General features: G+C 59.6%; 109 protein-coding genes, 1 pseudogene and 1 riboswitch. Of the genes and pseudogenes, 59 read left to right on the top strand and 51 right to left on the bottom strand.

Features of this window, described 5'->3' with window-relative positions; all coding sequences use genetic code 11:
- Positions 1-174: 174 nt before the first annotated feature.
- The 5 genes from rpsM to B2344_RS08445 all read left to right on the top strand — a co-directional run bounded on the left by rpsM (position 175) and on the right by B2344_RS08445 (position 3,829).
- Positions 175-543 (top strand): 30S ribosomal protein S13, encoded by a 369-nt coding sequence (gene rpsM / locus B2344_RS08465; RefSeq protein ID WP_034814180.1) that lies wholly within the window; start codon positions 175-177, stop codon positions 541-543.
- A gap of 11 nt (positions 544-554) precedes the next feature.
- Positions 555-944 carry a 30S ribosomal protein S11 gene (rpsK, locus tag B2344_RS08460; protein WP_034814179.1) on the top strand — a complete coding sequence of 130 codons (390 nt, stop codon included), beginning with the start codon at positions 555-557 and terminating at the stop codon, positions 942-944.
- 60 nt (positions 945-1,004) lie between these two features.
- The gene (locus tag B2344_RS08455; protein ID WP_206992497.1) at positions 1,005-2,048 is read left to right on the top strand and encodes a DNA-directed RNA polymerase subunit alpha; all 1,044 of its coding nucleotides are present in this window, start codon (positions 1,005-1,007) and stop codon (positions 2,046-2,048) included.
- 47 nt (positions 2,049-2,095) lie between these two features.
- Positions 2,096-2,518 (top strand): 50S ribosomal protein L17, encoded by a 423-nt coding sequence (rplQ, locus tag B2344_RS08450; protein WP_034814177.1) that lies wholly within the window; start codon positions 2,096-2,098, stop codon positions 2,516-2,518.
- 183 nt (positions 2,519-2,701) lie between these two features.
- Positions 2,702-3,829 carry an iron-containing alcohol dehydrogenase gene (locus B2344_RS08445; RefSeq protein ID WP_156947868.1) on the top strand — a complete coding sequence of 376 codons (1,128 nt, stop codon included), beginning with the start codon at positions 2,702-2,704 and terminating at the stop codon, positions 3,827-3,829.
- Between the two features lie 35 nt (positions 3,830-3,864).
- Here B2344_RS08445 and B2344_RS08440 read toward each other — a convergent pair whose 3' ends face one another.
- Positions 3,865-5,073: a glycosyltransferase family 2 protein gene (locus B2344_RS08440; RefSeq protein ID WP_051607738.1), complete on the bottom strand. Its 1,209-nt coding sequence runs from the start codon at positions 5,071-5,073 to the stop codon at positions 3,865-3,867.
- Between the two features lie 818 nt (positions 5,074-5,891).
- Here B2344_RS08440 and B2344_RS08435 point away from each other — a divergent pair.
- The 3 genes from B2344_RS08435 (at position 5,892) to B2344_RS08425 (ending at position 9,149) form a co-directional block, all read left to right on the top strand.
- Positions 5,892-7,103 (top strand): RtcB family protein, encoded by a 1,212-nt coding sequence (locus tag B2344_RS08435; RefSeq protein ID WP_290485005.1) that lies wholly within the window; start codon positions 5,892-5,894, stop codon positions 7,101-7,103.
- A 256-nt stretch (positions 7,104-7,359) separates the two neighbouring features.
- The gene (locus B2344_RS08430; RefSeq protein ID WP_290485004.1) at positions 7,360-8,439 is read left to right on the top strand and encodes a hypothetical protein; all 1,080 of its coding nucleotides are present in this window, start codon (positions 7,360-7,362) and stop codon (positions 8,437-8,439) included.
- Positions 8,440-8,552: 113 nt separating this feature from the next.
- Complete coding sequence (locus B2344_RS08425) at positions 8,553-9,149, top strand: HD domain-containing protein (RefSeq protein WP_206992502.1); 597 nt, start codon at positions 8,553-8,555, stop codon at positions 9,147-9,149.
- A 9-nt stretch (positions 9,150-9,158) separates the two neighbouring features.
- Here the strand turns inward: B2344_RS08425 and B2344_RS08420 are convergent, their stop codons facing one another.
- Both B2344_RS08420 and B2344_RS08415 read right to left on the bottom strand, forming a co-directional pair.
- Positions 9,159-9,563, bottom strand: coding sequence for a Kazal-type serine protease inhibitor family protein (locus B2344_RS08420; RefSeq protein WP_290485003.1), 405 nt, complete (start codon positions 9,561-9,563; stop codon positions 9,159-9,161).
- A gap of 61 nt (positions 9,564-9,624) precedes the next feature.
- The gene (locus B2344_RS08415) at positions 9,625-10,545 is read right to left on the bottom strand and encodes an SDR family NAD(P)-dependent oxidoreductase (RefSeq protein ID WP_206992504.1); all 921 of its coding nucleotides are present in this window, start codon (positions 10,543-10,545) and stop codon (positions 9,625-9,627) included.
- A gap of 153 nt (positions 10,546-10,698) precedes the next feature.
- On the opposite strand from B2344_RS08415, the gene B2344_RS08410 reads away from it, so the two are divergent.
- Complete coding sequence (locus tag B2344_RS08410; protein WP_034814168.1) at positions 10,699-11,067, top strand: VOC family protein; 369 nt, start codon at positions 10,699-10,701, stop codon at positions 11,065-11,067.
- A 3-nt stretch (positions 11,068-11,070) separates the two neighbouring features.
- Here the strand turns inward: B2344_RS08410 and B2344_RS08405 are convergent, their stop codons facing one another.
- Positions 11,071-11,556, bottom strand: a complete 486-nt coding sequence (locus B2344_RS08405) for a CinA family protein (RefSeq protein WP_290485002.1) — start codon at positions 11,554-11,556, stop codon at positions 11,071-11,073.
- 294 nt (positions 11,557-11,850) lie between these two features.
- On the opposite strand from B2344_RS08405, the gene B2344_RS08400 reads away from it, so the two are divergent.
- From B2344_RS08400 to B2344_RS08390, 3 genes are all read left to right on the top strand, one after another.
- Positions 11,851-13,152 (top strand): NupC/NupG family nucleoside CNT transporter, encoded by a 1,302-nt coding sequence (locus B2344_RS08400; RefSeq protein WP_206992507.1) that lies wholly within the window; start codon positions 11,851-11,853, stop codon positions 13,150-13,152.
- 73 nt (positions 13,153-13,225) lie between these two features.
- Positions 13,226-15,238: a TonB-dependent receptor gene (locus B2344_RS08395; protein ID WP_290485001.1), complete on the top strand. Its 2,013-nt coding sequence runs from the start codon at positions 13,226-13,228 to the stop codon at positions 15,236-15,238.
- Positions 15,239-15,248: 10 nt separating this feature from the next.
- The gene (locus tag B2344_RS08390; RefSeq protein WP_034814162.1) at positions 15,249-15,863 is read left to right on the top strand and encodes a glutathione S-transferase family protein; all 615 of its coding nucleotides are present in this window, start codon (positions 15,249-15,251) and stop codon (positions 15,861-15,863) included.
- Here the strand turns inward: B2344_RS08390 and B2344_RS08385 are convergent.
- Both B2344_RS08385 and B2344_RS08380 read right to left on the bottom strand, forming a co-directional pair.
- On the bottom strand, positions 15,860-16,648 hold the full coding sequence (locus tag B2344_RS08385) for an SDR family NAD(P)-dependent oxidoreductase (RefSeq protein WP_290485000.1): 789 nt from the start codon (positions 16,646-16,648) through the stop codon (positions 15,860-15,862). The genes B2344_RS08390 and B2344_RS08385 overlap by 4 nt on opposite strands.
- A complete protein-coding gene (locus B2344_RS08380; RefSeq protein WP_206992510.1) occupies positions 16,645-17,073 on the bottom strand; it encodes a PaaI family thioesterase in 429 nt (142 codons plus the stop codon). The genes B2344_RS08385 and B2344_RS08380 overlap by 4 nt, the downstream gene beginning before the upstream one ends.
- Before the next feature lie 107 nt (positions 17,074-17,180).
- Here B2344_RS08380 and B2344_RS08375 point away from each other — a divergent pair, with 107 nt between their 5' ends.
- Genes B2344_RS08375 through B2344_RS08365 form a run of 3 tightly spaced genes read left to right on the top strand, consistent with a single transcriptional unit; the run spans position 17,181 to position 19,834 of the window.
- Positions 17,181-18,341: an acyl-CoA dehydrogenase family protein gene (locus tag B2344_RS08375; RefSeq protein ID WP_034814156.1), complete on the top strand. Its 1,161-nt coding sequence runs from the start codon at positions 17,181-17,183 to the stop codon at positions 18,339-18,341.
- 3 nt (positions 18,342-18,344) lie between these two features.
- Positions 18,345-19,580, top strand: coding sequence for a serine hydrolase domain-containing protein (locus B2344_RS08370; RefSeq protein ID WP_242517490.1), 1,236 nt, complete (start codon positions 18,345-18,347; stop codon positions 19,578-19,580).
- The gene (locus B2344_RS08365; RefSeq protein WP_290479087.1) at positions 19,577-19,834 is read left to right on the top strand and encodes a DUF3253 domain-containing protein; all 258 of its coding nucleotides are present in this window, start codon (positions 19,577-19,579) and stop codon (positions 19,832-19,834) included. Before B2344_RS08370 ends, B2344_RS08365 begins: the two co-directional genes overlap by 4 nt.
- 5 nt (positions 19,835-19,839) lie before the next feature.
- Here the strand turns inward: B2344_RS08365 and B2344_RS08360 are convergent, their stop codons facing one another.
- From B2344_RS08360 to B2344_RS08350, 3 genes are all read right to left on the bottom strand, one after another.
- The gene (locus B2344_RS08360; RefSeq protein WP_290484999.1) at positions 19,840-20,340 is read right to left on the bottom strand and encodes a SixA phosphatase family protein; all 501 of its coding nucleotides are present in this window, start codon (positions 20,338-20,340) and stop codon (positions 19,840-19,842) included.
- Positions 20,340-20,834 (bottom strand): DUF3291 domain-containing protein, encoded by a 495-nt coding sequence (locus B2344_RS08355; protein WP_206992513.1) that lies wholly within the window; start codon positions 20,832-20,834, stop codon positions 20,340-20,342. The genes B2344_RS08360 and B2344_RS08355 overlap by 1 nt, the downstream gene beginning before the upstream one ends.
- Positions 20,835-20,925: 91 nt before the next feature.
- Positions 20,926-21,723, bottom strand: a complete 798-nt coding sequence (locus tag B2344_RS08350; protein ID WP_206992514.1) for an enoyl-CoA hydratase/isomerase — start codon at positions 21,721-21,723, stop codon at positions 20,926-20,928.
- A gap of 148 nt (positions 21,724-21,871) precedes the next feature.
- Here B2344_RS08350 and B2344_RS08345 point away from each other — a divergent pair, with 148 nt between their 5' ends.
- Entirely contained in the window at positions 21,872-23,308 is a 1,437-nt protein-coding gene (locus tag B2344_RS08345) for a coniferyl aldehyde dehydrogenase (protein ID WP_290484998.1), read from the top strand.
- A gap of 70 nt (positions 23,309-23,378) precedes the next feature.
- On the opposite strand, the gene B2344_RS08340 is transcribed toward B2344_RS08345, so the two are convergent.
- From B2344_RS08340 to B2344_RS08330, 4 genes and pseudogenes are all read right to left on the bottom strand, one after another.
- Positions 23,379-24,896, bottom strand: a complete 1,518-nt coding sequence (locus B2344_RS08340; RefSeq protein WP_290484997.1) for a DEAD/DEAH box helicase — start codon at positions 24,894-24,896, stop codon at positions 23,379-23,381.
- 195 nt (positions 24,897-25,091) lie between these two features.
- Positions 25,092-25,658 (bottom strand): hypothetical protein, encoded by a 567-nt coding sequence (locus B2344_RS08335; RefSeq protein WP_290484996.1) that lies wholly within the window; start codon positions 25,656-25,658, stop codon positions 25,092-25,094.
- Between the two features lie 33 nt (positions 25,659-25,691).
- A pseudogene (locus B2344_RS16015) lies at positions 25,692-25,754 on the bottom strand (zinc-ribbon domain-containing protein); the annotation flags it as partial.
- Positions 25,755-25,797: 43 nt separating this feature from the next.
- Entirely contained in the window at positions 25,798-26,406 is a 609-nt protein-coding gene (locus tag B2344_RS08330) for a superoxide dismutase (protein ID WP_290484995.1), read from the bottom strand.
- Between the two features lie 65 nt (positions 26,407-26,471).
- Between B2344_RS08330 and B2344_RS08325 the strand changes: the two genes are divergently transcribed.
- Entirely contained in the window at positions 26,472-27,119 is a 648-nt protein-coding gene (locus B2344_RS08325; RefSeq protein WP_206992519.1) for a squalene/phytoene synthase family protein, read from the top strand.
- Here the strand turns inward: B2344_RS08325 and B2344_RS08320 are convergent.
- Complete coding sequence (locus B2344_RS08320; protein WP_206992520.1) at positions 27,116-27,538, bottom strand: MerR family DNA-binding protein; 423 nt, start codon at positions 27,536-27,538, stop codon at positions 27,116-27,118. The two genes, B2344_RS08325 and B2344_RS08320, sit on opposite strands and share 4 nt — an antisense overlap.
- Before the next feature lie 50 nt (positions 27,539-27,588).
- Between B2344_RS08320 and B2344_RS08315 the strand changes: the two genes are divergently transcribed.
- Entirely contained in the window at positions 27,589-28,329 is a 741-nt protein-coding gene (locus B2344_RS08315) for a glutaredoxin (protein WP_290482444.1), read from the top strand.
- Positions 28,330-28,332: 3 nt separating this feature from the next.
- On the opposite strand, the gene B2344_RS08310 is transcribed toward B2344_RS08315, so the two are convergent.
- Together B2344_RS08310 and trmFO are read right to left on the bottom strand one after the other, a co-directional pair.
- Positions 28,333-29,088, bottom strand: coding sequence for a 7-carboxy-7-deazaguanine synthase QueE (locus B2344_RS08310; protein ID WP_206992522.1), 756 nt, complete (start codon positions 29,086-29,088; stop codon positions 28,333-28,335).
- A 2-nt stretch (positions 29,089-29,090) separates the two neighbouring features.
- On the bottom strand, positions 29,091-30,494 hold the full coding sequence (gene trmFO / locus B2344_RS08305; protein ID WP_206992523.1) for a methylenetetrahydrofolate--tRNA-(uracil(54)-C(5))-methyltransferase (FADH(2)-oxidizing) TrmFO: 1,404 nt from the start codon (positions 30,492-30,494) through the stop codon (positions 29,091-29,093).
- 95 nt (positions 30,495-30,589) lie between these two features.
- On the opposite strand from trmFO, the gene B2344_RS08300 reads away from it, so the two are divergent.
- The 3 genes from B2344_RS08300 (at position 30,590) to B2344_RS08290 (ending at position 33,393) form a co-directional block, all read left to right on the top strand.
- On the top strand, positions 30,590-31,393 hold the full coding sequence (locus tag B2344_RS08300; RefSeq protein ID WP_290484994.1) for a hypothetical protein: 804 nt from the start codon (positions 30,590-30,592) through the stop codon (positions 31,391-31,393).
- Between the two features lie 65 nt (positions 31,394-31,458).
- A complete protein-coding gene (locus B2344_RS08295; protein WP_290484993.1) occupies positions 31,459-32,442 on the top strand; it encodes a hypothetical protein in 984 nt (327 codons plus the stop codon).
- Between the two features lie 15 nt (positions 32,443-32,457).
- Complete coding sequence (locus tag B2344_RS08290) at positions 32,458-33,393, top strand: hypothetical protein (protein WP_290482447.1); 936 nt, start codon at positions 32,458-32,460, stop codon at positions 33,391-33,393.
- Positions 33,394-33,405: 12 nt separating this feature from the next.
- Here B2344_RS08290 and uvrA read toward each other — a convergent pair whose 3' ends face one another.
- Positions 33,406-36,480, bottom strand: coding sequence for an excinuclease ABC subunit UvrA (uvrA, locus tag B2344_RS08285; protein ID WP_290484992.1), 3,075 nt, complete (start codon positions 36,478-36,480; stop codon positions 33,406-33,408).
- 243 nt (positions 36,481-36,723) lie between these two features.
- Here uvrA and ssb point away from each other — a divergent pair, with 243 nt between their 5' ends.
- From ssb to queA, 6 genes are all read left to right on the top strand, one after another.
- On the top strand, positions 36,724-37,203 hold the full coding sequence (ssb, locus tag B2344_RS08280) for a single-stranded DNA-binding protein (RefSeq protein WP_034814137.1): 480 nt from the start codon (positions 36,724-36,726) through the stop codon (positions 37,201-37,203).
- Between the two features lie 4 nt (positions 37,204-37,207).
- The gene (gene blaOXA, locus B2344_RS08275; RefSeq protein ID WP_290484991.1) at positions 37,208-38,065 is read left to right on the top strand and encodes an OXA-1090 family carbapenem-hydrolyzing class D beta-lactamase; all 858 of its coding nucleotides are present in this window, start codon (positions 37,208-37,210) and stop codon (positions 38,063-38,065) included.
- Between the two features lie 132 nt (positions 38,066-38,197).
- Entirely contained in the window at positions 38,198-40,990 is a 2,793-nt protein-coding gene (gene gyrA, locus B2344_RS08270; RefSeq protein ID WP_290482450.1) for a DNA gyrase subunit A, read from the top strand.
- A gap of 44 nt (positions 40,991-41,034) precedes the next feature.
- Positions 41,035-41,532 carry a pantetheine-phosphate adenylyltransferase gene (gene coaD / locus B2344_RS08265; protein ID WP_034814135.1) on the top strand — a complete coding sequence of 166 codons (498 nt, stop codon included), beginning with the start codon at positions 41,035-41,037 and terminating at the stop codon, positions 41,530-41,532.
- The gene (locus tag B2344_RS08260; protein ID WP_290482451.1) at positions 41,529-42,425 is read left to right on the top strand and encodes a peptidylprolyl isomerase; all 897 of its coding nucleotides are present in this window, start codon (positions 41,529-41,531) and stop codon (positions 42,423-42,425) included. Before coaD ends, B2344_RS08260 begins: the two co-directional genes overlap by 4 nt.
- Before the next feature lie 26 nt (positions 42,426-42,451).
- The gene (gene queA / locus B2344_RS08255) at positions 42,452-43,510 is read left to right on the top strand and encodes a tRNA preQ1(34) S-adenosylmethionine ribosyltransferase-isomerase QueA (protein WP_290484990.1); all 1,059 of its coding nucleotides are present in this window, start codon (positions 42,452-42,454) and stop codon (positions 43,508-43,510) included.
- Positions 43,511-43,559: 49 nt separating this feature from the next.
- On the opposite strand, the gene B2344_RS08250 is transcribed toward queA, so the two are convergent.
- From B2344_RS08250 to B2344_RS08230, 5 genes are all read right to left on the bottom strand, one after another.
- A complete protein-coding gene (locus B2344_RS08250) occupies positions 43,560-43,955 on the bottom strand; it encodes a hypothetical protein (protein WP_206992532.1) in 396 nt (131 codons plus the stop codon).
- 72 nt (positions 43,956-44,027) lie between these two features.
- Positions 44,028-44,507, bottom strand: a complete 480-nt coding sequence (locus tag B2344_RS08245; protein ID WP_290484989.1) for a PaaI family thioesterase — start codon at positions 44,505-44,507, stop codon at positions 44,028-44,030.
- A complete protein-coding gene (locus B2344_RS08240) occupies positions 44,504-44,875 on the bottom strand; it encodes a tRNA-binding protein (RefSeq protein ID WP_290482453.1) in 372 nt (123 codons plus the stop codon). Before B2344_RS08240 ends, B2344_RS08245 begins: the two co-directional genes overlap by 4 nt.
- A 3-nt stretch (positions 44,876-44,878) precedes the next feature.
- Positions 44,879-45,646 carry an SDR family NAD(P)-dependent oxidoreductase gene (locus B2344_RS08235; protein WP_290484988.1) on the bottom strand — a complete coding sequence of 256 codons (768 nt, stop codon included), beginning with the start codon at positions 45,644-45,646 and terminating at the stop codon, positions 44,879-44,881.
- A gap of 83 nt (positions 45,647-45,729) precedes the next feature.
- A complete protein-coding gene (locus B2344_RS08230) occupies positions 45,730-47,388 on the bottom strand; it encodes a DUF262 domain-containing protein (RefSeq protein WP_290479072.1) in 1,659 nt (552 codons plus the stop codon).
- 112 nt (positions 47,389-47,500) lie between these two features.
- Between B2344_RS08230 and B2344_RS08225 the strand changes: the two genes are divergently transcribed.
- From B2344_RS08225 to B2344_RS08165, 13 genes are all read left to right on the top strand, one after another.
- Complete coding sequence (locus B2344_RS08225; RefSeq protein WP_034814122.1) at positions 47,501-48,337, top strand: fumarylacetoacetate hydrolase family protein; 837 nt, start codon at positions 47,501-47,503, stop codon at positions 48,335-48,337.
- Between the two features lie 13 nt (positions 48,338-48,350).
- Positions 48,351-49,076: a hypothetical protein gene (locus B2344_RS08220; protein ID WP_290482455.1), complete on the top strand. Its 726-nt coding sequence runs from the start codon at positions 48,351-48,353 to the stop codon at positions 49,074-49,076.
- Between the two features lie 299 nt (positions 49,077-49,375).
- On the top strand, positions 49,376-50,605 hold the full coding sequence (locus B2344_RS08215) for an EAL domain-containing protein (RefSeq protein WP_290484987.1): 1,230 nt from the start codon (positions 49,376-49,378) through the stop codon (positions 50,603-50,605).
- A gap of 66 nt (positions 50,606-50,671) precedes the next feature.
- A complete protein-coding gene (locus B2344_RS08210) occupies positions 50,672-51,172 on the top strand; it encodes a hypothetical protein (protein WP_206992539.1) in 501 nt (166 codons plus the stop codon).
- A gap of 32 nt (positions 51,173-51,204) precedes the next feature.
- On the top strand, positions 51,205-52,056 hold the full coding sequence (locus B2344_RS08205; protein WP_290482457.1) for a TIGR01459 family HAD-type hydrolase: 852 nt from the start codon (positions 51,205-51,207) through the stop codon (positions 52,054-52,056).
- A gap of 58 nt (positions 52,057-52,114) precedes the next feature.
- Positions 52,115-52,546 (top strand): MaoC family dehydratase, encoded by a 432-nt coding sequence (locus B2344_RS08200; RefSeq protein WP_034814112.1) that lies wholly within the window; start codon positions 52,115-52,117, stop codon positions 52,544-52,546.
- On the top strand, positions 52,546-53,469 hold the full coding sequence (gene ribF, locus B2344_RS08195; protein ID WP_206992542.1) for a riboflavin biosynthesis protein RibF: 924 nt from the start codon (positions 52,546-52,548) through the stop codon (positions 53,467-53,469). The genes B2344_RS08200 and ribF overlap by 1 nt, the downstream gene beginning before the upstream one ends.
- Positions 53,470-53,543: 74 nt before the next feature.
- Positions 53,544-54,089 (top strand): hypothetical protein, encoded by a 546-nt coding sequence (locus B2344_RS08190; RefSeq protein WP_206992543.1) that lies wholly within the window; start codon positions 53,544-53,546, stop codon positions 54,087-54,089.
- Between the two features lie 193 nt (positions 54,090-54,282).
- Positions 54,283-57,270, top strand: a complete 2,988-nt coding sequence (gene ileS / locus B2344_RS08185) for an isoleucine--tRNA ligase (RefSeq protein ID WP_290484986.1) — start codon at positions 54,283-54,285, stop codon at positions 57,268-57,270.
- Between the two features lie 49 nt (positions 57,271-57,319).
- Positions 57,320-57,844, top strand: coding sequence for a signal peptidase II (gene lspA / locus B2344_RS08180; RefSeq protein WP_206992545.1), 525 nt, complete (start codon positions 57,320-57,322; stop codon positions 57,842-57,844).
- 33 nt (positions 57,845-57,877) lie between these two features.
- Positions 57,878-58,372, top strand: coding sequence for a DUF3035 domain-containing protein (locus B2344_RS08175; protein WP_290484985.1), 495 nt, complete (start codon positions 57,878-57,880; stop codon positions 58,370-58,372).
- 50 nt (positions 58,373-58,422) lie between these two features.
- Entirely contained in the window at positions 58,423-59,778 is a 1,356-nt protein-coding gene (locus tag B2344_RS08170) for a M16 family metallopeptidase (protein WP_290484984.1), read from the top strand.
- A 1-nt stretch (position 59,779) separates the two neighbouring features.
- Positions 59,780-61,186: a M16 family metallopeptidase gene (locus tag B2344_RS08165; RefSeq protein ID WP_290484983.1), complete on the top strand. Its 1,407-nt coding sequence runs from the start codon at positions 59,780-59,782 to the stop codon at positions 61,184-61,186.
- A 9-nt stretch (positions 61,187-61,195) separates the two neighbouring features.
- Here B2344_RS08165 and B2344_RS08160 read toward each other — a convergent pair whose 3' ends face one another.
- Both B2344_RS08160 and B2344_RS08155 read right to left on the bottom strand, forming a co-directional pair.
- Positions 61,196-62,146, bottom strand: coding sequence for an NUDIX hydrolase (locus B2344_RS08160; protein ID WP_290482461.1), 951 nt, complete (start codon positions 62,144-62,146; stop codon positions 61,196-61,198).
- Positions 62,143-62,670: an HD family hydrolase gene (locus B2344_RS08155; protein WP_242517492.1), complete on the bottom strand. Its 528-nt coding sequence runs from the start codon at positions 62,668-62,670 to the stop codon at positions 62,143-62,145. The genes B2344_RS08160 and B2344_RS08155 overlap by 4 nt, the downstream gene beginning before the upstream one ends.
- 270 nt (positions 62,671-62,940) lie before the next feature.
- On the opposite strand from B2344_RS08155, the gene B2344_RS08150 reads away from it, so the two are divergent.
- A complete protein-coding gene (locus tag B2344_RS08150; RefSeq protein WP_156947865.1) occupies positions 62,941-63,090 on the top strand; it encodes a hypothetical protein in 150 nt (49 codons plus the stop codon).
- 16 nt (positions 63,091-63,106) lie between these two features.
- Here the strand turns inward: B2344_RS08150 and B2344_RS08145 are convergent, their stop codons facing one another.
- From B2344_RS08145 to B2344_RS08130, 4 genes are all read right to left on the bottom strand, one after another.
- Positions 63,107-64,228: a beta-ketoacyl-ACP synthase III gene (locus B2344_RS08145; protein ID WP_206992549.1), complete on the bottom strand. Its 1,122-nt coding sequence runs from the start codon at positions 64,226-64,228 to the stop codon at positions 63,107-63,109.
- A 118-nt stretch (positions 64,229-64,346) separates the two neighbouring features.
- On the bottom strand, positions 64,347-64,661 hold the full coding sequence (locus tag B2344_RS08140) for a hypothetical protein (RefSeq protein WP_206992550.1): 315 nt from the start codon (positions 64,659-64,661) through the stop codon (positions 64,347-64,349).
- A gap of 3 nt (positions 64,662-64,664) precedes the next feature.
- Entirely contained in the window at positions 64,665-65,243 is a 579-nt protein-coding gene (locus B2344_RS08135) for a DNA-3-methyladenine glycosylase I (RefSeq protein ID WP_206992551.1), read from the bottom strand.
- Entirely contained in the window at positions 65,236-66,048 is an 813-nt protein-coding gene (locus tag B2344_RS08130; RefSeq protein ID WP_290484982.1) for a YgfZ/GcvT domain-containing protein, read from the bottom strand. The genes B2344_RS08135 and B2344_RS08130 overlap by 8 nt, the downstream gene beginning before the upstream one ends.
- Before the next feature lie 108 nt (positions 66,049-66,156).
- Here B2344_RS08130 and B2344_RS08125 point away from each other — a divergent pair, with 108 nt between their 5' ends.
- From B2344_RS08125 to B2344_RS08110, 4 genes are all read left to right on the top strand, one after another.
- Complete coding sequence (locus tag B2344_RS08125; protein ID WP_206992553.1) at positions 66,157-67,491, top strand: dihydroorotase; 1,335 nt, start codon at positions 66,157-66,159, stop codon at positions 67,489-67,491.
- The gene (locus B2344_RS08120) at positions 67,488-68,273 is read left to right on the top strand and encodes a potassium channel family protein (protein WP_242517493.1); all 786 of its coding nucleotides are present in this window, start codon (positions 67,488-67,490) and stop codon (positions 68,271-68,273) included. Before B2344_RS08125 ends, B2344_RS08120 begins: the two co-directional genes overlap by 4 nt.
- Before the next feature lie 42 nt (positions 68,274-68,315).
- Positions 68,316-70,190 (top strand): feruloyl-CoA synthase, encoded by a 1,875-nt coding sequence (locus B2344_RS08115; RefSeq protein ID WP_290484981.1) that lies wholly within the window; start codon positions 68,316-68,318, stop codon positions 70,188-70,190.
- A 67-nt stretch (positions 70,191-70,257) separates the two neighbouring features.
- Positions 70,258-71,805, top strand: a complete 1,548-nt coding sequence (locus tag B2344_RS08110) for an acetolactate synthase large subunit (RefSeq protein ID WP_349679786.1) — start codon at positions 70,258-70,260, stop codon at positions 71,803-71,805.
- Between the two features lie 3 nt (positions 71,806-71,808).
- Here the strand turns inward: B2344_RS08110 and B2344_RS08105 are convergent, their stop codons facing one another.
- Positions 71,809-73,833 (bottom strand): lytic transglycosylase domain-containing protein, encoded by a 2,025-nt coding sequence (locus B2344_RS08105; protein WP_290482292.1) that lies wholly within the window; start codon positions 73,831-73,833, stop codon positions 71,809-71,811.
- Between the two features lie 102 nt (positions 73,834-73,935).
- Here B2344_RS08105 and dapA point away from each other — a divergent pair, with 102 nt between their 5' ends.
- Together dapA and smpB are read left to right on the top strand one after the other, a co-directional pair.
- Entirely contained in the window at positions 73,936-74,817 is an 882-nt protein-coding gene (gene dapA, locus B2344_RS08100) for a 4-hydroxy-tetrahydrodipicolinate synthase (RefSeq protein ID WP_290484979.1), read from the top strand.
- 9 nt (positions 74,818-74,826) lie between these two features.
- Complete coding sequence (gene smpB, locus B2344_RS08095; RefSeq protein WP_206992557.1) at positions 74,827-75,306, top strand: SsrA-binding protein SmpB; 480 nt, start codon at positions 74,827-74,829, stop codon at positions 75,304-75,306.
- Between the two features lie 10 nt (positions 75,307-75,316).
- On the opposite strand, the gene B2344_RS08090 is transcribed toward smpB, so the two are convergent.
- The 4 genes from B2344_RS08090 to B2344_RS08075 all read right to left on the bottom strand — a co-directional run bounded on the left by B2344_RS08090 (position 75,317) and on the right by B2344_RS08075 (position 79,377).
- Positions 75,317-76,114, bottom strand: a complete 798-nt coding sequence (locus tag B2344_RS08090) for a hypothetical protein (RefSeq protein ID WP_290483696.1) — start codon at positions 76,112-76,114, stop codon at positions 75,317-75,319.
- Positions 76,115-76,177: 63 nt separating this feature from the next.
- The gene (locus tag B2344_RS08085) at positions 76,178-76,837 is read right to left on the bottom strand and encodes a uracil-DNA glycosylase (protein WP_290484978.1); all 660 of its coding nucleotides are present in this window, start codon (positions 76,835-76,837) and stop codon (positions 76,178-76,180) included.
- 33 nt (positions 76,838-76,870) lie between these two features.
- Positions 76,871-78,859 carry a gamma-glutamyltransferase family protein gene (locus tag B2344_RS08080; protein ID WP_290484977.1) on the bottom strand — a complete coding sequence of 663 codons (1,989 nt, stop codon included), beginning with the start codon at positions 78,857-78,859 and terminating at the stop codon, positions 76,871-76,873.
- A gap of 134 nt (positions 78,860-78,993) precedes the next feature.
- Complete coding sequence (locus tag B2344_RS08075; RefSeq protein WP_034814406.1) at positions 78,994-79,377, bottom strand: VOC family protein; 384 nt, start codon at positions 79,375-79,377, stop codon at positions 78,994-78,996.
- A gap of 97 nt (positions 79,378-79,474) precedes the next feature.
- Between B2344_RS08075 and soxR the strand changes: the two genes are divergently transcribed.
- Positions 79,475-79,942, top strand: a complete 468-nt coding sequence (gene soxR, locus B2344_RS08070) for a redox-sensitive transcriptional activator SoxR (RefSeq protein WP_034814093.1) — start codon at positions 79,475-79,477, stop codon at positions 79,940-79,942.
- Here soxR and B2344_RS08065 read toward each other — a convergent pair.
- The gene (locus B2344_RS08065; protein WP_290479051.1) at positions 79,939-80,352 is read right to left on the bottom strand and encodes a TIGR02301 family protein; all 414 of its coding nucleotides are present in this window, start codon (positions 80,350-80,352) and stop codon (positions 79,939-79,941) included. The two genes, soxR and B2344_RS08065, sit on opposite strands and share 4 nt — an antisense overlap.
- Between B2344_RS08065 and B2344_RS08060 the strand changes: the two genes are divergently transcribed.
- Both B2344_RS08060 and B2344_RS08055 read left to right on the top strand, forming a co-directional pair.
- A complete protein-coding gene (locus tag B2344_RS08060) occupies positions 80,332-81,321 on the top strand; it encodes a D-2-hydroxyacid dehydrogenase (protein ID WP_290484976.1) in 990 nt (329 codons plus the stop codon). The genes B2344_RS08065 and B2344_RS08060 overlap by 21 nt on opposite strands.
- Positions 81,322-81,386: 65 nt before the next feature.
- Positions 81,387-82,607: a PQQ-dependent sugar dehydrogenase gene (locus B2344_RS08055; RefSeq protein WP_290484975.1), complete on the top strand. Its 1,221-nt coding sequence runs from the start codon at positions 81,387-81,389 to the stop codon at positions 82,605-82,607.
- Positions 82,608-82,663: 56 nt separating this feature from the next.
- On the opposite strand, the gene B2344_RS08050 is transcribed toward B2344_RS08055, so the two are convergent.
- Positions 82,664-83,647: an NAD(P)H-dependent flavin oxidoreductase gene (locus tag B2344_RS08050; protein ID WP_206992564.1), complete on the bottom strand. Its 984-nt coding sequence runs from the start codon at positions 83,645-83,647 to the stop codon at positions 82,664-82,666.
- 418 nt (positions 83,648-84,065) lie between these two features.
- Here B2344_RS08050 and B2344_RS08045 point away from each other — a divergent pair, with 418 nt between their 5' ends.
- The gene (locus B2344_RS08045; RefSeq protein WP_206992565.1) at positions 84,066-84,362 is read left to right on the top strand and encodes a hypothetical protein; all 297 of its coding nucleotides are present in this window, start codon (positions 84,066-84,068) and stop codon (positions 84,360-84,362) included.
- A 72-nt stretch (positions 84,363-84,434) separates the two neighbouring features.
- Here B2344_RS08045 and B2344_RS08040 read toward each other — a convergent pair whose 3' ends face one another.
- The 3 genes from B2344_RS08040 to B2344_RS08030 are packed head-to-tail and all read right to left on the bottom strand — an operon-like array spanning position 84,435 to position 86,752.
- Positions 84,435-85,220: an SDR family NAD(P)-dependent oxidoreductase gene (locus B2344_RS08040; RefSeq protein WP_206992566.1), complete on the bottom strand. Its 786-nt coding sequence runs from the start codon at positions 85,218-85,220 to the stop codon at positions 84,435-84,437.
- Between the two features lie 60 nt (positions 85,221-85,280).
- Complete coding sequence (locus tag B2344_RS08035; protein WP_290479048.1) at positions 85,281-85,727, bottom strand: NUDIX hydrolase; 447 nt, start codon at positions 85,725-85,727, stop codon at positions 85,281-85,283.
- 2 nt (positions 85,728-85,729) lie between these two features.
- Entirely contained in the window at positions 85,730-86,752 is a 1,023-nt protein-coding gene (locus B2344_RS08030) for a glycosyltransferase family 2 protein (protein WP_290479047.1), read from the bottom strand.
- 203 nt (positions 86,753-86,955) lie between these two features.
- On the opposite strand from B2344_RS08030, the gene B2344_RS08025 reads away from it, so the two are divergent.
- Positions 86,956-87,960 (top strand): patatin-like phospholipase family protein, encoded by a 1,005-nt coding sequence (locus B2344_RS08025; RefSeq protein WP_206992569.1) that lies wholly within the window; start codon positions 86,956-86,958, stop codon positions 87,958-87,960.
- Here the strand turns inward: B2344_RS08025 and rsmD are convergent.
- Positions 87,957-88,517 (bottom strand): 16S rRNA (guanine(966)-N(2))-methyltransferase RsmD, encoded by a 561-nt coding sequence (gene rsmD, locus B2344_RS08020; RefSeq protein ID WP_206992570.1) that lies wholly within the window; start codon positions 88,515-88,517, stop codon positions 87,957-87,959. The two genes, B2344_RS08025 and rsmD, sit on opposite strands and share 4 nt — an antisense overlap.
- 50 nt (positions 88,518-88,567) lie before the next feature.
- Between rsmD and B2344_RS08015 the strand changes: the two genes are divergently transcribed.
- Both B2344_RS08015 and B2344_RS08010 read left to right on the top strand, forming a co-directional pair.
- Positions 88,568-89,029 (top strand): nucleoside deaminase, encoded by a 462-nt coding sequence (locus B2344_RS08015; RefSeq protein WP_290482769.1) that lies wholly within the window; start codon positions 88,568-88,570, stop codon positions 89,027-89,029.
- A gap of 31 nt (positions 89,030-89,060) precedes the next feature.
- The gene (locus tag B2344_RS08010) at positions 89,061-90,791 is read left to right on the top strand and encodes a cation:proton antiporter (protein ID WP_290479044.1); all 1,731 of its coding nucleotides are present in this window, start codon (positions 89,061-89,063) and stop codon (positions 90,789-90,791) included.
- Positions 90,792-90,799: 8 nt separating this feature from the next.
- Here B2344_RS08010 and B2344_RS08005 read toward each other — a convergent pair whose 3' ends face one another.
- The 3 genes from B2344_RS08005 to B2344_RS07995 form a co-directional block, all read right to left on the bottom strand.
- Entirely contained in the window at positions 90,800-91,369 is a 570-nt protein-coding gene (locus tag B2344_RS08005; protein ID WP_290484974.1) for a TMEM165/GDT1 family protein, read from the bottom strand.
- Positions 91,370-91,564: riboswitch (yybP-ykoY riboswitch) on the bottom strand.
- Between the two features lie 32 nt (positions 91,565-91,596).
- Positions 91,597-92,496 carry a LysR family transcriptional regulator gene (locus B2344_RS08000; protein WP_290484973.1) on the bottom strand — a complete coding sequence of 300 codons (900 nt, stop codon included), beginning with the start codon at positions 92,494-92,496 and terminating at the stop codon, positions 91,597-91,599.
- Between the two features lie 155 nt (positions 92,497-92,651).
- Entirely contained in the window at positions 92,652-93,398 is a 747-nt protein-coding gene (locus B2344_RS07995) for a sulfite exporter TauE/SafE family protein (RefSeq protein WP_290484972.1), read from the bottom strand.
- Positions 93,399-93,550: 152 nt separating this feature from the next.
- Between B2344_RS07995 and B2344_RS07990 the strand changes: the two genes are divergently transcribed.
- Together B2344_RS07990 and B2344_RS07985 are read left to right on the top strand one after the other, a co-directional pair.
- On the top strand, positions 93,551-94,852 hold the full coding sequence (locus B2344_RS07990; RefSeq protein WP_290484971.1) for an acyl-CoA dehydrogenase family protein: 1,302 nt from the start codon (positions 93,551-93,553) through the stop codon (positions 94,850-94,852).
- Between the two features lie 126 nt (positions 94,853-94,978).
- Positions 94,979-95,461 (top strand): DUF2165 family protein, encoded by a 483-nt coding sequence (locus B2344_RS07985; RefSeq protein WP_290479042.1) that lies wholly within the window; start codon positions 94,979-94,981, stop codon positions 95,459-95,461.
- Positions 95,462-95,467: 6 nt separating this feature from the next.
- Here B2344_RS07985 and ttcA read toward each other — a convergent pair whose 3' ends face one another.
- The 6 genes from ttcA to rnhB all read right to left on the bottom strand — a co-directional run bounded on the left by ttcA (position 95,468) and on the right by rnhB (position 99,935).
- Entirely contained in the window at positions 95,468-96,361 is an 894-nt protein-coding gene (gene ttcA, locus B2344_RS07980) for a tRNA 2-thiocytidine(32) synthetase TtcA (protein ID WP_290483670.1), read from the bottom strand.
- Between the two features lie 7 nt (positions 96,362-96,368).
- Entirely contained in the window at positions 96,369-97,511 is a 1,143-nt protein-coding gene (locus B2344_RS07975) for an energy transducer TonB family protein (RefSeq protein ID WP_290484970.1), read from the bottom strand.
- A gap of 72 nt (positions 97,512-97,583) precedes the next feature.
- On the bottom strand, positions 97,584-98,045 hold the full coding sequence (locus tag B2344_RS07970; RefSeq protein WP_206992577.1) for a helix-turn-helix domain-containing protein: 462 nt from the start codon (positions 98,043-98,045) through the stop codon (positions 97,584-97,586).
- A gap of 143 nt (positions 98,046-98,188) precedes the next feature.
- Complete coding sequence (locus B2344_RS07965) at positions 98,189-98,677, bottom strand: YybH family protein (RefSeq protein WP_290483672.1); 489 nt, start codon at positions 98,675-98,677, stop codon at positions 98,189-98,191.
- A 73-nt stretch (positions 98,678-98,750) separates the two neighbouring features.
- Positions 98,751-99,176 carry a GIY-YIG nuclease family protein gene (locus B2344_RS07960; RefSeq protein ID WP_206992579.1) on the bottom strand — a complete coding sequence of 142 codons (426 nt, stop codon included), beginning with the start codon at positions 99,174-99,176 and terminating at the stop codon, positions 98,751-98,753.
- Positions 99,177-99,347: 171 nt separating this feature from the next.
- Positions 99,348-99,935, bottom strand: coding sequence for a ribonuclease HII (gene rnhB, locus B2344_RS07955; protein WP_290481048.1), 588 nt, complete (start codon positions 99,933-99,935; stop codon positions 99,348-99,350).
- 61 nt (positions 99,936-99,996) lie between these two features.
- Here rnhB and B2344_RS07950 point away from each other — a divergent pair, with 61 nt between their 5' ends.
- Both B2344_RS07950 and B2344_RS07945 read left to right on the top strand, forming a co-directional pair.
- Positions 99,997-100,968 carry a quinone oxidoreductase family protein gene (locus B2344_RS07950; RefSeq protein ID WP_290484969.1) on the top strand — a complete coding sequence of 324 codons (972 nt, stop codon included), beginning with the start codon at positions 99,997-99,999 and terminating at the stop codon, positions 100,966-100,968.
- 44 nt (positions 100,969-101,012) lie between these two features.
- A complete protein-coding gene (locus tag B2344_RS07945; RefSeq protein ID WP_290483675.1) occupies positions 101,013-101,498 on the top strand; it encodes an REP-associated tyrosine transposase in 486 nt (161 codons plus the stop codon).
- 121 nt (positions 101,499-101,619) lie between these two features.
- Here B2344_RS07945 and B2344_RS07940 read toward each other — a convergent pair whose 3' ends face one another.
- On the bottom strand, positions 101,620-102,783 hold the full coding sequence (locus tag B2344_RS07940) for an FRG domain-containing protein (RefSeq protein WP_290483676.1): 1,164 nt from the start codon (positions 102,781-102,783) through the stop codon (positions 101,620-101,622).
- Positions 102,784-102,899: 116 nt separating this feature from the next.
- Between B2344_RS07940 and B2344_RS07935 the strand changes: the two genes are divergently transcribed.
- Positions 102,900-103,661, top strand: coding sequence for a hypothetical protein (locus B2344_RS07935; RefSeq protein ID WP_290483677.1), 762 nt, complete (start codon positions 102,900-102,902; stop codon positions 103,659-103,661).
- A gap of 317 nt (positions 103,662-103,978) precedes the next feature.
- Here the strand turns inward: B2344_RS07935 and B2344_RS07930 are convergent, their stop codons facing one another.
- Both B2344_RS07930 and B2344_RS07925 read right to left on the bottom strand, forming a co-directional pair.
- Positions 103,979-104,941 (bottom strand): M23 family metallopeptidase, encoded by a 963-nt coding sequence (locus B2344_RS07930; protein ID WP_290483678.1) that lies wholly within the window; start codon positions 104,939-104,941, stop codon positions 103,979-103,981.
- Entirely contained in the window at positions 104,941-105,153 is a 213-nt protein-coding gene (locus B2344_RS07925) for a DUF2093 domain-containing protein (protein WP_206992585.1), read from the bottom strand. The genes B2344_RS07930 and B2344_RS07925 overlap by 1 nt, the downstream gene beginning before the upstream one ends.
- Positions 105,154-105,429: the final 276 nt, after the last annotated feature.

Genomic DNA, 105,429 nt, shown 5'->3' with positions numbered 1-105,429 from the left:
ATCGACGCGGCCCTGAAAGAGACGGCGTAAAGGTGGGATTCCGCGGTTGACGCGTTAATTTCCATCGTTATAAGCCTCGTTTCTTAGCTTTAGGCTTAATCGCCGGCGCGCAGGACGGATGTTTCCGCCTTGGCGCGCTCTTTATGTATGAACAGTCCGCTTAGGAGATCGGCCTTGGCCCGTATTGCAGGCGTTAACATCCCGACCAACAAGCGCGTGGAAATCGCGCTGCGGTACATTCATGGCATCGGCCCATCCATGGCCCGTGAGATCATCGAGAAGGTTGGCGTTGAGTCGACCCGTCGCGTGAACGAGCTGACGGATGCCGAAGTCATCAAGATTCGTGAAACGATCGATGCCGACTATCTCGTCGAAGGTGATCTTCGCCGCGATACGTCGATGAACATCAAGCGCCTGATGGATCTCGGTTCTTACCGTGGCCTGCGTCACCGCCGTAAACTGCCGGTTCGCGGTCAGCGTACGCACACCAACGCCCGTACCCGCAAGGGCCCGGCTAAGCCGATCGCCGGCAAGAAGAAATAGGATAGTCTTCAATGGCTCGTGAAACGACCCGCGTCCGCAAGAGAGAGCGCAAGAACATCACCTCTGGTGTTGTTCACGTGAACTCCAGCTTCAACAACACCATGGTCACCATCACGGATGCCCAGGGCAACACGATTTCGTGGTCGTCCTCCGGCATGATGGGCTTCAAGGGCTCGCGCAAGTCGACGCCTTACGCAGCCCAGATGGCGGCAGAAGATGCCGCAAAGAAGGCCATGGATCACGGTATGCAGACTGTTGAAGTCAGCGTGCGTGGACCAGGTTCGGGCCGCGAGAGCGCACTGCGCGCTCTTCAGGCTGCTGGCCTGACCGTTACGGCTATCACAGACACGACGCCAATTCCGCACAACGGATGCCGCCCACCAAAGCGCCGCCGCGTCTAGTTCGTATTTATTGGCGGCATAATTTCATGTCGCCTGACCCATTCTGAGGATCCGTCGCCCATGGCAGACATCGAACCCACCAACGTCAACGACCGTAACTGGAAAGTGCTGATCCGCCCGAACCGTCCTGTCGTCCAGGCCGGATACGATGCCAAGCGCAAAGCCAAGCTCGTCATTGAGCCGCTGGAGCGTGGCTATGGTACGACTCTCGGCAACGCGCTGCGTCGCGTGCTGCTGTCGTCCCTGCAAGGTGCTGCGATCATCGGCGTTCAGATCGACAATGTCGTTCACGAATTCTCTGCGATCCAGGGTGTTCGCGAAGACGTCACGACGATCGTGCTGAACCTGAAGCAGGTTGCGATCTTCATGGAGAGCGACACGCCAAAGCGCATGGTGCTGAAGGCGAAAGGTCCGGGCGAAGTCAAAGCCGGCCAGATCGAAACCTCCGGTGACACCAAGATCCTGAACCCGGATCTCGTGATCTGTACTCTGGATGATGGCGCTGAAGTGCGCATGGAATTCACCGTTGCGACCGGCAAGGGCTATGTCCCGGCCGAGGCGCACCGTCCGGAAGATGCCCCAATCGGTTATATTCCGATTGACGCGATTTACAGCCCGGTCCGCCGCGTTGGCTATCAGGTCGAAGACACCCGAGAGGGTACTGTTCTCGACTATGACAAACTGACCCTCGACATCGAGACAGACGGGTCTGTCACGCCGGAAGATTCCGTGGCCTATGCCGCGCGTATCCTGCAGGATCAGCTGCAACTGTTCATCAACTTCGAAGAACCGACCGTGGAAACGGGCGCACAGACAGAAGAAACCGATCTCGGCTTCAACCCTGTTCTGCTCAAGAAAGTCGACGAGCTTGAACTGTCCGTTCGCTCGGCAAACTGCCTGAAGAACGACAACATTGTTTACATTGGTGACCTCATCCAGAAGTCCGAAGCAGAGATGCTGCGCACGCCGAACTTCGGCCGCAAATCCCTGAACGAGATCAAGGAAGTCCTCGCCGGTCTTGGCCTGCACCTCGGCATGGAAGTGCCGGATTGGCCGCCGGAAGACATTGAAGGCCTCGCCAAGAAATACGACGACCACCTCTAGCCCACTGAGTAATCGGGGGCCTGACCACCTCCTTAAGGAACACGACAATGCGCCATCGCCTTGGATACCGTAAACTGAACAAGACGACATCGCACCGCAAGGCGATGTTCGCGAACATGGCTGCCAGCCTCATCGAGCATGAGCAGATCGTGACCACCCTTCCGAAGGCGAAGGAAATGGCTCCGCTCATGGACAAGCTGGTGACCCTCGCCAAGAAGGGCGACCTGAACGCACGCCGTCAGGCCCTTTCGAAGGTCCGTGACGAAGCGGCTGTCCGCAAGCTGTTCGACGTGATGGGCGAGCGCTACAAGGACCGTAATGGCGGCTATACCCGCGTTCTGAAAGCTGGCTTCCGCCATGGCGACAATGCACCGGTTGCCGTTCTGGAACTGGTCGACCGTGACGAGAGCGCCAAGGGTGCTGCGGATCGTGCACGTCACGAAGCCGAAATGGAGTCGATGGAAGGCTAGTCTTTCCTCGCTGTATTCGAATTGTTTCAGGAGCCCCGGACCGCTGGTCCGGGGTTTCTTGCATTTGGGCAAAGGGTTTCCGTGTGTACGACATGACAGACCGAGCGTTTTTCGGGCAATCTGCAACATTTACTGTTCAGGCCCGATAGGCGTAAGCCTGTAGTGAAAATGGGAGAAATACCGATGGGATTCAGCTTCAAGACACCGCCGCACATCCTGTTCGAACGGGGCAGTGCTGCCCAACTCGGCAAGCTGGTCAGTGATCGCATGAAACGCCCGGTCTTCGTGACGGACCAGGGCGTTATCGCAGCCGGCCTGGTGGAGGGCGCGCTGGAAAGCCTGCGCGATGCGGGTCTTGAAGTGTTTGTCTATGACAAGGTCGTTGCCGACCCTCCCGCTGCCACGATCCGCGATGCGGTCGCTGCGGCTCGCGAACATGGCGCCGATGGCGTGATCGGGCTGGGCGGAGGCTCGTCACTGGATACCGCAAAGCTGATTGCTGTGCTGATGGATTCCGGGCAATCGCTGGAAGACGTCTACGGCGTCGGCAATGTGAAAGGCTCGCGCCCACCGCTGGTGCTGTTACCAACGACAGCAGGGACCGGGTCAGAGGTCACCGCGATCTCCATCGTCACGTCAGATGACATGAAGAAGATCGGAGTCGTGTCAGACCAGTTGTTTGCTGATCTCGCCATTGTCGATCCGATGCTGACGCTGACCGCGCCGCGCGGTGTGACGGCGGCAACCGGGATCGATGCGATGGTTCATGCCATCGAATCCTATACGTCAAAGCTGTTGCGCAATCCGGTCTCGGGTGCACTGGCCAAGGAAGGCCTGCGCCTGCTGGCCGGGAATCTGTTGCGCGCATGTGAGCACCCGGATGATATCGAAGCGCGCGAGGCCATGTGCATCGGAGCAACGCTCGCCGGGCAGGCCTTCAGCAATGCGCCGGTCGCGGCCGTTCATGCGATGGCCTATCCGCTGGGCGCGCTGTTCCATGTTCCGCATGGTGTGTCGAATGCGCTGATGCTGTCGCCGGTCTTGCGGTTCAATGCGGTCGTCGCCGCCAAGGACTATGCGGATCTCGGTCCCGTCGTTGGCGTGGCCCAGGACGCGAGTGCCTTTATCGACCATATGGTGGAGCTGTGCGCGAAAAGCGGCACGCCCCTGAAGCTGACCGAGGTTGGCGTCAATCACAATGACTTGCCAAAAATGGCTGAGGATGCGGTCAAGAATGAGCGCCTGATGAAGAACAACCCCCGTCTTGTCACGTATGACGATGCGCTGGCGCTCTATGAAGAAGTGCTCTGAGATGGATTCGTGGGATCACTGACCCGGTTCCACGCCTACTTGCCGGGCGATTTATGTGGCTCTGTCAGAAGGTCGTCCGGGTACCAAGGGGAATCAGTTGGCCGGGAATTATGAAAGGCTGACGAGGTCAGCGTGATATAGAGCTGGAGCAGTCGCGAGGCCTTGCGGGGGTGGCCGCTTGTCAACTCATCCCGGATACGCCACCGAAAACCGGTCGCGAGTTCGCCAATGAGTTCCGCGCCGTTACGGGACAGGCCAGCGACATCCCGCAAGCCCTGACCAATCACATGATCGTCCAGCAATTCCTGGATACCATATTTCGACTGGCTCCCTCGCCGGGCGATTGCACGTTCTGCCTGAGTCAGATCGAGATCCATCAGGAGCGCCGCATTCGCGAAGTCCCGCATGGCATGATCCCACAATTTCTTGCGTGCCATGATGGCGCCTCGTTGAATCAGCGCCTGACGCTTACTGGGGGTGCCGACAACACTCTCGCCCCGCGGCAGGAATTCGTCGAGCGCCCAGGTCTCGTAGATGCGCTTGAAGATGATCTGGTCATGCTGGATCCAGCGACGCACGAGTTCCGAGGCTGGAAATCTGTTCGCGCCTGAGCCGCGATCCCCATCATGCTGGCGCTGGTGGAAGACGATGGCGGGGCAGGCGGCGCTGGTGCTGATCCGCGCTGCGCGGAGAATATAGTCATAATCGACCGAGCGCTTGAGCCCGGTATCGAACGGGCCAGTCGCATCCAGCAGCGTCTTTTGGAACAGCATGCCAGACTGGTGTGTGAACATGTCTTCCATCGTGGCGATCAGGAAGTCACGCGGGTGACACTCCCGCCAATAGCCGGTGTCCTGCCAGACTCGCTCGCCGCCATTTGCGGGGTCGGTGAACCGGTCATGGCGTCCATAGCTGAAGCCAGCGGACGGGTTGGCGTCGAGCGCAGCCCCCAGTTTTTGGAGGGCGTCCGGGCAGGCGATGTCGTCATCGTCAACAACCCAGAGCCGGGTGCCGGTCATCAGCGTCATGGCCAGATTGATGGCCGCGGACTTGCCCTGGTTTTCAGTGCGCACATAGCGCACCTGCGGGTAGCGCGCTGCGACGTCCGGCGTGTTGTCGGTCGATCCATCATCTATCAGGATGACTTCATCCGGCTGTACGGTCTGGGCAAAAACGGACTTCAGGGAATCCGCAAGAAGAGACGCTCTGTTGCAGGTCGGAATGACTACCGAGGTCGATTGCATTCCAACAGGGTCCCGTTCTGGTGTTCACGCTACGCTGGCGAAAAGACCGCCAAGAAAAAGTAATTTGATTGCAAGGATAGCGCTTCTGCTTTTCCAATTCATTACTTGAACCTCTAAGACTAGCACGAAATACGTAAAATCCCGTCAGGATCAGCTGCAATAGTCGCGAAAAAGCGCATGTTTCATGTTTTGTCGGAATGCCCTGGCGGGGCCAAAGAAAGCGTCATCAAGGCCTGTTAATCGAGCGGGGAGTTCCAGACACCCCTGAGAGGCGAATTGATGACCTCGGATATTCAGGCGCAGATTGCGCCGGATAAGGTTTTCACGATCGCCGGACTTCATGACATACCTGTTTCAGCAAGGCATGATCATTGGCGGTATCGGCATCATCGGCAACGGAATAGACCACGCGGCGAGATTTTTTCCGGTTGTCCGCCAAAGTGTATAGAGCCTTGTCGCACAAGGCGGATTCGGAAAAATTAGACAGGCTTCGGATGATCTTCGTTCGGGGCTTTTCCAGTTTTTGGTTGACGCCTCGTATTCTCACGATCATAAGGCGCGCTCATTCCAGCCCGAGGACGGACCCATGAAACGGCCAAACTCAAATTTCCAGGCATATGAACGCACCCTACAACTGGGTTGCGCATGCTGCCGCATGGAGGTTGCTGGATAGGGCTGATCATCAGCCCGGGGACCGTTTTTCGGTCTTATGCCGCCCTCCGCGCGTTTTCGCCCGGAGGGTTTTTTTGTCTTTCGAACCCGATGGAGACGCGTGGAGGGCTTGTCAGGAGGAGCTTCGTGAAACGAAGCTGAGACCAATGAGTGAATTTGAAGTGATCGAAACCCGCGCCGGCGGACGTATCAAGGCCTGGGTAAAGGGTGTGCCTGTAGAGCCACAAGCCCGTACACAGCTTGAGAATGTTGCAGGTTTGCCGTTCATTCACAGCCACCTTGCCGTGATGCCCGATGTCCACTTCGGGCGCGGCGCAACGGTCGGCTCGGTCATTCCCACCAAGGGGGCGATCATCCCGGCGGCGGTCGGAGTCGATCTTGGCTGTGGGATGATGGCCATCCGGACGAGCCTGACGGCAAATGACTTGCCTGATAGCTTGTCGGCCATCCGTAGTGAGATCGAACGCAAGGTGCCTGTGGGAAATGGGCGCGGTGGCAGCCACAAGGAAACTCCGGCGCGTGCAGCCACGGCGCTTCGGGCCTCCGGCATGGCGGAGCGGCTCGACGTGATCCTGAAGAAGCACAAGCGCATCCAGCGGACGGCCTTTGCCAAACAGCTGGGGACGCTTGGCGGCGGGAACCATTTCATCGAACTGTGTCTCGATGAAGTGGACCGTGTTTGGGTCATGCTGCACTCGGGATCGCGCGGGACCGGGAACATTCTTGGCACCTACTTTATCCGGGAGGCGCGCGAGGCACTGGAGCGGCGCGTGCTGGGCTATCATGTCCCGGACAAGGATCTCGCCTTCTTTGTTGAAGGAGAAGACCTGTTCGACGACTATACCTATGCGGTCAGCTGGGCGCAGGACTATGCTCGCCTGAACCGCGAGGTGATGATGGACCGTGTCCTGTTTGCCTTGCGTGAGCATTTTCCGGCCTTCTCGCTGGAGAAGGAGGCGGTGAACTGCCACCACAATTATGTGGAGCGGGAACACCATTTCGGGGCGGACATCTGGGTGACCCGCAAGGGGGCCGTCCGTGCCGGGAAGGACGAACTGGGGATCATTCCCGGTTCAATGGGGGCGAAATCCTTCATTGTTTGCGGAAAGGGCAATGCCGACTCCTTCTGCTCGTGCTCGCACGGGGCAGGCCGTGCCATGAGCCGGACTGAAGCCAAGCGGCGGTTCTCGGTCGAGGACCACCGGGCGGCAACGGATGGCGTCGAATGCCGGAAAGATTCCAGCGTGATTGACGAAACGCCAATGGCCTACAAGGACATCGACGCAGTCATGGCGGCGCAGACTGATCTGGTGGAGGTGGTTCACACGTTGAAACAAATCGTTTGCGTCAAAGGTTGACACATTGTCGCGCTTTGGATTATACGCCCAATTCCTGTCAGGCCGTTCGTGCGTTTACGGAAGGCCTGGCAGACCAACCGAAAGAAACAAGATGAAGCTGAGTTGTAACACGACAAACAGCTCCTTGCAGATGCGGGGAGCGCTATCAGCGGCTCCCGCGCATTGGCCGGTCGCCTCCTGATATAATCACAGATTGAATTTCGATAGTCCGTTTCTGAAGAGTTCAGTTGTCGGAAGATGTGAAAGGAGGTGGATCATGGGCGCGCCCATGACCCGTGCTGGTGTCTTGCTGTTTGGCAAGCCGTCGGCAGCGACGCCATTGTTGGGCTATATTGCCGGCCCCCACGCAGAGCGGATTGCTCGTTTCTGGCCTGTGCCGCATGCCGGGTTCCTGACCCTGCCGTCGGCACGGCGCCATGCGGCGGCAATTCTGCTGGAGCGGCGTTGGAGCAGCACCAGCGATGATGGCATGGATATCGTGCGAGTGGTGGAACGCGCCCGCGACGCCGAGCTTGCGCGTATCCTGATGAGCGGCGATGCGCCGGGCGGCCTGATGAAGGCACTCGGCCGGATGGGTGAACAATTGTGGGAGGTGGGTGACTATGCCAACTTCCTCAGCCTGTTTGCAGATCCTGAAGCGGTGAAAGTCTTGCGGCACATGCCGCAGATTCGAGCAGATCGTCTGGGCGTGATCGTGGCGGTGCCGGAAGCCTTGCGGGTTCCGGGTATCGTGGCGAACTTGCCCGAAACGCCTCAAGCTGTGGAAGACCTGGCCGTAGCCTACCAGCTCGCACGGCTAATCCACGGGGCGAACGGAGCGTCTCGTCTGGTCCAGCGTTGGGAGCGTGCAAACAGCGCGTTGGCCCTGTTCGACATGGCGGCCGAAGCTCTGCAGCCGGTCGAGTTTGGACGGGTGCTGGCTCCACCCGCCCTGCCGGACTGGTTCGAACCGGTCCGGACCCGAAAGGCGCTGAACGAGATGGCGTTGGAGTTCCGCAATTGCTTGCGAGACTTTGCCGCCGACCTCGCCATGGGCCGGATGGCGGTTTACGCGGTTCGCAAATCGTCCAGCCCACCGGTGGCTCTGGCCCTGCGCCAGGATGTGGCCGGCTGGAGACTGGCCGAGGCGTTGCTGAAGGGCAATGACGATCTGAGTGACGCGCATTTGCGTCAGCTGATCGATGTGCTCACCGCGGTTGGTGTCAGGACCGGGGAATCCGCCTGGGCCTTGTCCCAGCGGTTGCACGATCATGTCTGTCCGGATTGCGGGCCTGCGCATTTGCCACCGCGCACTACCTGGCGCCAGCGTTTGGCACTTGGCTCTCTCTGGGACTGAGTGCAGGCCAGCATCGCATAGAGGCGTCCTCGAAGCTTATGGCTTCGGGGGCGTTTCCATTTGTGACGCGGGCGTCATCGGTGTATTCTGCCTGAAAATATCAGGAGGAAAGCATGGCCGACGGACACGACATGGGCGAACGCGCGAAGTTTCGCGAAATGCTGGAAGGCACCAAGGATGATTGGGATATCATCGTTGAGCATTCCAAGAGCTTCAACAAGGGGCTCGCCAAGCGCGTGATCGACCATCTGCGCCTGCTCGATGGCGATTATGGTGGCTTCCCGATCGACCGGTTGGAACATTCCATCCAGACCGCGACCCGCGCGCATCGCGACGGCCGCGACGAGGAATATGTGGTCTGCGCGCTGCTTCACGATATTGGCGACACGCTGGGCAGCTACAATCATCCGGATGTGGCCGCCGCGATCCTGAAGCCGTTCGTGTCAGAGGCCAATCTCTGGATGGTGGCCAATCATGGCGCGTTCCAGGGCTATTACTTCTTCCACCATATCGGGCTGGACCGGAATCTGCGGGAGCATTTCAAGGACAGTCCGCATTACGAATATTGCGCGCAGTTCTGCCATCTCTACGACCAAGCCGCGTTCGATCCGGACTATGAGAGCGAGCCGCTGGAATTCTTCATCCCGATGGTCGAGCGCGTCTTCTCGAAGCCGGTAAATTCCATGTATCTCAAGGCGATGCAGGAATAGTCTGAGGTATTACTCCTCAGACGTTTCCAGCATGCAGGGGCCTTCGCTGGCGATGCTTGTCATCGCGGCGTGGGCTTCGCACTTGTTGCCATAGGTCTTCCCGTCACAGCCGCAGACCGGGCGATATTCGCGCGTGCACATCGGGCGGACTTCGGTGCAGACGCCGGCCGCATCTGCGATGTTGCGGCAGGCCCCGTCATCCATTTTGCAGAACAAGCCATCTCTACACTGGATGGCGGCAATGCCTCCGCAGGTTTCACCAACACCTGCGATTGGTGGGCCAGGCGGCAGTTGCGTTGGGGGAGGCGAGGGAATTGGCTCAACCTCAACAAGTATAGTGTCTTCCGGGGGCTTCTCGAACCAGGCACAGCCGGTGAGGAGCGTGATAGACAAAACAAGAGCGATGAGGCGCATGATGATCTCCCTGTTTACAGGAAGTACCTGCGCCCCAATCGCGTATTTGGCAAGCCGGAGCCTAGCCTTTCATGCCGGCTGCGACAGCCGCAAAGATGTTCTGGCCGTGCTCGCCGCCAGACTGGAAGGCAGGCTTCGTGGTCGAGACATCGGTGATCTGGTCCCATTTCGCCGCAACGGCTTCAGCCGACAGACCTTCACCCTGGCCAACGAACACACCTTCGGTCTCAACGATGCGCGCCATCGAGAACGCACCGGCACCGGCTGACAGGATCATGCCGGTCGGGGCTTCATCCTTGACGAGGTTCATCACGCCGGGCGTGACATATTCCGGCTTGAGCTGGGCGAGCACTTCGTCGGGCATCAGGCCTTCGGTCATGCGAGTTGCAGCAATCGGGCAAACCGCGTTGATTTTAATGTTGTTTTTCGCGCCTTCAATTTTCAGCGTGTTCATCATGCCCACCACGCCGAGCTTGGCAGCCCCATAGTTGGCCTGGCCGAAATTGCCGTAGAGGCCGGTCGAGGATGTGGTCACGACGATGCGGCCGAAATTCTGCTCTTTCATGATGTTCCAGGCTGCGTGGACCGGCATGAAGCTGCCGCGCAGATGGACGTCAATTACGAGATCGATGTCGGCCTGGGTCATCTTGGAGAAAGATTTGTCGCGCAGGATTCCGGCATTCGCGATGATGATGTCGATGCGGCCCCACTTGGCCATCGTGTCATCGATCATCTTCTTGACGCCAGCCTCGTCGGAAACGGACGATCCGTTCGCAATGGCTTCGCCGCCCATGGCCTCGATTTCCTTCACAACGGCTTCGGCCGCTTCGGAATTTCCGCCGGTGCCGTCCAGCGTGCCGCCGAGGTCGTTGATGACAACTTTCGCGCCGCGGCGGGCGAGTTCCAGCGCGTGGCAACGGCCGAGACCGCCACCGGCTCCGGTGACAATGGCGACGCGATCGTCGAAACGGATATCTGACATGGGACTATTCCTCATTCCTTGACTGTTCTGCCTCGTGTCAGACCAAACGCTGACGTAAACGTCAAGCATACCCGTAGCGTCACCTCTTGCGCGGATTGCCGCGCCGTGATTGCGTTTCGGCCAGCCGAAGAAAAGTATCCAGGGAGGATCGTCATGCTGGCTTATGTAACACTGGGATCAAACGACAAGGACAAGGCCGTCGAATTCTATGACGCGGTCATGGGGGAGCTGGGCGGGCAACGCGTCTTCGCCAATGACCGGCTGCAATTCTATGGCACCGGCCCCGGCCAGCCGATGATCGCGATTGGCGGTCCTTATGATGGCGAAGCCGCCTCTGCTGGCAATGGCGTCATGCCGGCGCTTGGCTGCAAGGATAATGAGACCGTCGACCGCGCCTACAAGAAAGCGCTAGAAATGGGCGGCACCTGTGAAGGCGAGCCGGGCCAACGCCTGCCAAACTTCTACGGTGCCTATTTCCGGGACCCCGACGGCAACAAGCTCTGCGTCTGCAAGCTGGGCTAGGTATCAGCCCAGCGCCGCCAGGAAGACTTCGAGCGTCTCTTTTGCAAAGAGGCGCATGTTTTCCGGGCGGTCGCTGAGGCCGGTCTCCAAAGTGGTGGAGATCTCGAACCGGTTCGGGCCGACTACGGCGATGCAGGTGTGGCCTGCGGCGTCGCCATAGCCATTGCCGGTTGGGCCTGAGGCGCCGGTCTCGCAGAGGCCCCAATCGGCGGCGAGCTTGCCGCGAATGGTGTTGGCCAGCAGACGGGCATAGGGCTCGGTCGAGGAGCGCATGTCGCCAATATCTTCCCGTGTCAGGCCGAGCAGATGCTTGAACGCCTTGGGCGTGTAAATGACGCCGCCCCCGCGATAATAGGTCGAGGCACCGGGCACGGCGAGTAGCGCCGCCGAGATGAGGCCGCCAGCCGAGGATTCCGAAATGGCCACGGTCTCGCCGCGGGCCTTGAGCGTGTTTGCGATCTGTTGCGCGATGGGGATGAGTGTTTCCATGCGCGCCAATTGAGCAGCCGGGTGGGCGCCGCGCAAGCCGGACGTTGGGAGAGGGCCGGGCCCTGGTCTCCCGCGCCGGTGCTTCGACTTCGCCCATCCTTCGACTTCGCCGATCCTTCGACTTCGCTCAGGATGAGTCCGCACTCTGCTGCCAGGTTGCAGCGCTCAACCTGAGCGAAGTCGAAGGATGGGCAGGCTGGGGGAGTTGCACGCAGTTGCGCACATGAATACTTCCCCTCCGGCCAAGGCGCCGCTAAGCCTGAATGTGACAGTTTTGGGGAAAGGGAGCGGCGAATGCTTTCCATCGCAGGGTATGAATGGGGCTGGGATAATGCGCGGGCACTGCTCGGCATCTTGCTGATCTATGGTGTGTGCTGGGTGTTGTCAGAGAAGCGGAAACTGTTTCCGTTCCGGCTGATCATCGGCGCGACGATCATGCAATTCGTGTTTGCGCTGATCCTGTTTGGCATCCCCTTTGTACGGGCGATCCTGTTCAAGGCCAATGACGTGGTCGATGGCCTGCAAAATGCGACGCGGGCCGGCACCAGCTTTGTGTTCGGGTATGTCGGTGACAATGTGGCCGCGCAGCAATTGATGGATGGGTCGCCGCCGCCGCTGTTCTTCTTCCAGATTCTGCCAATCGTGATCGTCGTTGCCGCGCTGTCCGCCATTCTCTGGCACTGGCGCATCCTTCAATGGGTCACAAACGGGTTCGCCTATATCTTTCAGCGCGCGATGGGCCTTGGCGGGGCGACGTCTCTCGCCGTGTCGGCCAATGTGTTCATGGGCATGACCGAGGCGCCGGTTCTGATCCGGCCCTACATCAAGGGTATGACCCGGTCTGAGCTGCTGATCATGATGACGGCGGGCTTTGCGACCATCGCAGGCAGTGTGCTTGTGGTGTATGGGGCGTTCCTTGAAGGCAAGATGGACAATCCGCTGGCACAATTGCTGACCGCCTCCATCATGGCGGCCCCGGCAGCGGTGGCCGTGGCGCTCTGCCTGATTCCGGAGACGACGCCCGCGACCGAGCGGATGAAGGAACCTGATTTCAGCTATTCTTCCACGATGGATGCTTTTTCGACGGGCGCCTCTGACGGCCTGAAGATCGTGCTGAACATTGCGACCATGCTGATCGCGGCGCTGGCGCTGCTCTGGCTGGTCAATGCAGGGCTGGGCGCATTCCCGGATGTGGCGGGTGCACCGCTCTCCATTGAGCGTATCCTTGGCTGGATCTTCGCGCCGCTGATGTACATGATCGGCGTGCCGATGGGCGAGGCGGCGCAATCGGGCTCGCTGATGGGCGTGAAGACGGTGCTGACCGAATTCGTGGCCTTCCTGCAACTCGCTGAAGTGCCTCAGGACGCAATGGACCCGCGCACGCGCATCATCACGGCGCACGCCATTTGCGGTTTTGCGAATTTCGGCTCCATGGGCATCCTGATTGGCGGCCTGAGCATTGTGGAACCGGCGCGGCGGGATGATTTCCTGGCGCTGGCTTGGCGGACGCTATTGGCGGGGACGCTGGCGACGTGTCTCTCTGGCGCGGTGGTCGGGGCGCTGCCATATCAGCTATTTGCAGGTGTGGGCGGCTGATCTTTCCGCTCGCCTCCCGCACGGTCAGGCCTAGACTTCAGGGCTGGGATTGGCACGAGTGCGGGATATGAAGATGAGACGATTTCGAATTGGGTTGCTGGCCGCCTGCGGTATGGCAACGGCTATGCCTTCTTTGGCACAGGAACGCTTGGCGCCGGTGAGCGTCTGGGGTGATCGGACAGAGACCGATCCTGGGAGCCTTGCGGGTCTGGACGCTGCTGAGATCGACGAGATCCTCGCCGATCATCCGGCGGAAATCCTGAATAAATTACCCGGTGTGAACATTCAGATGAATTCCGGGCAGGAGCATCTGGTTGCAATCCGCTCACCCGTCCTGACCGGAGGGGCCGGGCAGGGAAGTTTCCTGATCATGGAGAATGGCATCCCGGTGCGCTCGCCCGCTTTTGGCAACGTCAACAGTCTGTTCGAGCCACATCATGAAGTGGCGAGCGGGATTGAAGTCGTGCGCGGGCCGGGCAGTGCGAAATACGGTTCCAATGCCGTGCACGGACTGGTCAATGTCATCTTGCCGGAAGTCGGCAGCGGCGGCCAGGTGGTCGCGAGCTATGGCACACTCGGTCGCTGGCGTACGGATGTGACGCTGGACGAGGGAGAGCACTGGTTGGCGGCGGTGTCGCTACAAAAGGATACCGGCTGGCGCGACAATACCGGCGTCGACCAGCAGAAGCTGACACTGGTCGGCGACTGGATGCTGGGCGACTGGGACACGACGACATGGCTCACCGCGTCAAACCTCAACCAGGAAACGGCCGGCTTTGCACAGGGGCCGGATGCCTACAAGGATGAGGACATTGCCAAATCCAATCCGAACCCGGAAGCCTACCGCGATGCGTGGTCGGCGCGGGCAGGCGCGCGGCTGTCTCGAAACCTCAGCGGCGGCACGCTGACCCTGACGCCGTATGCGCACACCCAGTCGATGATCTTTGCACAGCACTTCCTGCCGAATGGTGGCGTGGAGAAGAATGGCTCGACCGGTGGGGGTGTGATGGCGCGCTTTGAGTGGGAGGCTTCCGACAGCCTGACCTGGCGCGTGGGCGCGGATGTTGATGTCGCAAGCGGCTGGCTGACTGAAATCCAGCCCGAACCGTTCGGCTTCTTTCCGGGCGACTCGCGTTTCCCGCAAGGCAAACACTATGACTACACCGTCAACACGTTGATGGGGGCGGTCTGGGGAGAGCTGGATTTTGCGCTGGGTGAGGATGTGCACGTGCTGGCTGGGCTGCGCGCGGAAGCGCATGAGTATGACTATTCGACCGATGTGGCGCCCGGCATCAATGGCCGGTTCAATGTGCCGGATGACCGGACCGATAACTTTGACCTCCTGACGCCGAAGCTGGGCCTGATCTGGTCGGTAACGGAGGTGACCGATCTTTATGCGAACTATGCCCGCGGCGAGCGCGCGCCACAGGCCTCTGATCTCTACCGCCTGCAAAGCCTGCAAGTGGCCGGGCAGGTGAAGGAAGAGACGCTCGACAGCGTCGAGATTGGCGCGCGGGGCAATGCGCTGAACGGTCGGCTGGTATATGATGTTGCGGCCTACTGGATGGAGAAGGACAATTTCTTCTTCCGCGACAGTGACGGGCTGAATGTTCCCGATGGGGCGACCGAGCACAAGGGCGTGGAAGCCTCCGCGGCATTTGAGCTGACGCCTGTCCTGAGCGTGTCCGGCTCGGCCAGCTGGTCTAACCAGACCTATACATTCGACCGGATCACCGGCTCCGGCACCGAGACCATCCGCGACGGCAATGAGATCGACACGGCGCCGGAATGGCTGGCCAATGTTTCGCTGGATTGGCAGGCGACGGACGCGATCAAACTGTCACTGAATGTTGATCATGTCGGCGAGTATTTCGTGGATCCCGCGAACACGACCACTTACCCCGGCCACACCGTGCTGGGCGCGCGGGGCGCGTGGGCCCTCAGCGAGACGGCCGAGTTGTTCCTGATCGTGCGGAATCTGACAGACGAAAAATATGCCGACCGGGCAGATCTCGCCTTTGGCAATGAACGCTACTTCCCTGGCGAACCTCTGAATGCGACGCTGGGCATGAGAAAAACATTCTAGGAGGAAACCGATGAAACTCTATCATAGCCCCATGGCCCCCAATCCGGACCGGGTTGTCTTTTTCCTGCGCGCGAAAGGCAAGTTGGACGCGGTGGATCTGGAAGAAGTCTCCATCATGAAACAGGAGCACCGGACGAAGGAATATCGCGAGGTCTCTCCGTTTGCGCAGGTGCCGGCGCTGGTGCTGGATGATGGGACCAAGATCACCGAAAGCCGGGCGATTTGTACTTATTTCGAGAATGTCTTCCCGGAGCCGAACCTGATGGGAACGGACGCGAAGGAAAAGGCCCTGATCGAGATGTGGGATCGCCGAGTCGAGCTGATGTTCATGGTGCAGTTCGCGACCTGGTTCCGCAATGCGCATGAGATGATGGCGCCGCTGGAAGTGCCGCAAAGCGCCGAGGCCGCTGCCAAGGGCGAGAAGAACGCCAAGCGCATGGCTGAGCGATTTGATGCCCACCTTGCCGACCACGAATATCTCGCGGCTGACCGGTTCTCGATTGCGGACATTACGCTGTTCATCACCTGTGGCTTCTGCCGCGTGATGAAATGGGCGCCGCACAAGGAGCACGAGAATCTCGGTCGCTGGTACGACGCCATGAAGGCACGCGGTTTTGCGGGCTAGGCGTTCTTGATGTTCATCCCGCCATCGACCGGGATATGCACGCCGGTCAGGAAGCTGGCCGCTGGCAGGACGAGAGATAGCGTTATATTGGCGACTTCTTCCGGGATGCCATATCGGCGGAGCGGCACGCGGCGCTTGGCGTAGATTTCCTTGTGCTCGTCCTGGATGCCAGCGGTGATGCCCGTATGGATCGGGCCGGGGCAGATCGCATTGACGGTGATGCCTTCACGACCAAGGTCGACGGCGAGCCCGCGGGTCAGGCCGATGACGCCATGCTTGGCTGCGACATAGGGCGAATTGCCCGGCGTGGCGCCAAGGCCTTCCGTGGACGCAATATTCACGATGCGACCAAAGCCTGCCTTGCGCATGTAAGGGAGCGCTGCGCGGATGGCGCGCTGGTGGGAGGTCAGCATGACATTGATGCTGTCGGCCCATGCGTCTTCATAGCTTTCCTCGGCAACGTCAGCCATCCTGGCGAAGCCGGCATTGTTCACGAGAATTTCCAGCCCGCCGAAATGCGCGGCCGTCTCGTCCACGACGCGCTTGATCGCGTCCTTGTCGCTGACGTCCAGCGCCCAGCCCTGCACATTAGCGAAGCCAGCATCACGGATTTCCTGAACAACGACATCGACATTTTCCTGCTTGAGGTCTGTCACGGCGACGTTGGCGCCTTGGCGGGCGAACAGGTGGGCGGTGGCGCGGCCCATGCCGCTGGCGGCGCCGGTAACGAGTGCGGTCTTGCCTTCAATGGAGCGCGAGAGATCCTGATATGGCGGGTGGCTCATGTGCGTTTCTTTCGTTTCTTGATTGTGCCGGAGAAGTTGAGGACGGGGCGGCCATTCGCGGTGACAAGGCCGCGCACGAAGGTGATGGAGCCCCCCTTGCGGAGCACCTCTCCGCGCGCCTCGATATATTCGCCTTCCAGCGCGCCATCCAGAAATTCAGACGTGAAGGCGACCGTGACTCCGTATTCGCCCTCCATGCCGTCATGCGCGATCGCGAACAGGGAGAAGTCACCGAACGCCATCAGGCAGCCGCCATGCATCACGCCGCCCGCATTCATATGCTTGCGTTGTGCCCGAAAGGCCGCGACCGGGCCATCATCGTCAATCTTGAAATAGAACGGACCGGCGGCATCGTGTTCAAACGGCTCGTCGGGCCATGTCTGCCAGCCGGCAAACTCCCCGGTTTGGACTGTTTCTGCGGTCATTCCGCCTCCCTGCTGTTTTTCCGGCACGATACCGCACAGTCACCCTTCGACAAGCGTGCCGTTGGGGCATAGATTACGCGGGAAGGTATATAATCGGAGGAAATCGTATGGCATTCGATGCCGAAATCCGCGCGGCGCTGATCGAGCAGGTCCGCCGCTTCGTGACCGAGAAATGCGTGCCGATCGAGGCGCAAGTGGGCGACGAGGACGAAGTTCCGCAGGCTGTGGTCGATGAGATGAAGAATCTCGGCCTGTTCGGCATTGCGGTGCCGGAAGAGTATGGCGGCCTCGCGCTGGACATGGAGACCGAGGCGCTGGTGGCGTTTGAGCTCGGCCAGACCTCTCCAGCCTTCCGCAGTGTGGCCGGCACGAATATCGGTATTGGGAGCCAGGCGCTCGTCCTGTTCGGGACCGACGCGCAGAAGGAAAAATGGCTGCCGGGCATCGCGTCAGGCGATCTGATCGCGAGCTTTGCGCTGACCGAACCGGAAGCGGGCTCTGATGCGGGCAGCCTGACCACAAAGGCAATCCGTGACGGCGATCATTATGTGCTGAACGGCACCAAGCGCTACATCACCAATGCCAACAAGGCGGACCTGTTCACAGTCATGGCGCGGACCGATGTGGATACGCCGGGCCCAAAGGGCGTGTCAGCCTTTGTCGTGGAACGCGACACACCGGGCGTGTCGGTTGGTGTGCCGGAAAAGAAGATGGGCCAGCAGGGCGCGCACATTTGTGACGTGATCTTCGAAGATGCCCGCGTGCCAGCCGAGAACATCATCGGCAAGGAAGGCGAAGGCTTCAAGGTTGCGATGAGCGTGCTCGACAAGGGACGCCTGCACATCTCAGCCGTAGCGACGGGCGTGTCGAAACGCCTGATCCGCGAGATGGTGAATTATGCCCTCGAGCGGAAGCAATTCGGCACGGCCATCATGAACCACCAGATGATCCAGGCGATGATCGCTGACAGCCAGGCTGAGACTTATGCGGCGGAATGCATGATCATGGATGCCGCGCGTCGGCGCGATGCGGGCGAGGATGTCACCCTACTCGCCTCTTCCACGAAACTGTTTGCCACCGAGGCGTGCGGCCGGGTGGCTGATCGTGCGGTGCAGGTGTTTGGCGGCGCAGGCTATGTCTCCGACTATGGCATCGAGCGATTCTACCGCGACGTGCGCATCTTCCGCCTGTATGAAGGCACCAGCCAGATCCAGCAGATCATCATCGCACGCGAATTGGCCAAGGCGGCCAAAGCCGGGAGACTTTAAGCCATGTTCGAACACGATTTGACCGACCCGCATGATGTGGGCCTGAATGCCGAACGGCTTGCAGCCATTCCGCAATATTTCCAGCAGAACTATATCGACCGAGGCAAATTACCATGCGTGGCGACATTGGTGTCACGCGGGGGCGAGGTGGCGCTGGAGGATTATTCCGGCACCACGCATATTGGCGAAGGCGAACCGATCGGTCCGCATACGATCTTCCGAATCTATTCCATGACCAAGCCAGTCACGTCGCTGGCGGCGATGATGCTGTTTGAGGAGGGCAAGTTGCGCCTGGACCATGAAGTTTCGCGCTTCATTCCCGAGTTCGCGGACGTCCAGGTTTTCGACGGAGGCAATCGCGAGGATTATACGACCCGCGCACCTGACCGCCCGATGACAATCCTGGACTTGTTCACGCATACATCGGGAATCACGTACGGCTTCCTGATGCAGGACGAACCTGACGCGATCTATCGCAAGCACAAGATCGGTGCGCCGACCGAAACCTTGCTGGAAATGAGCCAGCGGATCGCGAAACTGCCGCTCTCATTCTCGCCTGGCACACAATGGGGATATGGGCATTCCATTGACGTGCTCGGCGCGATTGTCGAAATCGTTGCGGGGCAACCTCTCGATGAATTCTTCCGGGAACGTATCTTTGGTCCACTTGGCATGGATGATACCGACTTCTGGGTGCCGGAGAGCAAGATTGACCGGTTGATGGCATGCTACAACAAGCATCCGTTGACTGGCGAGATATCGATGTCCGATGCCGCTGGCAAGGAATCGAAGCTCTATAGCAAGCGTCCGAAACTACTGAATGCTGGCGGCGGTCTGGCCTCTACCGTGCGGGATTATCACCGTTTCTGCCTGATGCTGATGCGTGGCGGTACGCTGGACGGCGCCCGCATCATCAGCCCGAAGACGTGGGAGTTCATGCGCCAAAATCATCTTCCGGATGGCAAGACGATCAAGGAGATGGGAGACAAGACGTTCTCCGAAGCGCGGATGGAAGGCAATGGCTTCGGGCTCGGGGGCTCTGTGCTGACTGATCCGGTTGCCTCGATGCAGCCTTCCAGTCTGGGCAATTTCAGCTGGGGTGGCCTTGCGTCCACCTTCTTCTGGATTGATCCCGAAGAAGAAATGGTCGTCATCCAGGCGACACAGATGATCCCTTCAGGCACCTATCCGATCAGGCCACAATTGCAGCAACTCGTTTATGCGGCGGTGGACTGGTGAGCGAGGAGAAAGCGAACCCGGTCAGGCAGGCGATTCTAGATCTGACCACAGAAGCTGGTCCGGGCAAGACGATCAGTGCTGAACAGGCAGCGCGCGCCGTGAGCGATGCGAATTTTCAACGTGTGCTGAAGGATGTGCGGGCAGAAGCCGTGCGCCTGCACAAGGCGGGCACAGTCTTGATCTATCGGAAAGGCAAACCTGTCGAGGATCCGGATGTGTTCAAGGGCGTCTATCGGCTGGGCCTTCCAGCCTGACGGAGCTAGTTTCCATAGCGGCGGATTTCTGTCTGAAATCTGTGGCCCTTGGAGGTCAGCACGTAAAGGCGGTCATACTCAGTGGCCTCGACAATCGGCGCGCCGGGTTTGCCGCCGAGTGCTTTGACGAGTTCGGGCGTGGTGTTGGAATGGCCCACGACGAGGATGTTTCCGGGCGTCGCGCGGAGCATGTTCGCAAAGGTCTCCAGATTACCGGCGTCATAGGGCAGCACGGTGAGGCCAGTGGCCTTGGCAATTGGAAGAGCTGTCTGTCGCGTGCGCCGGGTATCGGTTGAGTAGATCGCTGTAAGGCCGGCCTGCTTCAATTCGTTTGCGAGAATATCAGCCCTGGCCCGACCGACAACCGTCAGGTCCGGATCGTCTCCGGCGGCTTTCTCTGCGTGGCGGACCAGATAGATTTGGCGGGCATCTGGCGCAGGCGACGAGGCGCACGCCGCCAATGGGATCGACGCCAAAAGCCCGAGTGCAAGTCTCCGTGTCAGCATCAGGCTGCCACCGGTTTGCGGATCGGGCGCTCAAGGGAAAACGCCGATTCTGTCGGACCGTTCTGCCTCAGGGATTGCAGCCTCTCCCAGCCATCCTGCATCGAGAAGCGCTCACCCCGCGGGGCCCACCAGAGTACGAAGCTGGCCCCGTCACTGCGGTCCAGACTGTCGGACAGACGGCGCATCCCGGGTGGGTGTGTGCGTCCATTGTAAGAGAACTCTTTCAGGGCTTCGATCGATGTCCAGCCAGCCATGGTGCACACATCCGGCGCAGCCATGTCGCGGGGATAAGGAAAGGCATCTTGCATGCCATACCAGTCACCATTTGGGCGCCGGATGCCGTGCGTATGCCAATGCATGCCGTCAAACGAGTCCGCGTCAGTGAAGATACGGGGCAAAATTGCCATGAATACCCGGACGAATTCATTCTCCATGTTGAACGCGCCTAATGGGCGCGCGCAATTGAAGTGAATCAATCGGTATTCCGTCGTCATTGAAATGTCCCCGTCCAATTTGGACAGGGATATGACAAAGCCGTTTCGCAATTGTTAAGAGAAAACGGACGGCAAAAAATAAACCTTCCGGCTACTTCCCTTTAAACTCTGCCGGGCGTTTCTTGAGGAATGCGGTAACGCCTTCCTTGAAGTCATCCGTGCGCCCAGCAGTGCGTTGAGCGATGCGCTCGTCGTAGATGGCTTCGTCGAAGTCGGATTCGCAGGCTTTCCAGATCAGCTCGCGTGCCAGAGACAGGGCGATGGTCGGGCCGGTTGCCAACTTCTCGGCCATTTCCAATGCCGTGGGCATCAATTGGTCATCCTCAACGATGCGATTGACCATGCCCCATTCCAACGCTTTTTCCGCAGGGACCTTATCGCCGAACAGCGCCATTTCCATTGCGCGCACGCGGCCGATCGTGCGGGCCAGAAGCCAGGTCGATCCGCCATCTGGTACGAGGCCTATGCGGCGGAAGGCTTGAAGGAAATAGGCGCTCTGGGCGCAAACCACGATGTCGCCAACAAGTGCGAGTGAACAGCCGACGCCAGCAGCGGGACCATTCACGGCAGTAATGACCGGATGCGGATGTTCCTTGATGGCCTGCATCAGCGGATTGTAGTGCGTTGTGAGGGCGCGCCCCGCATCTGGCTTGGAGCCTTCATGGCTGAGTTGTACGCTGAGACCGCCGGGGCCGAGATTCGCGCCGGAACAGAAGCCACGACCTGAGCCGGTAAGAATAGTGCAACGCGCCTCGTCCGCTGCCACTTCGAATGCGTGGAGCAATTCCTGCGCTGTATCGACGCCGCAGGCATTCAGCGTGCTTGGATCATCAAAGCTGATGACGGCGATGTCGCCTTTCAGCTCATAGGAAATTTTTGTGTAGGCCATGTGTTCCGCTCCCGATGGACGTTTTTTTACACCCTATTGTGTCGTCTGGCCCGCGTGAACGCCTGACCCAACGGAAATGTTTTTTATTTTGTTCAGGGGTCAATGCGCGTTACACTCAGGTGAGGAAACGACCCAAAGGAAGAAATACATGGCCCTAGATAGTGCTACCGGATCCGGCATGAGCTCGATACTGAGCCGCCAGAAAGCCGCACATATTCGCGACGGCATTCCCTCCGTTTCGAAACGAATCGAATGGCTGGACAAGTCCATCGACCTTCTGGTGACGCATGGCGACGTTCTGGCCGAAGCCATGCGGGAAGATTTTGGCCATCGATCTGTGGACCAGTCGAATTTGACCGATATTGCCGGGTCTATCGGCGCGCTCAAATTCTCGAAGAAGCATGTCGCCAAATGGATGCGGCCTGAGAAACGCAAGGTCGAATTTCCGCTTGGCTTGCTCGGCTCGCGCGCGGAGCTTCAGTTCCAGCCAAAGGGCGTGATCGGTGTGATCAGCCCCTGGAACTTCCCGGTCAACTTGACCTTCGCGCCGCTGGCGGGCGTGTTCGCTGCTGGCAATCGCGCGATGATCAAGCCATCGGAATTCACCGAGGCGACCTCAGAGCTGATGAAACAGCTGATTGGTCAGTATTATGACGAAGAAGAAGTGGCGGTCATCACGGGCGGTCCGGAAGTGGGCGCGGAATTCTCCAAGCTTGCTTTTGACCATATGGTCTTCACGGGCGCGACGTCGATTGCGCACCACGTCATGCGTGCCGCAGCAGACAATCTCGTGCCGCTGACGCTGGAGCTTGGCGGGAAAAGCCCGGTCATCCTCGGGCGGTCGGCCAATATGGAAAAAGCGGCAAGCCGTATCATGGCGGGCAAGACTTTGAACGCAGGCCAAATCTGCCTGGCTCCAGACTATGCCTTCGTGCCGCAGGAAAAGACCGCAGAATTTGTGGGCGCGGCGACCAAAGCCATTGAGACGATGTATCCGTCGGGCCTGAAAGACAATGACGACTACACATCAGTCGTGAACCAGCGCCATTATGACCGGATCATGAGCTATATCGAGGAAGCGCGCGAAAAAGGCGCGGAGGTCCACGAGCTCAATCCGGCGGGAGAGAACTTCTCCCAGCAGCCGCACCGCAAGATCCCGCCGCACATTATCGTCAATCCGGGCGATGATTTGAAAGTTATGCAGGATGAAATTTTCGGTCCGATCCTGCCCATCAAGTCTTATGGTGAAACAAAAGATGCGGTGGCATATGTAAACGCGCATGACCGGCCGCTTGGGCTTTACTATTTCGGTGAGGACTCGACCGAGAAAGATTACGTGCTGAACAATACGACGTCGGGGGGCGTGACCGTGAATGACGTCATCTTCCATGTCGCGCAGGAAGACCTGCCCTTTGGCGGTGTGGGTCCATCCGGCATGGGCAGCTATCACGGTCGGGACGGCTTCATGGAGTTCAGTCACAAGAAGTCAGTGTACACGCAAACGGGCAGTGAGATGCTGGCCATGATGCGCCCGCCTTATGGCGACAAGTTCCGGGGTCAGGTGAAAGGCCGCATCAAGCGCTAGGCTTTGTTTCCGGAAACAAGAAAGCCCGCCGGCAATGCTGGCGGGCTTTTTCTTTTGCGGTCTGTTCGAACTAGCGTTTCAGGAATGCTGGAATGTCGCTGCCGAAGCCTTTGACCTTTTCAGGAGCCGGATCGAGGATAGGGTCGTCATCCTTGCGCTTGCGGTCCCGTTCGCGATCGCGTTTTGGCTTCGCCGCACGCTCGCGCTTTGGCTTCTCTTCCGGGCGATCATCGGTCTGGGCATCGGACTTCGGTTCAGTCTTTGCCTTGGGCTCTTCAGCCTTGGCTTTAGGCTTGGACTCGGCGGGAGTTGCCTCTTCCAGCTTGTCGGTGTTCTCGTCGCGCCGACGCCTGCGCGAGCGACCTCCGCGTGATTTGTCGTCACGACTGCCTGACCGGGAACGGCCACGGCTGCGACTTTCATCCGGTGGCAGGTCTCCGAGTTCCTCCAGCAGGCCCTCGGGCATATAGTCCTCGACATCCTGCTGGATCATCTTGAGGACAAAGCCCCAGGATTTTTCGTCCGACGGTGACACAACCGTGAAGCTTTCGCCCGTACGCCCGGCGCGGCCGGTCCGCCCGATCCGGTGAACATAATCCTCGTCTTTGGGTGGCGGCGAATAGTTGAAGACATGCCCGACGTCCGGAATGTCTAGCCCGCGTGCGGCGACATCCGACGCTACGAGCAGCTTCAGGTCGCCGTCACGGAAACGCTGCAGCACCTGGGTGCGAAAGGCCTGCGGCAGGTCGCCATGAATGGCGGCGGCGTCGTGGCCATGCTTTTGCAAAGAGGCCGCGACGATATCGACTTCGACCTTCCGGTTACAGAAGACGATGCCGTTCTTCACGTCGCGGGACTCGATCACGCGGCGTAGCGCGGTGCGCTTGGCCTTCGCGTCATTGGTCGGAATGTGGACCACGTGCTGTGTGATCGTCTTGGCGGCGTCCGTCGGACGGGCAACTTCGATCTTGACCGGGTCGCGCTGGAAGGTCTTCGCCAGTCTCTGAATATCGGTCGGGAAGGTTGCCGAGAATAGCAGAGTCTGCCGTTTCGCCGGAATTTTGGAGACAATCTTCTCGATGTCGGGAATGAAGCCCATGTCGAGCATGCGGTCGGCTTCGTCAATGATGAGGTAGTCGACCCCCATCAGCAGCAGCTTTCCGCGTTCGAACTGGTCCATCAGGCGGCCCGGTGTGGCGATCAGTACGTCGACACCGCGTTGGAGCAGGCCTTCCTGTTCCTTGAAGCTGACACCGCCAATGAGCAGGGCCATGGTGAGTTTCAGGTGCTTGCCATACTTCTCGAAATTCTCGGCCACCTGCGCGGCCAGTTCGCGCGTCGGGCAGAGGATCAGGCAACGGGGCATGCGGGCCCTCGCCCGTCCGCGCGCAAGGCGATGGATCATCGGGAGCACGAAGGCCGCCGTCTTGCCGGTGCCGGTTTGCGCGATGCCTGTGACGTCGCCGCCGGCGAGGATATGGGGGATGGCTTCGGCCTGGATCGGCGTGGGCGTGGTATAGCCTGCCTCTTCCACAGCCTTAAGTACGTTCGGCCCAAGGCCGAGGTCTGCAAATGTTACGTCAGTCAATGTTATGGTTCCTGGAATGGTTTCTGATTCAACCCGGCGGCCTTGGTGGCCGCAGTTTCCCGCGTTCAGTGCCTTAGTGCACTTTTGGCGGGCCGGGCGAATTCCATGCCCGGAGCGTCGTGTTGCGCTGCACATAAGCCAAATTGTGACTAAATGGAAGGGGGGGCGCCCAGCTTTCGCCCGAGAGCGCGCAGGTCAGACGCGATAGCGCTGGACGTCATCGATCAGATTTTGCAGCACGCGCTTGGATCGGCCCCAATCAAATGCCTGTCCGGGCACGGTAATCGTGCCTTTCAGCAATGTGCCTTCCTCACGGGATTCCAAAGTGATGATCATGTTGCCCTCCCACGACCAGACAGAAGAGGCCATTTTGGAATTGATGATGCAGCCATCGCCTGCCTCTGAAATATCCACGATTGGCTGGCTGCGGCTGGCGAGCGAACAGACCACGGCAGCGAGCGTTTCGCCGAACGTGTTGCGAAAGCCTTGCGACAGTTCGCGGTCCATCTTGAGGCCGAGCTTGGCATAAAGCGGGATGGCGATGTCTTTCATCGCGGCCAGCGGGACCCCGCCCGCGCCAGCCGCCGCCATGACGGGCTCGGCATATTTGAAGAACTGTTCTGCGGTCATCCCTTGGGGAGTCGCCCCGGTGACTTGGACGACCCGTGCTCGAACATCGGGATGGTTGATGATCTCTCCCACATTCATCGAATTGCGCCAATCGACGCTGGGATCAACATTCTGTGCAGGGAGGGATGGCATTGAGGCGGAGTGTGCGCCGTCTGTAACAGCTGTTCCGCAATTGGCGCAGAAGCGGTGGCCATCTCCCAGCTTCTGTCCGCAATTTGTACAAAACATGGGCGGTCCCCTCGTCCATATGACGAGAGGACCTTACCCCAAATCAGGCGCCCGCGTCAGCGAGATTCTGGTTCGCAAAATCCCAATTCACGAGATTGTCCAGGAAAGCGCCCATATAGTTCGGGCGGCTGTTCTGGTAGTCGAGGTAGTATGCGTGCTCCCAGACATCCATGGTCATGATCGGCGTAGCGTCGATATCTGTGACCGGCGTTTCCGCGTTCGGGGTCTTGGTGATGTGCAGCTTGCCGCCCTTGTAGACCAGCCAGGCCCAACCGGAGCCAAACTGACCGCCGCCTGCTGCTTTGAAGTCCTTCACGAACTGGTCGTAGCCGCCCAGGTCGCGGTCGATCAGTTCTGCCACTTTGCCGTGCGGTTTGCCGCCGCCGCCCGGTTTCATGCAGTGCCAGTAAAATGTGTGGTTCCAGACCTGGGCCGCATTGTTGAACAGGCCGGCCTTGCCGCTATCGGCTGCGGCTTTCTTGATGATGGATTCGAGCGACTCGTTTTCGAGGTCGGTGCCCTCGATCAGGCCGTTGAGGTTGTTGACATAAGCGGCGTGGTGCTTGCCGTGGTGAAAGTTCAAGGTCTCCTCGGAGATGTGCGGCGCCAGGGCGTCGCGTCCGTATGGGAGATCAGGGAGGGAAAATGCCATTTTGGGCGTCCTTTCTTGCAGCAAAGTATCTGGTCTAATTACGCGTCTTCCCACATATGGGTTGCATGTCAAACCAGACTAGCCCTCTTTCCAAATCTCAATGGGCCGCAATCGACAAGCGGATTCTGCGGGCAGACGAAGACCGCTGGATTTCCAGCCGCTATGCGAAGGACGATCAGCGACAGGCGCTGACGGCACTTTATGCGCTGGCATACGAGCTGGCACGGGTGCGCCTGGTGGTTTCGGAAGAGGGTCTTGGCCTGATCCGGTTCCAATGGTGGCGGGATGCAATTTCCGAAATTGAAATGGGCAAAGTGCGCGAACATGACGTCGCGCGGGCCTTGAAAGAAGAGATCGAGGCCGGGCGCCTGAAAGCACGCGCCTTGCAGGATCTGATTGATGGTTATCAGGCTGCCTTTGAAGCGCAGGACCGGGCATTGGAACCGGAAGGCTGGCTTGCGCTGACGGCGGCGCATGTGCTGACGCCGATGCATAACTGGGCTGAGGAAATCCGGAACGTCGCGCCCTATTTTGCCGCCGCTCGCCGCTCTGACTCCAAGGCATTCGGCCCGATCCTGCCGCCTGCACCGAAGCCGATCCGGCCAGCCATTGCGCATTTCCGGCTGCGCAAACTCTACACCGAGGGCAAGACGCCGAACGCGATCCAGAAACGGCTCTGCGTGCTGCAGGCGGTCCGTAGCGGCAAGGTCTAGGGCTCGAACGCCTTCAGGATGGGACATGGGCCGCCATCCTCATATGCACATTCTTCCGCAAGCCGTTTCAATGACGCCCGGGCCTGCTGTAGCTCGTTGATCTGGGCATCCAGCGCCTTGAGACGATCTGTTGCCATTTGTCTCGCTTCCGTGCGGTCTGTCATCGCGTCGAGTTCGATCAGGCGGGCAATTTGCTTCAACGTGAAGCCGGCGGCCTGCGCAGAGCGAATGAAGCGAAGGCGTTCCATATCTGCACGGCCATATTGGCGGATGCCACCTGAGACGCCGCTGCCTTGTGGGCGCTCCGGTAGCGGCATCAGACCCAGACGCTGATAATAGCGGACGGTTTCCACACCTACGCCTCCAGCTTTGGCCAATTTTCCAATCGAGATTTGAAGATCGTGTTGCAACCGTACCATGGTACGGGGGTTATATAGGCAAGGTCTGAAGTCCACAATCGGAGTTTCCCATGTCTACGACCAAACCCGTCGCCCATCTCTACCGGATGAAAACACCGTCGCATGTCTGTCCGTTCGGGCTGAAAAGCCGGGCGCTTCTGAACCGCAAAGGGTATGCGGTGGATGATCATCTCCTGACCAGCCGCGAGGAGACCGATGCCTTCAAGCGAGAGCATGATGTAAAGACGACGCCTCAGACTTTCATCGACGGAAAGCGGATCGGCGGATACGACGCCTTGAAGGAATTCTTCGGCCAGCCTGCGAAGGACAAGGACACGAAGACCTATACGCCGGTCATGGCCATCTTCGCGTCGGCTGCCCTGATGGCGCTAGCTGTCAGCTGGGCCACCTATGGCAGCTTGCTGACCATCCGTGCAGCGGAGTGGTTCATTGCGATCAGCATGTGCATCCTGTCCATCCAGAAATTGCGGGACCTTGAAAGCTTTTCCAACTCGTTTCTCGGCTACGACCTGTTGGCGCGGAAATGGGTCAGGTACGCTTATATCTATCCGTTTGCGGAATTGCTGGCAGGCGTGCTGATGATTGCCGGCGCATTGATCTTTCTGGCGGCGCCGGTCGCCCTGTTCATTGGCACGATTGGTGCGGTATCAGTTTTCCGTGCGGTCTATATCGAGAAGCGAGACCTGAAATGCGCCTGTGTCGGCGGAGACAGCAATGTGCCGCTGGGCTTTGTCTCCCTGACCGAAAACCTGATGATGATCGCAATGGCTGTGTGGATGCTGGCCAAATAAGGCTCAGGTGCCGCGTGTATCGCCATACAGATGGATGTGCAGGCGGTCAGTGAAATTGTAGCCAGCTTCAAGACATGCCTCGGCAAGCCATGTTTCTCGCGCACGAAGTTCGGCGGGCGTACGGCCCTCGGGCATCAGCCATACGCGACCGGTGGGCATACCGGATTGTGCAACAAGGGCGTGAACTTCTGTGAGGTCTGACGGGTTTGCGACGACGATCTTGAAGTTCGCGCGCGGGTCGCTCGCATAGAAGTCGAGCACTTCGGGCCTGAGACGGATTGAGGCCGAATTGCCGGAATGGGCCAGCTTCGGCGAGACATTGAACTGGTCGATCAGCTCCGCCGCGAGACCAATAGGCTTGATCGTGCCATTGGTTTCGATCTCGATATAGAAGTCTGGGTCGAAGGTTTTGAGATTTTGGATTAACTCACCGAGTTCGCGTTGTTGCAGCAAAGGTTCACCACCGGTGAAGATGATGCGGCGGCAAGGCTGGCTGATCAGTCTCTCGGTCAGGGCGTCGACAGATACATCGACGGTCTCTGCTGTGCGGTCGAATTTTTTCGGGGCGCCCGGCAGGTCATCGCGATGAGCAAACTCCGTCCCCAGAAAATTCCATGTATAGGCCGTGTCGCACCAGACGCAGTGCAGGTTACACTGGGAAAAGCGCACAAATACACTCGGCTTGCCGGCCGAGACGCCCTCGCCTTGTAGCGAATGGAAAATCTCGGGCACGCCGGGCTCTGTGACGGCGAGGCGCATGTTTATTCTGCCGGGACCAGGCTGGTGGCCGACAGCCAGGAATCAAAGTCTTCCAGTGCGCGTACGGCCTGCGCGCGTTTCTTGGCGCGGCCCTTGTCCTTGCCGCGCAGGCGCTTACCGTCGGGCCCGTGTTTGGGGAAGTCGGTGATCTCAGGGAACAGGCCGAAATTCACGTTCATCGGTTGGAACGTCGCCTTGCCTTCAAGGTGTCCGCCGGTGATGTGGCGGATTAGCGAGCCGAGTGCGGTCGTCTCGGGCGGCGGCGCCAATGGACGGCCAAGGCGCTCTGCCGCGGCAAAGCGACCGGCGAGCAAGCCCATGCCCGCGCTTTCGACATAGCCTTCGACGCCGGTAACCTGGCCAGCAAAGCGCAAGCGCGGCAGGGTTTTCATGCGCAGCTGCTCGTCGAGCAGTTTCGGCGAATTCAGGAACGTATTGCGATGGATGCCGCCAAGCCGCGCAAACTCTGCTTTTTCGAGGCCGGGGATCATCCGGAAGATATCGGTCTGCGCGCCATATTTCAGCTTGGTCTGGAAGCCGACCATGTTCCACAAGGTGCCGTGGGCATTGTCCTGGCGCAGCTGGACGATGGCGTGCGCCTTGATGTCCGGCTGGTGTGGATTGGTCAGGCCGACCGGTTTCATCGGTCCGAATCGCAGCGTCTCGCGACCGCGCTCTGCCATGACTTCAATCGGCAGGCAGCCTTCAAAGTAAGGCGTGTTTTTTTCCCATTCCTTGAACTCGGTCTTCTCGCCCGAGATCAGCGCGTCGATGAAGGCATTGTACTGGTCTTCATCCAGCGGGCAGTTGATATACGCCGCTGTGTCTCCGCCGGGTCCGGGCTTGTCATAGCGGCTCTGGCGCCAAGCCTTGGTCATGTCGACGGAGTCGAAATAGACGATTGGCGCGATGGCGTCGAAGAAAGCGAGATCATCCTCGCCAGTATGGGCGTGGATGGCTTCCGCGAGCTTGAGCGAGGTGAGCGGCCCGGTGGCCACGATCACGCTGTCCCAGTCTTCGGGCGGGATACCGTCGATTTCCTCGCGGATGATGGTGACGTTCGGATGGGCTTCCAGCTTGGCAGTGACAGCTTCTGCAAAACCTTCGCGGTCCACGGCCAGCGCGCTGCCGGCGGGCACTTGGTGCTCGGCTGCCGTATGCATGATCAGGCCATTCGCGCGGCGCATTTCCTCATGCAGCACGCCGACGGCATTCGAGACGTGATCGTCCGACCGGAACGAATTGGAACAGACCAGCTCCGCCAGTTTGTCGGTCTGGTGCGCATCAGTGCCTTTGACGCCGCGCATTTCGTGCAAGATGACGGGCACGCCTGCATTTGCGGCCTGCCAGGCGGCCTCCGACCCGGCCATGCCGCCGCCGATAATATGAATGGGTTTGATGCTCATGGGCCGGATGTGCGGGGCGACGGCCCCTCCGTCAAGATGGCGTTTGCCGTGATTCCTCGTGGCGAGCGCGCGGTGAGGCGTGTAAGGAGTCGGGTATGACTCGTGAACTCTCCATTCCCGGCCTTGTTTCAGAGGCTTGGTCCCTTGCGCTGAAAGCGGCGCGGCCCAGCTTGGTCATCATGCTGGCCCTGATTGTGGCAGGCGGGGTTTACACGTTCGCCGTGGGACCTGGATCTTCAATGGGCGATGCAGCGCCGGCCATTGCTGCGCTGGTCGTGTTCGTAGTCGGCATCGAATTTTCGCTGGTTGTGTACCGCGCCATGCTGGACACCGGGACGGGAGACCGGTTGCGCCTCGCCCATGCAAATCTGGCGATCTACGTGGCATTCCTGTTTGTGGGTGTCTTCATCGGGTTCTTCCTCCTGATTCTGCCCGGAATCCTGCTCAAGGCTTCCGGTCGGGTGGATGTTGATGCGGAGACGCCGCCAGAAGTCGTGCAGGCCGCGCTGATCGACATGCTGCCGACCGCTTATGGCGCGGTGCTGATCCTTGCCTGTCTGGCGGGTGCAGCCATACTGTTCTTCATAGCATTGCGTCTGTTGCTGGTTGGCGCTGCAACGGTTGCGACGGGCCAGACACTGGTGTTTCGCACATGGCCATGGACCAAGGGCCACGCTGTGAAACTCGGTCTCGCGGGACTGGCGACACACATCCTGCCATTTGCTGTGGCGGTTCTGATCAACTGGACCTTGCGGGATATCTGGGGCGATAGCGCCATTGGGGCCTTCCTGTCAGGCGCGATTGGCATGGCCCTGCTGGTGCCGTTCCTGCTTGGCGGACATGGCCTGGCGGTGGCCACCCTGCACCAGCTGCACCCTGGTGCCGAGCCAAGCGAATGATTGCACCTGTCATCTAAATCGTCCTATCCTGACGCCTGATAAGCAGTTCAGGGGGGCTCTGCCACATGCCAAGCCGGTTTTCATTTGATGGCGCGCTGATGTTCGCGTTCCGTGCGGCGCATGTGCGGAGCTTTCTCTGGGTCTTTCCTCTCGCCTTTGCCGGTGTGTTCACCCTGTGCAGCTTGGCGATCCTGATTTTCGCCAAAGACGATTTTTTACAAGTATTCCAGACCATAGAAATGCTGGAGCAGGCCTCGGTCGGTCGGGGGGACCCTCAAGCCGTATTCGCCGCGATATTGGGTGCGATGGAGCCACTGGTCGGGTGGGCGGTCTTCGCCATGCTCGGCAGCTGGATCATCTGGGCAATGTTCGAAGCCGCGTCGCAACGGCGATATGTTCGCGATGAGCGATTTTCCCTCGGTTTCGGAGGGGATGAAATACGAATGATGGCGGTCGGACTCTGTTGGGCCGTGATGCAAACCCTGTTCATCATTGTACCGGTGCTCATGTTCTTTGGGGCCGTGTCCACGGCAGTGGGGCTTGCGGCCGATGGCGTTACCGAGTCACAGATCGCGAGCCGCGTCGTGGGTACGATCCTGGGTGCATTCGGGCTCTGGATCGTGCTGTTTTTTGTCTACGCGTTTTTCGCAACGCGGCTGGCACCGTGTTTTGGTCTCACCATAAAAGACAAGGCTTTCCGGTTTTTCGATGCCTGGAACGTGTCGCGTGGCCGGTTTTGGCCAATCCTCGGTGCATATCTCATCCTCAGCATCGTGGGTGGAATCGTCGTCAGCATCGCCGACCAACTGCTCCAGTTGCCTATGATGTTCATGATGGCGCCAGCATTTGAGAATGTTCAGACTGGCGATGACATTGCCGCAGCCTTCATGAGCAGTGGGGTGATCGTGGTGTTGGCCGTCTACCTGATCGGGCGCCTGTTCCTGTCGGGGCTGCTCATGCATGTCGCTGGCGCGCCGGCTGCGTTTGCGGCGAGGCATGACCCGCGCGGCAGTGTGGACGATACGTATCGTGTGGATACTTTCAGCTAAAGAGAGGGCGAGCTGATGAATACTCTGGAATTTTCAGTCGGGAATGCGATGGGGCACTTCCGCAAAACCGGGGGACCGAAAGGGTTTCTCTGGAAGTATGCGTTGGCATACGCGCTGATCGGAATTGTTGTGCAGGGGCTCAGCCTCTACCTCATGGCGCCCATCTATGGTGCTGCGTTCAATCCCATCGTCATGGAAGATCCCGACATGATGGATCAGGTGATGCCGGAGAATATGGGCCGGGTGGCGCTCGGCTATCTGGTCTCTTTTGTCTTTGGTATCCTGATGTGGATCATGTTCGAAGCCGCCAGCCAGCGGCGCTACATGCGCGCCGACGGGTTCAGCCTGAAGCTTGGCGGTGATGAAGGCCGCCTGTTCGTGGTCGGCCTGTTCTGGTTCGGTCTGCTGATCCTGCTTTATATAGGGATGTTCATATTGATGATGATCCCCATGATCATCGGAGCCGCCGCGGGCGGTGATGGCGCCTTGGCCGCCGGAGCTGTGGCGGTGATTGTCATGCTTGCCTACATGGTGTTCGCAATATGGGTTGCTGTGCGCTTCTCACCCGCGGCCGCCATGACCATTCGGGATCGCAAGATTCGGTTCGGCAGTGCGTGGCGCGCCACCAAAGGCAAGGTGTGGACGTTGATCGGCAGCTGGCTGATCCTGGCGCTGATCATGATGGCGATCATCTTTGTCTTGTATCTGGTCTTCGCGGTGACCGCTGTCCTGGCGTTGATGCCGGTCATGCAGAGCGGATCGGACGATCCGGCCGCGATACTTGCTGCCTTTGCATCGCCGGGATTCATCATCCCCGCGATTTTCTTCGGGCTGATCTATATGGGGCTGGCTGGCATCATGATGCATGTGTTCGGTGGCCCCGCAGCGCTGGCTGCGAAGACCGACCCGAACTGGACGGACACGGCGGCGATCAACGAAACCTTCGTCTAGCGCGACAGGCGATTACTTGGCAGGGCTCGGCGTGCGGGATTTCCGCTTTGCCGGGCTCTTGGCTTTTGGCGTTGCCTTGGTTGCGGCCTTTGCAGGGGCCTTGGCCTTCGGCCTAGCTGCAGCTTTGGCTTTCGTAGGCGCCTTTGCGGCGGCCTTTTTCGGTTTGGCGGCAGGCTTTGCCTTGCTCGTGCCTTCGGCTCGCAATCGCTTGTTGCGCGCGGCGCGGCGCTCGTCCTGACGTCGGAACGTCTCGGCGAGGTGTTTACCGGTCCAACTGTCGGTGCAGGCAGCAATATCTTCCGGTGTGCCATAAGCGACGAGTTCGCCGCCGCCATCGCCGCCTTCAGGACCGAGGTCCAGCACCCAGTCCGCCGTTTTCACCACATCCAGATTGTGCTCGATCACGACGACCGTGTTGCCGGTGTCGACGAGGGAGTGCAGCACTTCGAGAAGCTTGCGAACGTCCTCGAAATGCAGGCCGGTCGTCGGTTCGTCGAGAATGTAGAGCGTCTTGCCGGTGGCGCGCTTGGAGAGTTCCTTGGCGAGCTTCACCCGCTGGGCTTCGCCGCCCGACAAAGTCGTCGCCTGCTGGCCGACTTTCACATAGCCAAGGCCGACCTGGTTCAACGTGTCGAGCTTGGTCGAAATCGCAGGCACGGCGGAGAAGAATTTCGCGGCGTCTTCCACGGTCATGTCCAGCACGTCGGCAATCGACTTGCCCTTGAACAGGACTTCCAGCGTCTCGCGATTGTAGCGCTTGCCCTTGCAGGTTTCGCACGTGACATAGACGTCTGGCAGGAAATGCATCTCAATCTTGATGACGCCGTCGCCCTGACAGGCTTCACAACGCCCACCCTTCACGTTGAAGCTGAACCGGCCAGGTGCGTAGCCGCGCGCCTTGGCCTCGGGCAGTCCGGCAAACCAGTCGCGGATCGGGCCGAAGGCACCGGTATAAGTGGCCGGGTTAGAGCGCGGTGTACGGCCAATCGGGCTCTGGTCAATGTCGATGACCTTGTCGAGATGCTGCAGGCCTTCAAGGCTTTGGTACGGCTGTGGCGGGCTGGACGCGCCGTTCAGCTTGCGAGCCAGTGCTTTGTAGAGCGTTTCGATGATCAACGTGGATTTGCCGCCGCCGGAGACGCCCGTGATGCAGGTGAAGCTGCCAAGCGGGATCGTGGCGTCGACATTTTTCAGATTGTTGCCGGTGGCCCCCTTCAGGGTCACCTTGCGCTTGGCTTTCTCGACCGGACGGCGCGTCGGAATCGGGATTTCCTTGGTGCCGTTCAGATAGTCTGCTGTCAGGCTTTTCGGACTGGCCATCACCTCATCGGGCGTGCCCTCGGCAATGATCTGGCCGCCATGCACACCTGCGGCCGGTCCCATGTCGATAACATGGTCAGCGGTCAGGATAGCATCCTCGTCATGTTCCACGACGATCACGGAGTTTCCAAGGTCACGTAGGCGTTTCAGCGTTTCCAGCAGGCGATCATTGTCGCGCTGGTGCAGGCCAATGCTCGGCTCGTCCAGCACGTAGAGCACGCCGGTCAGGCCGGAGCCGATCTGGCTGGCGAGCCGGATGCGTTGGCTCTCCCCGCCAGACAGCGTGCCCGAGGCGCGGCTGAGCGTGAGGTATTCCAGGCCGACATCATTGAGGAAGTCGAGCCGGTCATTGATTTCCTTCAGGATGCGTCCGGCGATCTCATTCTGCTGTTTCGTCAGCGACTTGTGAACGGCAGCGAACCAGTCATGTGCCTGCTTGATCGAGAAGACCGAGGCGTCGGAAATGTCGAGACTGTCGATCTTCACCGCCAGCGCTTCAGGTTTCAGACGCTTGCCACCGCAGGCCGGGCAGGGTGCGGCTGCCTGAAATTTCGCGATCTCGTCACGCACCCATTGGCTGTCGGTTTCGCGATAGCGGCGCTCAAGGTTCGGGATGACGCCTTCGAACGTCTTCTTCACCTCATAACGGCGCATGCCGTCATCGTAGACAAAATTGATTTCTTCTTCGCCCGTGCCGAACAGGATCATCTGGTGGATGTCCTCCGACAATTTGTTCCAGGGCTTCTTCAGGTCAAATCGGTAGTGCGCCGACAAGGCCTGCAGAGTCTGGGTCTGGTAGGGTGAGGTCGATTTGGCCCAGGGCGCGATCGCACCGTTCAGCAGGTCAAGATCCTTGTCCGGAACAACCAGTCCGGCATCCACCTTCAATTGCTGTCCGAGGCCGTCACAGGTCGGGCAGGCCCCGAAGGGATTGTTGAACGAGAAGAGGCGGGGTTCGATTTCAGGGATTGTGAAGCCGGAGACCGGGCAGGCGAAATTGGCGCTGTAGGTGATGCGCTTCGGCTCGGTCTCGCCGTCTTCGAGATCGGCATATTCGCCGATAGCGATGCCATTGGCGAGTCCGATCGCCGTCTCGAAACTTTCGGCGAGGCGCTGTTCCATGCCCTCGCGCACGACGATCCGGTCGACCACGACGTCGATGTCATGCTTGAATTTCTTGTCCAGTTTGGGCGGGTTTTCCAGTTCGTGAAACTCGCCGTCGACCTTGACCCGCTGGTAGCCATTCTTGAGCAATTCGGCGAATTCCTTGCGGTACTCCCCTTTCCGGCCACGGACGATAGGCGCCAGCAGGTAGAGCCGCGTGCCTTCGGGCAGTTCCATTGTGCGGTCGACCATCTGGCTGACGGTCTGGCTCTCGATGGGCAGGCCGGTGGCTGGCGAATAAGGGATGCCGACGCGTGCCCACAGCAGGCGCATGTAGTCGTAAATCTCGGTGACCGTACCAACAGTCGAGCGCGGGTTCCGGCTGGTCGTCTTCTGCTCAATCGAGATAGCGGGCGACAGGCCCTCAATGCTCTCTACATCCGGCTTCTGCATCAGCTCCAGGAACTGGCGCGCATAGGCCGAAAGGCTCTCGACATAACGGCGCTGGCCTTCGGCATAGATCGTGTCGAATGCCAGCGAGGATTTGCCTGATCCAGAGAGGCCGGTCATCACGACCAGCTCGCCGCGGGGGATATCCACGTCGACATTCTTGAGATTGTGTTCCTTGGCGCCGCGCACGCGGATGAAGGGAGACTCTGCCATTGACGGGCTCTCTGCTGGATTGATGCTCGTTTCGCCAGCGAAACGGGACTAAATATCTGCTAGGTCCTATGTGTGCCTTGAGTCCAGCTTGACGACAAGAACAAAATGTGAACATACAGCGGGCGCTGCTTTTTCATGCCGAAGGCGGGGGGAATTTTCACCGCAGCGGGCGACACACCGCCTTGAGCAGAGTAAAAGCGGATTCGAATCGAAAGCGAAACAGACCGGAGCGGAGTTGGAACCATGGCAGGATCAGTGAACAAGGTCATTCTTGTCGGAAATGTTGGACAGGACCCGGAAGTCCGCCAGTTCCAGAATGGCGGCCAGGTCGCCAGCTTCTCGCTCGCCACGTCCGAGACGTGGAAGGACAAGAATACGGGCGAACGCAAGGAAAAGACCGAATGGCATCGCGTTTCGGTTTTCAGCGAAGGCCTTGTCCGCGTTGTCCAGAATTATATCAAAAAGGGCTCCAAGCTCTATATCGAGGGCCAACTCGAGACCCGCAAATGGCAGGACAAGGATGGCCAGGATCGCTACACGACTGAAGTCGTGCTGCGCGGCTTCAATTCCACGCTGACCATGCTGGACAGCCGTAATGAAGGCGGTGGCCGGTCGTCCGGCAATGATTTCGGCGGCTATCAGGGGCAGGCCGGCGCGCCGCGCCAGATGAGCGGCCCGCAGGAAAGTTTCAGCCAGGACCTCGACGACGAGATCCCGTTCTAGCGCTATGCGGGCAGGCTGGCATCCTGGGCACTGGTTGGCGGCGACTGTGGTCGCCTTACTGGGCGCATGCCAGTCTCCGCCGATCGTCCCGGTCGGAAATCTTGATTCTGTCCTTGCCAGCGAATCCCTGACGCCGGATACAGCGGCGCTCGTCGTCTACCGGCTTGAAGACAGTCGAACATGGACCACCAGCGGTGAGCGGCCATCTGAGCGTTTCGTGGCCGCATCGACCTCCAAGATCCCGCACACGCTGATTGCCTTGGAGACAGGCGCTGTCAGCGGCCCCGATGAATGGTTTGAGTGGGATGGTGAGACGCGGTTCTTGCCGGTGTGGAATGAAAGTCAGGATTTCGCTTCGGCCTTCCAGCGTTCCACGGTGTGGATTTACCAGACGGTCACGCCGCGTATCGGCAATGTCGCGCTGAGCACTTGGCTCGCGCGCTTTGGCTATGGGAACGCTGACACGGGCACCGAGGATGATATTCAGACCTATTGGCTGAAGGGCCCGCTGAAGACCTCCGCGCGGGAGCAAGTCGTGTTTCTCGCGAAACTGTCTGCCCGCACTTTGCCGCTTTCGGCGCGGACCTATGAGCAGGCGATTCCGATGATGCTCGCCGAGGAGGGTGATGGCTGGTCGATCCATGCCAAGACGGGTTGGAAGAGTGTATCCGGTGAAACGGATATCGGCTGGTATGTTGGCTGGCTGGAACAGACCGAAGGTGGCGCTCCGGGTACATATACATTCGCGTTCAATCTGGACATGAACGCTGAAAATCCGGCACTGAAAACGCGCAGAGAGGCGGTCCGCAAAGCGCTCGAAACCATCGGGGCGCTGAGCCCTGCTTCCGAGACCCCGTTTTAGGGCGATTTCGCCCGTATTTACTGCTATTTTGGCCCTGTCGCATTTGTTTCAATCATGGCGGGATGCTAGACATGTTCCTGTATCGGAACAGGTGATTCCCGTTAATTTCACCGTAGCCAGGACGAATTCTCCATGAGCGACGACACAACTCCGCCAGACGACCCGGAAACGCCAGAAAATGGCGGTGAGGGCAGCGCGCCCCTTCCGGACGGCATTGAGCTGATTTCTATCGAATCCGAGCTGAAAAGCTCCTATCTCGACTATGCGATGAGCGTCATCGTGAGTCGGGCACTACCGGATGTGCGGGATGGTCTGAAACCTGTTCATCGCCGCATTCTCTATGCGATGAACGAGGGCGGCAATACGCCCAGCAAGCCGTACAAGAAATCTGCAAATATCGTCGGCGCGGTGATGGGTAACTACCACCCGCACGGTGACTCTGCGATCTATGACGCGCTGGTGCGCATGGCCCAACCATTCTCGATGGGCGTGACGCTCGTAGACGGTCAGGGCAATTTCGGCTCGATCGACAATGATCCACCAGCCGCCATGCGTTATACCGAAAGCCGCATGACGAAGGAGGCGACCTATCTGCTCGCCGATATCGACAAGGATACGGTCGACTTCCAGGACAATTACGACGGATCCCAGAAAGAGCCGATTGTCCTGCCGGCGCAGTATCCGAATCTGCTGGTCAATGGTGCTGGCGGCATCGCGGTCGGTATGGCGACGAATATCCCGCCGCACAATCTGGGCGAAGTGATCGACGCGACACTGGCAATCATCGAAGACCCGACGCTGGATGAAGACGCCCTGCTCGAAATCGTCCCCGGTCCTGACTTTCCGACCGGCGGCCAGATCATGGGCATGTCCGGCAGCCGCAAGGCGATGACCACCGGCCGCGGCAGCGTGATCATGCGCGCCAAGACCGATATCGAAGAAGCCAAGAATGGCCGTCAGGCCATTATCGTGACCGAAATTCCCTATCAAGTGAACAAGGCCGCGATGATTACAAAGATCGCGGAACTCGTGCGTGACAAGCGCATCGAAGGCATCGCTGACCTGCGGGACGAATCCGACCGGAACGGCATTCGTGTTGTGGTCGAACTGAAAAAGGATGCGAGTGCAGAAGTGGTGCTGAACCAGCTCTTCCGTTTCAGCCAGATGCAAACCAGTTTTGGCGTCAACATGCTGGCCCTGAATGGTGGTCGCCCGGAGCTGATGAACCTGCGCAAAGTGCTCGATTGCTTTGTGGCTTTCCGTCAGGAAGTCGTGGTTCGCCGCACCAAGCACGAATTGAACAAGGCACGCGACCGCGCCCACGTCCTTGTCGGCCTGGCCATGGCCGTGGCCAACATAGACGAAGTCATTCGCATCATACGCTATTCGCCCGATCCGAATGCAGCCCGCGAAGCTCTGCTCGAGAAAGCTTGGCCGATCATGGATATGGGCCCGCTGCTGGATCTGATCGCGGACCGCCGGACCCGCAAGGGCGACGGCGACACGATCTATCTGTCCGATGAGCAAGCGCGCTCCATTCTTGCGCTGCAGCTGTCCCGTCTGACGGGCCTCGGCCGTGACGAGATTGGCAATGAAGCCAAGGGTCTGTCCGAGAAGATCGAGGAATTCCTCAGCATCCTGCGGTCGCGCCAGCGCGTTCTGGACATCATCAAGGGCGAGCTCTCTGAAGTTAAAGAGAAATTCGCTGTTCCACGTCGGTCGGAATTCGCCTTTGGCGGCATCGACATGGAAGACGAAGACCTGATCGAGGTCGAAGACATGGTCGTGGCCGTGACGCATGGCGGCTACGTCAAGCGCACCCCGCTCTCGACCTATCGTACGCAGCATCGGGGCGGCAAGGGCCGCTCGGGCATGAACATGAAGGACGAGGACTTCGTCGTGAACGTGTTCTCGGCGACCACGCATACTGAAGTCCTCTTCTTCTCCTCGGCCGGCATGGTCTACAAGGAGAAGGTCTGGCGCTTGCCGATTGGTGGGCCGAACTCGCGCGGCAAGGCGCTGGTCAATATCTTCCCACTGGCCGCCGATGAGCGTATCGAAAGCGTCATGCCGCTGCCGGAGGACGATGAGTCCCGCAATGAGCTGGACGTCATGTTCGCGACGAAGACCGGCACGGTCCGCCGTAACAAGTTGTCAGATTTCACTCGCGTGAACCGCAACGGCAAGATCGCGATGAAACTGGAAGATGATGACGGCATCGTGTCAGTGAAGATCTGTTCCGAGAAGGACGATATCCTGCTGACCACAGCGCTTGGCCAGTGTATCCGCTTTGCCGTTCCGGATGTGCGTGTCTTTGCGGGGCGCAATTCGACCGGTGTCCGGGGCATCCGTCTGGGTGAAGGAGATGAAGTGATCTCAATGGGCATCCTGCGTCATATGGACGTTACGTCGGAAGAAGCGCGCGGCTATCTGAAGCATGCCGCCGCGATGCGCCGCGCTGCGACGGGCGAGGAAGAGGAAGTCTCGGACGATGATGGCGAAGAAGCCGTCGACGAGGCTGCCTTGAGCGCTGAACGCATTGCCGAACTCGGCGCCGCCGAGGAATTCATCCTGACCATTGCCGATGACGGCATGGGCAAGCGCTCGTCGGCCTATGACTACCGTGTCACCGGGCGCGGCGGCAAAGGCCTTGTCGCCCAGAATATCTGGGGACGCGACAAGAAGCAGGGGCCGGTCAAACAGGTTGCGCAATCCTTCACGGTGGGCGACGGCGATCAGGTCATGCTGGTCACCAATGCAGGCCAGCTGATCCGCACGCCTGTTGAGCAGATCCGCATCGCCGGTCGGTCGACGGGGGGCGTCTGGGTGCTCCGCACAGCCGAAGGCGAACGCGTGGTTTCTGTCGCACGGCTTGTGGAAGACGCTGAAACCGCTATGGATGATGCCGAAGATGCGGGAGACTAAATCCCGTACGTAAATCGGACCTGAAAGGCGGGGAGGACAGGCTTTTGCATCGCGTTGGACTATATCCAGGAACATTCGACCCGCCGACGAACGGCCATCTTGATATCATTGGCCGCGCCCGCAAGCTGGTGGACACGCTGATCATCGGCGTGGCGATCAATGAAGCCAAGAAACCCCTGTTCCCGCTACAGGAGCGGGTCGACATGGTGCGGTCGGAGTGCGCCAAAATGAACGGACCGGGCCTGGCCGATATTAAGGTCATGCCGATGCATGGATTGCTCATGAAGTTCGCCGAGGCTTGTGAAGCACACATTATCGTGCGCGGCCTGCGCGCGGTTCAGGATTTCGAATACGAATTCCAGATGACCGCGATGAACGAGCAACTGAATCCCGACATTGAAACCGTGTTTCTGATGGCCGATGTTAGGCATCAGGCCGTGGCCTCTCGGCTCGTGAAGGAAATCGCGAGCCTGGGCGGAGATATCACGCCGTTTGTAACGCCCGACGTAAAACGGGCCCTGCTGGAGAAGTATGAAAAATGAAGTTTGCCGCTTTCGCGCTTGCCGCTTCCGCCATCGCCCTGACAGCCACGGCCGATACCACAGAAAGCGCAGCGCCAGCGGAAGACGCCCCGGCAACTTATACGGTTGAAGACGCCAAGGCCGATACGGCCAGCTGGCGTGCCGTTGACCCAGAGCGTCTGTTCATTTTCAATACCAACAAGGGGCGCATTCTGATCGAAGCGTTCCCGGAAGTTGCTCCCAAGCATTTCGAGCAGTTCTCCACCATTATCCGGTCTGGCGATTATGCGGGCACCAAGTTCCATCGCGTGATCGAAGGTTTCATGGCACAGGGTGGCGACATTCGCGCCATCAATGGTGTGGGCTCTGGCCTGCCGGGCATCGAAGCTGAATTCACGTTCCGCCGCAATCCGGAGGAGATGCCGCTGGATTATGCGATTGGTGAGCGCGACGACGCAGACAATGGCTATATCAACGGCTTTCCGATCGCGACCCGCCCGCTTTGGCTGGCTCAAGACCTCGGGAACGAAACCATCGAAAGCTGGATCCCGCATTGCGCGGGCGTGGTGTCTACTGCGCGCCTTGGCAATGATGTGAACTCCGGCAATTCGCAATTCTTCCTGATGCGTGGACATACCGAACATCTCGACAAGCAGTACACCGCTTGGGGCCGTGTGCTTGACGGGCAGGATGTGGTCATGTCGATCAAGAAAGGTCCGGATGGCACTGATGGAGTGGTCACGAATCCGGACACGTTGGAATCGGCCGCCATAGCGGCTGACCTGCCGGAAGGTGAGCGCCCCCAGGCTTGGGTCATGCGCACGGACAGTGATCTGTTTGCCGACCTGATCACCGGGCCCGGCCGTCCGCATGTTTGTAGCCTGCCGCCCGTTCCAACGGTCGTTGAAGACTAGAGACTTTCTGGTCGGGGCATCGCCGCATGGACTTGTCCGAATTCGAGTTTGACCTGCCGGAGCACTTGATTGCGCTGCGCCCGGCTGATCCGCAGGATTCTGCGCGTCTGCTGGTGGTGCATGGCGATGGGCGGTTGGAAGATGCGACTGTACGTGACCTGCCGCGCTACCTGTCGGCTGGTGATGTCATGGTGTTCAATGACACGCGTGTGCTGCCAGCTGCATTGACCGGCGTCCGTCCGGCGCGTGATGAGTCTGGGCAGGACGTGGCGTGCGATGTCAATCTGACCGAGCGGATGGATGCGCGGCGCTGGCGCGCACTCGCAAGGCCGGGTCGTCGGCTGAAAGAAAGCGACACGATTATCTTTGCCGAAGGCTTTTCCGCTGAGATCACTGGTCGTCATGAAGGCGGCGAAATAGAATTGTGCTTCTCGCTGGCGGGCGATGAGTTGACCGATGCACTCGATGCCCATGGCGCGATGCCATTGCCGCCTTACATCGCGCGTCGTCGCCCGGCGGATGCCTTGGACCGGGAAACTTATCAGACCAGGTTTGCTGGCGAGGATGCAGCTTCCGTTGCCGCTCCTACAGCCGGTTTGCACTTCACACCGCGCTTGTTGGCTGACATCGATGCGGCTGGCATTGTGCGAGAGACCGTCCGCCTCCATGTTGGACTCGGCACGTTCAAACCCCTGGAAGCGGCGCAGCTTGAAGCGAATCGGCTGCATGAGGAATGGCGACGCCTGACGCCGGAGGTGGCGGCCAAGCTGAACACAGCGCGGGCCGGTGGACACCGTGTAGTGCCAGTCGGCACAACGGCTATGCGCACACTGGAGAGTTGTGTTGATACGGATGGTATCCTGCACGCGGCAACCGGCCCTACGGATATCTTCCTGAAGCCGGGCGATGCCGTTCGCGCAACAGACGCCCTCGTGACGAATTTCCACCTTCCGGGCTCCAGCCTGTTCATGCTGGTCTGCGCCCTTATGGGGACGGAGATCATGCAGGCGGCTTATGCGCACGCTATTGCCAGCGAGTACCATTTCTACTCGTATGGCGACGCATGCCTGTTGCTCCCAACGTAAAATCCCCGCGCCTCAAGCACGGGGATTTGACGGTCAGTTCATCGAGTTGCTAGCGCACTTTCACGGTTGCACGAACGCCATCGGGTTCATACTTGCGGCCATTGTCATTGTAGCAGAACGTGGTGTCATAGCGAACGCGCTCGCCGTCTTCCCAAGTATATTGGAACGATTCGTAGCAGTCATAACCTTTATAGCGCGCGTTCCAGCGGTGCTCACGACGTATCTCATGGCGCGTGTGCCAATGACCGGACTCGTAACCATCGTAAACATATGTTTCGTGTCGATGACGCGGATGAGGATCAGCGGTTCTTACCCCGACCCCGACGTCCACATCGGTGTCTACCCCTACGCCGATGCCGAGTTGAGCGTATGCGGGAGATGTGGCGAGTGCGGTTGCAGCGCCTAGGGCGCCAGCTGCGGCAACATATTTCAATGACTTCATCATGGTCAGCTCCTTCAATAGCTTATGCTATAAACGGAGCGCTAATGCTCAGGTTCCTGATGTCCTGATATTGCCTTATTTCGAGATGGCAGGCTGGCCCAGCTCGTCGCGCGTCCGGATGGCCTTGGCGGCGGTGATCTTTGCCAACAGGCGTCCATTGGTATCTTTCCACTCGGCTTCGACGAGCCCAGTCGTGCGACCGCGACTCACAAGTCGGCCTTCGATCGTGATCAGGCCGTGGCCGACAGGGCGTAGAATGCGGGTCTGCAATTCCATTGTCGTGAACCATTCGCCTTCGGCCAGCGCGCTTGCCATGGTGATGGATACGATATGGTCTGAAAAGCCAGCTACCCAACCGCCGAAGGCGCGGTTCTCACTGATATCGCGGTCGCCCGTATTCGGCCATTCGTAGCGCGTATAGCCATAGTCGAATTCCATCAGCCAGAGGTCCGGGCGAATGCCGAGATTCTTGAGGCCGATCGGAGGTTGCCATGTGCCATCCTGCAAATTGCTGAGGAAGGTTTTGGCTTGGGTGGAAAGCGTGCGTTCTGTCATGCGAGTCTCGCGCCATTGGGGACTGGATGATCTGGAGCGAACAAGACGATTCGGTCATCCGTGTCCGGAAATCCCAGTGTAAGGACTTCAGACATGAATTTGCCGATCTGGCGCGGTGGAAAATTGACCACGGCCGCGACTTGTCGCCCAACCAGTTGTTCGGGGGAATAATGTTCGGTTATTTGCGCCGACGATTTCTTTTTGCCGACGCCCGGTCCGAAATCGATCAGAAGACGGATGGAAGGCTTGCGCGCGCCTTCCAACGGCGCGGCCTCAATAATGGTTCCGACGCGAATGTCGATCTGGCGAAACGTATCGAAACTGGTTTCGTCGACGGGGCCAGATTCAGGAGAGTCTGTAAGATGCACGGATCAAACGATCACGGACCCGCCGTCCACGACCACCATCTGGCCGGCCATGTAGGCGCCCGCCTTGGACGCGAGAAAGACAGCGGCGCCGGCAATATCTTCCGGATCGCCGATGCGACGCATGGGCGTACCTTTTTCTACGCGTGCCGCCATTTCGGGGTTCTCCCACAGGGCCCGGGCGAAATCTGTCTTAATCAGGCCTGGTGCGACACAGTTCACCCTAATATTGTGAGGGCCGAGCTCGAGTGCGTAATTGCGGGCCAGCTGGAAGTCGGCAGCCTTGGAAATATTGTATGCGCCAATCGTACTTGAGCCTTTCAGGCCGCCGATCGACGAGATGATGACGATGGCGCCATCCTTGCGCTCTTTCATTTCAGGCGCGACCAACTGGATCAGCCAGTGGTTTGAGATGATGTTGTTGGACAAGATCTTCTCAAAGGATTCGTCATCGATCTCTTCCAGCGGGCCATAATACGGGTTCGACGCCGCATTGCAGACGAGAATGTCGATCTGGCCGAATTCGGCCCGTGTTTTCTCGGTCAGATTCTTCAGGTCATCCTTCGAAGAAATATTGGCTGGGATCGCAATCGCCGTCCCATCGCCATGCTTGGCGTTCAACGCGTCAGCCACCTCCTGGCAAGGGCCCGGCTTGCGGGACGAGATCACCACGCGTGCGCCTTGTTCGGCCATCTGCTCGGCGATGGACTTGCCTATGCCACGCGAAGATCCGGTGATGACAGCAGTTTTTCCGGTGAGGTCGAACAAGCTCATGGTGAGGCTCCCTAATGTATATCGTTGCAGACTCGTTAGCACAGGAGGCCGCTTCGAACAGGGGTCACGCTAGGAAAGGCCGATCAGGCGAGGCTCCATTCCATCATGAGGATTTCGGCGAGCCGTTCTGTGCGTTTTCTAACCACTTCTGACGTCCAGGCTTCCTGATCAACCAGATCCCGTGTCAGCGCAAAATCCTGTCCGCCACCACCATTGAAATAGACCTCCTTCTTGGCGCGATAGTCGAGCCGGTCGGCTTTCTGGTTCACCTTGTTGGTCAGCAAGACGAAATTGCCGAGCGTGTCGCACTGCTCGCGTCGTTTGGCCGGGTCCGGCCAGGTGATCATCCAGTGGCTATCTTCGCTGATATTGCGGGGCAGGACGTGTTCGACCGTCGCGTCAGACTGAGGGGCAATGGTGAAACCGCCGTCCAGCGCCGCATTCAGGCGCAGCGCCATTGAGCGCCTCTGGCCGAACGTCGCGAACCGACCAAGCATCCTGTCAAAGGCGCGGCGGGATTCATCCTTGGTAATATTGAAAGGGCTGCCGCGGCCATAAAGCGTGCGGCTGTTGCCGATATTCTCGTTCACCTTGTTGAAGCGTTTCGTGCGTTGGTCGCGATCCGTAAGGACCAGCATGATGATGTAGGAAAGCCGCTCCAGCTTGGTGAAGAATTCCGGCGCACTCTCATGTTCCACGCCATGCTCGACAAGAAATTTGAGCGCCGGAGCGCGCCAGCTCGTCTGGTCCAGCGCGCGCATCTGGTTCAGCTTGTCGCTGATCAGTTTGGCGTGTGGGCCTGTATCCAGATTGGCGGTCGTGATGATCTTGTAAGCTGCTACGTAGCGGGGCAGGACGTCATCAAGGAAACCGCGTGCGGTGATCTTGGGGATGACGTTTTTCAGGAAGCCGGTGATCAACTCACCCTTTGAAGATTTGTCATAGATTGAGCGGATCTGGCGAAGCAGGTCGTCAAACGCGCTGCCGCCCAGAGCGGCCTCATGCTCGGCCCAGCGCTCAGAGTAAAAGCTTGCTTCTTCAGTCGTAAACTTAGACCTTTGGAACAGTTCGGTTTTGATGATGTCGTGCGCGCCCGGCTCCTTGCCGCGCGTGTTGAGTACACGGAAGACCTTGAAGCCCTGGTCCTTGTCGTTCACCACCACGCGAACCAGCGCGCAGCGATTCATCGTGACATCTGCCAAGGCATTCCGATCTGCGTCTGACAGGGCTTTCACGCGTTTCAGGAGCGTGCGGGCATTTTGGACCATGCGACGTTGGCTGTCACTGTCCCCGGACTCGCCATCCAACCGAAGCGTGGCCCCAGGAGTCTGAATCATGTGGCGGAAAAACGGGCCGTCCATATGGTTCAGTTGCAGGCGCCAACTCGCGGCCTCTCCCAGCATGGGGCGTGCCTCGTCAGCAATCAGAGCGTGAATTTCCGCACTTTTCGACGGGTCGGATTCAATGTCTCGCAGGACAGAGAGCAGGATGGTCAGCGTCGTGAGGCGCTGCTGACCGTCGACAATCTCCAGTAAGCCTTCTTCCGTGCCGCGGTTCAGAACCACAGCCCCGACAAAGTGGGGTGTGCCGGTTTCGGCGGCGTCAAGAAGGTCAGTCAGGAGTTCGCCAGCCTCGCGCTCCGTCCAGGAGTAACTTCTCTGGTAGGGCGGCATGCAGAGCCGTTCGCTGGGGCCGAAAATACTCTTGAGCGAGCTCTCCTGGGCACGTACGCCGAGATCCATACTGGCATCCTCTATACAAGCTTTGTGCCTAGCCCTTGCCAAGTGTCATCACAACGGCACATGAACGGCTTGCAACGCGTTTGCGGAAAAAGTGTGACAGGAGAGTAACGCAATGAAGCTGGTTCGGTTCGCAGAAAATGGTACCGCTCGCTATGGAGTTCTGGACGGGGACAGCGTCCGACCGACAGGTGCGACAACTCTGCAAGATGCGCTGGCAATTACAGGATCAGACGCTTTGCCGGTTCCGTTGAAAACGCTCGATCTGCTGGCGCCGGTGGAGCGCCCCCGCAAGATTTTGGGGATTGGGGTGAACTATGCCGCCCATGCCGCCGAGAGTGTGAGTTTTGTGGATACAAAATCTCCGCAGGTGCAGAAATGGTTCAACAAGCAGGCGACATCGGCCAACAAGCCCTTCGGCCGCGTGCATCTACCCAAGGTTTCTGATCAGCTGGACTATGAAGTCGAGTTGGTTGTTGTCATCGGCAAGCATGGCCGGCACGTGCCACGTGAGCGGGCGATGGAAATCGTCGCCGGTTTTTGCGTCGGCTGTGACTACTCGGTGCGTGACTGGCAGCGCGCGAGCCAGACCATGATCATGGGCAAGGGGTTCGACACCCACGCCCCATTTGGTCCGGCTCTTGTGACACCGGACGAAATCGAGGATCTGGCCTCGGTGGAACTGCGCAGCTTTGTGAATGATGAGTTGCGCCAGACCGGTCATGTACGCGACATGATCCATGACATTCCTGCGCAGATTGCGCATCTTACTGCCGCCTTCACGCTGGAGCCGGGTGACCTCATCTTCACAGGTACGCCTGCGGGTGTTGGGGGTGGGTTCACCCCACCGAAGTGGCTGAAGGTGGGCGACCGGGTGCGTCTGGAAATTGATCAGGTCGGTGTCATCGAAAACGAAATCGTAACCGAACCCGGAGACACGCGGATCGGGTAGGGTGGGTACGATCATGAAATTTCGAGCTCTTGGAATTGTCGTATGCGCTACTGCGCTCGCCGCATGCAATCCGGTGACTTCCAAAGATGCCGAGACGGCACGAGTGGATTTGACTGTGCATTCGACAGATTTTGCGGTGCTGCCTTGCTCAAAGCGGAGTTTGCCCGGAGCCTGCGTCCATGTTCTGGCGGGCGGCAAACGGGTCGTATTCGGCGCGCCGGCGGGCATGACACTCGATATGACGCAAGCGAGTTTGCGGAATACCGACGCCGTCATGCTTCTATCCTTGCGCGGTGAGGATATTGAGGGCCTGGACGAGATGCGAAACGCAGCTTGGCGTGCCGGGCGGGAATCTTCTCTTCCGGTGGCGGGTCCATCCGGCACGGGTGACTTTCTAGGACTGCTTAATCGCGCCTATGAGGTGTCCGATGCGCTGATCTATGTCGAGGACCGTCCAGCCGGTGGGTTCGATGCGGCGCTGCTCGCTTTGTTGCCTGGAGACGGTGAGCAGGTGGCAACCGTTTTCGATACCGGCGATTTGCGTATCAGCAAGTTCGAAACCGGGACGGACCGAGCCTTCTATGTTGTGGACTATGTTGACCATACGGCGCTGATCGCGGGCTGTGGCATTGAACTGCCCGACTCGGTAACCGATGGAATTGATCTGGTGCTTGATTGCGAATCGAATTGGCCAACAGCAGATCCGGTTTTCGTGTTTCGTGATGGGGTGGTTAACTGAAAATCGGATCCAGACCTGCTTTTCCACAGTTCTCCGATCTGGGTTCAGATGTGGCTGTGCCAGTCGATCTGACCGCAAATGCGTCATTGTGCCGGCGATAGCTGCCCGTGATGCCAGCACTAATCGCCTTGTCCGCATGCGCGACGCCTGCCATGCTCGACTTGATGGGGATTGTGGCTTGTTTGCAACGGCGCTGTGACAGGATTGCCGCGGTCGACAAATTCTTCCAATTCCTCGCAATTCGTTAACCAATTGGGCCTAGCTGTTAACATTATTGGGTTGTATCGGGTGCTGACGTAATGACTTTTGTTCTGTTCCTTCTATACGCGGCCATCGGCGGCGGCGTCGGCTACGGCGTCTTCACGCTGACGGATGTCGGCCTGCCTATGTCGATTGCGGCGGGTGGCATCACTACGGCTTTGCTGGGGCAGATTCACCTACTCGCCAGTTCAGGACGCGCCACCAAGGACATCGATGACCGCATCGACCGGGTGGAGCGGACCGTTCGGGATTCCGCGGAACGTGTTGATGTCATTGAAGCGCGCACGGATGCCGTCGAGGCGACCGTCAAGCACGAATTGACCGAGCGCCGCGACGCGCTCGTGACCGAGATGAAGCAGCTGGAGAGCCTGATCGACCGGCTGTCCAAGAGCTTTGAAAACAAGTTGGCGGAAACGACCAGCACCGCGGTCGTGGCACCGGAAGAAGATGCTGTCCTGCGTGATGTGCGCGACGCGCTGAAGGATGGTCGTGTTGACCTGCACCTGCAGCCGATCGTGTCTCTGCCCCAGCGTCGTGTGTCCTTCTACGAGGGGTTCACCCGCCTGCGTCGTCCGGATGGTTCCCTGGTTCTGCCAGCGGAATTTCTTGATGCTGCGCGCCGCGCCAAACTGATGGGCATCATCGACAATTTCACGCTGTTCCGGTGTGTCCAGATCGTGCGTCGCCTGGCTGAGCGTGACCGTCGCGTCGGCGTATTCTGCAATATTTCTGCGGCGTCGCTGGAAGACACAACCTTCTTCCCGATGTTCCTGGAATTCATCACCGAGAATCGTGACCTGTCCGGCGCGGTGATCTTCGAGATCACGGCAGACCGGTTCGAGACACGCTCGCGCGCCATGCGGGACAATATGGACAAGCTGACGGCGCTTGGTTTCCGCTTCTCAATTGACCACGCCGATAATCTGGGCCTCGACCTGCCACGGCTTCAATCGGCGGGCATTCGTTTCGTCAAGATGAATGGCACGAGTCTGATGGACCAGCTGCGCGACCCAACCGGTCCGCGCCCGGTCTCGTCGATCAACCGCCGCGTTGATGGAGAAGAAGTCAGCGCCGTGTTCTCGCGCTATGGCATCACAATGATTGCCGAGAAGATCGAGGATGAGGCCAGCGTTGTCGAGATTCTCGAATATGACATCCCGTACGGCCAGGGCCACGTATTCGGCGCGCCGCGCCCGATCAAGTCATCCCTGATGGAAGCCACAGCGCCGCCACAGGAGTTCGTCCAGCGCCTGTCGAATTTCGGCTAGGGCCGCCACCCGACCTTCAATATGCCCCATTTCCAAGCTGTCATCTCCGGTAAAGGAGGTGGCAGAATGAAACGTTTCGTACAGATCGGTACTGCGGCATCAATTCTCGCGACATCGGCTATGGCAGAGTCAGGCGCCGTTCAGCGCGTCGACGCGGACTTGCCAGGCCCCATCGAATTTGAGGCGCCTGAGGCGCTGCAAGCCATGACGGAAGGCGTTGTCTGGCTTGATCTGCGCATCGCGCCGGAGCTGGAACCAGCTATCATCCTGAAGGATGGCAATTATGGCAGTCTGGACGGATGCGAATTCGGACCGGTTGAGGCAGACATGGTCATGGTTGCAACGGGTTCTAACCACATGATCCTGGAAGTGCGCACAGGCGACCCTGAGCAGCACGCTGGAAACCTCTTGTCCTGCAATTATGATCCGAACCTGATCTCTGATGACGGGTTTGGCCATATGACCCGTCTGAAGGGATGCTTTTTTGCGCATGCCATTTCCATTCCAACGGCTGTGCACTGGCGCCTCAATCCCTTGCCGGCAGAGGCTTGCGGTTTTGGCGATTGACCGGCTTGGCGGTGCAGCCTAGGTCCAAATGCATGACACAATTGAAATTTCCGGGCGGCCTGTCCGAGATTGCTGGCCAGTATGACGCCATCCTGTGCGATGTCTGGGGCGTGATCCATAATGGCCGCGATGCCTTTGAAGAGGCTTGCGTGGCGCTGGTGAACTTTCGTGAGCAAGGCGGAAAAGTCTGTCTCATCACGAATGCGCCGGTGCCCAAGCAGCAGGTGATCGACTATTTCCTGCCGCTTGGTGTGCCAACCGATGCCTATGATGACTGCGTCTCGTCCGGAGATGCGACCCGGGAAGAACTGGCCAAGCGCCGGGACAAGGTTTTCTGGGCGATGGGCGCGAATGCGCGGTGGGAGCGAGATCCGTACCTGTATCAAGGGCTCAACTTGAGCTTTGGCGAGCCGGACGAGTCCGATGTTCTGCTCTGCATCGGGCTGAGCGATTCCCTCAAGGACCATCCCTCCGATTATACCGATACGCTGAAACAGGGGGTCGACCGGAACATTCCGATGATCTGTGCCAATCCGGACAAGCAGGTGCGGATCGGCGGCCAGTTGCACTGGTGTGCCGGCGCACTGGCGGAAATCTATGAAGACCTTGGCGGATCCGTGATCTATCCCGGAAAGCCCCACGCAGCGATTTACGATCTCGCCGTTTCCCGTGTGGGTGACGCCGCCGCAAACAAGTCACGGGTCCTGTGCATTGGCGACAGCCCCACGACCGACATGCGCGGTGCGCGAATTCAGGGCTTTGATGGTCTCTATGTCGGGACTGGCCTGATAGAGCATGGTGCAGACTTCCAGGCAGAAGTTTCAGACCTCCTGGCGGACTATGGCGAGGAAGCAACCTACGCAATGACTGGCCTCAGATGGTGACGTGCTGCGCTGCAGCGTGTAACCAAACTGCCGAAAAGCAATCAGGAGCCCGAGTGGGATGAGCGAATTCACCGGTTACAAATATGAAGACCTCGACATCGGCATGTCTCACGAGACCGTGCATGTGATTACCGAGGATGATATTCAGCGTTTTGCGGAAGTCTCTGGTGACTTCAATCCGCTGCACATGTCGGACGACTTCGCCGCCAAGACGATTTTCGGCAAACGGATCGCGCATGGCGCGCTGACGGCCAGCTATATCTCCGGCATTCTGGGCAACAATCTTCCCGGTCCTGGGGCGATTTTCATCGGCCTGTCGATGCGTTTCAAACGCCCCGTTCACATCGGAGACGAAGTGATTGTGCGCGCAGAAGTGTCCGAGAAGAAGGAGCGTGGCAACCGTGTGACGTTGAAGGTTGACTGTACGGTGGACGGCAAGCGCGTTATTACGGGTGAAGCTGAAGTCGTGGCACCGCGCCGGGAGAGCTGATGAGCATCTTTGCTGACTATCGCGGTTTGCCTGAATCTGCACGGGGCGCGTCGATCGCTCTGGGCAATTTTGATGGCTTGCATGCGGGCCACAAAGCCGTGATTGCAGCTGCCCGCGAGGCTGGCGAAGGATCTTTTTCAGTGGCGACCTTTGAGCCGCCACCTCATGCCTATTTCCGCCCGTTGGATCCCCCTTTTCGGATATTCCGCCCTGAGCGGCGCAACGAGACGATATTGAACGAAGGCGCGGATTCGGTTTTTGAATTGCCGTTCAATGGGGAAATGGCGTCGAAGACGGATGAAGAGTTTGTCCGGCAAGTTCTGGTAGATGGCCTGGGCGTCAGCCATGTCTCCGTAGGGTTCGATTTCCGTTTCGGCAGAGGCCGAATGGGCCATGCGCAGCGCTTGTCGAGCCTTGGGCGCGCGCTCGGCTTTGGGGTGACCATTGTCGAAGAAGTCCAGAATGAAGACGAAAAAGCCTCATCAACCGCGATAAGACAGGCGCTGAGAGCCGGCGAACCGGAGCGAGCTGCGGAAATTCTGGGCTCGCCCTGGATCGCGGATGGCCCTGTGATGAAGGGCGAACAGAATGGACGCAAATTTGGCTATCCGACGGCCAATACAAATCTCGGCGATTTGATCCATCCAAAATATGGCGTCTATGCCGTAAAGGTGCGCATCGACCGGACAGGTGACTGGATGCCGGGCGTCGCAAATTTCGGGCGTACGCCCACCACGGGACTGCGCGACCCACTGCTTGAGGCACATATCTTTGATTTTGTAGGGGATATCTATGGTCGCTGGATTGAAGTCCAGATGCTGTCCTATCTGAGGCCGGAATTGAACTTTGACAGTCTGGATCTGATGGTGGTTCAGATGGGGAAGGACGAAATCGAAGCAAAGCGGCGGCTGAAAGCGTCCTGATTAACTCAGGTTATTGTCAATTCACCGCCATAATCCATTCGTAGACAACTGATGCACTGGTTAGAGGGACGACCATGTTGACACGGTTAGTGATCACCGGACTTGCTCTGGCAATGGCGCCGCTTGCGATCGCGCAAGAGGCGCCTGTTGAGCCATCCGAGCCGGTGGAGATCGAACCGATTCAGATCATCCGGGCGGTCACGATGGATGATCTTCGGTTCCTGCTGGACGACATGGGCGCGCAGTTCATAGCGGCCGGCCGCACGGGCGACGGTGCACCCTTCGTATTCGGTGAGTTCGATGATGGCCTGACCTTTGGTGCATATGCCGTTTGCGCCGGGCCGGACGGCACGGATTGCCGGGGGCTCGAGCTGATGGCCGTGTATGGTTCAAGTGCGAGCAGTGATGTGATTTCGGGCATCGATCGCGACTATCCGGCGATCTCTCTTTACAAGTCGGACAGCCAGAAAGTTCGGGTTTCCCGCTATGTGATCCTGGATCACGGAATCAGCTGGAGCAATCTCGTGGAGAATGCGGCTGTGTTCCGGATGCTTTGCGGCAAGGTTTCTGAGCGTTTGGCGAGCCTCCCGGGGGCCGAAACGAAGGCTGAGTGGAAATAGTGACTCGTTAAGCCGCGCCTGCTACGGAAACGCCATGGCACGGATATGCTTCATTCGAATTAGCCGCCCGGCTGCGCGCTGACCCGGTTTCCGGGGCCGCGAAGCCGGGAGCCCATGCTCTGACTGCATGAAAAAAGCCGTGGCCATTGCCCGGCATTTCCGTACAACACGCCAAAACTGCCATAGGCCCGACATGACTGATTCCCTGACCGACCGCGATTATCGCGACACGCTGTTCCTGCCCGCCACCGAATTCCCGATGCGCGGCGGCCTGCCCAAGCGGGAGCCGGACTGGATCAAGCGCTGGGACGAACTGAAACTTTATGAAAAGCTGCGCGCGGATGCGAAAGCACGCGGCGCCAAGCCCTGGATCCTGCATGACGGCCCGCCATACGCGAACGGGCACATCCATCTCGGCACGGCGATGAACAAGATCGTCAAGGACATCATCGTGCGCTCGCACCAGATGACCGGCCATGACGCGGCCTACCTGCCGGGCTGGGACTGTCACGGCCTGCCGATCGAATGGAAGGTGGAAGAAGAATTTCGCAGCAAGAACCGCGGAAAGGATGATGTTCCGGGCGACGAGTTCCGCGCGGCCTGTCGCGCCTTTGCCCAGAAATGGGTAGACGTTCAGGCCAAGGAATTCCGCGCGCTCGGCATCGAGGGGGAATGGGACAACCCCTATCTGACCATGAAGTTCGAGAGCGAAGCCTCCATCGTGGGCGAATTCCTGCGCATGGCGATGGGCGGTACGCTGGTGCGCGGCGCCAAGCCGATCATGTGGAGCCCGGTGGAGCGCACCGCGCTGGCCGAAGCGGAAGTAGAGTATCACGACCGCAAAGTTCCGGTGATCTGGGTGAAGTTTGGAGTCCCGTCCCGCGAGGACGGTGCAAAGCTGGTCATCTGGACCACAACTCCCTGGACCATCCCAGCCAACCAAGCTGTGTCCTTCAGCACGGACATCTCCTACGGTCTCTTCGAGGTCGAAACCGTGATGAGCGAGGAAGAACTGGGCTTTCCTCCGTACGCGGCTGCAGGTGACAAGCTGATCCTTGCGGACAAGTTGGCACAGGACGTACTCGATGCTGCCAAGGTTTCCGCCTTCAAACGTGTCGAAGATGTGGACCCGGCTGCACTCGGTTCGCTGGTTCACCCGCTGGCCAAGCTAGACCCCTTCTTCCAGCACGACGTGCCGCTGCTCGCAGGTGACCATGTCACCGACGATGCCGGTACAGGATTTGTCCACACGGCCCCGGCGCATGGTGAGGATGACTTCAATGCCTGGGTCTCGTCGGGTCGCAAGGCCTCTGATATCCGCGACATCGTCAGCCCTGATGGCGCTTATCAGCACCGTGACCTTCCCCAAGCGCTGCAAGGGCTCGACATCATCCGCACGTCCGGCAAGAAGCGGGGCGAGCAGGGCAAGGCGAACCCGGAAGTCATCAAGCTGCTGGCCGAGAGCGAAAACCTTCTGGCGCGCGGCATCACGACGATCCGCGATGCCCATTCCTGGCGCTCCAAGGCGCCGGTGATCCGCCGCGCGACGCCGCAATGGTTCATCTCGATGGACAAGCCCGGCCCGAATGGCAAGAGCCTGCGCGAGAATGCGCTGAAGGCGATTGAGGACACGGAATTCTTCCCGGCGGTTGGCCGCAACCGCCTGCAAAGCATGGTCGAAGGGCGCCCGGACTGGCTGATCAGCCGCCAGCGCAATTGGGGCGTGCCGATCACGATCTTCGTCAACAAGGATGGCCAACCGCATACGGCGGCGCTGGAAGCGGATCAGGCAGAACAACTCAATGACGCCATCAAGGCGGCCATCGCCAAGGGCGGGGTCGAGGCCTGGTTCGATACGCCTGCGGAAGACTTCCTGTCGCCGCTGGGTCTGTCTGCAAACGCGTGGGACAAGGTCACGGACGTGCTCGACGTGTGGTTCGATAGCGGCACGACGCACGCCTTCGCCCTGCGCGAGCGTGGCATCATCGACGCAGAAACCGGACAGGCCGACCTCTACATGGAAGGCTCTGACCAACATCGCGGCTGGTTCCAGTCATCGCTTCTGGAATGCTGTGCGACGCGCGGCATGGCACCCTACAAGCGGGTGCTGACCCACGGTTTCATCGTCGATGCAGATGGCAAGAAGATGTCGAAGTCCATCGGCAATACGATCGAACCCGAGCAGATTCAGAAGCAATACGGAATCGAAATTCTGCGCATCTGGACAGCCTCCGGCGACTATACGGAAGACCTGCGTATCTCCGACGAGATCATCAAGGGCTCGGTGGAATCCTATCGCAAGCTGCGCAACACGGTGCGCTACATGCTCGGTGCGCTCGACGGCTGGACCGAGGCGGAAGCCCTGCCGCGCGAAGACATGCCAAGCCTGGAACGCTGGGTGTTGCACCGTCTTGCTGAACTCGATGGCCAGATCCGCGCCGCGTATGACGTCTATGACTTCAAGCGCATCATGTCGCTGCTGATCAATTTCTGCGGCGTCGACCTGTCAGCGGTCTATTTCGACATCCGCAAGGACAGCTTGTATTGCGACCCACGGTTTGAGACCCAATCAGCATGGGACAATGCGACCGCCACCTATGGCAACCGCCGCCGCGCCGCGCGCACCGTCATGGCCGCCGTGCTCGAACGCCTGCTCACATGGCTAGCGCCTATCATGCCGTTCACGATGGAGGAGGCGTTTCTCGAGAGCCACATCAAGGATCGTGCGGAATCCGTGCACTTGCTGCAGTTCGCTGATACGCCAGACAGCTGGAAAGACGAGGCGCTGGCCGCGCGCTGGGCCAAGATCTTCACGGTTCGCCGTGTCGTCACCGGAGCATTGGAAGTCGAGCGCCGCGAGAAGCGGATCGGGGCATCGCTGGAAGCGGCACCCAAGGTGCACATTGCAGATCAGAACCTGATCGATGCGTTCAAGGGCGAAAGTCCCGCCGATATCTTCATTACATCCGGCGCCGAGCTGATCCACACATCCAATGGTAATGGCGGCGGGTTCACGCTGGACGACACAGATGGCGTGGTCGTCTATCCGGTGAAGGCGGATGGTATCAAGTGCCGACGTAGCTGGAAGTATTTCGACCCGGCGACCGCTGATCCGGCTTTCCCGGATATCACGCCGCGCGATGCATTGACCGTGAAGGCGTGGGACAAAGCCGCCGGATGAGTGCTCAGAATCGCTTGATCAGCCTGCTTGAAGCTGCAATCTGCGCGGGATGAAACTGAAAATCTCCAAACTCTGGGCTCTGGCGCTCATTCCCGTATTCGTGCTGGTAGACCAGTGGTCCAAATGGCTTGTGCTGGAAGAACCCCGGTTCAACGCGCTCACCTGCCTGGAGACCCGTCAGGGCTGCGGACATATCCCGCTGCCCGGTCCGATTGACCTGACCATGGTTTGGAACCGGGGTATGAGCTATGGCCTGTTCCAGTCCGATGGCATCGGGCGCTGGCTGTTGGCGCTCGTCATGTTGGTGATCGCGCTGGGCTTCCTGTACTGGCTCGTTCGCTATGCCGATCATTGGCTGTTGAAGTTGTCGCTGGCCATGGTTGTTGGCGGCGCGTTCGGCAATCTGATCGACCGGGTCCGGTTCGGAGCTGTTGTGGACTTTGTTAATGCCAATGAGTTGATGTTCCCATGGGTCTTCAACGTAGCCGATGCTGCAATTAGTGTGGGCGCGGTATTGCTGTTTGCCGACCAGTTCTTACTGTCGGGCCGGAAACAGGCTAAGAAACAGTCCTGAGTATTTTAATCGTGATGGCGAGGACGCCCTGATATGAAAAAACAGATTATCCTTCTGGCTACTGGTGTCGCAATGGCGGCTTCCACGGCCTGTACGTCATCCGGTGGCGGTTCGCGTACGCCGGACGAGTTCCGCGTTGTGACCATGGCTCCTCTGACCGTTCCGCCGAACTACAAGCTGCGACCGCCGGAAGCCGGCGGCGCCTTGCCACCGGAACTGGATGGCTCGCGCACTGAAGTCACCGCCGCCTTCGGCTCGACCATTGGCCGCAATGCCAGCGCGTCCGAGAAAGCCCTCGTGGGTGCTGCTGGCGCCAATGCGGTTGATCCGGTCATCCGCACGCAGGTCGACTATGAAGAGACCAAGACGATCCGCAAATCGACCAGCATTGCCGACCGCATCCTGTTCTGGCGGGCTGATGATGAGGAAACCGCTGAAGGCGTTGCTACCGATAATGCCACCGGTGGTGAACCGGTCGTGATCGAGCAATCCAGCGATGCGCCGCGCATCAAGTTGCCGGGAACCTGATACAATCTACGTAAAATGAGTCAGTCGTACACCTGAGAGGAACAACGCCCATGAAACGGATATTTGCCGGGGGGCTGTTCGCGCTCTCGGCTTTCGCTTCCAGTGCCGTCGCAGACGAAAGCGCATGGACTCCGACCGTGTTCAATCTCGACAATGGCATGGAAGTCGTTGTTGTTCCTGACCATCGCGCGCCCGTCGTGACTCATATGGTGTGGTACAAAGTCGGCGCGGTCGACGAAGCCGAGGGAAAATCCGGCATCGCGCATCTGTTTGAACATGTCATGTTCAAGGAGACTGACGATCTCGCCCCAGGTGAGTTCGACAGCATCGTCTCGCGCAATGGCGGCGTCAGCAATGCCTTCACGAGTTGGGACTACACCGCCTATTTCGAGCGCGTCGCCAAGGACCAACTCGGTACGATGATGGCGCTCGAGGCCGAGCGCATGACCGATCTCGTCATCAATGACGATCCCGACGGTCCGTTCATTTCCGAACGCGATGTCGTGAAGGAAGAGCGTCGCCAGCGCATCGACAACAATCCCGGCGTGATCCTGCAGGAAATGGTCCTGTCCGAACTCTGGAAGGGGCATCCTTACGAGATCACGATCATCGGCAATATGGACGAAGTGGCGGCTCTGACGCCAGCGGACGGATTGGCCTTCTACAAGGAATACTACAGCCCTGAGAATGCGATTCTGGTCGTCGCTGGTGATGTGACGCCCGAAGAAGTGCGCGTCCTGGCCGAAGAGCATTATGGTACGATTGCGCCAACCGGTACGGCGCATGGCGAGCGTAAATGGGCCCCCGTTGCACCTCTGACCGAAACCAAGGAACTCGTCTATTCAGATCCGAAGGTTCGCCAGCCTAGCTGGAGCCGGTATTATTCCGGCACTTCCGAGACCCGCGACCGTGAACTTTCCTATGCGCTTGATGTCGGTCTCGAAGTCCTCGGCGGCGGCATGACCAGCCGCCTCTACCAGTCGCTGGTCGAAGACCAGCAGATTGCGATTAATGCCAACACGTATGCCTGGACGACGCTTCACGATGAAGGCCCCGCCATCATCACGGCAAGCCCGGCACCCGGCGTCACGCTGGATGTGTTGGAAGCGGCCATCATGGCCGAGGTGGAGAAGGTGCTGGAAGAGGGCTTCACTGATGCCGAAGTCGAGCGGGCACGTAACAGTCTTGCCGCGCAGGCGATTTACGCCCGGGACAGCCAATCCAACATGGCCAACACATTCGGCTCCACGCTAGCCCTTGGTGGCTCGATTGAGGACGTGCTGGATTATCCGGACGCGATGCGTGCCATAACCACGGAACAGGCAATTGCCGCTGTGCGCGAAATCTTTGGCGCTGACCGCCACTATATTGAGGCACACTTGCTGCCTGCCGAGGGAGATTCCTGAGATGAAACCTTTTGACCTCATCATTGGTGCGGCCCTTGGTGTCGGGCTTGCGGCGTGCGCTTCTGTCGAGACGCAGGATGACTTGGCCAGTGTTGCCGATACGGCACCCGCAGAACTTGTTGAAGACAGCGGTCTGGATATCGTCGTCCACGAAGGGGATTTCGCCGAGATCGAACAATTTACCACGCCCGGCGGCGTGTCTGTCTGGCTGGTTTCCGAGCCATCCATCCCGATCCTGTCGGTGGCGATGGCGTGGGAAGGCGGCGAAGCGGCCGATCCGGAGGGCCTGGAAGGTCTGGCCGATGCGGTTGTCTATCACATGAATGAAGGCGCGGGCGATCTCGACTCGCTTGCCTTTCAGACCCGGATGGAAGATCTGAACATGAGCTTCGGTTGTAGCGCCTCGAGCGACTGGACCTCCTGCTCTGCGTCCATGCTCACCGACAATGCGGATGAGGCAATGAGCCTTGTGGCGCAAGCTTTCGAGGCGCCCCGTTTCGATGCGGGTCCGTTCGCCCGGTTCCAGCGGGAAAGGGAAGTTTCATTGAACACGCGCGAGACGAATGCGCGCTATCTAGCGGGTCGGGCTGAGGCTCAGGCTATCTATCCTGACCACCCTTATGCGCGCGAAACGTCCGCCGAGAGTATCGCTGCCCTTACGCCAGAACTCGCCAAGGCGCACATGCGTAAACTGATGGTGAAGGACAGCCTGATTGTGACCGCCGTCGGCGCGATTACGCCGGAAGAGCTCGCCCCCATGCTTGATGCGATCGCGGCGAGCCTGCCAGAGAGCAGTGATCTTCCGGAAACGCCTGAAATTACCTTCACGGTAGACGGTGCATTTGAGCCTGTGCTTATCGATCTGCCACAGCCGCAAAGCCTTGTGCGCTTTCTGGCACCAGGCCTCAAACGCGAAGATCCGGATTTCTTTACGGCCTATGTCGTAAACTACACATATGGTGGTGGTGGATTTGGCAGCAGACTGATGGAATCGCTGCGCGTTCAAAAAGGGCTGACCTATGGCGTCTACTCTTGGCTATCGTTTGACGACACCTATCAGAATTGGGGTGGCAGCGGCCAAACCAAGAATGAGAGTGTAGGTGAATTCGTAGAGGCACTATTGGCCGAAACCGCCTTGATCGCGGAAGAAGGCATTACGGCGGAAGAGCTTGCTGACGCGAAGGCCTACCTCACAGGCTCCTATCCATTGGCTTTCGACTCGAACGCCAAGATCGCGGGCCAGATGATGAGTGTCCGCCAGGACGAGCTGGGAGTGGATTATTTTGACCGGCGCAATGCCCTGATCGAAGCTGTCACGCTCGAGGATGCAAACCGCGTTGCTGCGGAATTCCTCCAGCCGGACCGTTTCAGCTTCATTGTGGTGGGCCAGCCTGAAGGGCTTGACTAGGCATCTCGCCTAATCCGCTGTCTTTCGCGGCGCTGACAGGCCGGTAGTCGATGCATCAAAGGCGCTGTCCCGGTTATAGCTATATAGCTCTGCCGGGCGGCCACCGGTGCTTGTTTCCATCGCACCTGTTCCAATAACAAAACCGGTCTTGTCCAAGGCGCGCCGGAAATTTTGTGTGTGCAGGGATAAACCCAAGATACCCTCGACGGCGCGTTGTAGTGACGACAGTGTAAACCGGTCAGGCATGAGCTCGAACACTACCGGTCGGTATTTGATCTTGCCGCGTAGGCGGGAGATGGCGGTGGCGAGGATGCGGCGGTGATCCGATGCCATAGGCTCGCCGAGGCGTACATCGGGTTCAGGCAAGCCAGCGTCACGGGCGCATTCGATGACCAGACCAGCTTCATAGAGCAATTCATAGCGGTCGAGCACGCGTTCTTCGATCCAACGGATTCCATCCAGCGCGAAAGCGGCGCGTGCGCGCTCCAGTCTACGTTCGTTTCCCGCCGCCCAGGTCATCAGGCGCGGCGCAATATGAGCATCGATGATGGCGGGTCTGCCACTGCGATGGTCTTCCCATGGAAAAAATCTGTACCAAGATTGCCAGCGCGCCTCAAAAGAGTCACCTGCCGGGCGCGCTTCGGGGGTTAGCGCAAGATAGCCGACAGAAATGACACGCGCATTTGGCGCTGTGCCAGCCAGCGTTGCTTCGGGTGTCTCCCGGTCTTTGTCCCCAAATGTGTAGAGTTGTTCAACATAACCGAGTTCGAAACCCGTCTGTTCCCGAACCCACCCTCTCAGCGAGAGGTCAAAAGTGCGGTGCCTGTCTGGGTCGAAGACGCCGAATGGGAGCGCATCCTCGCCTGTCTCGCGTTGGGTGATCAACACACGTGGCGCGTCCGCCTCCACGGCGACCATCACGGCAGACAGACCAATCAGCAACGGGGATGACTGTGTCATGTGGCAGTCTCTATTTGCTTGTTGATCTGGGCATAGCGCTTCAGGAATGTGGATTGTGCGTCCGGTACAGCTTTTGGTTTCAACCGCAATTTCGTGTCTTCGGGCGGTTTGCCGAACAGCTTGTTTGCTTCGTCCTCGGAAAACCCGGCCAACTGGATCGCCTCACTCCATGCGCAGATCAGGTCCGCTTTCTTGATCAGACGTTTCAGGCGTTGCGGTGTTACGGGAGCGAGGCCAAACCGAATATGGATGGCTTCCTGCAGACGCGCCTCAATGCTCTTGTAGCTTTCTCCCAGCAAGGCTTTGAAAGGAGAGATCATATCGCCGATGACGTATTCAGGGCTGTCATGCAGCAGGGCCGTCAGGCTTTGCTGTGGTGTCAGGTCAGGCTGCAAGGTGCGGCAGATCTTTTCCACAAGGACAGAATGTTCGGCCACTGAAAATGCATGTTCGCCGCGGGTTTGGCCATTCCAGCGGGCCACGCGCGCCAGACCGTGGGCAATGTCCTCGATTTCCACATCCATGGGCGAGGGATTTGCCAAATCGAGTCGGCGGCCGGACAACATGCGTTGCCAGACTCGTGGGGCCTTAACAGAATGCTTCACTCGAGACGTCATCACCCCCTTCTTTAAGCCATTTGTAATAGGGGTAAAGAAACGAGGGCATTCCGGTTACGAACTCGTCCCTTTTTCGCCCTGATTGGCAAATGCGCTGTTAAGGCGTTTCGGGCAAAAGGGGGATGTAAACAAGGGCTGCGTTCACGAATTCGCGGCCGACCCAAACAAGAGGTGACCATGCTGGATTCTTTAACGACTGTTGTATCTACCCAAGCCATTGCGTTCGGCGTATTGCTGATTGCGTGTAGCATCGTCGTTGTAGAAGCGGTACGTGCCAGCAAGGAAATCCTTTGGGGCGACATGTTCATGGACGATCTGGACGACTAGTTCAGGTCTTGGTCGCTCAAGCGGCTTTCTCAACAAATACCGTTCCGGCAGAATAGCCAGCACCAAACGAGCAGATCAGCCCGCGCTGGCCATGCTTGAAGTCGCCGGAATTCTTGTGGAATGCGATGATTGAGCCAGCGGATGATGTGTTTGCGTAGGTGTCCAGCACGGTGGGACTTTCGTCCTCCGTCGCTTCGCGCCCCAGCACCTTGGACGAGATCAGGCGATTCATATTGGCATTTGCCTGATGCAGCCACATGCGGCGCAGGCCTTCCGGCTTGATGTCCAGTTCTTCCATCTGCGACGCGATCATGTTCGCCACCATCGGCACGACTTCCTTGAACACTTTGCGGCCTTCCTGAACGAACAGCTTGTCCGGCGCGTCGATGCCTTCTGGCGCGGCGCGGTTCAGGAACCCGAAATTGTTGCGGATATTGTTCGAGAACTGGGTCTTCAGTTTGGTGCCAAGAATCTTCCAATGGCCGACCGGTGCAATGCTCTCTTCCTCGACAAGGATAGCTGTGGCCACGTCGCCAAAGATGAAATGGCTGTCGCGATCCGTGAAATTCAGGTGGCCGGAACAGATTTCCGGATTCACCACCAGCACGGATTTTGCGCTACCGGACCGAATGAAGTCAGCTGCGGTCTGAATGCCGAATGTGGCCGACGAGCACGCCACATTCATGTCAAAGGCAAAGCCGCCACACCCCAATGCGTCCTGCACTTCGACCGCCATGGCGGGATAGGCGCGCTGCATGTTGGACGCGGCGCAGATAACGGCGTCAACGTCTTCGGCTTTGCGGCCCGAACGCTCCAGCGCATCGCGCGCGGCATTTACCGCAATCTCGGCCAATACGGAAATGCGATCATTCGGACGTTCGGCAATGCGCGGTGCCATGATGTCAGGATCCAGGATGCCGGCCTTGTCGATCACGAAGCGCGATTTGATGCCGGATGCCTTCTGGATGAACTCTACCGATGAATGGGTTTTCGGCTCGATCAATCCCGCGCTGATATCTGCCGCGCGTTCCCGGTTCCAGTTGTCAGCCCATACATTGTAGCTGTGAACCAATTCTTCATTGGAAATCGAGTTGGGCGGCGTCCAGAGACCTGTCGCCGAAATCACGGGTGTATTCATTCCTGCCCTCTATTCCAGAACCGCCGAAGTGCGGACCAATTCTGTTTGAGTCTACAAAGGTTTAGCTTGTCCGACAGTGTTGGACGAGATGCCGGGTTTGGCAAGAGCCGGTGGCTGTTCACTCGTCCGGCAGGCGCAGTCCGGAATCCGAGGTTTGACGCGCGTCTTCTCGCGAAATGCCCTGGGCCTCGTGGATGGCCTGACTTTCTTCAGCTGCCTTGCGTCTTTCGGCGCGAGACGCAGCTTCGCGTTCCTGTCGCGCCGTCATCAGAGCCATTTCCGTCTCAATGCATCGATCGCGGGTTTCCGGGTTGGGGGCTGTGCGGCACCGACTCCAGGCTTCCGCTCGATTGGTCTGATCGATTGAGGAAGTTGCGCACGCGACCAGCGTCGGCAGCGCGATGAGGGCAGCGGCAATCAAACTGGCTTTCATGAATCAGGTCTCCTGGACGGCGATGTGTCGGGGGCAGGCTACATCATGGTCATTGACCATGCCAACCGCCTGCGCCCATGCGTAGACGATTGTGGGGCCAACAAATTTGAACCCGCGTTTCTTGAGGTCTTTTGACATTGCAGCTGACCAACTGGTTTGGGTTGGTGCGTCCCGGAAATGCTTCCATTTATTGATGGTTGGCGTTCCGCCCACGACGCGCCAGCAATAGTCGGAAAAACCTTCCCCTGCCTCTTCCATGGCGAGATAGGCCTGGGCATTGCCAATCACGGCTTCGACCTTTTTTGGGCTGCGGATGATGCCGGGGTTTGTCAGCGCCTTCGCGGCGCGGGCAGGTGTCCAGCGGGCAATCTTTTCCGGATCGAAGTTATCGAACTCTTCGCGAATGCTGTCCCGCTTGCGGAGGATGGTGATCCAGGCGAGCCCGGCCTGCATGCCGTCCAGTTGAAGTTTTTCCCAGAGCGCGCGGCCATCCCTTTCAGGCACACCCCATTCGGTATCGTGGTAGTTTCGATATAGCTCGTCGGTAAGCGGGGCCCATGCGCAGGGAAAGGTTTCAGTCATGGGCTGGTTCCGCCAGATGCGCGTCGACTTCGGCGCGTTGCCATTCGGTCAAGTCAAAGGTGACGGCCGCGCCGTTGCAAGTGAATGATTTGCCATCCTGTTCGGCTTTGGCCAGTCGGTCGGTGCGGATGAGGGCAAGGCCGGCAGATCCAGCCACGCTGGTCACGGTGCCGATTGGGGCGTCCGCGAGAATATCCATGCCGGCTTCCAGCGCGTCGCCAGTGACTTTCACCGTGCGCTTGCGAATTTTGCCCTTGCGCTTCATGCGGCTCGCCACTTCCTGACCGACGAAACAGCCTTTCTTGTAGTCGATGCCGTTCATCATATCCATGTTGATATCGGTCGGGAAAACCTCTGATCCTCGATAGTCCGCGCCCCATTCCGGCACGCCCGCCGCGATCCGTGCGGCATGCCATTCCTGGGCCGGCATTTCGATGCCGGAGACGCCAACAGGTGTAATCGCGCGATGCGGCAATTGGGGGGAGCGGATGTCGATCCAGCTGCCTTCGGTCACGACATCCTCGGTGAGCCGGTCAATTGCGACGTCATTGCGCATCCTGAACATTTTCAGGCGCTTCTCCAGGTCATCGGCGGCGTCGGCATGGACGTCGATATAGATGTTTTCGAGCGCCAGCATGGCGAGATAATCCGCGATCACCTTGCCTTGCGGCGTCAGCAGCGCGCCATAGCGCATTTCTCCAGTCTGCCAGTTGTCGACCGAATGGGTCACGGTGCGCCCAAGCAGGTGCAGCATGTCCGGTCCGGTCAGGCGGATAATGGCGCGGTTTGGAAGAATGCGTTTCATCTACCTCTTGTAAGTATGGTTTTGAACCATCTCAAGGGAGCGACGCCATTTGCCTGTACCGAAAAACCACCCTTGACTTAGCCCCTCCGGAGTCACACCCCATCTGTCATGACCTATGATCTGATCCTTAAAGGCGGCACCGTCGTTTCACCCGGCGGTATGACCCAAACCGATGTCGGCGTGATCGGCGAGCGTATTGCGCATATTGGCGATCTGACCGGCGTGGATGCCGGGGAGATTTATGATGCGGCCGGCTTGCACATCCTGCCGGGCGTCATCGACAGCCAGGTCCACTTCCGTGAGCCGGGTCTGGAGTACAAGGCCGACCTAGAAACAGAAGCGCGCTCGGCCGCGCTTGGCGGCGTCGTTGCCGTGTTTGAGATGCCAAACACCAATCCCTCAACGACCACGCCCGAGGCCCTGACCGACAAGCTGGCCCGCGCCAAGGGGCGCATGGATACCGACCATGCGTTCTATGCGGGCGCGACGCACGAGAATATCGACTTGTTGCCCGAGATGGAAAAGATGCTCGGCTGCTGTGGCGTGAAAGTCTTCATGGGCGCCTCTACAGGCGACCTCCTGATCAAGGATGATGAAGGTGTCGAAGCTGTTCTGCGCGCGATCAAGCGCCGCGCGGCCTTCCACTCCGAAGACGAATACCGCCTCGAAGAACGGCGCGGCCTGGCCGTGCCCGGTGACTGGCAGAGCCATATTGTTGTGCGCGATGTCGAGGCGGCCGTCAGTTCGACTCGACGCCTGCTGCGTCTCGCTCGCAAGACCGGCAAGCGCATCCATGTGCTGCATATCTCGACCGCCGAAGAGATGGAGCTGCTGCGCGATGCAAAGGATCTGGCCAGTGTCGAAGTGCTGCCCAATCACCTCACCCTCGCGGCCCCGGATTGTTATGAACGCCTCAAGGGCTTTGCCCAGCAGAACCCGCCTGTGCGCGAACAGCGCCATCAGGATGCGCTGTGGCGCGCGCTGAATGCGGGTATTGTTGACGTGCTGGCCACGGACCACGCCCCGCATACGCGCGAGGAAAAGGAGCGGCCCTATCCCGCGTCGCCGTCTGGCATGCCGGGTGTGCAGACGATGGTGCCGGTCATGCTGACCCATGTGAACAATGGCAAGCTTAGCCTTCAGCGCTTTGTCGAACTGACCAGCGCCGGGCCGCAACGGGTCTTCGGCCTCGCCGACAAGGGCCGCATTGCCGAAGGCTATCATGCTGACTTCACGGTGGTGGACCTCAAACGCAAGGAGACCATCACGGAAGACTGGTCGAAGTCCAAGTGTGGCTGGACGCCCTATGATGGATTCGAAGCAACCGGCTGGCCGGTGGCGACCATTATCCGCGGCGGCTTCGTCATGCGCGACGGCGAGATCGTGAAAAAGGGCGGTGGTCAGCCGGTCCGCTTCAACGAAACGCTGGAGCCTGCCGGTTGAAGCACGAACGCAAGGGGCTGAACCGGGCTTTATTCTGGCTGTATGAAGGTACAGGCAAATGGCCGTTCCTGTTTCGCTGGGCCATGCTGGCGTTCGATTTCGTTACCATCGGCTATTTCCTCTGGGCGCCCTTTGACCAGCGGGACCGCACGCATATCGCTGTCGATTACGTGATTGGAAGTGTGATCCTCGCCGACCTGTTGGCGCGGTTCTATATCGCGCGGCACCGCTGGAATTTCGTGGTCCGGCCCATCAATATTGCGGATCTTGTCGTCGTGATCACCATGTTTGCGCCGCTGCTAGTTTCGAATTTCGCCTTCCTGCGCGTGCTCCGTGCGGTCAGGGCCATTCGCGCGTTCACCTTTATCAAGCGGGTGAAGGTGATCACCCCCTTCTTTCAGCGACATGAGCGGATCATCGACAAGGTGACCAACCTGGCTGTGTTCGTCTTCATCATGGCTGCGGTCGTCTATTCGACCCAGGTCGGCATCAATGACGGCATCCGCACCTATATAGACGCGCTCTATTTCACGGTCACGAGCCTGACCACAACTGGCTATGGCGATGTTCTGATGGTTGGTCCTGGCGGACGACTTCTGTCGATAATAGTGATGGTGCTGGGTTTGACCCTCTTCCTGCAGCTCATTCGCACGATTATCGAGCCGCGCGACAAGGTGGAACAGGAATGCGAGGAATGCGGCCTGCGGCTTCACGAACGCGATGCCGTGCATTGCAAGCACTGCGGAGAAGTGATCCATATTCCCACAAGCGGCTTTGAATGAGCCGGAAAGAACAAAAAATACACGGGAAGAAACGCGCACACCATGCCTGACACGTCGGACCTGCCCTTTCGGGAAGTACCCTATCTGCCGCTAAAGCTGGAGATCGATCGGCGACCCGACGGCACGATCTACCTCGACAACGGCCAGCCTCTGAAAGCTTGCCCGCCACATATGCTGGCAGCGCTTGTCCATTGGGCCGAGCATCGGCCGGACACAGTATGGCTCGCCGAGCGCGATCCGGAAAATCCGGGTGCCGAAGGCTGGAACACGATCACGTATGCGGTGGGCCTCGATACCGTGCGCCGGCTCGCGCAAGGCTTCCTCGACGCCGGCGCCGGACCGGACGCGCCGCTGATGATCCTGTCGAAGAACTCCATTGCCAACGCCCTGATCATGTATGCCGCCATGTGGGCGGGCAGCCCGGCCGTGCCCGTCACACCAGCCTATGCGCTGCTCAGCGAAGACCTTGGCCGCCTCAAGTATATTGATGGCCTGACCCAGCCGAAATTCATCTATGTCGAGGATGGGACGGACTATCAGCGCGCGCTGGATGGGCTGGATCTCGAAGGTCGCCTCGTCATTTATAGCGGCAACGCGCCGGAGCGTTACGATGCGGTACGTTTCGAACAATTCATGCGGTCGCCGACTTTGGCGGTGGATGGAGCCTATGCCCGTCTCACGCCGGACACAGTGGCAAAATACATGATGACGTCTGGGTCCACAGGTGAACCCAAGGCGGTCATCAATCTCCACGGCATGGTCGCCTCCAATGCCAGGATGATCCGCTCGATCTGGGATGAAGATCGTCTGGATAAACTCACGGGCGGCACGCAGGTGATGTGCAATTTCCTGCCATGGAGCCATACTTATGGCGCGCATTCGATCCTGCACAACATGCTGGATTGGGGCGGCACGCTCTACATCGACCAAGGCGCGCCGACGCCGGCGCGACTTCCGGAAATGTTGCGCAACCTGAAAGAGGTCTCCACCACCCAGCACACGACCGTGCCGGCGGCATGGGCCGCGCTCGCGACCGAGCTTGAGCGCGATGATCAGTTGGCTGAGGTATTCTTCAAGCGGCTCGTTTGCATGGCCTATGGTGGCGCGTCCATGGGGCAGGATATCTATGAGCGCATTCAGGCGGTCGCCGTGCGCATCACTGGCGAACGGATATCATTGTCGGCAGGCTATGGCGCAACTGAGACCGCCCCAACTGCCTCGAATGTGCATTGGCCGAATGACCGGATGGGCCTGATCGGCCTGCCGCTGCCAGGCAACACGTTCAAGATGGTGCCGAACGCCGAAAAGATGGAGCTGCGGGTTAAAGGGGTAAACGTTACGCCCGGCTATTTCCGCAACGAAGCCAAGACCGCTGAAGCTTTCGACGAGGAAGGCTTCTACAAGCTCGGCGATGCGGTGAAATTCGTCGATCCCGACAATCCCGAACGGGGGCTCGCTTTTGATGGACGCACGGCCGAAGAGTTCAAGCTCGCCAACGGGACCTGGGTTTCGGCAGGCACCGTGCGCGTGCAGGCCGTGGCTGCGACGGGTGGTGCACTATCAGATGCCGTCGTCTGCGGCCTAAACAAGAATGATGTCCGTCTCCTGGGTTTCCTGAATGAGGCGTGGTGCCGCCGGCTGGTTGGGGAGGATTTGCCTCTTGACCAATTGGTCGCGCACCCAGCCATACATGAGAAAATTCGCGAAGGCCTCGCCCTGCACAACAAGACGCATCCGAATGTTTCCGCTCGCGTCGCGCGAGTGTTGCTTCAGACTTATCCTCCGTTGGCGGACAATGGTGAGATTACCGAGAAGGGCTACATCAACCAATCGCGCACGCAGGACCTCAGGCAGGATCAGGTCGACACGCTGTTTGCCGAATCTAGCGAGACGCCAGCGAATTTGCTCATCCTGTAGTGCACGACACCGAACACGAACAAGAATCTCAAAGGGAATCCGGATGACAGACCAGCCAACCCAGTCCATGACCGGCGCCGAAGCGCTCGTATCCACGCTGGCCGATCATGGCGTGACGGCGTGCTTCGCGAATCCCGGCACATCGGAAATGCATCTTGTCACCGCGCTCGATCATGAGCCGCGCATCAAGTCGACGCTCTGCCTGTTCGAGGGCGTTGCGACGGGCGCCGCCGACGGCCATGCGCGCGTGACCGGAACGCCGGCCATGACGTTGCTGCATCTCGGTGCGGGATATCTCAATGGCGGCGCAAACATTCACAATGCCCGCCGGGCCTGGACGCCTATGATCAATGTGATCGGGGACCATGCCGTGCCGCACCAGCGCTATGACGCGCCGCTGGCCTCTGACGTCATCGGCATGGCGGGGCCGAATTCGCGCTGGATCAAATCCGCCGACAAAGTCGGGCAAGCCGGCGATCTGGCCGCGCAGGCATGGGAGGCGAGCTTTGGACCCGAACCTGGTCCGGTGTCTCTGATCCTTCCCGCCGACACCGCCTGGCTGGAAGGCGGGAAGCCCGGCGCAACGCGCGCCCGGCCATCCCTGCGCCAGCCTGACCCGATTGTGATCGATGTCGCCGCAGCCGCAGTCAAATCTGCCAGCAAGCCGATCATTATCATCAATGGCACTGCACTGACCGAAGCGGGCCTAGCGCAGGCGGCGCGCGTGAAAGCCGCAGGCGTTCGCGTATTGACCGACACGTTCTTCCCGCGACAGGCGCGTGGTGCGGGGCGGTTCATTCCAGACCGGATGCAATACTTCGCGGAAGGCGCCATGTCGGACCTCGAAGGCTCAGACCTGATGTTGATTGCAGGCACGCAGGTGCCGGTGGCCTTCTTCGCTTATCCCGGCAAGCCGAGCGTGCTTGTGCCGGAAGGATGTACACCGATGAAGATTGGCGGACCGGAGACCGACAGCGCCGCGATCCTTGAGGCGCTCGCAGATGCGCTCGGTGCGAAGGAAGCCGCCCCGGTGGCTGAGCTGGACCTGCCGGGTGCACCGACAGGCGCTCTCAACGCTGCAACCATTGGCGCATCCATTGCCCGCCACATGCCGGAAGGCAGTTTCGTCTCGGATGATGGCGTCTCCAATGGCCTGCCTAGCTTCCTGATGACCCAGCGCGCCCGGCCGCATGACTGGATGATGCTGACGGGCGGCGCGATCGGGCAGGGCATGCCGCTCGCGTTGGGGGCATCGCTCGCTGCGCCTGACCGCAAGACGCTCTGCATCACCGGCGACGGTGCGGGCATGTATACCAATCAGGCACTTTGGAGCATGGCGCGCGAAGGCGCGAATGTGGTCAACGTGGTCTTCGTCAACCATTCCTACCGTATCCTGAATATAGAACTGGCGCGGACAGGCGCTGGCAATCCGGGGCCTGCCGCGCAGGAACTGCTTGGCCTCGGCCATCCCGAGATCGATTGGGTGAAGCTGTCAGAGGCGCAGGGTGTACCCGCAGTCAACGCCACGAATGCGGAAGAGTTCGATCTTGCGCTTGAGCGGGCGTTTGCTGCGGACGGGCCTCAGCTGATCGCGGCGCACGTTCCGGCGCGGTAGGACCTATTCCCGCCCTCGGTCGAGATCTTCCTCAATCTCGATATCAATCGGCTCTCCGCTGAGGCGGTGACGGTAAACCTGAGTGTTCTCAAGGACGCGTTGGACGTAATTGCGTGTTTCCGAGAAGGGAATGAATTCCACCCAGTCAATCGGATCGACCTGACCAGTGCGGGGATCGCCATAGTCCTGGATCCACTGGCGCGGTCGGCTAGGCCCGGCATTATAGGCGGCGGCTGTCATGATGTAGCTGCCATTGAACCGCGAGAGCAGCGTGTCCAGATGCTGGCCGCCTAGGGTCATGTTATAGCCCGGATCATCGGTCAGCCAAGAAGTGCGGTAAGGCAGGCCGCGTAGCCGCGCTTCGTTACGAGCGGTAGCCGGCATGAATTGCATCAGGCCGCGTGCGCCAACATGGCTGATCGCGTTCGGGTTCATTTCGCTTTCCTGCCGAGACAGGGCCAGCATTAGCGGCCGCTCTACCTGTGGCTCGCGCAGAAGCGGATAGGCAACCACCGGGTAGGCGGCATCGGTAGAGACAATGCCTTTGGCAAGACCGGCCTTGGCACCACGAACCCCGACATCCGGCACCTGATACTCCGTAGCAATGCGGGCGAGCAGCAGATATTCGGACTCGGTCTCAAGCAGGTCGTCCATGTGATAGGCGAATTCACGGAACAGGCGTTCCTCACCGCTCTCGCCAAGCAGGCGCAGGGCCTGAACCATTGGCTTGTCCTCGAAGGCCGAAATCTCTTCTGCAGTCGGCTCTGAGGTCTTCGGGAAGGCGAGCTTCTTGTCGTCCAGACGCTCGGCGGCAAGTTGTCCGTAATAGGTGAACTTGTGCTCAGCTGCTGCCGTGTAGTCTGTTCGTGCGGCATCCGGTTGGCCAAGCGCATCGCGGGCGCGACCGGCCCAATACTTGCCGCGTGCAAGGCTGATCGGTGTTGAGACGCCGTCAGACATGGTCTCGAAATGCTGCAGGCTGCGATCCGCATCATTCTTCAGGCGCAGGGCGATCCAGCCCGACACCCATTCGGCCTCGGCGAAGTCGCCGCCGCTTTCCATGCCATGCGGTGAGGCCAGCTGGTAGGCGCGGCTCCAGTTGCCGTCCTTCAGGTCTGTCCGGATGGCGATGTTGCGTTCGTCCCACAGGCGCGAGCGGCCAGCTTCCGGAATGTCATTCCCGTCGATGCCCGTCAGCAGAGGGGTCGCCACATCCTGGTTGCGCAGTTTCTGGCGGCGCCATTTGGCGCGCTCGTAAAGCAGGCCGGGATTGTCCTGCAAGTTGGCGGGGACGGCATCGACCAATGCATCGACATTGCGCGACCGCGCAGCGAGCGCGATGCGGGCGTCGACCAGTTTACGATAGTCAGACGTGAGCAGGTATTTGAGCTTCGATGCAGCCGTGCGCTGGTTGGTCCATAGCAGGAACTCGACACGGGCGCGGTGATCATCCTGGGTCAGCTGTTTGCCATAAGTGGACAGGACTTCGCGCTCGACGTCGCGTTCGAGGGAATTATTGTGCCAGGCGTCGCGCACGGCTTCCAGCGCCTTGCCGGGTTCACCAATCGCACGCCAGCTATCGGCCAGCGCGATCTTGCCAGCTCCGGTAATCGGACCCGACTCGGTCAGCCAGTCGATGCGTTCCTTATGGCTGAAAGACGATTCGCCGATAATCTCTTCGGCGCGGCGGCGCATGGAGGTCGTTTTCGGCCAGTCTTGCAGCTTGTCCAGCGCGAACGAGACTTCCGAGAAATTCATGCCCGGAACGCCGCGGCTGGCCCGGATCCACATAATGAGGTTTCGCACGTCGGCATCAGAGGCCTGAGTCTGCAGATGTGCCACAGTCGGCCAGTCATAGCGGTCAGCCGCGCGGAGTGCCTTGTGCAGGATTTCCGCATTGCGGGCATCCGTTACGGAAGACGTATAGGGTCGGTCGGGTTTCAGACTCGGGGATTCCGGCACGCCAGCGGCGGCAGCCGCCTGAGACAGCACGGCAAGAGCGGCAAAAATGGCAACGGGTCGCATCATGAAACGTCTCTGCAGAGTTTATTTCTTGGCCAAAGCGTGAGAAGGCATTGGCGATTCATACTCGATCAAGACAAACAACACCTGAATCGCGGCAAATTTACGATGTTCCATGGCTCAATCCCAGCTCTCGTCACACCTTTCAGGAATGGTGCCGTTGACCGGGACGCTTTTGCGGCGCTGGTAGAGCGCCAGATTGTTGGCGGTTCCAGCGCGCTCGTGCCGGTCGGCACAACAGGCGAGACGTCCACACTCTCCACCCAAGAGCATAAGGATGTCGTAACGCTTTGTGTTGAAATTACCAAAGGTCGCGTGCCCGTGATTGCCGGGGCCGGGGCCAATGCCACAGACGAGGCGATCGAACTGGTCGAGCACGCCAAGGCCGTTGGCGCTGACGCCGCGCTGGTGGTTTGCCCCTATTACAACAATCCCAACCAGGAAGGCCTTGAGGCCCATTTCCGCGCGATCAACGACTCGGTTGCGCTTCCGGTCCTGCTTTACAATGTGCCGGGCCGCACTGTGGTCGATCTTGCACCGGATACCGTCGCACGCCTCGCCCAATTGCCGAACATTGTCGGCATCAAGGATGCGACCGGCGATATGGACCGCGTTAGTCAGCATGCCGCGTCGATCCCTGAAGGCACCCAATTTGTTCAGCTGTCGGGCGATGACCCGAGCGCGCTCGGCCACCTTGCCATGGGGGGCATGGGTTGCATCTCGGTCACCGCGAACGTCATGCCGGAAGCCTGCGCCGCCATGCACACAGCTTTCCACGCCGGAGATCTCGATGAGGCCCGCGCGATAGAGCGCAAGCTGATTGCGCTGCACAAGGCCATGTTCTGCTCGCCATCGCCCGGACCGGCGAAATATGCCCTGTTCCGGCTCGGCCTCTGCACCGATGAGGTGCGCCTGCCGATCACCACCCCATCTGCAGAAAAACGGGCTGAAATAGATCAGGCCATGGCGCTTGCGGGCCTGAGCGCCTAAATCAGGGCCATGTCGAAGAAAAACCAGACCAAGGGCCGCTCGGATGGGCTGGTCGCGGAGAACCGCCGCTCCCGCCGCGATTATGCGGTCGAGGACACGCTAGAGGCCGGCATCATGCTGGTCGGCTCCGAGGTAAAATCGCTGCGCCAGGGCAAGGCCAATATCGCTGAAGCCTATGTCAGCCCGGAAGATGGCGGTCTCTACCTGATCAATGCGGATATCCCGATCTACAACGCCGCCAACCGGTTCAATCATGAGCCAAAGCGCAAGCGGAAGCTGCTCGTGTCAAAACGGGAACTGGCCAAGCTCTCGCAATCGGTTGAGCGGGCCGGTCGCACGATTGTGCCGTTGAAACTCTATTTCAATGAGCGTGGTATGGCCAAGATCCTCATTGGTCTCGCCACCGGGCGCAAGAGCCATGACAAGCGTGACGTCGAAGCAAAGCGAGACTGGCAACGCCAGAAGGCGCGAATCCTGAAGGAGGGGTGAGCACTGCCGCTCAGGCGGCGCGTAGTCTCCCGCCGCGAAGCCTCAACAGGCCCTGCCAGACAATCAGGGCGATCAAGGGGGCAAAGGCCAGCAGGAAGGGCCAGGCGGTCTGGCTGAAGCCTTCGGGAAACACTTGCGGCTGCCCCAGAAAAAGTGAACCGGATGCGATGAACATCGAGAAGCACATGCGCCAGAGGTGGCGGGAGATGCGCGCCGTGTAGGACAGCGCCTGTCGTAGGATCACGTTCAGTTCGCCAAACGCGGCGAAGCTGCCAGCTACAATGAACAGGATGAAGGCTTGAGGCGGCGAACCATCCACGGTGCCGCTTGGGCTGTTCGCGCCCATATACATGAATCCCACACCCATCAGTGTGATGCCGAGCGCTGTCGCCAGTCCTGTATAATGCCGCCAATTGACCCGGACAGGCCCGCGCTGCCTGACAGTAAGCAGAGCCGTGACGAGCAGGTACAGGGCCAGAATGCCGGCCACGAAATTGGGTCGCTGTCCTTCCTCGAGGAATGGAGCGACGCCCGCGCCGATCAGGTAAGTTATGAACATGGACACGAAGAAGATCTGCCCGGCAAGCCTGTGAAGAGGGCGGCCTTTGCGCGTCGCAATCGCGGCAACACCGGACACGAGCCCGATAGCCCCACCGCCGATGTGCGCATAGAGCAGGGCGTCTGTCGCCAGCCTGATCCAGAATGGTGCGTCCGGGCCGACTTCAAGTTTTGCGGCATGGGCGGCCCCGGCACCGAGGAATGCCAGTGCCAGAATGCATGTCAGAACCGGAACGGCATATCGGGGCATGGGATAGACCTTTATCGAAAATCAATATTATCGATAAACGGAAAATCCGCTATTGCAAACCCCTCAGTCGGAATCTGTCACTTTCTTCGCCATCGCGAACACATCCTCGAACATTTCCGGCGTCAGGCGGCGGGTGTTCGTGTTGTACCGGCTGCAATGATAGGATGAGATGAGCGCCAGGGGGCGGCCCTCAAATTCCACATCATAGTGCGTACCGTGGCCGAAGGGATAATCCTTCAGTTTCAGGCCGAGCGTGCGCACGGTGGAATCATGGGAAATCTTGCCGAGGCAGATCATTGCCTTCAGCTTCGGCAGCGCCGCAATGCGCGCGGCGAGGAAGGGACGGCACTGATTGATCTCGGCGCCGACCGGCTTGTTCTGTGGCGGCACACAGCGCACGGCATTGGTGATCATGGCGCGCTTCAGCTTCAGCCCGTCATCCGGCCGCGCATCATAGGTGCCGGTGGAAAAGCCGAACTTGTCGATGGTCGCATAGAGCAGGTCTCCGGCCCAGTCGCCGGTGAACGGTCGGCCCGTCCGGTTGGCCCCCGTTACGCCGGGCGCGAGGCCGATGATCAGCAATTCGGCATCCTCCGGCCCGAAGCTCGGCACCGCGCCATTGAACCAGTCCGGCTCTTTCACGGCGACCTCTTCCCGATACGCCACAAGGCGCGGGCATAGCGGACAATTGGCGGGGGCTTCAGGTGCAAATTTCGTCGTCATGCCCCTCTCCCTAGTGGGAGAGGAGCGAGACGGCTAGTACCCATCCGCGCTGCCATCCTTGCGCATTTCGGTGGCGGCGATCCAGGTGCCGGTTTCGAAGTCGCGCATGATCGCCTGATAGCCGCCCGCATTGGCCTGGCAGCACTCCACCGCATGGCCGCGCGCTTCCAGTTCGGCGCGGGTTTCAGGCGGGATGCCGCTCTCCAGATGCACGACGCCCATATCGGTTTCACAGGCATCGCCATTGAGATCATCCGTCGGCTCGCAGCCGCCAACATGTTCCCAACGCGCGGCATCGCCCGCCTCCTGAAGCCCCATGTCGAAATCGACGAGGTTCAGGATGACTTGCACATGGCCCTGCGGCTGCATGCCGCCGCCCATCAGGCCGAAGCTCAGCCAGGGTTCGAACGGGCAGGCCTGTTCGATTGGCACGGCCCGCACCTGGCAGCCCGGCATGTCCTTCTTGAAGGCGAAAGCAGGGATGATCGTATGGAAGGGCCGCTTGCCGGGCTCGAAGACGTTTGGATGGGCCGGGTCGAGGCTGAACAACTGGCCGCGATCCTGGAACATGAAGCCAAGCCCATCCGCGACGAGGCCCGAGCCCATGCCGCGATAGTTCGACTGGATAAGGGACACCATCATGCCGTCCTTGTCCGTAACGGTTAGGTAGGTCGTGTCGCCGTCTTGGAGTTTTTTGTCTGCCTCAAGAATTATATCACTAGCTATCGGCAAGAGCGGTTTCCCCTCAGATGAAATTCGGAATCCACGCCCCGATTGTCCTGCAAAACTTGTGGGTTTGGTGATGTCGATTTGTTGAGAGCGATAATTAGCGTAGCGCTTATCAATAAACAGGTCTGGATCAACACCGCTAAAGGCGGGATCCGCATACCCCCGCGCGCGATCTTCGAATGCCAACCGCTTCGCTTCCACTTGCGCCATGATTGAGTCCGCCGACCCGAAGCCCATGCCGCGCAGGTCAAACCGTTCCAGCATTTGTAACATCTGTAGCGCCGCAATTCCCTGCGTGTTCGGCGGCAGTTCGCAGACCTTGTAGTCGCCGCGATAGGTCACGCAGATCGGCTCGACCCAGTCCCCGGTATGGGTGGCAAAATCCTCATAAGTCAGGAAGCCGCCGATCCGCTCGAAATAGTCGCCCATGATGTGGGCGGTTTCGCCGGAATAGAATTCGTCGCGGCCTTTATAGGCTATCCGCTCCAGCGTGTCGGCAAGGTCCGGATTGCGGAACAGGCTGCCTTCTTTCGGGGCGGGCGAGAAATAGGTCGCCTTCGCATTGTCGAACTCTTCCAGCATGCCGCTGTCAGCCGCTTCCTGCAGGCGCGTTGCGTTGCGGCCCCAATAATAGGCAATGACTTCCGGGATCGGCGCGCCGTCACGGGCGTACTGAATGGCCGGTTCGAGGTTCATGTTCATCGGCCGCTTGCCGAATTTGCCATGCAGTGCGTACCAGCCATCGACTGTGCCGGGCACAGTCACCGGCGCGGCGCCGAAGGGCGGAATCTCCTCGCCTTGCATGAATTCGTCGGCCTTGGCCTGCATGTCGTCCAGCGTTGCGCCCTGGGGCGAGCGGCCGGAGCCATTATAGCCGTAGAGCTGCTCGGTTTCCGGGTCCCAGACAATCGCGAACAGATCGCCGCCAATGCCGTTTCCGGTCGGCTCGACAAGGCCCAGCATCGCATTTGCGGCAATGGCCGCATCCACGGCTGATCCGCCGGCTTTCAGCACATCAAGCGCCGTCTGCGTGGCGAGGGGATGGGCTGTGGCGGCCGCGCCATTCGGGGCCACCACAGAGGAGCGCGTGCCAAGGTCCCGTCCGGTAAGCATCCGGTCTCCCGGTCCCGGCGGCGTGGCTTCGGCATCCTTTTCTATGGATATCCGGACCACTTTCTTCTGCGTGACCTTGGCGGTGGCGTCTACTTGCGCCTCATCCTGCGCTGACGGTGTAGCGCACGCGTACAATCCGATAGCCAGCGCTGTTGCGGCGATTGCCTGAATGGGTCTCATCAGCCTCTCCTGTTCTCATCTGACGAGAGCTTAGCGCGCTTTGGGGCAGAAGCGAGTCCCAGCGAGGCCGAACAAACGCGTCGCGCGGTTCCCATGCCCGGCCCACGGTTTCGAGATAGGAATGGATCAGTCCATCAAGCATAGCTCACCACCTCCCACTCGATGTCGTCATGGTCGTGGAAATAGAACCGGCTGCCTGGGTCATAGGTCTGGTGGCTATGGGTGCGATAGCCGGCGGCGAGGATCTTCTGCTCGGTCGCGTCCAGATCATCCACCAGGATGCCGAAATGATTGACGGCGCCGGTCCGGTAATAGCTTTCCTCATCTGGCCGGTCTTGCTGGGGCAGCGCATACAGTGCGAGGTAATCCTCATCCGTGCCGACATGCACCGTATAGCCATCATATTTGGATGGCCCTTCCCAGCGCACTTTCCAGCCAAACAAACGGGTCAGCATGGACGCGGTCTTCTTTGGATCACTGACGGTCACATTCACATGTTCGAACTTGGCAATACTCATTGTTTTCAACTCCATTTCTTCTTCATCAAATCTCTGATAAAGCTGTCGTAATTCCTCAACTTAAGTTGAGGTCAAGCGTGAAATAGGAGATTCTTTCATGGCAGTTCCGAAGGGCTTGGCGATCGGAGATGTGGCTGCGCGGACCGGCCTGTCGGTCTCGGCGATCCGTTTCTACGAAGGGCGGGGATTGGTTCACCCAGAACGGTCCTCTGGCGGCCAGCGTGTCTTCCTGCGCTCGGACATCCGTCGCCTGTCCTTTATCCTGATCGCCCAGCAGATTGGCCTGACCATCGAAGAGATCAGCCAGCTCCTGTCGTCATTGCCGGAGCGGCGTACGCCGACCAAGCGGGACTGGACCCGGATCAGTACGGCCTTCCGGCACATGCTGGATGAACGGATCGCGCTGATGGAGCGGACGCGCCGGAAGCTGGACGGCTGTATCGGTTGTGGCTGCCTGTCCCTGAAAAAATGCCAGCTTTACAATCCGGAGGATCGTGCGCGTGGGCTCGGCACAGGACCGCGATTCCTGCTTGAGGATGTCAGCGTGGTGTCGACCGAAACCTAGTCTTGGCGCTCTGGGGGTTGAGGGAAGTAATGGGTGGCCATGCGCGTGGCGATTTCCTGGCCCTTCACGGCAAAATCAGCTTCAGCCTCGACCGCGCGATTGTCACAGGTCTGGTAGATGCGCCCGGCGCTTGTGAAGGCCTCATTGAAGGCGTCGACCAGTGAGCTGCGGACCGCGCCGCGATTGGGCGCTTCGTACTTCAGCATGTCGGACATGTAGCGCCGCCAATACTGGTCATCGCGGCCATTGCACTTTACGCGGATCGCGTGGGCGGCGCCCAGCGTGGCTGCGAGATCGGTCGCATCGCGGAAATAATCCGGTCCACGAATCGGCAATCCCGATTGCGCTGTGCTTGCGCCGCAGAACATCACCGCGCTAAGCAGGAGAATATGAAAACCTGTTTGCTTCATGCGACGACTTTTGCGCGCATTCGTGAAAGGCTCAAGGGCCTTGAACATGAGATTGAGTTCATTGTCATGGATGAGGACGGTTTGTTCTCCCATGCCGGGGACGGCACCGTGGTTCACGATGTTCGGCCCGATATTGTCTTCGGGAATACGGATGTCTGGTTCGGGGATCATGCCCGCGACTTCATGATCGCCGTACTCAAGACTGGCGGGATAGATTGGTTCCAGTCCTCCGCGGCTGGGCTCGACAATCCGGCACTGATCTCCGTTGGCAAGATTTCCCGCACGTTTTGTTCCAACCACACGCAGTCCGAAGCCATGGCCGAATGGGCGCTCTGGCAGTCTTTCGACTTTTTCAAGAAGGGTCCGGAGCATCGCGCACAACAGGCCGAGGCTGACTGGAACCGGCTTGAGATGCGCGAGATGATGGGGTCGCGCTGGCTGATTGTCGGGTTTGGGTCCATCGGGTCGGCGGTCGGCAAGCGGGTCCAGCTACTCGGCGGTCATGTGACGGGCGCACGGCGCTCGCCTGGTCTGGCTGAGGGTGCTGATCATATTGTGCCGATGGCGCTGGTGAAGAGCGAACTCGAGCAAGCCGACGTGGTCCTGCTCAGCGTTCCGTTGACAGATGAAACGGCTGGCATGGTGGACGCGGAATTCCTGGCAGCCATGCGCCCGGATGCGCTGCTGATGAATCTTGGCCGTGGGCAATTGGTAGATGAGGCAGCGCTCGTCGCGGCGCTGGATGCGGGGCGCCCGGCCTTCGCCTCAATTGACGTCACCGCTGAAGAGCCTTTGCCAAGCGACAGCCCGCTCTGGCGCCATCCCAAAGTCGCGATCACACCGCACAACAGCGCCATGACCCAGGCGACCTATATTCGCGCGGACGAGACCTTTCTGGACAATCTCAAGCGCTATCTGGCCAATGAGCCGCTCAAGCACGTGGTGCCGCGCGAGACGTTTGCTGACTGAGCAGTGGAACTGCTTGGGCCGTCGGGCGTTCCGGTTGGCAGACATCTGCCACCGGAGGAATTCCCATGTCATCACTCATCCTGCGCTCCTTGCTGAGCGGCAGCGCCGCAATCATGCTCGTGGGCTGTGCGACCGCTGAACATCATGAGGCCACTGCACCCGACGCCATGACGGTCACTGGCACAAGCGGCACGCAGCTCACCGCTACCCCGCTCGAAACCTTTGACAGCGCCTGGGCGATGACGTTCCTGCCGGATGGCCGCGCGCTTGTTTCAGAAAAGGATGGTGATCTCTGGCTGTTGGACACCGCGGGCAAGAAACTGGGCGAAATCGCCAATGTCCCTTCGGTCACGGCAATGGGGCAGGGAGGTCTGGGGGACATCATCGTCCACCCGGACTTCGCTGAGAACGGCACCGTCTTCATTTCCTACGTTGAACGCGATGAGACGGATGAGAGTTTGAGCGGAGCAGCCGTTGAGCGGGCAACGCTGACCCTTACCGCCACGGGCGGCACATTGGAGGGGCGCGACGTGATTTGGCGCCAGACGCCAAAAGTGAAAGGCAACGGCCATTACGGCCATCGTCTTGCCATCGCACCGGATGGTCATCTCTTCATCGCCTCAGGAGAGCGCCAGAAATTCACTCCGGCGCAAAATATGGCCATGAATCTGGGCAAGGTCGTTCGTGTCAATCAGGACGGGTCTGTTCCGGAGGACAACCCCTTCTTTGGAAACGGCGCGGTTGCGGACCAGGTATGGACGCTTGGTCATCGCAATCCGCTGGGCATTGCATTTGACGGGCAAGAGCGCCTCTGGGTGGTTGAAATGGGTCCGAAAGGCGGGGACGAGTTGAACCTGATCGTACGGTCCGAGAATTACGGTTATCCCGAAGTTTCTGAGGGCGATCATTATAGCGGCAAGCCGATCCCGACACATGAAAGCAATCCGATTTTCGAGGACCCGGCGATCGCTTGGGTCCCAGCCATCAGCCCGGCCGGTTTGGTATTCTATGATGGAGAGATGTTTGCCGATTGGCAGGGCAATGCATTCATCGGAGGGCTGTCTTCGCAAGCTTTGATCCGCGTTTCCTTCGAGACTGAGCCGACTGACAATCTCGGACAACCGCCCAAGGATGGTCAAACCGAGCCGGTTGCCAGGGAAGCCGAGCGCTATGAATGGGGAAAACGCATTCGCGAAGTCGAGCAAGGACCAGACGGCGCGCTCTATGTTCTGGAAGACAAGGAAGGTGGCCGCCTGATCAAGCTGACACCGGCCGCCGCGCAGTAAAACGATTTCAGCCGGGCCTGTAGGCCCGGCTGTATATGTTTCCGGCGTGATGATTTCTATGCGGTCGCTTTGGTCCGCAGGCTGGCCATCCGGTCGATGGCTGATTCGGCATCGCGCATGATGTCCGCCACGATCTCCGCGACGGGCTTGACCTCTCTCACGCCGCCAGCCGACTGGCCCATGGCGAAGCAGGAGGTGTCCGCATCGAGTTTGGCTTCGTCCGTAATCCCCCCGATGCCGCCAATTACGCCTGTCCGGGTAGAGTGGATGGCCTGGTGCGGGAAGGGCTGAATGTCCTGCGGGCGCGTTTCCCAGTCATTGATATAGTCATTCGTGCGGCAACGCATCGGCTTACCGGAATAGCACCGCGTGCGTGTTGTATCAGTATCGCCCGCGCCGACGACCGTGTCCTTGTACATCTGAGCGGCATGGGCCTCGGTCGAGGCGATGAATCGCGTACCCATCCAGACGCCGCAGGCTCCCAGAGCGAGCGCCGCTGCGAGGCCGCGGCCATCATAAATGCCGCCTGCCGCGATCACCGGAATGTTCACGGCTTCCACGGCTTGTGCCACCAACGGCATCGTCCCCACCAGACCGGTATGCCCGCCGCCTTCGCCGCCCTGCAGGATGACCGCATCACAGCCAGCCTGTTCGGCCTTGATGGCATGCTTCACCGCGCCGCCAACGACCATGACTTTCACATTCGCCTTTTGCAGGCGCTCCATGATCGGCATCGGAACGCCGAGACCGGCTATGAAACTGTCGGCACCATTGTTGATGATGACATCCACGCTTTCTTCAAGGCTTTCCGGACTGGCGGCCAGCAAGTCCACGCCGAAGGGCCGGTCGGTCAGTTCGCGCACGCGCTTCATCTGGCCTTCAATGAAGTCCGGGGTCGTCCCCGCCATGCCGAGCACGCCGTATCCGCCCGCATTGCACATGGCCGCACAAACTTCGGCGTAGGACACACCGCCCATGCCCGCGAGCATGATGGGGTGTTCGGTATTCAACATTTCTGTGAGTGCGGTTTTTATGGCCATGACGGCGTCTCCCTGACTTTATGAACTCTTCTGAAAAGACCGTAATTTGCCGTCCTTGCGTCAACGCAAGGCTGTTTGACCAAGCGCCGTTCTTGGCAGGGAGTGGGGCGCTGATTGGCTCCAAACCTATCCACGTGATTCGGGCGCAAAGCGGAACCGGACCCTGTTTCAACGCGATTGGCGGGTTGAAAGACCATTCGCTTGCGAATCGGAGACGGTGATATTTAGGGGGGAAGGTGATGAAGAAGTGCCCGAATCGGCCCAAATCTGCGCCGTTCGAGCGCGAATTCGCTGTTTTGGGCGCAGTTCGCGCAAAAAGCGCTGCATCAGACCTTCAGCTGAAACCATCTTTGCGTCGTGGTCGGCAGATGTTAAACCTCTGCCCGGTCATCTTTGACCTGAAGTAGGGGAATAAAGCATGAAACAACTCCTGATTATCGGTGCCGCTGCGCTTGTACTGGCTGCATGCGCTGCAGAAGAAACAACGGCTCCTGAAGATACGACGGCTGCTGAATCCATCGAAGAAGCTGCAGATGATGCTGCTGATGCAATGGACGAAGCTGCTGCCGATGCAGGCGACGCGCTCAGCGAAGCTGGCGACGACATTGAAGCGGCTGCGGAAGATGCAGGCGATGCAATGGACGAAGCAATGGATGACGCTGAAGAAGCTGTCGACGACGCTGCGGACGAACTTGAAGAAGAGCCAACCGAGTAATCGGTCTGGTCCTACCAGAATTGAAAAGGGCTGCCCTCGGGCAGCCCTTTTTTTGTGAGACCAGGCGGCCGATCAGAATTTCTGGTACGCGCCATCTACCAGCAGCGTATCGCCCGAGTGGAAGCTCGAAGCGTCAGACGCCAGATAGACGGCAATTCCGCCGAAATCCTCCGGCTTGCCCCAACGACGGATTGGAACGCGCGCAATGACCTTGCTGTTGAAAACGTCGCTGTCCTGCGCGCCATCCGTCATGTCAGTCGCGATCCAGCCCGGCAGAATGGAATTTGCGCGGATTTGATAGCGGCCATATTCGACGGCGATGGCATTCATCATGGCGATGAGTCCGCCCTTGGTATGGCCATATGCCTGATTGCGCGCTGCACCCGACAGCGCTGCGAGCGAGGCTGTTCCGATCAGGGAGCCACCTGGATCGCCAGCCTTGGCACGCTTGACCATGGATTTGGCGGCCTCGCGCAAGGTCAGGAAGGCGCCTTCCGAGTTGATTCGTTGATTGAACTGCCACGTTTCCAAAGTCATTTCATGGAAATTGGCCGCGCCGCGCCCAATCCCGGCATTGGCGATACAGGTATCGATTCGACCGTACTCTTCTTCGGTTTCGGCCATGGCCTTCACGATTTGGTCTTCCTCGGCCACGTCGACCTTCTTTGAAGACGCTTTGCCAGTTCCGAGACCTTCGAGCTTTTTGAGGGCCGCAGCGTTGTCATCTTCCTTGCGTCCCCAGATCACGACATCCGCATTGGAGGCAGCGAGCGCTTCGGCCATGCCGAGGCCAATGCCTTTGTTGCCGCCAGTGATGACGCAGACCTTTCCGGCCAAGTTGAATGGGGCGTATGTCATATTGTGTCCTCCGCGACTTTTTTGCTTGGGCAGCAGATCAAGCGGGTGACGTAGGGGCGGTCAAGCTTCGTTTGAGCTGTGAACTATATGGCGCGCGGAATCGATGATGCGACGGGTTTCGTCCCATAGCGGCAAGGTGGCCAGCCTGTCAGGACTGATCCACTCGGCATGGGCTGCGTCGTCCCCGGCTACCGGGTTTCCGGATACCCAAACCGCAGCATAGTCGAACAACAGGTAGTGACGGGTCACGTCGCCGGTCTGGCGCGAGGTGAAGATCGCGTCCACGACATCTACCAAGCCCACGAGCCGTGCGGTGATCCCGGTCTCTTCGGCGACCTCGCGCAGCGCCGCACGCGGCGCGCGCTCGCCCGCTTCGATCCGGCCGCCGGGCAGGGACCATTCGCCTTGCAAGGGTTTGGTGCCCCGCTGGATCAGAAGAACATCGTCTCCCCGAAAGCAGACCGTGCCGACCGCCGGGACCACGCTTCTGGAACTGGCGTTTGCCACGCTCAAGCTTCGCAAAGGGCGCGCAGTTTCACCAATTCGGCCTCGAGATGCTGATCCGAGCGTGCGAGCGGGTTACCCGTGCGCTGCTGGATTCGATGGATTAGCGGCATCCTCAGCAGTGGAATGACAGATGGCTCTGTCCCGACGAGCTTGGCCGCGCCCAACACATTCTTGCGCTTGAGTGCGGTCAGGATCTGATCGAATATCACGGCGCGCCGGATCGACTTCAGGCGAGCGGCATGGGCGGCGGTGACTTCCGCGTGTGGGGTCGGCTGGCGGAGCGCTTCGCCGGCCGTCTGTTCGAGCGCGTCCAGCGCCACGGCATCAAGCCGGTGAGATATGGAATTGCCATGCTTGCGATAGAAATACATCACGTCCGGCACGCTCATCATCCGCGCTCCGGTCGATAACAGCCGCACGATCAGATCGTAATCTTCGCCAATCCGCATCGTCTCATTATAGCGAAGCGAATTGGCTTCCAGCGCGCTGCGGCGGATCAGTGGCTTGGCATAACCGAGCTTGCTGCCCCGTCCATAAAGCATGTTCGCCTTGATGTATTCGCTCTCCATGATCCTGGCCGGGCGATCCCGCAAATCCCCCTCGAACATCGTGAAGATATTGGCGGGACCGTCGGACTGGAACACGGCAAGATTGTCGATCAGGATATCTGCGCCGGTGTCTTCGGCGGCGGTCAGCATGCGCTCCAACCGGTCGGGACGGATCAAGTCATCGCTGTCCACGATGGCGACCCAATCGCCTTTGGCGCGTTCCAGTGCGTGGTTGCGAACCGGGGCAGGTCCGCCATAACGCGTGCCGCTGAAGACGCTCAGTCGCGCATCCTGTTTCGCGATTTCCTGGGCAATCTCGACGCTCCGGTCGCTGGACCCGTCATCCACAAGGATCAGTTCCAGCGCCGTATTGGTCTGATTCAGGACGGATCTTATGGCGCTGGCAAGAAATGCCTCGCAATTATAGTTCGCCATGATGACCGAAATCATGGGTTTTTGCGGAATCTCATACGCCACGGCGGCCCACCTGTTCATCCTGCTTGGTTACCCCGCTTTTATCGCAAGGCCTGTGCCAATATCGACCAAAATCGACATGAATACTCAGATTCCTGTTTTGCGGACGTGGCGCCGACCGGACAGGCATCCTACGCCTGTGGTCAGGTCTCATTAAGACCGCACCGGCAAAGTAATATCTCGGTTCAAGTGACAGGAACACCGCCATGGCAAAACAGAAGCAGCGGCAGATCAGCCTCGCGCTCCAGGGTGGCGGTGCGCATGGCGCCTATACTTGGGGTGTGCTCGATCGGCTGATCGAGGAAGATGATCTTGAAATCAAGGCGATCTCCGCGACGTCCGCCGGGGCGATGAATGCCGTCGCATTCTCGGCGGGCATGGCTGAAAACGGCGTGCAGGGTGCGAAGGATACGCTGGAAGCCCTCTGGCAGGGGATCTCCAAATCTTCCCGCAATGTCACGCCTTATGGCGCGCTCAGTCCGATCGTGTTCGCCTATGCCAGTGCCATGTCGAGCCTGGCGAGCCCTTACGACCTCAACCCATTCAACATCAACCCGCTCCGCGATGTGGTGGAGCAGGTAATCGACTTTTCGAAAGTGGATGAGTCGGGCATCCAACTGTTCCTGTCGGCGACGAATGTCGAATCCGGCCATGTCACCGTGTTCAGTGATGGGGACATCTCCCTCGACGCAGTGCTCGCCTCGGCATGCCTGCCGCAAACCTTCAAGGCCGTGGAAATTGATGGGCAGGCTTATTGGGACGGAGGCTTCATGGGCAATCCCAGCCTCTTTCCCCTGATCTATTCCGGCGCCCCGCGTGACGTATTGCTGGTCATGCTCAACCCGATCCGCCGCGACGGTGTTCCGAAACGTGCCGGGGAGATTCAAGACCGGATGAACGAGATCAGTTTTAATGCCGCCCTGATCGGAGAGCTGCGTGCCATCGCCTTTGTCCAGCGATTGCTTGATGATGGCATGTTGAAAGAGCCAATGCTCAAAAAATACCGCCGTCTGAACATCCATGCCATCAAGGGTGGGCAAGACCTCATGGAGTTCAGCCTAAGGACCAAATACGACACGAGCTGGGACTTCCTGACCAAGCTGAGGGACATTGGCCGGGCGGCGGCGGAAGGTTGGCTTGGCGAATGCGGAGAACTGATCGGCACCAACCAGACCCACCTCGATTTGCGCCGGGAATTTTTCGAGGGCTAGACCCGCTTCAGGAACCAGATCCGCGCTGCGCCATAGTCGCGTGTCTCGACCGGCTCCCATCCGTCTGGCGTGATCGTTTCGTCCGATCCGGTCTCGACCACGGCAAGCGCATTCTCGGCCAGCCATTTTCCAGATACCAGGCCGGCCAGTGCGGGTTCGACGAGGCCCTTACTATAGGGCGGGTCGAGGAAGGCGAGCGTGAAGGGGACGCCGGCGCTGGCGGGCTTCTCGCCCAGATCGGTCGCCGACCGCCGGTGAAGCCGCGTGTTTCCGAACAGTCCCAGTGTTTCGATATTGTCGCGGATAGCGCCGCGCGCGCCATGATCGGTCTCGACGAAAAGGCAGAACGCGGCGCCCCGGCTCATGGCTTCCAGGCCCAGCGCGCCGGAACCCGCGAACAGATCAATCACCCGCGCGCCGTCGATCTCGGGCGCCCAGTCCGCATGGGCCAGCATGTTGAAGATCGACTCGCGCGCACGGTCTCCCGTCGGGCGCGTGCCCTGTCCCTTCGGCGCCGCAATGGCGCGCCCCTTGTGCTCTCCGGCAATGATGCGCATTCGACAGGCAATCCCTTTACTTTGCGCCCGTGTAAGGCGATCCCATCCATATGACAATTCTCGCTGATCCCATGACCCGCGCGCTGGAACTGGCGCGAGAGGCGGCCGAGGCGGGCGAAGTGCCGGTTGGCGCCGTGGTGGTCGATCCGGAGACAGGCGAGATCGTGGCCGAGGGTGCAAACCGCCCGATTGTCGGGCATGACCCGACCGCCCATGCCGAAATTGTCGCCCTGCGCGCTGCGGCGGCGTCTAGGGGAAATTACCGGCTGACCGGCCTGCACCTCTATGTGACACTGGAACCCTGCGCGATGTGCGCAGGCGCGATCAGCCTTGCGCGGATCGGGAAGGTCGTCTTCGCGGCGTGCGATCCGAAGGGCGGTGCGGTGATTCATGGCGCACGCTTTTTCGAGCAACCGACCTGCCACTGGCGGCCGGAGGTCGAGCAGGACGAGACAGCGGGCGAGACAGCGAGCGCGCTGCTCAAGGATTTCTTCAAGGCCCGGCGCAGCTGAGGCAAACCAGACAAGGTAATCATAGCGAGGCATGGCAGAACCAGGACACGAGATTCTGATCAAGGACGCGATCGTCTTCCTGTTTGCGGCGGGTGTGGCGGTTCCGGTCTTCCGGTATCTGAAACTGCCCGCCGTGGTCGGATTCATGTTGTCCGGCATCGCGCTTGGACCTTACGCGTTGGGTTCGCTTTCCCACAATTATCCCATACTCGAATTTGTCTCGATCTCGGAACCGGAAGCCGCCGCGCCCTTTGCCGAACTGGGCGTGCTGTTCCTCCTGTTCCTGCTGGGGCTCGAGTTTTCGTTTGAAAAGCTGTGGGCCCTGCGGCGGGCCGTGTTCGGCGCAGGGGGACTTCAGGCAGGGATCAGCGCGCTCGCCATCGGTCTCATCGGATGGCAGATCGGCCTGCCGGCAGAGGCCGCCATCATCGCCGGGCTGGCGCTTGCACTGTCGTCGACCGCTATCGTCATGCAGCTGCTGATCGAGCAGAAGCAGGCCGCTCAACCGGTCGGGCGCGCCGCGCTCAGCGTGCTATTGTTTCAGGACATCCTCGTTGCCCCCATCCTGATCTTTGTCGGCTTTGCCAACATAGAGGCCGGTCAGGACGTCACGAAAATTCTGCTCGAAGCCCTGTTCAACGGTGTCATTGCAATCATCGTGATCGTGATCATTGGCCGCTTTGGTCTGCGGCACATGTTTCGCCTTGCGGCGGCGGCAGGCGGACGGGATTTTCTGATGGCGCTGACCCTGCTGACCGTCGTGGGCGCGGCCGCCATCACGGCAACGGCGGGCCTTTCACTTGCGCTCGGCGCGTTCCTGGCGGGCCTGCTATTGGGCGAAACCGAGTTCAAGCATCAGACAGAGGTCGATCTCGAACCCTTCAAGGGCATCCTGCTGGGCCTGTTCTTCATGACGGTGGGCATGGGGCTCGACCTGCCATCGATCCTGTCTCAGCCTTGGGTCATCCTGTCCGGGCTCGGCGCACTGCTCGTCCTGAAACTGGTCATCGGTTTCGGGGCCCTGCGTCTGTTTGCCGGGCCGACCCCGATGTCCATCGAGGCCGCCTTCCTGCTCGCGCCTGCCGGGGAGTTTGCCTTTGTCGTGATCGCCGCGGCCACCGCCATAGGCGTGCTCGCCCCGGAGCCAGCCGGGCTGATGGCCGCGATTGCCGGACTCTCCATGTTGCTCATTCCGGTGCTCGGAAAGGTTGGGGGCTTCTTGTCAGACAAGTTGGCCGGGCCCGAACCGGCGCATACGCTGGAAGAAGATTTCTCAAACCTTCAGGGCCACGTCATCATTGCCGGGTTTGGTCGGGTCGGACATGCCGTCGCGCGTATCCTCGCGGCGGAAGACGCCGAAGTCGTCGCGCTGGAACGCAGTACCTTCAATGTTTCGCGTGCCCGCAATGCTGGTTGGCGCGCCTATCTGGGGGACGCCGCGCGACCGGAAATCCTGCATAGCGCAGGCGTCGACGGTGCCATGATGTTTGTCGTTACGGTGGATGACGTTACCGCCGCAGAAGCGATGGTGTCAGCCTTTCACAAATTGCGCCCTGACGCGCCGATTATCGCCAGGGCCCGCGACCATGAACACGCCCGGCGCCTCATCGATGCCGGGGCCCGGTCAGTGATCCCGGATGCCATTGAATCCGGCCTGCAAATGGCCGGACGTACGCTTCATGAGTTCGGATACAATGAAGAAACCATCCGTGACCGGCTGGCCGCCGAACGCGACGAGGAATACGAGCGCGCTGCTATCTGATGGCTGCGTCAGAGCCACCCCGCCGTTTCTGCCAGCAGCCATAGCCCGATTGCCAGGAACAACAGCGCCGCCAACCGTCGCACGAGGCTGAGCGGCACGCGCCGGATCAAGGCTTCTCCGAAATAAACTGCGGGAACATTGGCCAGCATCATGCCCAGTGTTGTGCCGAGCGTGACCAGCATCACTTGCTCGAATTGTGCCCCCAGAGCAATCGTCACAACCTGAGTCTTGTCGCCCATTTCGACGAGAAAGAATGTGATGAGCGTTGTCAGGAAAGCGCCATTTCGCATGCGGGGGCGTTCATCCTCGTCCAGCTTGTCCGGGATGAGGGTCCAGGCGGCCATCAGGATGAACGATACGGCGATCAGATAGCGAAACCAGTCCCCCTGGAGGAACGTGGCGGCCTGAGAGCCGACCAGTGCGGCCAGAAAATGGTTGGCGAGGGTTGCGGCCAATATGCCGGTGATGATGGTCAGTGGCTTGCGGAACTGTACCGCGAGCAAGACAGCCAATAGCTGGGTCTTGTCGCCGATCTCGGCAAGGGCGACCACGAGTGTGGAGGTGAACAGGGCTTCCATGAGAGACAGTCTCCAGGCCGGGCAAATCTGACGCAATGACACCATCATTCCGTGCCCGGCCCGAGCAGGAATGCGGCGTCATTGGTCTCGCCCGAACGGTGTCCCGTTCCCTTCGCGCCACGACCTGCAGGCCGAGTATGTTGACGCGGAGGCTCGGTCTGTCGACCGACTGGCTACTCCCCAAGTGACCCGCGTCTGTTATAGGCACACTCCTGCCGGCGCAAGTCTCATCCCGCCAATTCTGTCACAGCATCAAGGATCAGAGCCCGCAGCCAGGTCAGGGCAGCATCCTCAGAATTTTCCCGCCGCCAGTAAAGCTCGCTGTCGAGCGCGGGAAAGACGCCGGGCAGGTCATGTGAGACCAGTCCCGGTGATTGCGCGAGCAAGGCAGGTGCGGTGAGCGCAAGATCCGTATACTTCACAATTTCCAGCGCTGGCATATAGGTCGGCAGTCGCATGACCGGCGTGATGCGCGCGCCATGCGACCGGGCGACTTCCTCGACATAAGAACGTCCTTCGCGGCGGCTGGAGACGACGACATGGCGCAACTCCAAAAAGGTTTCAAACGTCATCTGGCGGCCCGAGAGCGAATGGTCTTCCGACACAACACAGACATAAGGCGTCGTCATCAGCGGCTCACGCTCAAGGTCGGTGCCGCGAATGCCTGGGATGTCGATGGCCAGGTCCAGTCGCCCCGAGGCCAACTCGGTGGAGATCGCGCCCCGGTTCAGTTGCGTCCAGGCGATGCGCACGCCGGGGGCAATGTCCTGCAGGCGGCGTGCAAGGCTTGGCGCAATCATGAAGGCTCCGGCATCGCGGGCGGAGATATTGAACACGCGCGTCGAGCGAGACGGTTCAAACGCCGATCGTGGCTCCAGCCCGGCGCGCAACCGGTCAAGCGCGTCGCGCACCGCAGGCATGAGGGCTTCGGCCATGGCCGTGGGCTTCACGCCGCGTCCCTCGCGTACGAAAAGCGGATCCTCGAAATGGGTGCGTAGCCGGGCGAGGGCGTTGCTCACTGCGGGTTGGGTGATGTGCAGCGTCTCGCTGGCCCGGGTCAGGCTGCGCTCGGAATAAACTGCCTCCAGCACCGGCAGCAGGTTCAGGTCCAATGATCTGAGATTCATATGCGCTCCAAACCATCACCAATAGTGATGCATGGGCTTCATATAATAAACTTCCCGAATGGTACAGGACTCGCTACTTTCATTTGCAGAGTAGAGGATCCTGAATGAGCGCGGCGCTGACGCCACAGACAATCAGAGACGTAAGCGCAGTGGCCCTAGAGCCAGCCTGCGGCGCGCATCAGCATGACTGCGCCGACCGCCGTGACCAGATATTTCATGCCCCGCTTGAAGTTCACATCACTCATCCGGTCCAGCACTTTGCCGCCCAATGTTGTTCCCAGCATGGAGAGCGGTGCCGCCGCAAGGATCAGCCAGGCTGGCGGCAGGGATTGCGCGCCCGTCGCCATGATGACCGGGACGCTCCAGAAAATGATCTTCACGAAATGCGCCAGAACCTGCGTCACGGCCTTGGTCGCAACGATTTCGTGGCGATGCATGTCCGTGTGAACGAAGAACTGGTCCATCAACGGTCCAGCCACGCCCGCAACCGTGTTGAGCGCCTGTACGACAAAGCCCGCACCTTCGGCCTGATAGGGTTTCTGGATGTCGAGATCGGCAATCGATTTGGGCAGCCAGACGAGCAAGGTCACCAGCCCCAGCATCAGGTAAACCATCTGCTTGTCCGGGCGCCAGCTGAGCGCGAACAGCAACAGGACCGCTGCTGCAGATCCCAGCGCATAGCGACGAAACACGCTCCAGTGAATATGAAGGTGCCAGAGATACGCCCGATATCCATTGGAGACCATCTGGACCGCGCCATGAATGATCATGGCTGTGGCAACCGGTACCAGCGCAGTCAGCACGCCCATGAAGATCACGCCGCCGGCCATGCCGAAGATGCCGGACAGGAAACTGGTGGCCAGCACGGTCACCAAGATGATGGAAGCGGCGAGCGACGTCATGGCGCTGGCCTAGACCGGTTTGCAGGCAAACGCCAAATCTTGCAGCCCTGCCCACATGCGCGACACAAAACATTTCAAAGAAACAATTTGCGGTGCCGTTGCCGCAAGGCCTACCATTCCCCCAACAAGAAAGTCTGAGAGGAGACCCCAAAATGGCGGATACCGAAGTGTCCAAGGACACACAAAACGAGCTCAACGATCTGCGCATGTCAGACGCAGCCGTGCCGCTTTACGAGCATGTGAAAAGCTTCATCAAGGATGTCGTGAATCCCATGAGTGAGGAATTCCATAGCCTTGGCGAAGGAAAGACTGACATCTGGTCCTATGCGCCCGGACAGCTGGAAGCGCTCGAAAAGGCAAAGGACGAGGCCAAGAAGCAGGGCCTCTGGAACTTCTTCCTGCCGGACGCCGAAACCGGCGAAGGCCTGAAGAACCTCGACTATGCCTATATCGCGGCTGAGCTCGGCAAGAACCCGCTGGCCTCTGAGTCCATGAACTGTTCCGCGCCGGACACCGGCAATATGGAAGTTCTGGAGCGCGTCGGCACGCCCGAACAGAAAGAGCGCTGGCTGAAGCCATTGCTCGAAGGCAAGATCCGCTCGGCCTTTGCCATGACCGAGCCGGCCCTGCCATCGTCGGATGCCAAGAACGTCTCCATGAGCGCCGTGCTCGAAGGCGACGAGTGGGTCATCAATGGCGAGAAGTTCTACATTTCCGGCGCTGGCGACCCGCGCTGCAAGATCATGATCACCATGGTGAAAACCAGCCCTGACGCCGCCCCGAACAAGCAGCAGAGCCAGATCCTGGTGCCGCTGCCGCATCCGGGCGTCACCATTCTAGGCCCCATGCACGTCTTCGGTGATCCGGATGCCCCGCATGGCCACATGCACATCCGTTTCGAGAATGTACGTGTGCCGAAGGAAAACATGTTGCTCGGCGAAGGCCGTGGCTTCGAGATTTCCCAGCTTCGTCTTGGGCCTGGCCGCATCCACCACTGCATGCGGTCGCTCGGTGCGGCTGAGAAGGCACTCGACCTGATGGTCGTTCGCGGCATGACGCGTCAGGCCTTTGGCCGTGACCTGATCAAGCTGGGCGGAAACCTTGAAAAGGTCTCCCGCGCGCGCATCGAGATCGAGTCCATGCGCATGATGGTGCTGAAGGCTGCCAAGGCGATGGACGTGCTGGGCAACAAGGAAGCTCGCGTCTGGATTTCCATGGTCAAGGCCATGGTGCCGGAACGTGTCTGCGCCATCATTGACGATGCCATCCAGATGCACGGCGCCGCCGGTGTGTCCCAATGGACGCCACTGGCCCGCATGTACGCCAATCAGCGCACCCTGCGCCTCGCGGACGGTCCGGATGAAGTACACCACATGGTGGTCGGCCGTGCCGAAACCCGCAAGTATACGGGCGAAGAGGAAGATCCGGCCATGGCCGCCGTCTGGCGGAAATAGCCTTTGAGGTTCAGAAGGATATTGGAGAAGGGCGGCTTTTTGGGCCGCCCTTTTTGCGTCACGGGTCGAATTCTCGCAATTTCCAGAAAACTCGTTTAATGTGATCCTCTTGGTAGGGAGGACGCTATGATACGCATTTCCAAAATCATTCTGATCCTGTTTGTCGGGCTACAGGGCCTGTTCTACGCGCTCAACAACATCGTCAATTTCGAAGCGGCGACCAGTTTCGTTCAGGGCGTGCTGCCCATGGCAGGCAACGAGGCCTATCCCAACGCCTTCGGGCCCGCAATCTCGTCGCCCGTCCTGATCACGATTGTGCTGTGTTTCATCATTCTCGGGGAACTTCTGGTCGCCGCGTTCTCGCTCAAGGGTGCATACGACATGTTCCGGGTGCGGGGGGGATCAGCTGAAGGTTTTAACGACGCAAAGACCTGGGCGATCATGGGGTGTGTCATGGCGCTCCTGGTCTGGTTTGGTCTGTTCATGGTGATCGGAGGCGCCTACTTCCAGATGTGGCAGACTCCGCTGGGCGCTGCTGCGCAAGGCGGCGCGTTCCAGTACGCAATATCGAGCGGCATTGTCCTGTTGTTCGTGAACGCGCCGGACTGACGTCGCCTAGAACGGAACGTTCGGATCGTCTTCGCCGGCGTCGCCGATCTCCAGCCCGGCAAAGTCGAACACGCGCGGGTCGTGCAAATGGCTCGGCCGCACTGTGGCCAGCGCATGCGCCATCACCTGCCGCACGCCGGGCTTCTTGCGTTCCCATTCGTCCAGCATCTGTTTCATCGCCACGCGCTGCAGCCCGTCTTGGCTGCCACATAGATTGCAAGGAATAATCGGAAATTCCATTGCGGTGGCAAACTTGGCCAGATCATCCTCGGCGGCGGTGATCAGTGGGCGCAGCACGAAGACATCGCCCTCATCATTCAGCAGTTTCGGCGGCATTGCGGCCATGCGTCCGCCATGCACGAAATTCATCATGAAGGTTTCCAGCGCATCATCGCGGTGATGACCCAGCACGATCGCCTCACAGCCTTCTTCCCGGGCAATGCGATAGAGAATGCCCCGGCGCAGGCGCGAGCACATCGAGCAATAGGTCCGCCCCGCCTCGACCTTTTCGGTCACGATGGAATAGGTGTCCTCGGTCTCGATCCTGTATTTGACTCCGACCCGCTCCAGCCAGTCCGGCAAGACGTGCTTCGGAAAGCCCGGCTGGCCCTGGTCAAGGTTGCAGGCAACTAGGTCCACCGGCAGTGCGCCTTGCCATTGCAGGTCCAGCAATACTGCCAGCAAGCCGTAGGAATCCTTGCCACCGGAAAGGCAGACCAGCCATTTCGTGCGCGGGGTCTCGCCCGCATCCACCGCGCGCCGGTCGACCATCTTGTAGTCGTCAATCGCCTTCAGCGCGCCGCGCACCAGCCGCTTGCGCAGCTTCTTGAAGCTGACGCCAGACGGCGCATCCGCAAACAGGGGCGGCGCCGCAGAAAAGGAGGAGGTGTCATCTGCCATACGCGCCCTATCTCACGGGCCGGGTTTCCCGCGCAAGCATTTCACGCCGTTCGGCCGAGTTGCGGCGCGTCACATAGAAAATCATGCCATATTCGAAAGGGGGCACATCCGTCCCTGATACACCCTTCGGCGGAATGAAGCGCCAATGCTTCACGCCGTTTTCAAACGACTCGCCATACTTTTCGTTCGGCTTGCTCGAAAGGATTTCGATATCTTCCACGCGTCCATCTGCTTTTAATGTAATCTTCGCACGGACGCTGGCCCCATCAGCCAAGCGGGTTTCCTTGCCCGCGCGCGGTGAACGAACCTCCCGCTTGCGCTCAATGGTCAGGACGATCTCTTCGCCATCCTTGCCAGTGACGGTGAACGTGTCGTCCTCGCTGTCATCCATCTCGGACTGAGTGATCTGATAGCGATTGCGGGCGTTTTCGTACACGCCCTCAGAAGCATTCGGCAAGTTCGGGTAAAGTTCGAGAAAGGCTTTGTAAGACGCGGCGGCCGCCTCGTAATCTTGCATGTCTTCCTGAGCTTCGCCTCTGAGCATCAAGGCGGAGGCGTAGTGTTCGCTTTTTGCCTGCCCAATCGCCTCAAGTGCGCGCATTGTCTTGTTGATGTAGGCTATGGTCTTTTCACGCTTGCTGCGCGCGCCTTCCAAACGGTGAAACTTCGGCGGCAGCGTCGCCTGTGCCAATGCCATATAGACCCCGACGGCAAAGCCGGACTGGTCCTGACCTATGTCTTCGAGCTCTCGCGCCACATCCTGCAGCTTGTCGAGGCCATTGCCCGGTTTCCCGGCCGACTGAAGCGAGGTTGCGGCCCGCAGCGCGCATTGCAGAGACTGCGCCGCCGCGCTGATCGCGCGATACTGGTCTTCGCACTGTTCATACGCTCTGGCCGCGTCTTCATGCGCGTTCTGCGCCGTCAGGATCTCAGCCCGCGAATAGGCCGCTGCGCCCGCGCCTGCCGCATCATTTTCCGCACGTGCCGTGTTATACAGACGGTCGGCAAGGTCCAGCGCCGCGTCGAGATCGTTCCCGGTCAGCGCGGCCTGAAGCTCCGCGCGCAGCGATTCCTGTGACTGGGCGGAGGCGGGCAGCGCAAAAAACGAAACGGCGCCTATCAGCGCCGCCGCCATCAGTGTCTTCTTCATGGGAATCCTCGAAAGCCCTCGGGACCATAAACCTAACGGCGTATGGTGCCGGTTTCAATCCGCGCGATCGGATCAGTCCGCCGCGCCGACCTGTTGCTGGTAGCGGGCCGTAAGTTCGACCAGGGCCAGCGCCAGGGCGTGCCCGGCCAGTCCGACCGTCCACCATATGGTGGGCGTCAGCATGGCATAGCGATCACCTCCAACGGTCAGGCTGATCCCGGCGAACACGATCATGCCGAACAGATAGCTGGCCAGATGGATGAAGAAACCGAGCCGCATGGCGGCGGTCGCCTTGGCGTTCTTTTCCCGGATCATCGTCTCGGCTTCGGTCTTTGCGTCCACCGTCAGCGCCATGACATCGACATTGAATGCCGCCGCCAGCGCCTTCAGGGAGTCGCCAGACGCCTTGTCCCCCGTCTCGATCCGCTGAACGGTGCGCACGCCAATTCCGGCGAGTTCGGCCAGATGTTCCTGCGACCAGTGGCGCTCTTCCCGCCAGCGTTTGATCTTCGCGGCATCTGCATCATACTGCATCTCGTTCCCCTTTCTCCGGGTTGTTTGTAACCTCCATGAAAGTGCGGAAAAACCCCTTGGCCGACCACGTCTTGACGCCGCCACGGCGCCGCCAGAAGCCCGCCAGAGCCCCGTCACAGGGGCGCCAGAGGGCTGTCGAACGCCTAATCTTCCAAGGCAACCGGGTCGCAAGTGGCATCGGAGACGTGTGACGAGACGGGGTGCCAGCCATCATCTGTTCTTCGCAGCGTGTTGGAAGACATGTAACTGTGTCGACAAGGTGTGCCGTCCTCGGCCATGCGCGTGCTCAGGCCGCGTCCGTAGACCAATGCAGAGTCTGGCGTGAGGAAAATGACGTCATCCACTTCAAACACGAAATCCGCCGGCCCGTCCCAGCTGTTTTCGCGCATCCAGTTCACTTCTTCGGTCCGGGTGCGGACACCGCCGCCAATCAAGACGAAGTCATCGGCCAGGAATGCCGCCAGTCCATCGGCATCGTTTGCCGCATAGAGGCCGGGCCAGGTGTCTGATTTAAGGGCCCGCAATACGGCCTCTTCTTGTTCGAGATCGGCCTGCGTTGCGCTCGGCACGCTGGTGCAAGCGCCCAACGCGACAAGCAAGCCCGCGAGCGCAAGTCGGGAAATTTCGAACATGGTTCAGTCCTTTCAGGTCCAGCCCCGGCATCACCCTAGCAAAAGGGGCGCATGGGCCAAGCTGAAAGTCGGCCTAGCGCGCCAGGAAGGGAATGCGGAAGAAGCGCTTGATGCTCCACCAGAAGCGCAGGCGCTTGTTGTTGGGCGCATCATTGCTGCCGCGAGGCACGAGGATGTTGTTCATGCGCGGCTGGTAGCGGCGGATCAGGTCTTCCTCCACGCGCGCCCGGTCCGATTCCTTCTTCAGGACCAGAACGTGCCGCTCGGTCGCGCCGCGCTTCCACCAGGCTTCCCACCAGCGTTCATGGCCGATCAGGCGGCTTTTGAAGTTTGCGGCCTTGCCGATGTAGAGCGGGAACAGGAAGAAGACGAAGCGGCGCTGCACGAAGACATAGATGCCGCCATCATTCGGCAGGCCCTTCGGCGTCAGCGTGATCTTGAAGCGATAGGGCCGGCCAGACTCGCCCCACCAAGTATGCCACCCGAACAATATCCACATATGCGGAGCCCTCCCATTTCGCGCGAAGCTCTCTTGCTACGGTTAATCAGCCGTTAAAATGTGGCGATTTCGGGGGCCTGAGGGGGAGAATTCCTTCCCGATTTTCCCAATTGGTTAAGCTCCGGGCCCCAGAGCAAGGGGGGAGCGCCGGGCAGGGCGGTCAGGGGCGAATCAGGCGCTCGCGGCCAGTGCCCGCTTGACCGGGGCGAAGCTCATCCGGTGGTGGGCGCAGGGCCCGTGCGCCATCAGCGCCTCGGCATGGGCGGCGGTGCCATAACCCTTGTGCCGGGCAAAGCCATAGGCCGGAAACGCCAGATCCATCTCCTTCATCAGCGCGTCGCGCACCGTCTTGGCGAGGATTGAGGCAGCCGAGATCGCGGGCTCGGTCAGGTCGCCCTTCACAATCGCTGTCGCCGCGCACGGAAAGCCGGCGGGCAGGGCGTTGCCATCCACCAATATGTGCCCCGGCGCCAGGCCCAGCCCCGTCACGGCCCGCTCCATGGCGAGGAACGTCGCCTGGCGAATGTTCAGCCGGTCAATCTCTTCCGGGGTCGCATGCGCCACGCTCCACGCCGCTGCCCGGTCGCGGATCATCGGCGCCAGCGCATCCCGCTTTGCCTCGGTCAGCTTCTTGGAATCGGTCAGGCCGTCGATGGGCCGCGCCGGGTCGAGGATCACCGCGCCTGCCGTCACCGGTCCCGCCCAGGGCCCGCGCCCGGCCTCGTCCACGCCCGCAATAAGGATCTGTGCTGTCGCCATCTCCCAACCAAAACGCGAGTCGCTCTTGCGCTCCAGCGCGCTCCGGGTTTCTACTGCACACATGACACAGCCATACCGCATCCAGATGCATGAGACCGGCGGGCCAGACGTGCTCAAGGTCGAGGATTTCATCCCCCGCAAGCCCGGCCCCGGTGAGATCACCGTGCGCCAGAGCGCGGCGGGCCTCAACTTCATCGACACGTATCACCGCACCGGCCTCTATCCTGTGCGCTTTCCTTTCACGCCCGGCCAGGAGGGCGCCGGCGCGGTTCAGGAAGTCGGCGAGGGCGTCACCCATCTGAAGCCCGGCGACAAGGTCGCCTATCTGGGCAGCGGCACCTATGCCAGCCATTTCACCGGCCCGGCCGACCGCATGTTGCTCCTGCCGGATGACATCCGTCCGCAGGATGCCGCCGCCGTCCTTCTGAAAGGCCTCACCGCCTGGGCGCTGTTGTTCGAGGTCCGCCCGCTTCAGGCCGGGGAGACGATTCTCGTCTGGGCGCCCGTCGGCGGGGTCGGCAGCCTGCTCGTACCATGGGCCGCCAGCCTTGGCGCGCGCGTCATTGCCGTCACCTCCACTGAGGCCAAGGCCGAAAAGGCAAGGGCGCTCGGCGCGTCCGACGTGATCATTGGCTATGAGGGCGTCGCGGACAAGGTGAAGGAATTGACCGGCGGGCGCGGCGTCGATGTTGCCTATGACAGTGTCGGCCGCATCAGCGCTGAGGAAAGCCTGAACAGCCTCCGGCCTGCGGGCTGGTTCGTCACTTATGGCAACGCCTCCGGCCCGGTTGAGCCGATCCCGCCCGGCCGTCTGGCCCAGGGCGGCTCACTGGTCATGACCCGGCCCACCCTGTTCCATTTCATTCCGGATGCGGACAGCCTCGCCCGCGGCGCCAGCCTCCTCTTCAGCGCCCTGAAGTCCGGCACAATAAACGCCGACATCGGCCAGCGCTTCCCGCTCTCAGAGGCGGCCAAAGCCCACGAAGCGATCGAGAGCGGCACCACGACCGGGGCGACGGTGCTCGTCCCGTAGGGCGGGTCAAGACCCGCCAAACAAAGGCGCCAAGGAGAAACGCCATGCCGGATTATAGACGTCTCTATATTCCGGGTGGCACCTTCTTCTTCACGGTCACGCTCAAGAACCGTACCTCGGATGTGCTGACAGCAAACATTGAGGCGCTCCGCCAAAGCTGGCGAGACGTGCGCGCACGTCGCCCGTTCGAGACGCCTGCTGCGGTCGTGCTGCCAGACCATACACATTTCATGATGACCTTGCCGGAAGGTGACCACGATTATTCAACCCGCATACGCCTCATCAAGGCAGGGTTCACCAAATGCCTGCCGGAGACCATAAAGGGCGAGGGCCGGAAGGGTGAACGGAATATCTGGCAACAGAGGTTCTGGGAGCATGCGATCCGGGATGAAAAGGATTATGAGGCGCACGTGAATTACATTCACCACAATCCGGTGAAGCACGGCTATGTCGATGAAGCGGACAAATGGCCCTTCTCGACATGGCATCGCTTCAAACGCGATTATGGAAAAGCATGGAGATCTGGGTAATGGCGGGTTACGCTCCACTAACCCGCCCTACAAAAACCAAAACCCCCGTAGGGCGGGTCAAGACCCGCCATCAAATTTTCGGTATTGAGCATACTTTAGACTGTGGAGTCATCGTTCGAGTTTAGTCATCAAAACGTAGTTGCCTCAAGGCTTCACAGCTTCCATCCAGTCCCGGAAAGAGAGACGACGCAGTGATTCCCATTGTACGTAAGTCGCGTAGAACGGTACTTCTCTCGCTCTTAGGAATATCTATGGCTTTCAAGTATTTTTCATTTTGCTGCAATTCATGGAAAGAGACGAAATGCTCAATGTCGTCGATATTGGTCAGCATCGATACGGCTTGCTGAGGCAAGGTCCGATGATTTAAGGGGCCAGCCAAGTCTAAAATAGTCACATGGGGTTTGACACGACTTACGTGATTATCTTTGGGAGTACGGGGATTATCCTCCCAAGCCTTTCTGGCGAATTCGAATATTCGTACGCTTCCTGTGTCGTCAGAGAACGGATTACGAAAGGCGAAATAGGCTGCGACGTATGGGGACTCAGTCCAATCGAGCAAAGGAGTAGGGAAGCCGTGATGCTGAACTAGATGAAAAAATTCTCCTAAACCATCAGGGTTTCCAAAATCAAACTTGTTCTCCACTATTGGTGACAAGTGCCTTCGTAATATTCGTGCATCTTCATCCATATAGCGCGACAAATCTGTTCTGCTAGTCCGGTGAAAAGAGGTTCTTAACTTCCACGCTCCTGGTTGCCCCCTATAAATGTGTTTAGAGACATCGGACGTGGAAACAAATTCCTTAAAGGAGCCCCAGTCACTAACTTCAGATTCAGGGTCGTATGATGATGGAATTGTGCTTCGGCTTTTTACGAGATGTCCTGATCCAATCGTTCCGATGTTTGTATGGTAATTTATACGTAGGCGACCATCTTCTTGTGTTTGGCATTGTAAGGTGGTCGAAGTTCCGTGCTGGTAGCCCGGAAAAACTCTTGGGACATCTTGGGCTATTACCGGTTCGCCCGTTGTAGTCAGGGCTAAAGTCGGAGCTTCAAATCGTGAGAATTGTTGTTTAGAGGTTCTTATGACTGCGAGTGTGCCGGGAATACCAGCGCCGTTTGGGAACAGCATTCCGGTGCCCCAGTACTGTTCACCGACTACGTCAAGATCGAGAATCGCTAAACCTCCAATCTCGCCGTCAAGCGTTCCAATCCACTGGCCTTCCAAATTGTCCACTTCTAGCCCCTCCATGGAGTATTTGCCGATATAGGAAATCGAATCTTTCATTTATGGTACTAGCGACTTGAGGTGCTTCTGTAGTCACTAAAACCTGCGTCGGCCTTATAAGACGAACAAAATAAATCTTATCCCACCCCTCTGAACCCTCCCGTATCCTTGCGGGCATGTTCGACCGGGACTCCCTCATCAAACGCGCGCTGGAGACGGGCTGGCCTTTTGTGGCCGGGCTGATGGCGGAAGTGCGCGGCGCGCTCACCGCGCCAGGCGAGGGCGCCGTGCCGCGCGCGGTCTATTATGCATCGCTCCGTACGCTGCGCGCCCTGGAATCTCTGGTGCGCCGCATGCTCTATCTCATGTCGCTGGAACTGGAGGTCAGCTGGACCCCGTCAGCGCCGCGCGCATCGGCTATGGACTCATCTGGACCAGTTATGGACACTTTACGGACCAGCCAGACCGGCCCCGCGCGGCAGGCCCCGGCGCGCAAGCTCGCCATGCTCGACACGCTGACGCTCTATTTTCCGCCGTTGGAGCCGCTTGAAACGCCCCCGGCAAGATACGGGCCTCGCCCCTCGATCTGGATGCTGGGCATGCCCCGCGCGCCAGAGCCCGAAGGCCCGCCCGAAACGCTGGACCCCGCGCCGCTGCTGGCGCGGCTGGAGCGGCTCACCACAAGTTGCGCTGACCCCGCCGCCGAGGCGCGGCGCATGGCGCTGTGGCAGGCGCGTCGCCGAGCCGAGCTTCAGGCCGGCAAGCGCGGGCGCATGCATCCGCTGCGCATGGGCCGCCCGCCGGGCTATGTGAAAGACCGGCTGAGGCGCGACACGCTGCAGCGAAAACTCTGGGATTTCTGGCAGTTCTGCCATTGGGCCGATACGGCCACGGACCCGCCCGCGCGACCCGCCGGAGCAGGGCTGGCCCCGGCCTGACCGGGGCGGCCATTCGTTAAAATCTGGACATCGGGGGAGGCTGCAATCTCCGCCCACCCGCGCCTTGGGAGGGGCTAAGGGCGAGCGGAGCCATGGGCGGCTGGGTGCAATTGATGGGTACCGCCCATTCAGGTTCGGTGTGCTGCAGATATTACAGGTTCCGCAGACCCGGGGGGCGCAGCGCGAATCCGGGAGAGGGGTGTGTGTTCGCGCTACGGGTGAATTATGCGCCACAGGTCTGAAGGGCGCGTTTCCGCAAAGGGCGCAATTGCGCAGGCGCGGGCAAGCCTGCGGTAACCTTGATTCATCATTTAGGATTAAGGCGCGGGCTGTAACTCCAGCAACAGGGCCGGGTCGATATAGAAATCGCCGTCCCGGCTGCGCGCTTCGGGATTGCGCCACTTCACCGCCCAATGCAGGTGCGGCCCGGTCGTGCGGCCGGTATTGCCGGTCTTGGCCAACAAGTCGCCCGTGTCGACCTCATCGCCCGCCGCCACATCGACCGCTGACAGATGCATGAACACCGAGACCAGGCCATGGCCATGGTCCAGGAACACGGTGCCGCCTTCATAATAGAGATCCGGATCGGCCAGGATCACCACGCCCGGCGCGGGCGCGCGAACCTCGGTGCCCACCGGCGCGGCCATGTCATAGCCGCGATGCACCGATGTGCTCTCGCACGGCTCGCCGGTCACTTTCGAGACGCCGGTATATTTCCGCGTCGGCCCAAAGGGCGATGACGTCGGCGCATCGGCCGGTTTCACAAAACCTTCCAGCGCGCCGGGGCCGGGATTGAAGCTGGCAAACGAGTCCTGCTTCTTCACCCAGCTGCGCGAGGCATGTGCCTTCTGTTCAGCCGAGCGGGCATCGACCTTGTCGCAGTCAAAGCCCGAAATTTCGCGGTATTCATCCTGGCGCTCGGCAATCTGGAGATCCCCGAATGCGCCGCTGTCATGCGACCAGCCGACAACACTCGGCGCGCGCGTGCTGAGCCCGAACTGCGCCGTGCCCATTTCGCTGACAGTCAGCTTTGTTCCCGCGACCGTGAACGTACTGCCCGGTTCGGCTGAACAAATCACCAGCCCGCCCTGTACCAGAACGCCGTCACATGTCGGCGCGATGACCTGAACAGGTGTCTCTGTCTCAATTTCAGGCTCAGCCACCGGGGCTGGCGCAGCAGGAACAGGTGCCATGTCAGGCGCAGGCGTTGGCGCAGGAGACTCTGCCGCTGCACACGCCACCACAAATGTTGCCAGTCCCGTCAGCAGCGCGCGGCGCATCAGTGACCAGCCTTGACCATGCGCTGGCTCGCCGCCTCGGCATCCCAGTAGGCTTCCTGCAGGTCCACGCTCCAATAGCGTAGGGCCTGGAGCGGGATCTTCCGGCCGGTCACCGCGCAGGTGACATAGTCTCCCGGCGCGATCATTTCGATGTCGGCGTCGAGATAGCGAAGGCGGGCTTCGCCGGCGGGGCGGCTGGATCGGTCAAGCATATGCGCGACCATGCCTGAAACAACACCAAAAGAAAAGATGTAGCGCGCAGGAAGTTTCCCCTTTGTTCCGCAGAACAAATATGGTACATCCGACTCAGCAACGGCAAACGGGGGCCTTGCCAAATGCGGCCCCATGGTAGACCTAAGGAGACGACTCATGGCCAAAGCGGCGCTACAACTCGTGGACAAGGAATCAGGCGTGGACAAGCAGAAAGCTCTTGAAACAGCTTTGGGCAATATTGAGCGGTCCTTCGGCAAGGGCTCGGTCATGCGCCT

Source organism: Hyphomonas sp. UBA3195, assembly GCF_002366485.1.
Lineage (GTDB): Bacteria > Pseudomonadota > Alphaproteobacteria > Caulobacterales > Hyphomonadaceae > Hyphomonas.
This window is presented reverse-complemented; position numbering and strand designations above follow the sequence as displayed.

What these genes read in the sequence shown, in the direction of transcription:
- B2344_RS07960 (WP_206992579.1), bottom strand. Translation starts at nt 99,176, where the DNA reads ATGTGGATATTGTTCGGGTGGCATACTTGGTGGGGCGAGTCTGGCCGG.
- B2344_RS08175 (WP_290484985.1), top strand. Translation starts at nt 57,878, where the DNA reads ATGAAAAAACAGATTATCCTTCTGGCTACTGGTGTCGCAATGGCGGCT.
- B2344_RS08165 (WP_290484983.1), top strand. Translation starts at nt 59,780, where the DNA reads ATGAAACCTTTTGACCTCATCATTGGTGCGGCCCTTGGTGTCGGGCTT.
- B2344_RS08230 (WP_290479072.1), bottom strand. Translation starts at nt 47,388, where the DNA reads ATGGATCTCGGCGTACGTGCCCAGGAGAGCTCGCTCAAGAGTATTTTC.
- B2344_RS08390 (WP_034814162.1), top strand. Translation starts at nt 15,249, where the DNA reads ATGAAACTCTATCATAGCCCCATGGCCCCCAATCCGGACCGGGTTGTC.
- B2344_RS08245 (WP_290484989.1), bottom strand. Translation starts at nt 44,507, where the DNA reads ATGACAGAACGCACGCTTTCCACCCAAGCCAAAACCTTCCTCAGCAAT.
- B2344_RS08370 (WP_242517490.1), top strand. Translation starts at nt 18,345, where the DNA reads ATGTTCGAACACGATTTGACCGACCCGCATGATGTGGGCCTGAATGCC.
- B2344_RS08050 (WP_206992564.1), bottom strand. Translation starts at nt 83,647, where the DNA reads ATGGCCATAAAAACCGCACTCACAGAAATGTTGAATACCGAACACCCC.
- B2344_RS08010 (WP_290479044.1), top strand. Translation starts at nt 89,061, where the DNA reads ATGGCAGAACCAGGACACGAGATTCTGATCAAGGACGCGATCGTCTTC.
- B2344_RS08105 (WP_290482292.1), bottom strand. Translation starts at nt 73,833, where the DNA reads ATGATGCGACCCGTTGCCATTTTTGCCGCTCTTGCCGTGCTGTCTCAG.
- trmFO (WP_206992523.1), bottom strand. Translation starts at nt 30,494, where the DNA reads ATGAGCATCAAACCCATTCATATTATCGGCGGCGGCATGGCCGGGTCG.
- B2344_RS07985 (WP_290479042.1), top strand. Translation starts at nt 94,979, where the DNA reads ATGATACGCATTTCCAAAATCATTCTGATCCTGTTTGTCGGGCTACAG.
- ttcA (WP_290483670.1), bottom strand. Translation starts at nt 96,361, where the DNA reads ATGGCAGATGACACCTCCTCCTTTTCTGCGGCGCCGCCCCTGTTTGCG.
- B2344_RS08015 (WP_290482769.1), top strand. Translation starts at nt 88,568, where the DNA reads ATGACAATTCTCGCTGATCCCATGACCCGCGCGCTGGAACTGGCGCGA.
- B2344_RS08200 (WP_034814112.1), top strand. Translation starts at nt 52,115, where the DNA reads ATGAGCGAATTCACCGGTTACAAATATGAAGACCTCGACATCGGCATG.
- lspA (WP_206992545.1), top strand. Translation starts at nt 57,320, where the DNA reads ATGAAACTGAAAATCTCCAAACTCTGGGCTCTGGCGCTCATTCCCGTA.
- B2344_RS08045 (WP_206992565.1), top strand. Translation starts at nt 84,066, where the DNA reads ATGAAACAACTCCTGATTATCGGTGCCGCTGCGCTTGTACTGGCTGCA.
- B2344_RS08445 (WP_156947868.1), top strand. Translation starts at nt 2,702, where the DNA reads ATGGGATTCAGCTTCAAGACACCGCCGCACATCCTGTTCGAACGGGGC.
- B2344_RS08260 (WP_290482451.1), top strand. Translation starts at nt 41,529, where the DNA reads ATGAAGTTTGCCGCTTTCGCGCTTGCCGCTTCCGCCATCGCCCTGACA.
- B2344_RS08345 (WP_290484998.1), top strand. Translation starts at nt 21,872, where the DNA reads ATGGCCCTAGATAGTGCTACCGGATCCGGCATGAGCTCGATACTGAGC.
- B2344_RS08350 (WP_206992514.1), bottom strand. Translation starts at nt 21,723, where the DNA reads ATGGCCTACACAAAAATTTCCTATGAGCTGAAAGGCGACATCGCCGTC.
- soxR (WP_034814093.1), top strand. Translation starts at nt 79,475, where the DNA reads ATGGCAGTTCCGAAGGGCTTGGCGATCGGAGATGTGGCTGCGCGGACC.
- B2344_RS08430 (WP_290485004.1), top strand. Translation starts at nt 7,360, where the DNA reads ATGGGCGCGCCCATGACCCGTGCTGGTGTCTTGCTGTTTGGCAAGCCG.
- B2344_RS08400 (WP_206992507.1), top strand. Translation starts at nt 11,851, where the DNA reads ATGCTTTCCATCGCAGGGTATGAATGGGGCTGGGATAATGCGCGGGCA.
- rsmD (WP_206992570.1), bottom strand. Translation starts at nt 88,517, where the DNA reads ATGCGCATCATTGCCGGAGAGCACAAGGGGCGCGCCATTGCGGCGCCG.
- rpsK (WP_034814179.1), top strand. Translation starts at nt 555, where the DNA reads ATGGCTCGTGAAACGACCCGCGTCCGCAAGAGAGAGCGCAAGAACATC.
- B2344_RS08355 (WP_206992513.1), bottom strand. Translation starts at nt 20,834, where the DNA reads ATGACGACGGAATACCGATTGATTCACTTCAATTGCGCGCGCCCATTA.
- B2344_RS08375 (WP_034814156.1), top strand. Translation starts at nt 17,181, where the DNA reads ATGGCATTCGATGCCGAAATCCGCGCGGCGCTGATCGAGCAGGTCCGC.
- B2344_RS08225 (WP_034814122.1), top strand. Translation starts at nt 47,501, where the DNA reads ATGAAGCTGGTTCGGTTCGCAGAAAATGGTACCGCTCGCTATGGAGTT.
- B2344_RS07975 (WP_290484970.1), bottom strand. Translation starts at nt 97,511, where the DNA reads ATGAAGAAGACACTGATGGCGGCGGCGCTGATAGGCGCCGTTTCGTTT.
- B2344_RS08005 (WP_290484974.1), bottom strand. Translation starts at nt 91,369, where the DNA reads ATGGAAGCCCTGTTCACCTCCACACTCGTGGTCGCCCTTGCCGAGATC.
- B2344_RS08315 (WP_290482444.1), top strand. Translation starts at nt 27,589, where the DNA reads ATGTCTACGACCAAACCCGTCGCCCATCTCTACCGGATGAAAACACCG.
- B2344_RS08250 (WP_206992532.1), bottom strand. Translation starts at nt 43,955, where the DNA reads ATGATGAAGTCATTGAAATATGTTGCCGCAGCTGGCGCCCTAGGCGCT.
- B2344_RS08320 (WP_206992520.1), bottom strand. Translation starts at nt 27,538, where the DNA reads ATGGTACGGTTGCAACACGATCTTCAAATCTCGATTGGAAAATTGGCC.
- B2344_RS08235 (WP_290484988.1), bottom strand. Translation starts at nt 45,646, where the DNA reads ATGAGCTTGTTCGACCTCACCGGAAAAACTGCTGTCATCACCGGATCT.
- B2344_RS08380 (WP_206992510.1), bottom strand. Translation starts at nt 17,073, where the DNA reads ATGACCGCAGAAACAGTCCAAACCGGGGAGTTTGCCGGCTGGCAGACA.
- rplQ (WP_034814177.1), top strand. Translation starts at nt 2,096, where the DNA reads ATGCGCCATCGCCTTGGATACCGTAAACTGAACAAGACGACATCGCAC.
- B2344_RS08145 (WP_206992549.1), bottom strand. Translation starts at nt 64,228, where the DNA reads ATGAATACACCCGTGATTTCGGCGACAGGTCTCTGGACGCCGCCCAAC.
- B2344_RS08125 (WP_206992553.1), top strand. Translation starts at nt 66,157, where the DNA reads ATGACCTATGATCTGATCCTTAAAGGCGGCACCGTCGTTTCACCCGGC.
- ribF (WP_206992542.1), top strand. Translation starts at nt 52,546, where the DNA reads ATGAGCATCTTTGCTGACTATCGCGGTTTGCCTGAATCTGCACGGGGC.
- blaOXA (WP_290484991.1), top strand. Translation starts at nt 37,208, where the DNA reads ATGCGGGCAGGCTGGCATCCTGGGCACTGGTTGGCGGCGACTGTGGTC.
- B2344_RS08110 (WP_349679786.1), top strand. Translation starts at nt 70,258, where the DNA reads ATGACCGGCGCCGAAGCGCTCGTATCCACGCTGGCCGATCATGGCGTG.
- B2344_RS08140 (WP_206992550.1), bottom strand. Translation starts at nt 64,661, where the DNA reads ATGAAAGCCAGTTTGATTGCCGCTGCCCTCATCGCGCTGCCGACGCTG.
- B2344_RS08395 (WP_290485001.1), top strand. Translation starts at nt 13,226, where the DNA reads ATGAGACGATTTCGAATTGGGTTGCTGGCCGCCTGCGGTATGGCAACG.
- B2344_RS07930 (WP_290483678.1), bottom strand. Translation starts at nt 104,941, where the DNA reads ATGCGCCGCGCGCTGCTGACGGGACTGGCAACATTTGTGGTGGCGTGT.
- B2344_RS08435 (WP_290485005.1), top strand. Translation starts at nt 5,892, where the DNA reads ATGAGTGAATTTGAAGTGATCGAAACCCGCGCCGGCGGACGTATCAAG.
- B2344_RS08300 (WP_290484994.1), top strand. Translation starts at nt 30,590, where the DNA reads ATGACTCGTGAACTCTCCATTCCCGGCCTTGTTTCAGAGGCTTGGTCC.
- B2344_RS08135 (WP_206992551.1), bottom strand. Translation starts at nt 65,243, where the DNA reads ATGACTGAAACCTTTCCCTGCGCATGGGCCCCGCTTACCGACGAGCTA.
- B2344_RS08085 (WP_290484978.1), bottom strand. Translation starts at nt 76,837, where the DNA reads ATGACGACGAAATTTGCACCTGAAGCCCCCGCCAATTGTCCGCTATGC.
- B2344_RS07925 (WP_206992585.1), bottom strand. Translation starts at nt 105,153, where the DNA reads ATGCTTGACCGATCCAGCCGCCCCGCCGGCGAAGCCCGCCTTCGCTAT.
- B2344_RS08360 (WP_290484999.1), bottom strand. Translation starts at nt 20,340, where the DNA reads ATGCTGACACGGAGACTTGCACTCGGGCTTTTGGCGTCGATCCCATTG.
- ileS (WP_290484986.1), top strand. Translation starts at nt 54,283, where the DNA reads ATGACTGATTCCCTGACCGACCGCGATTATCGCGACACGCTGTTCCTG.
- B2344_RS08055 (WP_290484975.1), top strand. Translation starts at nt 81,387, where the DNA reads ATGTCATCACTCATCCTGCGCTCCTTGCTGAGCGGCAGCGCCGCAATC.
- B2344_RS08440 (WP_051607738.1), bottom strand. Translation starts at nt 5,073, where the DNA reads ATGCAATCGACCTCGGTAGTCATTCCGACCTGCAACAGAGCGTCTCTT.
- B2344_RS08115 (WP_290484981.1), top strand. Translation starts at nt 68,316, where the DNA reads ATGCCTGACACGTCGGACCTGCCCTTTCGGGAAGTACCCTATCTGCCG.
- B2344_RS08075 (WP_034814406.1), bottom strand. Translation starts at nt 79,377, where the DNA reads ATGAGTATTGCCAAGTTCGAACATGTGAATGTGACCGTCAGTGATCCA.
- B2344_RS08170 (WP_290484984.1), top strand. Translation starts at nt 58,423, where the DNA reads ATGAAACGGATATTTGCCGGGGGGCTGTTCGCGCTCTCGGCTTTCGCT.
- B2344_RS08385 (WP_290485000.1), bottom strand. Translation starts at nt 16,648, where the DNA reads ATGAGCCACCCGCCATATCAGGATCTCTCGCGCTCCATTGAAGGCAAG.
- B2344_RS08310 (WP_206992522.1), bottom strand. Translation starts at nt 29,088, where the DNA reads ATGCGCCTCGCCGTCACAGAGCCCGGCGTGCCCGAGATTTTCCATTCG.
- B2344_RS08130 (WP_290484982.1), bottom strand. Translation starts at nt 66,048, where the DNA reads ATGAAACGCATTCTTCCAAACCGCGCCATTATCCGCCTGACCGGACCG.
- B2344_RS08295 (WP_290484993.1), top strand. Translation starts at nt 31,459, where the DNA reads ATGCCAAGCCGGTTTTCATTTGATGGCGCGCTGATGTTCGCGTTCCGT.
- B2344_RS08060 (WP_290484976.1), top strand. Translation starts at nt 80,332, where the DNA reads ATGAAAACCTGTTTGCTTCATGCGACGACTTTTGCGCGCATTCGTGAA.
- B2344_RS08220 (WP_290482455.1), top strand. Translation starts at nt 48,351, where the DNA reads ATGAAATTTCGAGCTCTTGGAATTGTCGTATGCGCTACTGCGCTCGCC.
- B2344_RS08335 (WP_290484996.1), bottom strand. Translation starts at nt 25,658, where the DNA reads ATGCCATCCCTCCCTGCACAGAATGTTGATCCCAGCGTCGATTGGCGC.
- B2344_RS08205 (WP_290482457.1), top strand. Translation starts at nt 51,205, where the DNA reads ATGACACAATTGAAATTTCCGGGCGGCCTGTCCGAGATTGCTGGCCAG.
- B2344_RS08000 (WP_290484973.1), bottom strand. Translation starts at nt 92,496, where the DNA reads ATGAATCTCAGATCATTGGACCTGAACCTGCTGCCGGTGCTGGAGGCA.
- B2344_RS07950 (WP_290484969.1), top strand. Translation starts at nt 99,997, where the DNA reads ATGACACAGCCATACCGCATCCAGATGCATGAGACCGGCGGGCCAGAC.
- B2344_RS08415 (WP_206992504.1), bottom strand. Translation starts at nt 10,545, where the DNA reads ATGTCAGATATCCGTTTCGACGATCGCGTCGCCATTGTCACCGGAGCC.
- B2344_RS08040 (WP_206992566.1), bottom strand. Translation starts at nt 85,220, where the DNA reads ATGACATACGCCCCATTCAACTTGGCCGGAAAGGTCTGCGTCATCACT.
- B2344_RS08080 (WP_290484977.1), bottom strand. Translation starts at nt 78,859, where the DNA reads ATGAGACCCATTCAGGCAATCGCCGCAACAGCGCTGGCTATCGGATTG.
- dapA (WP_290484979.1), top strand. Translation starts at nt 73,936, where the DNA reads ATGTTCCATGGCTCAATCCCAGCTCTCGTCACACCTTTCAGGAATGGT.
- B2344_RS07995 (WP_290484972.1), bottom strand. Translation starts at nt 93,398, where the DNA reads ATGACGTCGCTCGCCGCTTCCATCATCTTGGTGACCGTGCTGGCCACC.
- gyrA (WP_290482450.1), top strand. Translation starts at nt 38,198, where the DNA reads ATGAGCGACGACACAACTCCGCCAGACGACCCGGAAACGCCAGAAAAT.
- B2344_RS08455 (WP_206992497.1), top strand. Translation starts at nt 1,005, where the DNA reads ATGGCAGACATCGAACCCACCAACGTCAACGACCGTAACTGGAAAGTG.
- B2344_RS08090 (WP_290483696.1), bottom strand. Translation starts at nt 76,114, where the DNA reads ATGCCCCGATATGCCGTTCCGGTTCTGACATGCATTCTGGCACTGGCA.
- B2344_RS08405 (WP_290485002.1), bottom strand. Translation starts at nt 11,556, where the DNA reads ATGGAAACACTCATCCCCATCGCGCAACAGATCGCAAACACGCTCAAG.
- B2344_RS08425 (WP_206992502.1), top strand. Translation starts at nt 8,553, where the DNA reads ATGGCCGACGGACACGACATGGGCGAACGCGCGAAGTTTCGCGAAATG.
- B2344_RS08215 (WP_290484987.1), top strand. Translation starts at nt 49,376, where the DNA reads ATGACTTTTGTTCTGTTCCTTCTATACGCGGCCATCGGCGGCGGCGTC.
- B2344_RS08150 (WP_156947865.1), top strand. Translation starts at nt 62,941, where the DNA reads ATGCTGGATTCTTTAACGACTGTTGTATCTACCCAAGCCATTGCGTTC.
- queA (WP_290484990.1), top strand. Translation starts at nt 42,452, where the DNA reads ATGGACTTGTCCGAATTCGAGTTTGACCTGCCGGAGCACTTGATTGCG.
- rnhB (WP_290481048.1), bottom strand. Translation starts at nt 99,935, where the DNA reads ATGGCGACAGCACAGATCCTTATTGCGGGCGTGGACGAGGCCGGGCGC.
- B2344_RS07945 (WP_290483675.1), top strand. Translation starts at nt 101,013, where the DNA reads ATGCCGGATTATAGACGTCTCTATATTCCGGGTGGCACCTTCTTCTTC.
- B2344_RS08065 (WP_290479051.1), bottom strand. Translation starts at nt 80,352, where the DNA reads ATGAAGCAAACAGGTTTTCATATTCTCCTGCTTAGCGCGGTGATGTTC.
- B2344_RS08155 (WP_242517492.1), bottom strand. Translation starts at nt 62,670, where the DNA reads ATGGATGTGGAAATCGAGGACATTGCCCACGGTCTGGCGCGCGTGGCC.
- B2344_RS08160 (WP_290482461.1), bottom strand. Translation starts at nt 62,146, where the DNA reads ATGACACAGTCATCCCCGTTGCTGATTGGTCTGTCTGCCGTGATGGTC.
- B2344_RS07970 (WP_206992577.1), bottom strand. Translation starts at nt 98,045, where the DNA reads ATGCAGTATGATGCAGATGCCGCGAAGATCAAACGCTGGCGGGAAGAG.
- B2344_RS08325 (WP_206992519.1), top strand. Translation starts at nt 26,472, where the DNA reads ATGTCAAACCAGACTAGCCCTCTTTCCAAATCTCAATGGGCCGCAATC.
- smpB (WP_206992557.1), top strand. Translation starts at nt 74,827, where the DNA reads ATGTCGAAGAAAAACCAGACCAAGGGCCGCTCGGATGGGCTGGTCGCG.
- B2344_RS08420 (WP_290485003.1), bottom strand. Translation starts at nt 9,563, where the DNA reads ATGCGCCTCATCGCTCTTGTTTTGTCTATCACGCTCCTCACCGGCTGT.
- B2344_RS08025 (WP_206992569.1), top strand. Translation starts at nt 86,956, where the DNA reads ATGGCAAAACAGAAGCAGCGGCAGATCAGCCTCGCGCTCCAGGGTGGC.
- B2344_RS08330 (WP_290484995.1), bottom strand. Translation starts at nt 26,406, where the DNA reads ATGGCATTTTCCCTCCCTGATCTCCCATACGGACGCGACGCCCTGGCG.
- B2344_RS07990 (WP_290484971.1), top strand. Translation starts at nt 93,551, where the DNA reads ATGGCGGATACCGAAGTGTCCAAGGACACACAAAACGAGCTCAACGAT.
- B2344_RS08210 (WP_206992539.1), top strand. Translation starts at nt 50,672, where the DNA reads ATGAAACGTTTCGTACAGATCGGTACTGCGGCATCAATTCTCGCGACA.
- B2344_RS08190 (WP_206992543.1), top strand. Translation starts at nt 53,544, where the DNA reads ATGTTGACACGGTTAGTGATCACCGGACTTGCTCTGGCAATGGCGCCG.
- B2344_RS07965 (WP_290483672.1), bottom strand. Translation starts at nt 98,677, where the DNA reads ATGTTCGAAATTTCCCGACTTGCGCTCGCGGGCTTGCTTGTCGCGTTG.
- uvrA (WP_290484992.1), bottom strand. Translation starts at nt 36,480, where the DNA reads ATGGCAGAGTCTCCCTTCATCCGCGTGCGCGGCGCCAAGGAACACAAT.
- B2344_RS08410 (WP_034814168.1), top strand. Translation starts at nt 10,699, where the DNA reads ATGCTGGCTTATGTAACACTGGGATCAAACGACAAGGACAAGGCCGTC.
- B2344_RS08290 (WP_290482447.1), top strand. Translation starts at nt 32,458, where the DNA reads ATGAATACTCTGGAATTTTCAGTCGGGAATGCGATGGGGCACTTCCGC.
- B2344_RS07935 (WP_290483677.1), top strand. Translation starts at nt 102,900, where the DNA reads ATGTTCGACCGGGACTCCCTCATCAAACGCGCGCTGGAGACGGGCTGG.
- ssb (WP_034814137.1), top strand. Translation starts at nt 36,724, where the DNA reads ATGGCAGGATCAGTGAACAAGGTCATTCTTGTCGGAAATGTTGGACAG.
- B2344_RS07940 (WP_290483676.1), bottom strand. Translation starts at nt 102,783, where the DNA reads ATGAAAGATTCGATTTCCTATATCGGCAAATACTCCATGGAGGGGCTA.